Origin of the sequence: Virgibacillus sp. NKC19-16 (genome assembly GCF_021560035.1) — a bacterium.
In the GTDB taxonomy this organism is placed as follows: domain Bacteria; phylum Bacillota; class Bacilli; order Bacillales; family Amphibacillaceae; genus Virgibacillus_L; species Virgibacillus_L salidurans.
This window is the reverse complement of record NZ_CP074373.1, coordinates 460627-575969: the sequence shown is the minus strand read 5'-3', so window position 1 is coordinate 575969 and position 115343 is coordinate 460627. Positions and strand designations below refer to the sequence as shown.

The 115343-nt window shown below is 39.5% G+C and carries 118 protein-coding genes, 3 pseudogenes, 1 riboswitch and 2 other annotated features (2 of these 124 only partly in view); of the genes and pseudogenes, 56 read left to right on the top strand and 65 right to left on the bottom strand.

Annotation, left to right across the window (positions count from 1 at the left end; translation table 11 throughout):
* Positions 1-231 carry the 5' portion of a zinc-binding alcohol dehydrogenase family protein gene (locus KFZ58_RS03130; RefSeq protein ID WP_235793406.1) on the bottom strand. The gene continues 789 nt to the left of window position 1, outside the view, so only the first 231 of its 1020 coding nucleotides appear in the window; it begins with the start codon at positions 229-231; the stop codon falls past the left edge of the window.
* Positions 232-604: 373 nt separating this feature from the next.
* On the opposite strand from KFZ58_RS03130, the gene KFZ58_RS03125 reads away from it, so the two are divergent.
* Positions 605-1270, top strand: coding sequence for a GntR family transcriptional regulator (locus KFZ58_RS03125; RefSeq protein ID WP_235793405.1), 666 nt, complete (start codon positions 605-607; stop codon positions 1268-1270).
* 191 nt (positions 1271-1461) lie between these two features.
* Here KFZ58_RS03125 and KFZ58_RS03120 read toward each other — a convergent pair whose 3' ends face one another.
* The 6 genes from KFZ58_RS03120 to larC form a co-directional block, all read right to left on the bottom strand.
* Complete coding sequence (locus tag KFZ58_RS03120; RefSeq protein WP_235793404.1) at positions 1462-2532, bottom strand: Gfo/Idh/MocA family protein; 1071 nt, start codon at positions 2530-2532, stop codon at positions 1462-1464.
* Positions 2533-2553: 21 nt separating this feature from the next.
* Positions 2554-3414, bottom strand: a complete 861-nt coding sequence (locus tag KFZ58_RS03115) for a sugar phosphate isomerase/epimerase family protein (protein WP_235793403.1) — start codon at positions 3412-3414, stop codon at positions 2554-2556.
* Complete coding sequence (locus tag KFZ58_RS03110; RefSeq protein ID WP_235793402.1) at positions 3411-4421, bottom strand: Gfo/Idh/MocA family protein; 1011 nt, start codon at positions 4419-4421, stop codon at positions 3411-3413. The genes KFZ58_RS03115 and KFZ58_RS03110 overlap by 4 nt, the downstream gene beginning before the upstream one ends.
* A gap of 89 nt (positions 4422-4510) precedes the next feature.
* Positions 4511-5656 carry a Gfo/Idh/MocA family protein gene (locus KFZ58_RS03105; RefSeq protein ID WP_235793401.1) on the bottom strand — a complete coding sequence of 382 codons (1146 nt, stop codon included), beginning with the start codon at positions 5654-5656 and terminating at the stop codon, positions 4511-4513.
* A 191-nt stretch (positions 5657-5847) separates the two neighbouring features.
* Positions 5848-6258, bottom strand: a complete 411-nt coding sequence (gene mgsA / locus KFZ58_RS03100) for a methylglyoxal synthase (protein ID WP_235793400.1) — start codon at positions 6256-6258, stop codon at positions 5848-5850.
* A gap of 25 nt (positions 6259-6283) precedes the next feature.
* Positions 6284-7129 (bottom strand): nickel pincer cofactor biosynthesis protein LarC, encoded by an 846-nt coding sequence (gene larC / locus KFZ58_RS03095; protein ID WP_235793399.1) that lies wholly within the window; start codon positions 7127-7129, stop codon positions 6284-6286.
* A 286-nt stretch (positions 7130-7415) separates the two neighbouring features.
* On the opposite strand from larC, the gene KFZ58_RS03090 reads away from it, so the two are divergent.
* Positions 7416-8621 carry an ROK family transcriptional regulator gene (locus KFZ58_RS03090; protein WP_235793398.1) on the top strand — a complete coding sequence of 402 codons (1206 nt, stop codon included), beginning with the start codon at positions 7416-7418 and terminating at the stop codon, positions 8619-8621.
* Positions 8622-8999: 378 nt separating this feature from the next.
* On the opposite strand, the gene gnd is transcribed toward KFZ58_RS03090, so the two are convergent.
* Both gnd and uxaC read right to left on the bottom strand, forming a co-directional pair.
* The gene (gene gnd, locus KFZ58_RS03085; RefSeq protein WP_235793397.1) at positions 9000-10406 is read right to left on the bottom strand and encodes an NADP-dependent phosphogluconate dehydrogenase; all 1407 of its coding nucleotides are present in this window, start codon (positions 10404-10406) and stop codon (positions 9000-9002) included.
* Between the two features lie 33 nt (positions 10407-10439).
* Positions 10440-11837, bottom strand: a complete 1398-nt coding sequence (uxaC, locus tag KFZ58_RS03080) for a glucuronate isomerase (RefSeq protein WP_235794645.1) — start codon at positions 11835-11837, stop codon at positions 10440-10442.
* 366 nt (positions 11838-12203) lie between these two features.
* Between uxaC and KFZ58_RS03075 the strand changes: the two genes are divergently transcribed.
* Together KFZ58_RS03075 and KFZ58_RS03070 are read left to right on the top strand one after the other, a co-directional pair.
* The gene (locus KFZ58_RS03075; protein WP_235793396.1) at positions 12204-12782 is read left to right on the top strand and encodes a M15 family metallopeptidase; all 579 of its coding nucleotides are present in this window, start codon (positions 12204-12206) and stop codon (positions 12780-12782) included.
* Positions 12783-12864: 82 nt separating this feature from the next.
* A complete protein-coding gene (locus tag KFZ58_RS03070; protein WP_235793395.1) occupies positions 12865-13842 on the top strand; it encodes a ring-cleaving dioxygenase in 978 nt (325 codons plus the stop codon).
* A gap of 95 nt (positions 13843-13937) precedes the next feature.
* Here KFZ58_RS03070 and KFZ58_RS03065 read toward each other — a convergent pair whose 3' ends face one another.
* From KFZ58_RS03065 to ytzI, 6 genes are all read right to left on the bottom strand, one after another.
* Positions 13938-14108, bottom strand: a complete 171-nt coding sequence (locus KFZ58_RS03065; RefSeq protein ID WP_235793394.1) for a hypothetical protein — start codon at positions 14106-14108, stop codon at positions 13938-13940.
* A gap of 615 nt (positions 14109-14723) precedes the next feature.
* Positions 14724-17309, bottom strand: coding sequence for a YfhO family protein (locus tag KFZ58_RS03060; protein ID WP_235793393.1), 2586 nt, complete (start codon positions 17307-17309; stop codon positions 14724-14726).
* A 13-nt stretch (positions 17310-17322) separates the two neighbouring features.
* Complete coding sequence (locus KFZ58_RS03055; RefSeq protein ID WP_235793392.1) at positions 17323-17697, bottom strand: GtrA family protein; 375 nt, start codon at positions 17695-17697, stop codon at positions 17323-17325.
* Positions 17694-18635 carry a glycosyltransferase family 2 protein gene (locus tag KFZ58_RS03050; protein ID WP_235793391.1) on the bottom strand — a complete coding sequence of 314 codons (942 nt, stop codon included), beginning with the start codon at positions 18633-18635 and terminating at the stop codon, positions 17694-17696. The genes KFZ58_RS03055 and KFZ58_RS03050 overlap by 4 nt, the downstream gene beginning before the upstream one ends.
* A gap of 353 nt (positions 18636-18988) precedes the next feature.
* Positions 18989-19972, bottom strand: a complete 984-nt coding sequence (locus KFZ58_RS03045) for a Gfo/Idh/MocA family protein (protein WP_235793390.1) — start codon at positions 19970-19972, stop codon at positions 18989-18991.
* Between the two features lie 6 nt (positions 19973-19978).
* Positions 19979-20137 (bottom strand): YtzI protein, encoded by a 159-nt coding sequence (gene ytzI, locus KFZ58_RS03040; RefSeq protein ID WP_235793389.1) that lies wholly within the window; start codon positions 20135-20137, stop codon positions 19979-19981.
* Positions 20138-20713: 576 nt separating this feature from the next.
* Between ytzI and ehuB the strand changes: the two genes are divergently transcribed.
* The 4 genes from ehuB to ehuA all read left to right on the top strand — a co-directional run bounded on the left by ehuB (position 20714) and on the right by ehuA (position 23928).
* On the top strand, positions 20714-21640 hold the full coding sequence (ehuB, locus tag KFZ58_RS03035; RefSeq protein ID WP_235793388.1) for an ectoine/hydroxyectoine ABC transporter substrate-binding protein EhuB: 927 nt from the start codon (positions 20714-20716) through the stop codon (positions 21638-21640).
* 133 nt (positions 21641-21773) lie between these two features.
* A complete protein-coding gene (gene ehuC, locus KFZ58_RS03030; protein ID WP_235794644.1) occupies positions 21774-22439 on the top strand; it encodes an ectoine/hydroxyectoine ABC transporter permease subunit EhuC in 666 nt (221 codons plus the stop codon).
* Positions 22439-23158 carry an ectoine/hydroxyectoine ABC transporter permease subunit EhuD gene (gene ehuD / locus KFZ58_RS03025; protein WP_235793387.1) on the top strand — a complete coding sequence of 240 codons (720 nt, stop codon included), beginning with the start codon at positions 22439-22441 and terminating at the stop codon, positions 23156-23158. Before ehuC ends, ehuD begins: the two co-directional genes overlap by 1 nt.
* Positions 23158-23928: an ectoine/hydroxyectoine ABC transporter ATP-binding protein EhuA gene (gene ehuA, locus KFZ58_RS03020; protein WP_235793386.1), complete on the top strand. Its 771-nt coding sequence runs from the start codon at positions 23158-23160 to the stop codon at positions 23926-23928. The genes ehuD and ehuA overlap by 1 nt, the downstream gene beginning before the upstream one ends.
* 303 nt (positions 23929-24231) lie before the next feature.
* Here the strand turns inward: ehuA and murB are convergent, their stop codons facing one another.
* From murB to KFZ58_RS03005, 3 genes are all read right to left on the bottom strand, one after another.
* Positions 24232-25128, bottom strand: a complete 897-nt coding sequence (murB, locus tag KFZ58_RS03015) for a UDP-N-acetylmuramate dehydrogenase (protein ID WP_370642412.1) — start codon at positions 25126-25128, stop codon at positions 24232-24234.
* A gap of 89 nt (positions 25129-25217) precedes the next feature.
* Positions 25218-26027 (bottom strand): alpha/beta fold hydrolase, encoded by an 810-nt coding sequence (locus tag KFZ58_RS03010; RefSeq protein ID WP_235793384.1) that lies wholly within the window; start codon positions 26025-26027, stop codon positions 25218-25220.
* Between the two features lie 99 nt (positions 26028-26126).
* On the bottom strand, positions 26127-26924 hold the full coding sequence (locus KFZ58_RS03005) for a histidinol-phosphatase HisJ family protein (RefSeq protein ID WP_235793383.1): 798 nt from the start codon (positions 26922-26924) through the stop codon (positions 26127-26129).
* 295 nt (positions 26925-27219) lie between these two features.
* Here KFZ58_RS03005 and hisZ point away from each other — a divergent pair, with 295 nt between their 5' ends.
* The 9 genes from hisZ (at position 27220) to hisC (ending at position 34801) form a co-directional block, all read left to right on the top strand.
* Positions 27220-28455, top strand: coding sequence for an ATP phosphoribosyltransferase regulatory subunit (gene hisZ / locus KFZ58_RS03000; protein ID WP_235793382.1), 1236 nt, complete (start codon positions 27220-27222; stop codon positions 28453-28455).
* A complete protein-coding gene (gene hisG, locus KFZ58_RS02995; RefSeq protein WP_235793381.1) occupies positions 28456-29076 on the top strand; it encodes an ATP phosphoribosyltransferase in 621 nt (206 codons plus the stop codon).
* 5 nt (positions 29077-29081) lie between these two features.
* Positions 29082-30365: a histidinol dehydrogenase gene (gene hisD / locus KFZ58_RS02990; protein ID WP_235793380.1), complete on the top strand. Its 1284-nt coding sequence runs from the start codon at positions 29082-29084 to the stop codon at positions 30363-30365.
* Complete coding sequence (gene hisB, locus KFZ58_RS02985; RefSeq protein WP_235793379.1) at positions 30358-30942, top strand: imidazoleglycerol-phosphate dehydratase HisB; 585 nt, start codon at positions 30358-30360, stop codon at positions 30940-30942. The genes hisD and hisB overlap by 8 nt, the downstream gene beginning before the upstream one ends.
* Positions 30943-31009: 67 nt before the next feature.
* Positions 31010-31615 (top strand): imidazole glycerol phosphate synthase subunit HisH, encoded by a 606-nt coding sequence (gene hisH / locus KFZ58_RS02980; protein ID WP_235793378.1) that lies wholly within the window; start codon positions 31010-31012, stop codon positions 31613-31615.
* On the top strand, positions 31612-32334 hold the full coding sequence (hisA, locus tag KFZ58_RS02975) for a 1-(5-phosphoribosyl)-5-[(5-phosphoribosylamino)methylideneamino]imidazole-4-carboxamide isomerase (protein WP_235793377.1): 723 nt from the start codon (positions 31612-31614) through the stop codon (positions 32332-32334). Before hisH ends, hisA begins: the two co-directional genes overlap by 4 nt.
* Positions 32324-33091 carry an imidazole glycerol phosphate synthase subunit HisF gene (gene hisF / locus KFZ58_RS02970; RefSeq protein WP_235793376.1) on the top strand — a complete coding sequence of 256 codons (768 nt, stop codon included), beginning with the start codon at positions 32324-32326 and terminating at the stop codon, positions 33089-33091. The genes hisA and hisF overlap by 11 nt, the downstream gene beginning before the upstream one ends.
* The gene (gene hisIE / locus KFZ58_RS02965) at positions 33091-33732 is read left to right on the top strand and encodes a bifunctional phosphoribosyl-AMP cyclohydrolase/phosphoribosyl-ATP diphosphatase HisIE (RefSeq protein ID WP_235793375.1); all 642 of its coding nucleotides are present in this window, start codon (positions 33091-33093) and stop codon (positions 33730-33732) included. The genes hisF and hisIE overlap by 1 nt, the downstream gene beginning before the upstream one ends.
* A complete protein-coding gene (gene hisC, locus KFZ58_RS02960) occupies positions 33725-34801 on the top strand; it encodes a histidinol-phosphate transaminase (RefSeq protein WP_235793374.1) in 1077 nt (358 codons plus the stop codon). Before hisIE ends, hisC begins: the two co-directional genes overlap by 8 nt.
* A gap of 18 nt (positions 34802-34819) precedes the next feature.
* On the opposite strand, the gene KFZ58_RS02955 is transcribed toward hisC, so the two are convergent.
* Together KFZ58_RS02955 and gltB are read right to left on the bottom strand one after the other, a co-directional pair.
* Positions 34820-36316: a glutamate synthase subunit beta gene (locus KFZ58_RS02955; protein WP_235793373.1), complete on the bottom strand. Its 1497-nt coding sequence runs from the start codon at positions 36314-36316 to the stop codon at positions 34820-34822.
* A 17-nt stretch (positions 36317-36333) separates the two neighbouring features.
* Positions 36334-40893: a glutamate synthase large subunit gene (gltB, locus tag KFZ58_RS02950; protein ID WP_235793372.1), complete on the bottom strand. Its 4560-nt coding sequence runs from the start codon at positions 40891-40893 to the stop codon at positions 36334-36336.
* 174 nt (positions 40894-41067) lie between these two features.
* Here gltB and gltC point away from each other — a divergent pair, with 174 nt between their 5' ends.
* The gene (gene gltC / locus KFZ58_RS02945; RefSeq protein WP_235793371.1) at positions 41068-41970 is read left to right on the top strand and encodes a glutamate biosynthesis transcriptional regulator GltC; all 903 of its coding nucleotides are present in this window, start codon (positions 41068-41070) and stop codon (positions 41968-41970) included.
* Positions 41971-42262: 292 nt separating this feature from the next.
* On the opposite strand, the gene KFZ58_RS02940 is transcribed toward gltC, so the two are convergent.
* The 9 genes from KFZ58_RS02940 to fni all read right to left on the bottom strand — a co-directional run bounded on the left by KFZ58_RS02940 (position 42263) and on the right by fni (position 51400).
* Positions 42263-42976, bottom strand: a complete 714-nt coding sequence (locus tag KFZ58_RS02940; RefSeq protein ID WP_235793370.1) for a SurA N-terminal domain-containing protein — start codon at positions 42974-42976, stop codon at positions 42263-42265.
* 348 nt (positions 42977-43324) lie between these two features.
* The gene (locus KFZ58_RS02935; RefSeq protein WP_235793369.1) at positions 43325-44407 is read right to left on the bottom strand and encodes a siderophore ABC transporter substrate-binding protein; all 1083 of its coding nucleotides are present in this window, start codon (positions 44405-44407) and stop codon (positions 43325-43327) included.
* A 312-nt stretch (positions 44408-44719) separates the two neighbouring features.
* Positions 44720-45490 (bottom strand): iron ABC transporter ATP-binding protein, encoded by a 771-nt coding sequence (locus KFZ58_RS02930; RefSeq protein ID WP_235793368.1) that lies wholly within the window; start codon positions 45488-45490, stop codon positions 44720-44722.
* Positions 45487-46443: an iron chelate uptake ABC transporter family permease subunit gene (locus tag KFZ58_RS02925; RefSeq protein WP_235793367.1), complete on the bottom strand. Its 957-nt coding sequence runs from the start codon at positions 46441-46443 to the stop codon at positions 45487-45489. Before KFZ58_RS02925 ends, KFZ58_RS02930 begins: the two co-directional genes overlap by 4 nt.
* On the bottom strand, positions 46430-47386 hold the full coding sequence (locus tag KFZ58_RS02920) for an ABC transporter permease (protein WP_235793366.1): 957 nt from the start codon (positions 47384-47386) through the stop codon (positions 46430-46432). Before KFZ58_RS02920 ends, KFZ58_RS02925 begins: the two co-directional genes overlap by 14 nt.
* A gap of 495 nt (positions 47387-47881) precedes the next feature.
* On the bottom strand, positions 47882-48604 hold the full coding sequence (locus tag KFZ58_RS02915; protein WP_235793365.1) for a DsbA family oxidoreductase: 723 nt from the start codon (positions 48602-48604) through the stop codon (positions 47882-47884).
* 140 nt (positions 48605-48744) lie between these two features.
* Positions 48745-49611, bottom strand: a complete 867-nt coding sequence (locus tag KFZ58_RS02910; RefSeq protein WP_235793364.1) for an MBL fold metallo-hydrolase — start codon at positions 49609-49611, stop codon at positions 48745-48747.
* Positions 49612-49712: 101 nt separating this feature from the next.
* Positions 49713-50171: a DUF2188 domain-containing protein gene (locus KFZ58_RS02905; RefSeq protein ID WP_235793363.1), complete on the bottom strand. Its 459-nt coding sequence runs from the start codon at positions 50169-50171 to the stop codon at positions 49713-49715.
* 173 nt (positions 50172-50344) lie between these two features.
* A complete protein-coding gene (gene fni, locus KFZ58_RS02900) occupies positions 50345-51400 on the bottom strand; it encodes a type 2 isopentenyl-diphosphate Delta-isomerase (protein ID WP_235793362.1) in 1056 nt (351 codons plus the stop codon).
* 165 nt (positions 51401-51565) lie between these two features.
* Between fni and KFZ58_RS02895 the strand changes: the two genes are divergently transcribed.
* From KFZ58_RS02895 to KFZ58_RS02870, 6 genes are all read left to right on the top strand, one after another.
* Positions 51566-52111, top strand: coding sequence for an HD domain-containing protein (locus KFZ58_RS02895; RefSeq protein ID WP_235793361.1), 546 nt, complete (start codon positions 51566-51568; stop codon positions 52109-52111).
* Positions 52112-52211: 100 nt separating this feature from the next.
* Positions 52212-52892 carry a hypothetical protein gene (locus KFZ58_RS02890; RefSeq protein WP_235793360.1) on the top strand — a complete coding sequence of 227 codons (681 nt, stop codon included), beginning with the start codon at positions 52212-52214 and terminating at the stop codon, positions 52890-52892.
* Positions 52893-53088: 196 nt separating this feature from the next.
* The gene (locus KFZ58_RS02885) at positions 53089-54600 is read left to right on the top strand and encodes a spore germination protein (protein ID WP_235793359.1); all 1512 of its coding nucleotides are present in this window, start codon (positions 53089-53091) and stop codon (positions 54598-54600) included.
* A complete protein-coding gene (locus KFZ58_RS02880; protein ID WP_235793358.1) occupies positions 54578-55684 on the top strand; it encodes a GerAB/ArcD/ProY family transporter in 1107 nt (368 codons plus the stop codon). The genes KFZ58_RS02885 and KFZ58_RS02880 overlap by 23 nt, the downstream gene beginning before the upstream one ends.
* Positions 55671-56783, top strand: coding sequence for a Ger(x)C family spore germination protein (locus tag KFZ58_RS02875; RefSeq protein ID WP_235793357.1), 1113 nt, complete (start codon positions 55671-55673; stop codon positions 56781-56783). Before KFZ58_RS02880 ends, KFZ58_RS02875 begins: the two co-directional genes overlap by 14 nt.
* Positions 56784-56945: 162 nt before the next feature.
* Positions 56946-57932: a diaminopimelate dehydrogenase gene (locus KFZ58_RS02870; RefSeq protein WP_235793356.1), complete on the top strand. Its 987-nt coding sequence runs from the start codon at positions 56946-56948 to the stop codon at positions 57930-57932.
* 135 nt (positions 57933-58067) lie between these two features.
* Here KFZ58_RS02870 and KFZ58_RS02865 read toward each other — a convergent pair whose 3' ends face one another.
* The 5 genes from KFZ58_RS02865 to KFZ58_RS02845 all read right to left on the bottom strand — a co-directional run bounded on the left by KFZ58_RS02865 (position 58068) and on the right by KFZ58_RS02845 (position 61238).
* Positions 58068-58343, bottom strand: coding sequence for a hypothetical protein (locus KFZ58_RS02865; protein WP_235793355.1), 276 nt, complete (start codon positions 58341-58343; stop codon positions 58068-58070).
* Between the two features lie 656 nt (positions 58344-58999).
* Positions 59000-59473 (bottom strand): hypothetical protein, encoded by a 474-nt coding sequence (locus tag KFZ58_RS02860; RefSeq protein WP_235793354.1) that lies wholly within the window; start codon positions 59471-59473, stop codon positions 59000-59002.
* A gap of 239 nt (positions 59474-59712) precedes the next feature.
* Entirely contained in the window at positions 59713-60048 is a 336-nt protein-coding gene (locus tag KFZ58_RS02855) for a hypothetical protein (protein ID WP_235793353.1), read from the bottom strand.
* A gap of 2 nt (positions 60049-60050) precedes the next feature.
* Positions 60051-60311 (bottom strand): hypothetical protein, encoded by a 261-nt coding sequence (locus KFZ58_RS02850; protein ID WP_235793352.1) that lies wholly within the window; start codon positions 60309-60311, stop codon positions 60051-60053.
* 435 nt (positions 60312-60746) lie between these two features.
* Positions 60747-61238, bottom strand: a complete 492-nt coding sequence (locus tag KFZ58_RS02845; protein WP_235793351.1) for a hypothetical protein — start codon at positions 61236-61238, stop codon at positions 60747-60749.
* A gap of 150 nt (positions 61239-61388) precedes the next feature.
* Between KFZ58_RS02845 and KFZ58_RS02840 the strand changes: the two genes are divergently transcribed.
* Positions 61389-62033 (top strand): CHASE3 domain-containing protein, encoded by a 645-nt coding sequence (locus KFZ58_RS02840; RefSeq protein WP_235793350.1) that lies wholly within the window; start codon positions 61389-61391, stop codon positions 62031-62033.
* On the opposite strand, the gene KFZ58_RS19305 is transcribed toward KFZ58_RS02840, so the two are convergent.
* Entirely contained in the window at positions 61962-62123 is a 162-nt protein-coding gene (locus KFZ58_RS19305; RefSeq protein WP_370642410.1) for a HAMP domain-containing protein, read from the bottom strand. The genes KFZ58_RS02840 and KFZ58_RS19305 overlap by 72 nt on opposite strands.
* Positions 62124-62308: 185 nt before the next feature.
* Between KFZ58_RS19305 and KFZ58_RS02835 the strand changes: the two genes are divergently transcribed.
* Positions 62309-62554, top strand: a complete 246-nt coding sequence (locus tag KFZ58_RS02835) for a hypothetical protein (RefSeq protein ID WP_235793349.1) — start codon at positions 62309-62311, stop codon at positions 62552-62554.
* 79 nt (positions 62555-62633) lie between these two features.
* Here the strand turns inward: KFZ58_RS02835 and KFZ58_RS02830 are convergent, their stop codons facing one another.
* Together KFZ58_RS02830 and KFZ58_RS02825 are read right to left on the bottom strand one after the other, a co-directional pair.
* Positions 62634-63197 carry a DNA-3-methyladenine glycosylase I gene (locus tag KFZ58_RS02830; protein ID WP_235793348.1) on the bottom strand — a complete coding sequence of 188 codons (564 nt, stop codon included), beginning with the start codon at positions 63195-63197 and terminating at the stop codon, positions 62634-62636.
* Between the two features lie 3 nt (positions 63198-63200).
* Complete coding sequence (locus KFZ58_RS02825) at positions 63201-64127, bottom strand: sulfurtransferase (protein ID WP_370642409.1); 927 nt, start codon at positions 64125-64127, stop codon at positions 63201-63203.
* A gap of 145 nt (positions 64128-64272) precedes the next feature.
* Between KFZ58_RS02825 and pepT the strand changes: the two genes are divergently transcribed.
* A complete protein-coding gene (gene pepT / locus KFZ58_RS02820; protein WP_235793347.1) occupies positions 64273-65502 on the top strand; it encodes a peptidase T in 1230 nt (409 codons plus the stop codon).
* Positions 65503-65629: 127 nt separating this feature from the next.
* Positions 65630-66652, top strand: coding sequence for a D-alanyl-D-alanine carboxypeptidase family protein (locus KFZ58_RS02815; protein ID WP_235793346.1), 1023 nt, complete (start codon positions 65630-65632; stop codon positions 66650-66652).
* Positions 66653-67245: 593 nt separating this feature from the next.
* Here KFZ58_RS02815 and KFZ58_RS02810 read toward each other — a convergent pair.
* The 5 genes from KFZ58_RS02810 to KFZ58_RS02790 form a co-directional block, all read right to left on the bottom strand.
* Positions 67246-67695, bottom strand: a complete 450-nt coding sequence (locus KFZ58_RS02810) for an SRPBCC family protein (RefSeq protein ID WP_235793345.1) — start codon at positions 67693-67695, stop codon at positions 67246-67248.
* A 97-nt stretch (positions 67696-67792) separates the two neighbouring features.
* Complete coding sequence (locus tag KFZ58_RS02805; protein WP_235793344.1) at positions 67793-68329, bottom strand: HD domain-containing protein; 537 nt, start codon at positions 68327-68329, stop codon at positions 67793-67795.
* A 223-nt stretch (positions 68330-68552) separates the two neighbouring features.
* On the bottom strand, positions 68553-69005 hold the full coding sequence (locus KFZ58_RS02800) for a DUF2269 family protein (RefSeq protein WP_235793343.1): 453 nt from the start codon (positions 69003-69005) through the stop codon (positions 68553-68555).
* 112 nt (positions 69006-69117) lie between these two features.
* Positions 69118-69822, bottom strand: a complete 705-nt coding sequence (locus tag KFZ58_RS02795) for a metallophosphoesterase (RefSeq protein ID WP_235793342.1) — start codon at positions 69820-69822, stop codon at positions 69118-69120.
* Between the two features lie 127 nt (positions 69823-69949).
* Complete coding sequence (locus KFZ58_RS02790; protein WP_235793341.1) at positions 69950-70969, bottom strand: PTS sugar transporter subunit IIC; 1020 nt, start codon at positions 70967-70969, stop codon at positions 69950-69952.
* Positions 70970-71537: 568 nt separating this feature from the next.
* Here KFZ58_RS02790 and KFZ58_RS02785 point away from each other — a divergent pair.
* Positions 71538-72098 (top strand): nitroreductase family protein, encoded by a 561-nt coding sequence (locus tag KFZ58_RS02785; protein WP_235793340.1) that lies wholly within the window; start codon positions 71538-71540, stop codon positions 72096-72098.
* A gap of 45 nt (positions 72099-72143) precedes the next feature.
* On the opposite strand, the gene ddlA is transcribed toward KFZ58_RS02785, so the two are convergent.
* Entirely contained in the window at positions 72144-73247 is a 1104-nt protein-coding gene (gene ddlA / locus KFZ58_RS02780) for a D-alanine--D-alanine ligase (RefSeq protein ID WP_235793339.1), read from the bottom strand.
* A gap of 157 nt (positions 73248-73404) precedes the next feature.
* Positions 73405-73650: a binding site (T-box leader), on the top strand.
* 42 nt (positions 73651-73692) lie between these two features.
* Positions 73693-73962 (top strand) — a binding site (T-box leader).
* A gap of 64 nt (positions 73963-74026) precedes the next feature.
* Between ddlA and trpE the strand changes: the two genes are divergently transcribed.
* The 7 genes from trpE to trpA all read left to right on the top strand — a co-directional run bounded on the left by trpE (position 74027) and on the right by trpA (position 80407).
* Complete coding sequence (gene trpE / locus KFZ58_RS02775) at positions 74027-75439, top strand: anthranilate synthase component I (RefSeq protein WP_235793338.1); 1413 nt, start codon at positions 74027-74029, stop codon at positions 75437-75439.
* The gene (locus KFZ58_RS02770) at positions 75420-76010 is read left to right on the top strand and encodes an anthranilate synthase component II (protein WP_235793337.1); all 591 of its coding nucleotides are present in this window, start codon (positions 75420-75422) and stop codon (positions 76008-76010) included. The genes trpE and KFZ58_RS02770 overlap by 20 nt, the downstream gene beginning before the upstream one ends.
* Positions 76007-77032, top strand: coding sequence for an anthranilate phosphoribosyltransferase (gene trpD / locus KFZ58_RS02765; protein WP_235793336.1), 1026 nt, complete (start codon positions 76007-76009; stop codon positions 77030-77032). The genes KFZ58_RS02770 and trpD overlap by 4 nt, the downstream gene beginning before the upstream one ends.
* Complete coding sequence (gene trpC, locus KFZ58_RS02760) at positions 77033-77818, top strand: indole-3-glycerol phosphate synthase TrpC (protein ID WP_235793335.1); 786 nt, start codon at positions 77033-77035, stop codon at positions 77816-77818.
* 196 nt (positions 77819-78014) lie between these two features.
* Positions 78015-78458: a phosphoribosylanthranilate isomerase gene (locus KFZ58_RS02755; protein WP_370642407.1), complete on the top strand. Its 444-nt coding sequence runs from the start codon at positions 78015-78017 to the stop codon at positions 78456-78458.
* Positions 78436-79632 carry a tryptophan synthase subunit beta gene (trpB, locus tag KFZ58_RS02750; RefSeq protein WP_235793334.1) on the top strand — a complete coding sequence of 399 codons (1197 nt, stop codon included), beginning with the start codon at positions 78436-78438 and terminating at the stop codon, positions 79630-79632. Before KFZ58_RS02755 ends, trpB begins: the two co-directional genes overlap by 23 nt.
* 1 nt (position 79633) lies before the next feature.
* Positions 79634-80407 carry a tryptophan synthase subunit alpha gene (trpA, locus tag KFZ58_RS02745; protein WP_235793333.1) on the top strand — a complete coding sequence of 258 codons (774 nt, stop codon included), beginning with the start codon at positions 79634-79636 and terminating at the stop codon, positions 80405-80407.
* A gap of 168 nt (positions 80408-80575) precedes the next feature.
* Here the strand turns inward: trpA and KFZ58_RS02740 are convergent, their stop codons facing one another.
* Positions 80576-80773: an SHOCT domain-containing protein gene (locus KFZ58_RS02740; protein ID WP_235793332.1), complete on the bottom strand. Its 198-nt coding sequence runs from the start codon at positions 80771-80773 to the stop codon at positions 80576-80578.
* A gap of 263 nt (positions 80774-81036) precedes the next feature.
* On the opposite strand from KFZ58_RS02740, the gene KFZ58_RS02735 reads away from it, so the two are divergent.
* The gene (locus KFZ58_RS02735) at positions 81037-81336 is read left to right on the top strand and encodes a cupredoxin domain-containing protein (RefSeq protein ID WP_235793331.1); all 300 of its coding nucleotides are present in this window, start codon (positions 81037-81039) and stop codon (positions 81334-81336) included.
* Positions 81337-81416: 80 nt separating this feature from the next.
* On the opposite strand, the gene KFZ58_RS02730 is transcribed toward KFZ58_RS02735, so the two are convergent.
* A complete protein-coding gene (locus KFZ58_RS02730; protein ID WP_235793330.1) occupies positions 81417-81605 on the bottom strand; it encodes a hypothetical protein in 189 nt (62 codons plus the stop codon).
* A 158-nt stretch (positions 81606-81763) separates the two neighbouring features.
* Positions 81764-81868, top strand: a riboswitch (TPP riboswitch).
* A 107-nt stretch (positions 81869-81975) separates the two neighbouring features.
* Between KFZ58_RS02730 and KFZ58_RS02725 the strand changes: the two genes are divergently transcribed.
* Complete coding sequence (locus KFZ58_RS02725; RefSeq protein ID WP_235793329.1) at positions 81976-82566, top strand: YkoF family thiamine/hydroxymethylpyrimidine-binding protein; 591 nt, start codon at positions 81976-81978, stop codon at positions 82564-82566.
* Positions 82567-82611: 45 nt separating this feature from the next.
* On the opposite strand, the gene KFZ58_RS02720 is transcribed toward KFZ58_RS02725, so the two are convergent.
* Both KFZ58_RS02720 and KFZ58_RS02715 read right to left on the bottom strand, forming a co-directional pair.
* On the bottom strand, positions 82612-83775 hold the full coding sequence (locus KFZ58_RS02720) for a M20 metallopeptidase family protein (RefSeq protein WP_235793328.1): 1164 nt from the start codon (positions 83773-83775) through the stop codon (positions 82612-82614).
* A 12-nt stretch (positions 83776-83787) separates the two neighbouring features.
* Positions 83788-85188: a YfcC family protein gene (locus KFZ58_RS02715; protein ID WP_235793327.1), complete on the bottom strand. Its 1401-nt coding sequence runs from the start codon at positions 85186-85188 to the stop codon at positions 83788-83790.
* Between the two features lie 339 nt (positions 85189-85527).
* Between KFZ58_RS02715 and KFZ58_RS02710 the strand changes: the two genes are divergently transcribed.
* The 5 genes from KFZ58_RS02710 to KFZ58_RS02690 all read left to right on the top strand — a co-directional run bounded on the left by KFZ58_RS02710 (position 85528) and on the right by KFZ58_RS02690 (position 87713).
* Positions 85528-85752, top strand: coding sequence for a spore coat protein (locus tag KFZ58_RS02710; protein WP_235793326.1), 225 nt, complete (start codon positions 85528-85530; stop codon positions 85750-85752).
* Positions 85753-86158: 406 nt separating this feature from the next.
* Positions 86159-86551 carry a spore coat protein gene (locus tag KFZ58_RS02705; RefSeq protein WP_235793325.1) on the top strand — a complete coding sequence of 131 codons (393 nt, stop codon included), beginning with the start codon at positions 86159-86161 and terminating at the stop codon, positions 86549-86551.
* A 24-nt stretch (positions 86552-86575) separates the two neighbouring features.
* Positions 86576-87007 carry a spore coat protein gene (locus tag KFZ58_RS02700; RefSeq protein ID WP_235793324.1) on the top strand — a complete coding sequence of 144 codons (432 nt, stop codon included), beginning with the start codon at positions 86576-86578 and terminating at the stop codon, positions 87005-87007.
* 84 nt (positions 87008-87091) lie between these two features.
* Positions 87092-87487, top strand: a complete 396-nt coding sequence (locus KFZ58_RS02695; protein WP_235793323.1) for a DUF2642 domain-containing protein — start codon at positions 87092-87094, stop codon at positions 87485-87487.
* Positions 87488-87500: 13 nt separating this feature from the next.
* The gene (locus KFZ58_RS02690; protein WP_235793322.1) at positions 87501-87713 is read left to right on the top strand and encodes a hypothetical protein; all 213 of its coding nucleotides are present in this window, start codon (positions 87501-87503) and stop codon (positions 87711-87713) included.
* A 124-nt stretch (positions 87714-87837) separates the two neighbouring features.
* Here KFZ58_RS02690 and KFZ58_RS02685 read toward each other — a convergent pair whose 3' ends face one another.
* On the bottom strand, positions 87838-88779 hold the full coding sequence (locus tag KFZ58_RS02685; protein ID WP_235793321.1) for a Gfo/Idh/MocA family protein: 942 nt from the start codon (positions 88777-88779) through the stop codon (positions 87838-87840).
* A gap of 135 nt (positions 88780-88914) precedes the next feature.
* Between KFZ58_RS02685 and KFZ58_RS02680 the strand changes: the two genes are divergently transcribed.
* The 4 genes from KFZ58_RS02680 (at position 88915) to KFZ58_RS02665 (ending at position 93035) form a co-directional block, all read left to right on the top strand.
* A complete protein-coding gene (locus tag KFZ58_RS02680; protein ID WP_235793320.1) occupies positions 88915-89835 on the top strand; it encodes a glycosyltransferase in 921 nt (306 codons plus the stop codon).
* A gap of 16 nt (positions 89836-89851) precedes the next feature.
* A complete protein-coding gene (locus KFZ58_RS02675) occupies positions 89852-90532 on the top strand; it encodes an acyltransferase (protein ID WP_235793319.1) in 681 nt (226 codons plus the stop codon).
* A 132-nt stretch (positions 90533-90664) separates the two neighbouring features.
* Complete coding sequence (locus KFZ58_RS02670; protein ID WP_235793318.1) at positions 90665-91894, top strand: glycosyltransferase; 1230 nt, start codon at positions 90665-90667, stop codon at positions 91892-91894.
* A gap of 118 nt (positions 91895-92012) precedes the next feature.
* Positions 92013-93035, top strand: a complete 1023-nt coding sequence (locus KFZ58_RS02665; RefSeq protein WP_235793317.1) for a D-glucuronyl C5-epimerase family protein — start codon at positions 92013-92015, stop codon at positions 93033-93035.
* 36 nt (positions 93036-93071) lie between these two features.
* Here KFZ58_RS02665 and KFZ58_RS19440 read toward each other — a convergent pair whose 3' ends face one another.
* From KFZ58_RS19440 to KFZ58_RS02645, 5 genes and pseudogenes are all read right to left on the bottom strand, one after another.
* Positions 93072-93407 carry a transposase gene (locus KFZ58_RS19440; protein ID WP_502654443.1) on the bottom strand — a complete coding sequence of 112 codons (336 nt, stop codon included), beginning with the start codon at positions 93405-93407 and terminating at the stop codon, positions 93072-93074.
* Positions 93364-93801 (bottom strand): annotated as a pseudogene (locus KFZ58_RS19290) (transposase); the annotation flags it as partial. The pseudogene KFZ58_RS19290 and the gene KFZ58_RS19440, both read right to left, overlap by 44 nt.
* A 75-nt stretch (positions 93802-93876) precedes the next feature.
* Entirely contained in the window at positions 93877-94962 is a 1086-nt protein-coding gene (gene wecB / locus KFZ58_RS02655) for a non-hydrolyzing UDP-N-acetylglucosamine 2-epimerase (RefSeq protein ID WP_235793316.1), read from the bottom strand.
* A 56-nt stretch (positions 94963-95018) separates the two neighbouring features.
* Positions 95019-95981: a dTDP-glucose 4,6-dehydratase gene (locus KFZ58_RS02650; RefSeq protein ID WP_235793315.1), complete on the bottom strand. Its 963-nt coding sequence runs from the start codon at positions 95979-95981 to the stop codon at positions 95019-95021.
* Between the two features lie 27 nt (positions 95982-96008).
* A complete protein-coding gene (locus KFZ58_RS02645; protein ID WP_235793314.1) occupies positions 96009-96767 on the bottom strand; it encodes an SDR family NAD(P)-dependent oxidoreductase in 759 nt (252 codons plus the stop codon).
* 256 nt (positions 96768-97023) lie between these two features.
* Between KFZ58_RS02645 and KFZ58_RS02640 the strand changes: the two genes are divergently transcribed.
* The 4 genes from KFZ58_RS02640 (at position 97024) to KFZ58_RS02625 (ending at position 101759) form a co-directional block, all read left to right on the top strand.
* Positions 97024-98145: a glycosyltransferase gene (locus KFZ58_RS02640; protein WP_235793313.1), complete on the top strand. Its 1122-nt coding sequence runs from the start codon at positions 97024-97026 to the stop codon at positions 98143-98145.
* A gap of 81 nt (positions 98146-98226) precedes the next feature.
* Positions 98227-99198 carry a glycosyltransferase family 4 protein gene (locus KFZ58_RS02635; protein WP_235793312.1) on the top strand — a complete coding sequence of 324 codons (972 nt, stop codon included), beginning with the start codon at positions 98227-98229 and terminating at the stop codon, positions 99196-99198.
* Positions 99161-100639, top strand: a complete 1479-nt coding sequence (locus KFZ58_RS02630) for a nucleotide sugar dehydrogenase (RefSeq protein WP_235793311.1) — start codon at positions 99161-99163, stop codon at positions 100637-100639. The genes KFZ58_RS02635 and KFZ58_RS02630 overlap by 38 nt, the downstream gene beginning before the upstream one ends.
* A gap of 1 nt (position 100640) precedes the next feature.
* Complete coding sequence (locus KFZ58_RS02625; RefSeq protein ID WP_235793310.1) at positions 100641-101759, top strand: DegT/DnrJ/EryC1/StrS family aminotransferase; 1119 nt, start codon at positions 100641-100643, stop codon at positions 101757-101759.
* Positions 101760-101774: 15 nt separating this feature from the next.
* On the opposite strand, the gene KFZ58_RS02620 is transcribed toward KFZ58_RS02625, so the two are convergent.
* The 6 genes from KFZ58_RS02620 to KFZ58_RS02595 all read right to left on the bottom strand — a co-directional run bounded on the left by KFZ58_RS02620 (position 101775) and on the right by KFZ58_RS02595 (position 106768).
* Positions 101775-103049 (bottom strand): glycosyltransferase family 2 protein, encoded by a 1275-nt coding sequence (locus KFZ58_RS02620; RefSeq protein ID WP_235793309.1) that lies wholly within the window; start codon positions 103047-103049, stop codon positions 101775-101777.
* 218 nt (positions 103050-103267) lie between these two features.
* Positions 103268-103495 (bottom strand): YczO family protein, encoded by a 228-nt coding sequence (locus KFZ58_RS02615; protein ID WP_235793308.1) that lies wholly within the window; start codon positions 103493-103495, stop codon positions 103268-103270.
* A gap of 122 nt (positions 103496-103617) precedes the next feature.
* Positions 103618-104844, bottom strand: coding sequence for a hypothetical protein (locus KFZ58_RS02610; protein ID WP_235793307.1), 1227 nt, complete (start codon positions 104842-104844; stop codon positions 103618-103620).
* A 10-nt stretch (positions 104845-104854) separates the two neighbouring features.
* Positions 104855-105694 (bottom strand): hypothetical protein, encoded by an 840-nt coding sequence (locus KFZ58_RS02605; RefSeq protein WP_235793306.1) that lies wholly within the window; start codon positions 105692-105694, stop codon positions 104855-104857.
* A complete protein-coding gene (locus tag KFZ58_RS02600; protein WP_235793305.1) occupies positions 105691-106380 on the bottom strand; it encodes an ATP-binding cassette domain-containing protein in 690 nt (229 codons plus the stop codon). The genes KFZ58_RS02605 and KFZ58_RS02600 overlap by 4 nt, the downstream gene beginning before the upstream one ends.
* Positions 106373-106768, bottom strand: a complete 396-nt coding sequence (locus tag KFZ58_RS02595; RefSeq protein WP_235793304.1) for a GntR family transcriptional regulator — start codon at positions 106766-106768, stop codon at positions 106373-106375. The genes KFZ58_RS02600 and KFZ58_RS02595 overlap by 8 nt, the downstream gene beginning before the upstream one ends.
* Positions 106769-107030: 262 nt before the next feature.
* On the opposite strand from KFZ58_RS02595, the gene KFZ58_RS02590 reads away from it, so the two are divergent.
* Positions 107031-107792 carry an exodeoxyribonuclease III gene (locus tag KFZ58_RS02590; protein ID WP_235793303.1) on the top strand — a complete coding sequence of 254 codons (762 nt, stop codon included), beginning with the start codon at positions 107031-107033 and terminating at the stop codon, positions 107790-107792.
* 79 nt (positions 107793-107871) lie between these two features.
* Complete coding sequence (locus tag KFZ58_RS02585; RefSeq protein ID WP_235793302.1) at positions 107872-108264, top strand: hypothetical protein; 393 nt, start codon at positions 107872-107874, stop codon at positions 108262-108264.
* A gap of 116 nt (positions 108265-108380) precedes the next feature.
* On the opposite strand, the gene KFZ58_RS02580 is transcribed toward KFZ58_RS02585, so the two are convergent.
* The 4 genes and pseudogenes from KFZ58_RS02580 to KFZ58_RS02565 form a co-directional block, all read right to left on the bottom strand.
* Positions 108381-109058, bottom strand: coding sequence for a DUF4956 domain-containing protein (locus KFZ58_RS02580; RefSeq protein ID WP_235793301.1), 678 nt, complete (start codon positions 109056-109058; stop codon positions 108381-108383).
* Position 109059: 1 nt separating this feature from the next.
* Positions 109060-109818 (bottom strand): polyphosphate polymerase domain-containing protein, encoded by a 759-nt coding sequence (locus tag KFZ58_RS02575; RefSeq protein ID WP_235793300.1) that lies wholly within the window; start codon positions 109816-109818, stop codon positions 109060-109062.
* Between the two features lie 362 nt (positions 109819-110180).
* Positions 110181-110452 (bottom strand): annotated as a pseudogene (locus KFZ58_RS02570) (VOC family protein); the annotation flags it as partial.
* 87 nt (positions 110453-110539) lie between these two features.
* Positions 110540-112012 (bottom strand): spore germination protein, encoded by a 1473-nt coding sequence (locus KFZ58_RS02565; protein ID WP_235793298.1) that lies wholly within the window; start codon positions 112010-112012, stop codon positions 110540-110542.
* 100 nt (positions 112013-112112) lie between these two features.
* Here KFZ58_RS02565 and KFZ58_RS02560 point away from each other — a divergent pair.
* From KFZ58_RS02560 to KFZ58_RS02550, 3 genes and pseudogenes are all read left to right on the top strand, one after another.
* A pseudogene (locus KFZ58_RS02560) lies at positions 112113-112412 on the top strand (OsmC family protein); the annotation flags it as partial.
* Positions 112413-112748: 336 nt separating this feature from the next.
* Positions 112749-112931, top strand: a complete 183-nt coding sequence (locus KFZ58_RS02555) for a hypothetical protein (RefSeq protein ID WP_235793297.1) — start codon at positions 112749-112751, stop codon at positions 112929-112931.
* A gap of 352 nt (positions 112932-113283) precedes the next feature.
* The gene (locus KFZ58_RS02550) at positions 113284-113496 is read left to right on the top strand and encodes a hypothetical protein (protein ID WP_235793296.1); all 213 of its coding nucleotides are present in this window, start codon (positions 113284-113286) and stop codon (positions 113494-113496) included.
* A gap of 48 nt (positions 113497-113544) precedes the next feature.
* Here KFZ58_RS02550 and KFZ58_RS02545 read toward each other — a convergent pair whose 3' ends face one another.
* Positions 113545-114492, bottom strand: coding sequence for an MBL fold metallo-hydrolase (locus KFZ58_RS02545; RefSeq protein ID WP_235793295.1), 948 nt, complete (start codon positions 114490-114492; stop codon positions 113545-113547).
* A gap of 227 nt (positions 114493-114719) precedes the next feature.
* Positions 114720-115343, bottom strand: the final stretch of a protein-coding gene (locus KFZ58_RS02540) for an alpha/beta hydrolase family protein (protein ID WP_235793294.1). Its footprint extends 672 nt past the window's final position; only the last 624 of its 1296 coding nucleotides appear in the window; its start codon lies off the right edge, out of view; its stop codon occupies positions 114720-114722.

The window sequence follows — 115343 nt, the reverse complement described above, 5'->3', positions numbered from 1 at the left end:
TGTCACACCAGTTACATCCTTACCTGTTTCCACTATCTCTCCTGTTACTTCATGTCCAACGATTCTAGGATAGGTTGCAAGCGGATTGGTGCCATGATAAATATGCATATCTGACCCACAGATACCAACCCTTTTGATTTTTACTTTTACCTCGTTTTCCTGATTTATAGTTGGTTCTTGGACATCTAATAATTCAATCGTATTTGCTTTTGGAATACAAGCTGCTTTCATCTTATTTATACCCCCTACGTTTTAATAGAATCTGTAATCCCTTTCATTCATAACAAAGAAATTATTCGTAAAAAAAATTATTGGCTCTCATTCCTTGTCTTGTATTATTAAGACTTCTATCGTTGGTACTCCCTGTCCAAAGCGACATTTAATAAACGGATAATATTATCGAAATCGCTTTCTTTAAATGTGAAATGTAACATGTGACATTTCACATATCACACTAAATAGAGTACAATATTTATTAATAGGATGTCAACAGCTTTAAGTAAGATGCATTTTCTTTTTTTATAAAACAATATATAATAATTGGTATTGATAGAGTTATCTGAGCGGGAACAACGTATTAAAATTGATGAAGGGGGATAAAATCATGACGAAAATCGAAACTTCTCTTTTGACTAGTCAGGTATACGATGTACTACGTAGTAAAATAATTGCTGGAGAGCATAGACCTGGTGATAAGTTAGATATTCATAAGTTAGCAGATGGATTTGGTGTAAGCCGCTCTCCTGTAAAAGATGCAATCAATCAACTTGTCTATGATGGATTACTAGAGATCATCCCTCGTAAAGGTACTTACGTAACAGAACTAAATTTTACTGAATTTATTGAGGTGCTTGATGCTCGATTAATGATTGAATTATGGGCTGCCAAGCAAGTGATTCAAACTATTCCAGCAAATAAAGTGGAAAATTGGGGACAAATCATCCAGGAGATGGATTCACTCCTCGAAGCTACTCCCTTTCCTTTTGAGACCTATAATAAGATAGATCGGCAATTTCACATGACTTTAATAGAATGGACAGGAAATAATAAAATAAAAGAACTATTTTCCTCGTTAAACACCCATGTGTCCTTGTCCCGTATCGTCCACTCTACCTCGCTTGAAAGCACAACGAAAAGACATACAGACCACTGGCGTTTATACGAAGCAATGAGGGAACGTGATTTTTCTGCTTTTTCAAATGTAATAACAGAACATATTAACAGCCTAAAGGAAGAAGCTAAATTACGATGGAGTGAACTGTATTTATAGTTTAGGATATAAGCAAAACCGGGCACACCCCGCCCGGTCCTTTTTTCAATGATTAGTTTCGAAGCATGGTACATGGAATAACATCACTAGCTTTTTAAAAAAGAAGAGCATCAAATTGCTTTGCAATTCAATGCTCAACCACATTACAAATTTAAATATCTGTAAGTAATCTAAACCTTATTGTTACAACCTTAAGTCACAACAACAGCTTGCTCCTGCGCCTCCAAGCACAATTCCGCAGCTTTAAAGGCATGCTCCTGCGTCATTGCATTTTCGGTACGATTCATACAATCTTTGATAAATGCTCCGAAGAATGGAAAGCCTACCTCACCTGATAGTGCGTAATGCCTTTCCCCGTCCTTGTTCACTAGATAAAGATGGTCGCCTGATTCCTCGCGCGCCACGTCCACGTATTTACGAATTTCAATCGTTCCTTCTGTTCCAGTAATAAAGGTACGTCCATCACCCCATGTGCTCAATCCATCCGGTGTGAACCAATCTACTTTGAAAATTTGTGTTGCCCCATTATCACCAACTAATGTCGCATCACCATAATCCTCCAGTTCCGGGTGATCGGGATTATTATAATTACCTACTTTACTATGCAGAATTTCCGCATCCTCACAGCCTGCATAATAGAGGAACTGCTCAATTTGATGACTCCCGATATCACATAGAATACCACCATATTGTTCTTTATTAAAGAACCAATCCGGACGACTTGGCGCATTCAGACGATGCGGCCCAAAGCCAGTCACCTGAATAACTTTTCCAATTGCTCCATCTTTGATTAAGTCACCTGCGAATACAGCACCCTCGACATGGAGGCGCTCACTGAAATACACCATATATTTTTGGCCGGTTCGCTCCACGACACGTTTCGTTTCTTCCAGTTGTGCTTTGGTTGTAAAAGGAGTTTTATCCGTGAAATAATCTTTTCCCGCTTCCATCACCTTATTGCCAAGCGCACTTCTTTCTGATGGAATAGCTGCCGCTGCTACTAGCTTGATAGATTCATCATTTAAAATTTGCTCGAGGGAGTCTGCCACTTCAACTCCAGGAAATTGTTCAACAAAATCATTCACCTTTTCCTGGTCCGGATCATATACCCATTTTAATGTGGCACCTGCTTCTACTAATCCATTACACATGCCGTTTATATGGCCATGATCAAGTGCAGCTGCTGCAACCTGAAATTCTCCTTCTTTAACAACCGGATTGGGCTTGCCTTTTGGCGCATAATTCATGCCGTCTTTACTCATATCATCACTCCTTGTAACATTCTAGAACCAGTCCGCATATCCGAGTTTTCTCAAGTTCTCCGCAGATATTTTCAGAGAGTCAAACGGATCCCGTCCGTACGTATCATCCTGCTCGATTAAGAAATACTGAGCGCCGCTTTCAAGGCCAGCGTCAATTACCGCATTCATATCAATATTTCCTTCGCCTATTTCCGCAAATTCAATCAGATCGGTAAATTTACCGAAAAATTTGCCCATATCTTGAAGATCTTCCTCTTGAATATCCAATTCACCAATACGATAATCTTTCAAATGTAATAGGGAGACTCTGTCTTTATAGTTTTTAATAATTTGTACAGGTTCTTCGCCAGCCCTTTGAATCCAATGGACATCTAATTCAAAGCCAAGCTTGGACGTATTATTTTTCATCAGGTCAAGTAAATATTCGCCGTCGTATTTTTGGAATTCGATATGGTGTGTATGGTAATACAATTCGATTCCATGCTCTGCTAAGCGCGCTGCCATTGCTTCCGCTCGCTTGATAAATTCCATTATCTGATCCTTGTTGCCCATAATGTTTAATGGAAGCATCCCAATACGAAGGAAATTGCAATCTAGTGTTTTACAATCATTAACAATCTTATCAAAATCGTCTGTTAGTGTTTCTCCGGGAGCACCAGGTAACATTGGCTCTAAAGGGGAAGACATTGCTGCGATCTTAATATTAAAATCTTCACTCGCCCGTTTTAATTCTGCTACATTGTCTTCTGTCATTGGAATTTGCGAAACTTCCACAGCACCAAAGCCAAGCTTGTTCAATTGTTTCATTGTTTCATAGGCGCCGAGCTCTTCCACTTTCCCTTTCAACATCATCATCTGTACGCCGATTTTGCCTTGTCTCATTGGTATACCTCCATCTTTATTTCTTTTTTAATTTCAGATGACCTACGAATTGCGCTAATCATTTCCATCGATATTTGTGCGTCTTTCGCATGGATATAATCCCGGGTGTCATTTTCGATACAATCATAAAATTGATTAATTAATTTCGAATGGCTTGCCCCATAATAAAATTTCGCGCCAGGCAACTTCGCATCTTCAATAACCTTTTCCTTCTTACCCTCTTCATTCTTCTTCGTTAAGATACTATCTTTAATCGTTAATTTCCCTTTTTCCAAAAGAACCTGAAACTCCACGCTGGAATTTGCCGCATTTGTATTTGTGGCAAAAAATAAACCTGTAGCACCACTTTTGAATTGAATATTGGCCACAGCCGTATCTTCTACTTCATACCCATAATCAAATAAATTATCAACGGTTCCTCTTATCGTTTCAATTTCCCCGCCGACAAGCTGCATTAAATCCAAGGTATGAATGGCCTGATTAATCATGACGCCACCGCCGGAACACCTCATTTGCCCCCGCCATGGTTTCACATCATAATAAGCTTTCGGTCTAAACCAGGTTACCAGGCCTTTCAAGCCAGTAACCTTCCCATACTCTCCGCTTTCAAGTATTTCCATCAGTTTTTCGAAGGTCTCATTGAGGCGGTTTTGAAAAGCAACACCTATTTTCACGTCCGGGTATTTTTCTTCCAATTCTACTAAAGCCATGCCCTCTTCTGCGTTCCTCGCCAATGGCTTTTCCTGAAGGACATGTACACCCTTTTCAACACAAGCTTTTGTCACAGGATAATGTAGGTGATGTGGCAAACAAACATGGACACAATCCAATGCTTCATTCTCCAGCATGTCCTGATAATCGGTGTAAAAAGTTGCTTCAGGTGCAGTGTTTTTTAATGATTCATCACTATCACATACCGCCACTAATCGGGCATCCGGATTATTCTCAATAACAGGAAGATGAATTTTAGATATATCTCCAAGACCTATAACAGCTACGTTCAGCATTAACTCGCCCCCTTTTTCTCGGGTTGATTCTTATTGCTCTCCGGTTAATTCTCCCCCAACCGATCGATTCTATCGCTCTCCACGACGTATTATTTTTTCTCTTCTGCAATCTTCTTATTCAATTCCTCTAAATATAAATCCTCATCTACTGGGAGATCGACTTCTTTGCCTAACCAGCTTGATAGATGAATAGCGTTCGCCAATGCAACACCATTAATACCATCACTACCAGGAGCAAGTAGTGGCGTTCCATCTAAAACATTTGCTGCGAAGTTTTCCATAACAGCTGTGTGCTGTGCGCCCCATACACTTTCAAACTCCAGTACTTCTTCCTCATAAATATCGCCTGTGTCACCACCCATGAAAATGCTCGCTACATCCTGCATACTCATCGTTGCACTCATTTCGGATTCCGGTGTTTTAAGCCGTTTAATAGTTACAGTCTTACTATCATCAACAACAATTTTCCCTTTATCTCCATGGATTTCGAATCGGTCTGTACCCATCACATCGTGTGTGGCGGTAATAAATACGCCTGTTGCGCCATTGCCATAATCAAGCATTGCGGTTACTTCATCTTCTACAGCAATATCTCTTTGATAACCATATTTCACATTGGAATATACTTTCTTCGGCATGCCGGCAATCCATTGAAGCAGGTCAAGCTGATGTGGCGCCTGATTCACAAGTACACCGCCGCCTTCACCTTCCCATGTTGCTCTCCATGCGCTTTGATCATAATAGCCTTGTGGTCTCCACCACGAGGTAATAATCCAGTTTGTCCGGCGGATAGCCCCAATTTCCCCATTATCAATAACTTCTTTCACTTTTTGATAGAGTTCATTTGTTCGTTGGTTGAACATAATGCCGAACGTTACTTCCGGCTTTGTTACCGCAAATTCATTTAATTCTTTGACCTGTTTTGTATAAACACCAGCTGGCTTTTCAACTAACGCATGGATATCTCTCTTTAATGATTCAATACCCATTTCCGGATGCAGATAGTGCGGTACACAAGTAACCACTGCATCTATGTTGCCACTTTCCAGCATATCGATATAGTTATCGTAAAATGGAACATCCGGATACTTTTCTTCGGCTGCTGCTTTTTTCTCTGGATCAATGTCGCAAATAGCAGCGACCTCCATGTTTGGTACTCTTCCTTCCATGATAAACCCTGCGTATGCGCCACCTTGTGCACCAAAACCTATAATACCTAATCGTACTTTTTGCATATTCAACTCTCCCTTGTATATTTTTTGACGATTTCGAATCCGTTTTCATTTGTTTATGAATTAATTTGCGATGTAAGTGTTTGCATTTCTATTATAAGAAAATAACCTGTTATAAAATAGGATTTTAATTGCAAAAATAGGACTAATAATGCAAGGTCTGCCCTCGCTTTATTAATCCCATTTCTACAAATCTATGTATCTTTCTTTTCATGAATAATTTCTCTCCACTTCAAATCTCCGCGCTCCAATGCATGAATTAAAACCTCCGCAGACCCCATATTCGTTGCCAAAGGTATGTTATACACATCACAAAGCCGCATTAACGCAGAAATATCCGGTTCATGCGGTTGTGCAGTCAACGGATCACGAAAGAAGATAATCATGTCCATTTGATTCTCCGCTACCATGGAACCGATTTGCTGGTCCCCGCCGAGCGGCCCTGATTGAAACCGATGAAGTGATAATCCTGTATTTTCTGCAATTCTCAGTCCAGTTGTACCTGTCGCATAGAGTTCATGTTTTTTCAGGCTGTATTTATAGGCCCCGGCAAACTGAACAATGTCATCTTTCTTTTTATCATGCGCGATCAAAGCAATTTTCACTTTTTTCTCCCTCTTTTCGTAAAAATTATTCACCTATCATAACGCGAAGCACATTTGGATGATCTTTAAATGTCTTTGTCCCGGCCCCATAGCCTATTCGATTTACTTTCATGGATGGCGTATTGGAAAATTCCTCTGCAAGAACTGCTATAATAGCCGCTCCTGTTGGTGTCGTCAGCTCGGCTTTCAAATCACTGTGCGCTAATGGTACACCTTGTAAAATTTCGAGCGTCGCTGGTGCGGGAACTGGATAAACACCATGGTCAATATGAATTTTCCCGGAGCCTACTGGAATTGGGGACGCCTTGAATGTTTCTATTTCGAGATCGTGAATTAATATTGCCGCTCCAACGATATCAATAATGGAGTCAACTGCTCCAACCTCATGAAAATGGACATCCTCAAGCGGCATCCCATGAATTTTTCCTTCCGCTTCTCCTATCTTCTTGAAAATTTTCAATGCTGTATCCTTTACCCGCTCCGGGAAATCTGCTGCTTCAATGAGCTGTACGATGTCGCGGTAGGAACGATGATCATGGTGATGATGATCATGCGAATGGTTATGCTCATGACTGTGGTCATGATGGTGTTCGTGGTTGTGCTTATGACCGTGATCATGATGATGCTCATGACTATGCTCGTGCCCGTAGTCATGATGAGAAGGCTCCTCATTCAACAATACCACATCAAATTTCGTGCTGGTGATGCCGTTTTTCACAACTATTTTCTGTTTCAGTTCATACTCGTCATCTATTTGAAGCTTCTTTAATTCACTCTCCAATACAGTCATATCTGCTCCTGCATCAATCAGAGAACCAATGACCATATCGCCGCTGATCCCAGAAAAGCAATCAAAATAAAGAATTTTCATTTCAAAATCCCCTTTTTCTGTTATAATGTATATACCAATAAAATATTGCATTTATTTTATACCTATGTTATTTTGCAAACCCTTTCACTACATGTTATACACAAGGTTACGTAGGCTATTTCTTAACTTAATTTATTTAATTTGTCCACCAAACAAATTAAGGTTATAATTAATGTAAGAATATCACTGTTGTACATTAGCGTCAATAAATCTACTGCGTACGCAAACGAAATGACAACGGTTACCTAAAGTCACAAATGCACGATGGAAATTAAGGGGGATACAAATGGTTACAGGCGATGGGGCTTATATAAAAAAAATCAACAGAAGTGTTATTTTACAACGGATTATTGAACATGGGATGATTTCACGGGCAGATTTATCTAAGCTAACCGGCTTAAATAAGGCAACAATCTCTGTTCAGGTTGCTAATTTATTAGAAGAAGAATTAATTTATGAAACACAGCAGGAGCATAATGCGATCGGCAGAAGACCAATTATGCTATCCATTAATCGAAAAGCTGGATATGTGCTTGGCATCGATCTTGATTATACAAAAATACAATATACGGTATCCGATTTACTAGGCTATCCTGTCCACAGTGAAATAGCTATCCCGAAGACGGAAGACTATCACCAAATTGTTCAAACCCTGGCCAAGCAAATCAACATATATAACAAGAAATGTACCGACAGCCGCTATGGATTGGTTGGTGTCATGATCGGGATTCATGGAACAGTGAATATTGATGAGCATATTAATTTTGTCCCGAAATTTCAATGGCATAATAAAAACATCAAAGCCGATCTGGAAAAGGAAGTAAATATAAACATTTCAATTGAAAACAGTGCTAACCTATCAGCATATGCGGAGAGAGTATATAAACATCATCAAAGCGATAATTTGCTTGCGATCAATTTATCCTCAGGTATTGGTGCCGGGATGATGCTAGATGGCGTGCTTCACAAGGGTTACCATGGGTATGCGGGTGAAATGGGACATATGATTATTTCACCAGGTGGCAAGGCTTGTAGATGCGGCAATCACGGTTGTTGGGAAATGTATAATTCAGAGCCCAGTCTATTTGCGCAATTAGCTGAAAGACTTAATAGGCCGACAATCACACATAAAGATATGAAAAAATTAATCGCAAATCAGGATCCAGCCACCTTTGAACAGATGGATGATTATATCGCCTATCTCTCCATCGGGCTGAATAATACGATCAATTTGTACAATCCGGAAACAATTGTCCTGAATTGTGAAGTCCTGCAAATATTTCCAAATGTCATAAATGAAATTAAAAACAATCTTACCTCAAACATGAGTCAGTACCGTGAAATCACGCTATCTGAGCTTGGAAGTAAAGCATGTGTAATGGGAGCAAGTGCATTAGCGATTCAGCGATTCCTGGAAGTTCCCGAGCTATTTTTAAATATAGCAGAAAATCATATCCCGTCAGATAGGAAGATGGGGCAATCAGTGCAATAGGTTTTAGCCTGTAGAAGGACAGGAGTTCTACTATTCGAGCGGGGGACGGGCTGTCGCTCGAGTTCATCAACTTGGTGCTCGACCGGGAAAAGTTCGCGATCACTCGAGCGAGAAGAGGGCTCACTCGTGCAACAGATACTCCTACTCGAGCGGGGACTGGGTTCATTCGAGCGACAACTACTCCTGCCCGAGCGAGGACTGCGCTCTCGCTTGAGTTGATACTCTTCTCGCTCGAGTTGAGCTACCTCTCGCTCGACCTGAGACACTCCCCGCTCGAGCTCGGCCCCGCTTGTCTTTACGTATTCGGATAGCAGTATGGCCCCATCCGAATCATAAAAGAACTCCCCAATCAATGTAGATTGGGGAGTTCTTTTATCCTTAAACCCAGTTTGTATGAAAGACGCCTTCTTTATCCTTACGCTGATACGTATGTGCACCAAAGTAATCGCGCTGTGCCTGCAATAGATTAGCTGGCAAATCTTCCGAGCGATAGCTGTCATAATATGCGATTGCACTAGAGAATGATGGTACAGCAATCCCATGTTTCACCGCTACGGAAACAACTTCACGCAATGCAGACTGATAACCTTCCACAATTTCCTTGAAATAAGGATCCAGCAATAGGTTCGTTAAGCTTGGTTCACGGTCATATGCTTCTTTGATTTTTTGCAGGAAGTTGGCACGAATAATGCAGCCTCCACGCCAAATCATTGCAATATCCCCATAACGCAGATTCCAGTCATTCTCTTCCGATTGTGCACGCATTTGAGCAAATCCTTGCGCATAAGACACAATTTTACTCATGTACAGTGCTTTCCGTACCGCTTCAATTAATTCATTTTTATTACCTTCAAATGTTGAAACTACCGGGCCGCTTAATACCTTGCTTGCTTTTACACGCTCTTCTTTCATCGCAGAAATAAAACGGGCAAATACAGATTCTGTAATCAAAGGAAGTGGTACGCCTAAATCCAAGGCATTCTTGCTCGTCCATTTTCCGGTGCCCTTTTGACCTGCTGTATCTAAAATCACATCAACAAGCGGCTTGCCTGTTTCGTCATCTGTTTTTGTAAAGATGTCTGCCGTGATTTCAATCAGGTAGCTATCCAATTCACCTTTATTCCACTCGGAAAATACCTCGTGAAGTTCTTGTGTATCAAGGCCAAGCACATGTTTTAGAATGTAATACGCTTCAGAGATTAATTGCATATCGCCATATTCAATTCCATTATGAACCATTTTCACGAAATGGCCGGCACCATCAGGACCGATGTAAGTTGTACAAGGATCGCCATCCACTTTTGCTGAAATAGCTTCGAAAATAGGTGCTACAAGATCATAAGCTTGCTTTTGACCACCAGGCATAATCGAGGGACCATTCAGAGCGCCCTCTTCCCCACCGGACACCCCGGTTCCAATGAAATGGATGCCTGTTTTTTCAAGTTCTTTATTACGGCGAATGGTGTCCTCAAATAATGTGTTTCCACCATCAATCAGAACATCACCTTTTGCCAAGTATGGTTGCAGTGACTCGATGGTTGCATCTGTTGCAGGACCTGCTTTAACCATTAATAAAATTTTGCGTGGCTTTTCCAATGAATTAACGAATTCTTCAATACTGGTAGCTCCTACAAAATTTTTACCTTTTGCCTCGCCCTCCAAAAAAGCTTCTGTTTTTTCGGGAGAACGATTAAATACAGAAACGGAATAGCCTCTACTCTCAATATTGAGAGCCAGATTTTTTCCCATAACCGCTAAACCAATAACGCCAATTTGTTGTGCCATATTCATTACCTTCCTTACCTATAGTTTCAGTTCTTAGATGGAAAAATACCGCTTCGCATTTTCGTAGCAAATTCCGCGAACGTATTTCTCAAGTAGTGCCATATCTTTTGGTACTTTCCCTTCTTCTACCCAGGACCCCAGCAAATTACACAGGATTCTTCTAAAGTATTCATGACGGGAGAATGACAGGAAACTTCTCGAATCAGTAAGCATTCCAATGAAATTACTGATTAGTCCGATGTTTGCCAATGTCTTCATTTGGTTCTCCATGCCATCAATTGTATCATTAAACCACCATGCAGTTCCAAACTGAACCTTTCCAGGGATTTCAGCGTTCTGATAATTACCTGCCATTGCCCCGAGCACATCATAATGATTCGCATTTAAGCTATACAAAATTGTTTTTGGTAGTTTATCTCTTTCTTCTAGTGCATCCAGTAACGCTGCCAGCTTTTCAGCAATTTGCGGATCGTTAATGGAGTCAAAACCACTGTCAGGTCCAAGTTTTTTAAACATTTTCGTATTATTATTTCTGAGTGGGCTGATGTGAAGTTGCATAGCCCAGCCTTTATCTGCGTATAATTCTCCGAGCGAGAGCAATGTATATGTTTTAAATTGATCCACTTCTTTTGCAGAAAGCTCTTCCCCTTTTAAGCGTTTTGCAAAAACAGAGGCAACTTCATCTTTTGATGCTTTTTCATAATATAACACATTGATCCCGTGATCCGAGCTTCTGCAGCCATGCTCATCAAAATAATCTACGCGTTTGGCTAATGCATCAAGGAAAGCATCATAGGTTTCAATCGTAGCGCTCGTGACCTGACCTAACTTTTCCACCCATGGCAGGAAGTCATCTTTTTCAATGCCCAATCCCTTATCCGGACGGAAAGATGGTGACACTTTAGGAGAAAAGCCTTCCTTCGCTAATTGAATATGGTTTGCGAGGTCATCTGTTGGATCATCTGTTGTTCCGACAAATTCCACATTGTCTTTTTTAAGCATAGACCTTACTGACAGCTCCGGTGCACGAAGCTTTCGATTTGCTTCCTCCCAAATGGCCGGTGCTGATTCTTCATTGAGCACTTCATCTATATCAAAATAACGTAATAATTCCAGATGCGTCCAGTGGTACAACGGATTACCGAATGTATTTGGCACTGTTTTAGCCCATGCTAGAAATTTCTCGTAATCACTCTTGTCTCCGGTAACATAAGCTTCATCCGCACCATTCGCCCGCATCGCTCTCCATTTATAATGATCACCGGCAAGCCAAATTTCAGACAAGTTATTGTAATTTTTATCCTGCAGAATTTCATCATGGTTCAGGTGATTATGGTAATCTATGATCGGTAAATGTTTTGCTGTATTATGATAGAGGTCTTTTGCTGTTTCATTATATAATAGGAAATCATCGGTAATAAATGTTTTCAATTTCATCAACCTTTCTTCATTTTTGTGTGTAGTAGTCTTTGATTTTCCGGTTAAAACTATTTCATTTATGTCTCCTCCTCTTATGTTTTAATTTGTTTACTAAACAAACTATCGATCTCATATACTATTATCATATATGTAAACGTTTTATTTTTCAAGTGGAAAAGTTCATTTTTTAGGAAAACCGTTATCTCAAGGTGGCTTGACCTTATTATAACGCAAAATTTTCTGGAATTCCATGCCCCTTTTTACGATTTCATTTCGATAGTAATTATGAGAAGCTCTCAGGATAAAAAGCTCGAAGTCACCCGCAATGAAGTGATAAAATAGATATCAGTAATGTTCTAGAAGAGAGGATCTAACAACATGAAAGGCATTAAAAAAATACTCTTTCCATGGATGATTATTATTTTATTTTTAATCATTATATTCGTTTTCTATAATCGCATGGAAGATAACTATATAGATATGGGTGAAGATGCAGACCTTCCAACTGAACTGCATCCAATTGTTGAGGAAAAGAAAAATGAGCTGCTGGATCAAGCAGCAGCTATAGATATTGATGTTGTTATTACGGATGAAACGCGTTCTATTGAAAGACAAAATGAATTATATGAGCAAGGAAGATCGACAAGTGGAAACATTGTTACAAATGCAAGAGGTGGCGAATCGTATCATAATTATGGACTGGCCATAGATTATGCACTTGTTGATGATAATGGTGATATTATTTGGGATATTCATTATGACGGAAATGATAACGGGGATGCAGACTGGTTTGAAGTCGCTGGTCTTGCTAAGGAATTAGGATTTGAATGGGGCGGCGACTGGGAGAATTTCAGAGATTACCCACACCTGCAAATGGATTTCGGATTAAGCATTAACCAACTCCAAAGAGGCATGCGGCCAACTCCTGATGGGACTCGAGATGAAGCAGACAAGTAGACGAATTACTACAATTGGTTTATACTAATTTTATATTGAATTCAGGATAATCTTATAGTTACCTGCTAAGGAGGAGTTTTCTATGGAGCTAAAAGGGATTCACCATGTATCGGCTCTTACGGCAAATGCAAAAAATAATTATCACTTTTATACAGAACTATTAGGAATGCGTCTCGTCAAGAAAACAGTTAATCAGGATGACACATCTGTTTATCACCTGTTTTACGCAGACGAAGTTGGAAATCCCGGGACTGACTTAACTTTTTTCGAAATTCCGCATGCAGGAACAACCTATCAAGGAATTAGCAGTATTTCCGGTACTTCCTTACGTGTACCAAATGATGCTGCATTAGACTACTTTGAAAATCATTTCAATGAATATGACATTGATCATGACGGGATCTCAAATCAAGGCGAGAGAAAAGTCATTCATTTCCGTGACCCTGAACGACAGCGTTTAACTTTGATTTCTGATGAAACAAACGCAGGCGTAGCAGGTGGGAAGGTCTGGGAGCATAGCAGCGTTCCAGTGGAAAAAGGAATTATTGGACTCGGACCGAGTAAATTAACCGTACAAGATCCTGGACCAACGATCAACGTGTTGACAGAACTTCTTACATTTAAACAAGTTGGCAGCTACCCATCTCAAATTGGCGGCCAAGAAGATATTCTCGTTTTTTCTACCGGTGAAGGTGGTACTGGTGCAGAGATCCATCTTGAGGTGCGTAATGATTTGCCGCGTGAAAGACCTGGGCGTGGAAGTGTTCACCATGTTGCATTTCGTGTAGCTAATGAAGAAGAATTGACTCTTTGGAGGGACCGTCTGCAGGAATTCAGGCTACCTAATTCCGGCTTAGTGGAGCGGTTTTATTTCAAATCTCTTTATTTCCGTGAGCCTAATGGAATTCTATTTGAATTAGCAACAGATGGCCCAGGTTTTGCTACAGATGAGGATGTTGAATACCTTGGAGAATCACTGGCCTTACCGCCTTATTTTGAGGATCAGCGCGAGGAAATCGAGGGTAAGTTAAAACCTTTGGAAACGGAGAGAGAGCATTAGGGCTGCTAACGGAATATCTAAAAGTGTGGTGCCTTTGCTAGCAAAAAGGAAAATAGCCTAGGAGATTGAACTAGGCTATTTTATATTCTCCCGCTTCATATCATTTCTCGCATTTCATCCGAAGTAAAGTAATTCTCTTCTATATCTTTTTTAGCCTGTAACAAACTTTCTTTTAACGCTGTGTCATCTTCAACATCTTCCTCTACCTTTGTTTCAATTTCGTTTTCATCTAAAAACGTTGCACCTTGAACATCAACTTTTTTCATACGAATCGCCTCCTCCTTTATTTTAGACTGTTTTCTAAAAGATTATTGCTTTGGACACATAAGATATAGAATGCGAAACAGTGACAATTCTTTTGCAAACACAGGCTAATTCTTGACCTACTATGAACCATTCCTTTGAGGCACAGCCTTACACCCACCGTGTATTGACGGGCATAATCTTTTACGCCATGCATCACGCTTATTATTCGGCACCGTGAATCCATAAATTCGCTAAGGACAGCATCGGTGCAAAGTGGATATTATCCTGCATGATCATGCCGAGTTACAAGACCGTCGGGCGAACGATTGATGTCCTTTGTATGAAGTGGATCGTCTTTTCATCCAGATTATTGGAATGGTTCTACGTGCCCGCTTAGACAGTATTATCCGAATACCGGTAACCTAGAGGCGTTCTAATTGCCGCGAAAAGCGACTGCCCGGAACGATCCTGGACGGCGGCAAATATTGCACATTACGTCGCAGTTTATATCAACTCCGAAGAACAATGCTTACGAAAAGAGCCTTATTTTAACACTCTGTAATTCCGAACACACCAACAACAGCCCCCCAAGGGTCCACCGAGCAAAGGGTCTTTCATACTTTCTATACTTTCCTTCAAGCCCTCCGCACCCAAATCACACCCACAAGCAGTGAAATTGCCATTACTACTAAGGTCGTCTTGAAATAGGGCGGCATATAGGTAAATTCCACCGTATGATCCCCAGGCTGGATGGAGGTGCCGAGGAAGGCATAATTCACCTGTTCGATATCCCGCTTCTCACCGTTCACCTCGACCTGCCAGCCTTTTTCATAAGGAACCGGAATGGCCATATAGCCATGGGAATCCGATTGCAGGTTTTCGATGGTTATGTTGTTTCCATCCATGGTTATTTCAGGCTTCTGCTCGTCTTCTGATTCTTCGTGTACTTGTTCTAATGTCTCATAATCTTCCGCATAAAGCTCAAGATCCGTGAGGGTGTAATCCCCCTTTGGCAACCGTATGGAAATGGTCTCATCCTTTGGAATGCGGATGGTGATATCATTTACATTTGTCTTGTAGATGGATGTCCGCGATTTCCGGCTCGTCTGGAATTCGTTGACATGCAGCCCGAAGCCTGGCGCGTCTTCAACATTATTTAGCAGATGAAAGGATACATAATAATCCTCGGTATCTGTGTCCTGTGCATCTTCTGGGATCGTAATGTCCAGGCCGCCTTCTTTTTCCGTAATCAGCAGGCGACCATCAGTATAGGTCCCACCGACAGATTCTACAGTAGCCTGATCGATCAGGTTGCCATTTTGTGGAACATCCTCCGCCGCACTGGTACTGCCTTTGACCACAAGCCCCTGCAACATTGCCTGCTCCCGGTCAAGGACGTGACTATTTTCGAGCGCCGCCTCACTGTAGATCTGATCAGAAGTCCGAACAAATGGCAGGACATTGGTATTCTCATAGACGATATAATTTTCGCTATCCATATAGGGTTCAAAACCGTACGGGATATTTACTTCCTCCCCTTTTTCAAACATGGCATACTTCCCACGCCACATGCTGTGAAGATTTGCTCGGTCCCCGAATCCGGAATAACGGCTGACACTCTCCCGCTTCATATCAATTTCGAGATCGTAATAATAAAAGTTAAGAAGATGCTGGTTGAGAATGCTTGAATACACACTTGTACCAGGAAACTCCTGGATGATCGGCGTGTTATTCCTGGAGTCCGTCACCCAGCTCACCCTAGACAGGGCGGATGGATCCGATTCAAGTACTCTATCCATCAATTCCTGCTGCTCCTTTGAATCATACTGGTCGCTTACAATGTAGTCCTTGGTGGTAGTATGAACCCCACCGTCTACGTACAGTTTGTGGAACTGGTATTGGTTCATGATAATCAGCTGTGACAGGACAATGACTGTAAGCAGGCCATACCACGCCAGCTTTCCAAATTTCGTTTGCAGATATACCAACAGCAGAACCAGAGCTGCTAATATCGGAAAGGAAGCTGATGCCAGACTGGTGATTTCATACGTAGGATCTGCAAAATAAAATAACGCATAAACGGCTGCCAACCATATTCCCAATTGAATCACCTGTTTGGGCTTCAATTTCTGTAAGTATGGTAGACCGGCAGCGACTGCACCGCCCATCGTAAAGGTGGCTAGGTATTCAAACCGTTGCTGTGGGGCGGAAAGGCCGTTAAAGAAGCTTGCCGCCCACGGAATAAAATGGAGAATAAGCATAAACAGGCTTAATACCACAAACAGCCGGAACTGCGGTTTTTTGTACAGGAAAAAGAGCCCGAGCATCAACACGAAGATTGCTGGAACAATCACATACGCACTGTCATACAGAATGTTGCTCGTTGACGACAATATCGGGATCTCGGCATCATATGGTGGCCGAACGTTCTGCAGGAACCCCCATACGGCAGGGATAAATCCGACCGAGCCAATACCGAACCCAAGGAGTACAGATATGCTAAAGTATTTTATCTGTATGCGTTTTGCGATCTCTTTTGCATTCAGAGGGAATAGCCACCTGGCGATGATATACAACCCTGTAAAAAAACCATTGATATAGGCAAAGTAGAAATTGTCAAAAAAGGAAATAGCAGTCGCGGCAATGAGCCAGCCTGGTTTTTTCTCCCGGATGATCTTTTCCACCCCGAAAATCAGTAGTGGTAGCCACAGGAAAGCATCTCCGAAAAATTCCCAGAACGTCACATGCCGGAAATACATGGCGGACACTCCATACATAATCGCACCGATGAACGAAGGAATCAATCGCATGTTCATATAGCGAAAGACATATGTAGTGATCATTAGTATCAGGGTGAGACGAATGATGCTGATGAACACGGTCGCTTGGGCCCAGAACAGCACATCCGGTGCGTGGATGGCCGACAGGGATTCCAGAGCGAAGACCACCGCTGTAATCAAAAAGAAAAAGATATTGATTCCATAATAATAGGCAAGCTGTGTGTAAGTGCCACCTCCCAGACCGAATTCAAAGGAATAGAAGAAGTTTCCGCTGGTGAACTGTTCATAAAGCATCGCGCGAAGAGGAACCATCTGGGACAAGCCGTCATTCGGCCCTGCCATATAGACGCCCTGTGTCCACTGATAGAGGAAAAAGGCATGCGCCAAGATCGCGATGAATAGGCTGGCACCCACCAGCAGGATCCATTGTTTGTTCGTCATGATTGTTCACGCCCTACCTCTTCAAAATTTTACTGGTAATGAAAAATGTGATCGGCACGGTGAATATTACTGCAGCAAGCGGCGCAATATTCCCATTCCAATTTAGCAGATCGACAAAGATGTAGATCAACAGGGAAGAAACCGAGATATTGACCACCTGTGTGAAAGGGAACAGAAGGAATTTGGACAACGTGGGCTTCACCTTATAGGTAAAATACACGTTCAGGAAAAATGATATGAGCATGCTGATAAGAAAGCCAAGGAGGTGGGAAGGGAGATAATGCCAATCCAGCAGATTATAAAAAGTAACATAGAAAATATAGTAATTCGCGGTATTCAATCCGCCTACAATCACAAACCTAAAAAATTCGTTGTTCAGTCGTTTCATTTTTCTTCCCTTTCCGTATTACTTTCCTTTACCAGATAATGGGGCCTGTTTTTGGTTTCAGAATAAATTCTTCCCACATATTCCCCGATCACACCAAGGCTCACGAGCTGCACCCCGCCAAGGAATAGAATAGAAGAAATAACCGTGAAATAACCTGGTTCATCCACGCCTTGTAAAATGATCATCAAAAACATGGAGAAAATATAGATCAACCCAAGAAGAAGACTAATCAAACCGCAATAAAGCACAACACGAAGCGGCCGCTGATTAAAGGAAAGAATCCCTTCTACCCCGTAATTAAGCAGCTGCTTAAAAGACCAGTGGGATACCCCGTTCTGCCGCTCGACGTTCTCGAAATACACCGTCTTTTTCTCAAAACCAATCCAGGAAAACAGCCCTTTTGAAAAACGGTTTCCCTCACTTAGTTCCAATATTGCTTCTATTGCCTGCCTTCCCAGTAACCGAAAATCTCCTTCCCCGTCTTTCAACTCCACCTGCACGACCTTATTGATCACCTTATAATAGAGGGAAGAAAGGAAGGAACGTGATTTGGCCTCACCATTCCGATCCCTTCTTGCGACCACCTGTTGATACCCTTCTTGGTATCCTTCCAGAAGCTTGGGAATCAGCGAGGGGGGATGCTGCATATCCGCATCCATAATAATAACCGCTTCCCCCTTTGCATGCTGAAGCCCCGCAAGCAGAGCGGATTCCTTGCCAAAATTACGCGTAAAAGAAACATATTTCACGTTTGGATATGTATTTGCAAGCGTACGGATTGTCTGCAGCGTATCATCCTGGCTGCAGTCGTCCACAAAAATAACCTCATAGGAATAAGAAAGACCAGCAAACTCTTCCTCCAACGCTTCATTTACTGGATAGATATTCTCCTCTTCGTTGTATGCTGGGATAATGATGGAAACTTTGGAATTGCTCATGCTGTACCTCCGACCGACTATTACAATGAAATTTTTATTATGGTATTAGATTACCCTGCTTTTGAAAGATCCAAACTTGCTGGATGTGGAGTATTGCAATACGAGGTGTTGTTTCTTTCGGTTTGGTGTTGTGCTCTCCCGAATTGGTGTCGCGCTCTCCCGGTTTCCAGGAGTTCTCTCCCGATTTAGTGTCGCGCTCTCCCGATTTGACGCTCGGATCTCCCGGTTTTGCACGTTGTGCTCTCACTATATGGTTGATCCTATCGCTGTGTGGTTTATATCCCCATTTATACAACAAAAAAGACTACAAACTAGTAGCCCTTTTCATACTTTATTGTTTACACGTCACCAGGCTAGACCGAATCTCCAGGAAATAAAATCCTCTGCTCCTTCCTGGCTTTCTCCAATCCATCTACAACTTGCCTGCTTCTTTCCAATAACCAATCATGGTACGAGCTATCATTCGCTTCAATCATTTTCACAAAGGCTTCAACTTCATATACCATGTCTAAATCATGTTGCGTCTGTCCTAGCTCTTGCGTTTCTTTCGATGTTAGATCATACAATTGCAATGATTGAATTGGGGCAAGATGATCCATGGTTAATGTCCCATTCTCTCCATGAATTTCAGAAGGAATGGTTCCCTGAGCGATTTTCGAACACATAATGGTTACATGAAAACCATCATACGTGACAATTAACGTCCCGCTTCCGTCAATCCCGTTTGATAATAACACAGGAAAATAGGCAACATCCTTGGGCTCACCAAATAAATCGATTGCCATACTTAACGGATAGACGCCCAAATCCATTAATGCCCCGCCCGCAAATTCCTTGGAAAATACGTTTGGAACACTTCCGCCTTTATAAGCATCATAGCGGGAAGAATATTGTATAAACTGCAACAACACACTGCGAACCTGTCCCACTTTTGGTAATGTACTTTTTAACATTTTATAATTAGGAGAAAATAAATGCCTATATCCCTCAAAAATAAACACACTATGCTTCTTTGCTTGCGTTTTAATTTCATCTAATTGCTGACGCGTATACACCATCGGTTTCTCACAAAAAATATGCTTTTTATATTCCATACACTTTACTATATGTTCAAAATGCATGCTATTTGGTGAAGCAATATAAACGAAATCTGTGTCTTCTTCCAGCATTGCATCAAGATTCGTGTACCACTTTTGTGCTGCATTTTTCGCTGCAAATTTCTTCGCTGTTTCTTCTGAGCGTGAGTATACAGATGTAAGGTTTGCTTTTCCTGACTGATTAGCAGCTGCGATGAAGCTTTTAGTTATCCAGCTTGTTCCAATTGTAGAAAACTTCATCCTAAATCACTCCTTCTCCTGTGATTCGTTTGATTTATCATCATCCGGAAGCGGATCGACCGAATGCTTGTATGCATATCCCTTGGACAGCGTCAACAGTGACAACAACAAAACTCCTATCACAACTATAATGGAAACAATTACCACAATAATATAATCTCCCATTTTCAAGCCCTCACTTTACGCAATATCACTGCAATAATATCTTGTTTGCTACCATTCTGTCTATCTATGAATTAATATTTTAAAATTCTAAAAAATACAATGTACTTATGCATATTTTGCGTATCTAAAAGGAAATTGCAATAAAACGCAGTATTTTTCGGTATACGTATTTATAACTCATTTAATAAAAGAATTTGCAGTTATTTTACAAATAATCTAAAAATACTGGGTTTGTATGAATTATAATTTACCTATAACATTATATTATGATTGCTCGTTAGAATCTTGGCATTCACTAAAGGGGTTTTTTGCAATTTTATACTTTGGAATGCAAGCCATTTTAGAATGCCCCATTTGCCAAGATAATCCCCTTCTATCCTGCAGTTTTTTTTTCGAGTTTCATAGGTGATTTATACCTAGTATAAAAGTCATTTTTCATTAAAAACTTGGCTTTTTCTAAGCTTTTATGGCAAAAGGCTTAGTTGCACTTATGCATTAAAGAAAGTTTTATACTTTCTTTAATGCCAAGAGAAAGGTTTTACATTTTTTCAAATTATAAAGGGAGGTCATTTAGAAATGAAAAAATTATTACTTAGTTTCGTGTTTTTGCTAGCCGTTGTTGTACTAGCAGCTTGTGGGGGATCTGATGAAGAGGCAGGCGGCGAAAGTGGAGATAATGGAGACGGGGAAAGTAGCTCTGATTCAGGTAGTAAACTAGAAGAATTACAGGAATCCGGTACGGTAACAGTTGGTTTTGCGAATGAAGAACCATACGGATATCAAGGAGACGACGGAGAACTAAAAGGGGCAGCGGTTGATATAGCGAAAGCCGTTTTTGCTGAGCTTGGGGTTGATGAAATGGATGCCCAACTACAGGATTTCGGCCAATTAATTCCTGGACTAAACGCAGGACAATATGATCTTGTTACGGCAGGGATGGCAATCACACCTGATCGTTGTGAAAATGCAATATTTGCTGAACCGGAAATGGTATATGGGGAAGGGCTTGTTGTTCAGGCAGGAAACCCATTAGGTATAGAGAGCTATGAAGACATTGCTAATAACCCTGATATTAGGGTCTCGGTAATGTCTGGAGCGACAGAAGTTGGTTATTTAGAAGAAATGGGTGTAAGCGACGGCCAAGTAACAACTGCTCCGGATATTCCAGCAACATTCTCTGCTGTTCAAGCAGATAGAGCCGACGTTACAACAGCAACAGAAATGACGCTTAGACTAGCAATGGAAACTTCTGATGAATCACAGATTGAATTCGTAGAGAACTTTGAACAACCGGATATTGAGGGCGTGCCAAGCTATGGTGCACCAGCGTTTCATCCAGATAACACCGAACTTCGTGATGCCTACAACGAAGCACTTCAAGGATTAAAAGAAGATGGTACAGTAGCTGAACTCCTAGAGGCAAATGGATTTGATCCAGAGAGTAATTTCGTAGCTGCAGGAGAAGTTACAGCAGAATCAGTATGTAGCGGAGAAAATTATTAATTCACATTAGAAGTACTAAAATAGTTACTCCATAGGGTCTAGCTCCTCGCCCAAGGGGAGCTGACCCTATATTTTTTACAACTTGACTTCGGAGTGTTGTTAACGTTAAGTGAATCAATAATACAAAGGAGTGATGACAATTAATGCGATGATGGAGATATTCCCAGTATTAATGCAAGGGATTACGATTACAATTACTGTCCTTCTTGCTGCGGCCTTTTTTGGATATTTAATGGCATTTGTTGCCGGATTATGCCGCCTTTCAAATAATATAGTACTACGAAAATTCACCGGTTTTTATGTGGAAGTATTTCGCGGTACTTCGCTAATCGTTCAATTATTCTGGTTATATTACGCAATCCCGATACTTTTTGGAATTGAACTTGGCAGTAATTGGTGGGCAGGTGTCATTGCCATTGCCTTAAACTATGGAGCATATATGTCTGAAGTTGTACGCGGGTCGATTCTTTCCGTAGCTAAAGGGCAAACGGAAGCTGCCACAGCACTTAATATGTCACGTTTTCAACGGATGCGCCTTGTTATTTTCCCGCAAGCTGTACGTATGATGTTACCGGAATTTGGTAACTACCTTATTCAAATGTTAAAAGCTACATCACTCGTATCGCTAATTGGGATGACAGATATATTATATTATGGAGATATTTTAAGAAGCAACGATTTGTCACAGGCACCAGTTGTGTACCTGTTAGTGCTCGTATTCTACTTTATTATGGCACTTCCTTTAATATGGCTGACCCGTAAAATGGAGCAAATTTCCAAGAAAGGGGTGGCTAGTTAATGAATAACAATAGCTGGAGCTGGGAGACATTCTTTGACGCCTTCCCTATCGTTATCCAAGGTATTGGAATAACGTTGGGCTTAACCATTACGTGTTACTTATTTGCATTAGTATTTGGTTTAGTTTGGACATTTCTAAGAAGAATACCAAATAAACCCTTTCACTGGGTTGTTACATGGGTAATGGAATTTATTCGTTCCACTCCACCACTTGTTCAATTATTCTTTATTTATTATGCATGGCCAATGATCCCTGTTGTCGGGGTAACCTTAAGTCCATTTACAAGTGCGGTACTCGGCCTTGGTATACATTTTAGTACGTATATTGGAGAGGTTTACCGTTCAGGTATTGATAATGTCGATAAAGGGCAATGGGAAGCTTCCCGTGCATTAAATTTTTCAACCAGACAAAAATGGACTAAAATTGTATTACCACAAGCGATACCTCCTACTGTACCAATGCTTGGGAATTACCTGATTATTATGTTTAAGGAAGTTCCACTGGCATCGACAATAGGTGTTGTTGGTATTTTGCAAATGGCTAACAATTACGGGGCACAACATTGGACTTATATTGAACCATTAACGATTGTGGCAATTCTATTCCTGGTAATGAGTTATCCATCTGCCATTTTAATTAAAAAATTAGAGAACAGAGTAAATGGAAACTTTAACAAAAAGTCAGCATTGAGTACCATTGAAAAAGGGGGAGCGGCCTAATGTTAGAACCTATTGTACAATTTAAGGATATTCACAAATCATTTGGCGACGTTAAAGTCTTAACAGGAATTGACCTGGATATTAAACCAGCTGAAAAAGTTGCTATTATCGGACCAAGTGGTTCTGGTAAAACAACGATTATTCGTATGTTAATGACATTGGAAACACCTACATCAGGTGACATCATCGTCGATGGCGTAAATCTTTGGAAAATGGAAAAGAACGGTAAAACTTCTCAAGCGAATGAAAAACATCTTAGAGAAGTGCGTGACGAGATAGGGATGGTATTCCAGCACTTTAACCTATTCCCACATATGACCATTTTAAAAAACTGTATGTCAGCACTCATCCATGTTCGAAAAGTGGATAAAGAAGAAGCACGGAAGCGATCCACCGAAATGCTGGAAAAGGTGGGACTTGGTGATAAACTGGAAATGTACCCAAGTCAGCTCTCCGGTGGCCAGAAGCAGCGTGTAGCAATGGCACGAGCCCTGGTTATGCGTCCAAAAGTGATGTTATTTGATGAGGTAACGTCAGCACTTGACCCTGAGCTTGTTGGAGAAGTGCTTGAAGTCATTCGGGATCTGGCTAAAGAAGGCGAAATGGCAATGATACTCGTTACACACGAAATGGAATTTGCACTTGATATTGCCGATAAAGTCTTATTCCTGGATGATGGTGTCATTGCTGAACAAGGACCTCCAAGCCAAGTGCTTGAACATTCAACAAATGAGCGCCTGCAAAGCTTTCTGCATCGTTTCAGAAGATAGATATAGCGCCTCTGCCTGTGTGGCAGGGGCGCTTTTTTTATTTGAGCAGACGATTTTGTTTGTTCGGCGTTTAGTGCTGTTTGTCCCGCGCTCAAAGTAGTTGATCCAGCGGTCAGACTGGTTTGTTCCGCTATCAGCGCTATTTGTCCAGCGGGCACTCTCTTTTGTCCCGCGATCATCACTATTTGTCCAGCGATCATCACTATTTGTCCAGCGTATAGCACTCTTCGGCCCACGCTCGCTCACCCCACCCCCACAAAAAAACTGCAGACACCCTCAATCAGGATACCTGCAGCTTGTATACTAGTCTTCCCCAATAATCTTCACTTCACGCTCAAGGTTAACGCCGAATTTCCCTTTGACCGTGTCTTGCACATGATGAATTAAAGCGATATATTCTTTTGCCGTTGCGCCGTTTTTGTTTACAATGAAGCCGGCGTGTTTCAGTGACACCTGAGCCCCTCCAATTTCCTGGCCTTGAAGCGCGCTGTCCTGAATCAACTTCCCTGCAAAATATCCTGGCGGCCGTTTAAATACGCTACCACAAGACGGATACTCGAGTGGTTGCTTCGATTCACGCTTATAGGTAAGGTCATCCATGATTGCTTTTATCGCCCCGTATTCACTTGCTTTTAATGAAAACGTAGCTTCTAAAACAATATATCCTTTTTCAGGAATGTTACTGGTGCGATATGACAAATCCAGTTGATCAGCATTTAGATCCAAGAGGTCCCCTTCCAGATCAACTACCTTGGTACTTACAAGAACATCCTTAATTTCACCACCATATGCCCCTGCATTCATGAACAGTGCTCCACCTACAGAGCCCGGAATACCACAAGCAAATTCCAGACCGGCGAGTTGCTCGCTTAAAGCTGCTCTTGAAACATCGATAATCCTTGCTCCGCTTTGTGCGACAATGATATTCTCATCTGTTTTAATGGAAGTCAGCTTTTGCAGGTTCATAACAATCCCGCGAATACCACCATCTTTAACAATCAAATTAGACCCGTTTCCAAGTAAGGTAAATGCAATTGCTTCCTTGTTTGCAAGCTTTACAATTTCTTGCACCTGTTCATACGTTTCCGGTGTTACTAAAAAATCAGCCTCTCCGCCAAGATGGGTGTACGTATGATTTTTTAAGGGTTCATTCACCATCACATTTTTCTCTGGTGTTAGCTTTATTAGTTTTTCGTACATATGATGATAATTTACCACCTATATCATTCCTTTAGAAAGTTTTTCCGTTCCATTTATATAATTATATTCATCTGTACTATTGTAAGTTATTACGGACCATCTTGCCACAGAAAAGAATGAATTATTTTATCAACCTGCTTGCTTTCGTGCAGGGCACTATGTCCTAGCCTCTCGTTTTCAATCATAATCTCATCCAATTGATCGCTCGGTACGATGTTTCGTATTGCCTGTACACTCTCCGGCACAGCTACTGTATCACCTGTACTGCCAATACTAAGCACATCCGTATTTTCCGGAATCGTTTTATCATGCAGCAACTGAAGTGCAAGTGAACCCGGTTTTAAATCGATTGCGCCCGCATCACGATGAATTTGAAAATATTCATGACTGTAAATCCCATTAAAAGGGCTACCGATCGTGATAAGTTTATTTACATCCGGATATGCTTCTCCCTCATAATCCTGCAAATACTTAAGTGAGACAATTCCGCCCATCGAGTGGCCGACAAGGTTAATAGAATCAATCGAATAGGCTTCTTTCATGTGATTCAAAGCGGAGGATAGCCAATATGTTGTATCATCAAAGCTGGCTCGGTTGTTTTCAAAGATAACTTGTACCAAGGTTGGTTCACGTTTCCCTTTGCTCAGATTATATTCCCGTACGTTGCCCCGGTCGGAAACATAATATACTAACGCTTTATTTGCCCATTGATAGGAGTTTTCAAACCGATCCAGCATGAACCCGAATGAATTGGTTGTTCCTTTATAACCATGAACAAAGACCGTTGGATCACCATTATAATGTTCAGATTTAGCTTTATTTGGCATATATAAAATAGCGGCGACACCAACTATCATAATTAATGATGATGTTAAACTTATAATGAGCTTCTTCTTCAAGCATTTTCCCTCACTTACTTAAACCGTGTTTAGACAATAATTCTCTTCTTATTATTATAGCATTTATGGAACATTTTATCGAAGACAATTATATGAAGTTTACGTTAACTTCTCAATCTTATGAAACACCGGCTTACGATCTGCAAATGTAGCCACATACCTGAATCCAATGGCTTGAAGCATTTTCAGGGATTCCTTAAATTGATAGGCTAGGGTTGTTTCCACATGGGAATCGGAACCTATGCTTAAAATTTCACCACCACATTCTTTGTATAAGTTTAAAATATCCGCACTTGGCATGCCGCTTTCTAGACCATATCGCACGCCCGATGTATTTAATTCAATCCCCTTCCCTTTTGAAATAATTTCGTTGAAAATTTGGGTGAGGATATCATGAAAATCGTTGTTGCTTTTTTCCTGGCTGTAACGTTTAATCAAATCCACATGTCCTAATACATCAAAGTTTTTATAGTTTTTTACGCAAAACAGCAGCTCCTCGTAGTATGCTTGATGAGCCTCATCGACCGTACGATTTTTAAAAAAGTCTCCTGAATGTAAGTCCTTTTTTTCAGTTGTATGCATGGAACAAATGACAAAATCAAATGACTCATTTTGCATAAGTGTTTCATATCTAGTTAATAAATGTGGCTGCACGCCAATTTCTATTCCCTTTTTTATCTGTATTTTTTCTGCATAGGCAGCTCGCATTTCTTTTAATTTCCTATCATACTGATCCAAATCAAATTCGAATTGGATGGATGTATCCGGATAATCATAATCAATATGCTCGGTAAAACAAATTTCCTCCAAACCTAGTTTTATCGCTTGTTCAATTGTGTTTTCCATTGGTGTCTTGCAATCTGCTGAAAAATTACTATGGATATGGTAATCAAACATGAAAAATTCTCCTTACTTTTTGGAATTTGTAGTGACCGCTGCGGAAAAACACTACGCTTTCCGTGGGCGGCTGGTGAGCCTCCTTGTGCTACGCACTGCGGGGTCTTACCTATGCCTTTCCTTCCACAGGAGTCTCCGCGTTTTTCCTCCGCTATTATTCACTGATATCAACCATTGATTTTGATGTTGACCTTATTTTTTTGTTGACTTTTTTCTTTATACTTATTAGAATACTATATAACTTTACTTAAATAAAGCGATAAAGTAATAAAGCGAAAGTGAAAGGAGATTTACGATGCAGCAATACATGATTGATAACAGTCAGAATACGGGTGTTGAAGATTTTCAAATGAGAGATAGTCTTATAGAAACACTTAAGTGTCGCTTTACTACTTACGGCTATAAACAAATACGGACATCTACATTTGAATCGTATGATTTATATGCCGGGCTTACTGGAACGGTCAATAAAGATGAAATGATAAAAGTTGTCGATGCTTCCGGAAAAGTTATGGTACTAAGGCCTGATGTAACCATTCCGATAAGCCGAATGACAGCATTGAACAACACCAATTATCCGCGCGTTTTCTATGTATTGGATGTCTTTCGCCAAACACCAGCCGGAGATGAACAAAAAGAAAGAACACAGGCCGGGATTGAGTATTTTGGTGAAAATACAGCTCAAAGTAATGCTGAAGTACTGATGTTAGCGATTCACACATTGAAAGATCTAGGCTTTTCCAATTTTAAAATAGAAATCGGTCATGCAGGCTTTTTTAAAGAACTTGTGGAAAAAGCAGCTATAAAACCGGATGATTTAGAGGTTCTGCTGGCACTTATTCAATCAAAAAACATCGTAGAAATAAAGCCTTTTCTTGAAAATTTGGCTATCGATACGGATTTACGAACAGCTATACAAGCAATACCGCTATTATACGGTGATCCCTTAAACGTGATAGAGCGGGCAAAAGAAATTATTCAAAATGAGAACATGCAAGCAATCCTGCAAAGCCTGAGTGATGTATTTAATGTGCTGAAGGATTATCAAGCAGAAGATTATGTGGTGTTCAACCTTGGCTTAATTAATAATATGAATTATTATTCCGGGATTATTTTTCAGGGATTTGTAAATAACGTTGGCAAGCCTGTGTTGATGGGTGGAAGATATGACAATTTAGGTGTGCAGGAAAACAAGCAGATGCCGGCAATTGGATTTGCTTTTGAAATTGATTATCTGTTAGATGCACTGCGTCAGCAAAATTTAGCCACAGGTCATTCCGCTCCTCCAGATATGGTGATTTATTATGTAAAGGATAAGCAAAAGGTTGCTTTAGCCGCGGCTTATCAACTGCGGGAAGAAGGCTATCAGGTTTTAACATTTCCAAATGATACGAACGGGGAAGTTAACGCTCTGTATACAGTGCGTTACGAAAAAAATAAGCAGCTGCTTCGCGGAAACAACGAAACGAAAGATTTCACTGGTACGGAGGAGCTCGTTGCACGGCTTCAAGCGAAAAGGGAGGATTTGTAATTGGAACCTATAACACTAGCCATGGCAAAAGGACGGACAACGGAAGACACGATGGCTCTTTTAGAAACTGCAGGTATATATTTTACGGATCTCCACGAGAAAAGTAGAAAACTAGTCTTTTATAGTGCTGATAAAAGTATTAAATTAATTTTTGTTAAAGCTGTCGATGTCCCCACATATGTGGAAAAAGGCGCAGCGGATATTGGAATCGTGGGAAAAGACAATATTCTCGAAGCACAAGCGGATGTATATGAAATGCTTGATCTAAGGCTTGGAAGATGTAAATTTGTTGTTGCTGGAAAACCCGATCAGTATCCGGAAAAAAACCTTACTATCGCATCAAAATACCCGGCAGTTGCAAAAAAGCATTTTCAGAAAAAGGGTACATCGATTGAAACTGTAAAATTAAATGGATCGGTTGAACTGGCCCCACTTATCGGGCTGGCTGACATAATTGTCGATATTGTGGAAACAGGCAACACCATAAATGAAAATGGATTAACCATTTTTGAAGAATTAGAGGATATTAGTACAAGATTAATTGTGAATAAAGCCAGTTTTGCTACGAAATCTGCCTCTATCGATCTTTTTATAACCAATTTAAAATCTTCCTTGGAGTGATTTGAATGAAAATAATAACAGCAGAAAAGTTCATGGCTTCCGATGAGCGTTCTTCCATACAAACAGAGGACGGGAAACTGGATCAAACCGTATTGGAGATACTAAAAGAAGTTAGGAAAAATGGCGATAACGTCCTATCCTACTATACCGAAAAATTTGATGGCGTTAAATTAGACGATTTTATCGTATCTGAGCAGGAATTTATCGAAGCAAGACAGTTGGTTAATACTGAATTTATAACTTCTATCAAGCAGGCAAAAGAAAATATTACCACGTTCCATCAGGCTCAAACCGAACAATCCTGGTTTATGAATCAAAGGCCAGGGATTGTGCTGGGACAAAAGGTTACGCCCCTCGAAAACGTCGGTGTCTATATTCCGGGGGGGAAAGCCGCTTATCCATCGTCGGTTTTAATGAATGTAATACCAGCAAAATTAGCCGGTGTGGAAAACATTCAGATCGTTACCCCACCACTTGAGGACGGTAAAATAAATCCACACGTACTTGTAGCCGCGGAAGAAGCCGGTGTAGACAAGATCTATAAAATCGGCGGCGCGCAGGCAATTGCTGCACTTGCTTATGGCACGGAAACGGTTGGAAAAGTGGCGAAGATTGTTGGCCCTGGGAATGCTTATGTTGCTAGAGCCAAAAAGTGGGTATTCGGGGATGTAGCGATTGATATGATTGCCGGACCCAGCGAAATTTGTGTAGTAGCAGATGAAACCGCTACGCCCAAATTTGTCGCTGCAGACCTACTATCCCAGGCAGAGCATGATGAATCGGCAAGTGCGATATGTGTAACAACAAGTGCTGATCTAGCAGATAAGATAACCGCAGAAATAGAAAGACAAACCGCCATACTTGAACGAAAAGAGATCATTCAGCAATCATTGGATCAGAATGGAAAAATTATTATTGCAGATGATGTGATGAATGCAATTGAGGTGGTTAATGAAATTGCGCCTGAGCATCTGGAGCTAATGATTGAAAACCCAACCGAAAAGCTGCCGTACATTAAAAATGCCGGCGCAATTTTTATAGGAAACTATTCACCCGAGCCTTTAGGTGATTACTTTGCAGGGCCGAATCATACATTACCGACAAGTGGTACGGCTCGTTTCGCATCCCCGCTCGGTGTTTATGATTTCGTGAAAAAATCGAGTATTATTAGCTATTCACAAAAGGCGTTGCTCGAAAGTGCGGAGCAAATTAAAACCTTAGCTAATACAGAAGGACTAACAGCACATGCAAATGCCATTGAGATTAGAAAGGATGATCCGGATGCGTAATTACAAGTTAAATAGAATAACAAGTGAGACAGCAATCGATTTGGACTTTACGATTGATGGTTCGGGGGCTTCTCAGGTCGATACGGGGGTTGGCTTTTTCGACCATATGCTGACACTGATGACCAAGCATGGTTTATTTGATCTACAAGTGACTTGCGCCGGTGATTTGGAAGTAGATCAGCACCATTCCGTAGAAGATATCGGAATTGTAATGGGGCAAGCCTTTCATCAAGCGCTGGCAGGTAAAGAAGGCATCACGCGTTATGCATCCGTCACTTCGCCAATGGATGAGGCCTTAGCTACGATTTCCCTGGATATTAGCGGGCGTTCTTATCTTGTTTATAATGTCGAGGGGCTGAAGGATAAGGTTGGGGCGTTTGACACCGAGTTAGTAGAAGAGTTTTTCTTGAGCTTTGTGCGCCATGCCGGCGTAACCCTTCATATTAATCTCGCATATGGGAAAAACACACACCATATCATAGAATCTATTTTCAAAGGATTCGGCCGAGCACTAGATCAGGCCAGTCAGAAAAATGAGCGAATTAAAGGTGTACCCTCTACGAAAGGCGCACTATAGGGGGTCTGTCCCCCACCGCTTTATCACATTAGCGTAGCGGGGTCAGACCCCAAAAAGGAGATAAAATATGATCGCAATAATAGACTATGGCGCTGGGAATATTAAGAGCCTGCAGTTCGCTTTAACGAAGCAAAATATGGATTCTGAGTTAACCACGGATCCTAAAGTTATCAAAAACAGCAAAGCCATCATACTTCCTGGGGTCGGGGCATTTAACGATGCCATGGAGGCACTGAACAAGTTAGGATTAATAGAAGTACTAAAACATGAAGCTGCTGCTGGCAAGCCGATGCTAGGAATCTGTTTAGGTATGCAGTTATTTTACGAGACCAGCTATGAAGATGGCATGTGGAATGGGCTTGGCTTACTCCGCGGTGAAGTTAGCCGTATCAGCAACTCCGTCAAGGTTCCACATATGGGATGGAACACGTTAACACAGGAAAAGGAGAGCCCCTGGTTTACTAAAATCACAGACAGTGCATATGTGTATTTCGTTCACTCCTATGCCGTCTCAAGCTTTCAGGAAGAAACACTACTAGGCAGCACCGATTACGGCGGAAAAATTCCAGCCATCGTACAAAAAGGCAATATTACCGGCATACAATTCCATCCGGAAAAAAGTGGTGCAACAGGCTTGCAGCTCTTACAAAATTTTGGGGAGATGATTTCATGATTCTTTTTCCAGCAATTGATATTAAAGACGGGAAATGTGTCCGCCTTATTCAGGGTGATTACAGTAAAGAAAAAATCTATAGTGAAGATCCTGTAGAAATTGCAGCGAGCTGGGAAGAACACCTTGCCAAGTATTTGCATATCGTTGACCTTGATGCTGCAAAAACAGGAGAAACCAGTAATAAAGCCTTAATCAAATCTATCACAGAACAAACTACCATTCCTGTCCAATTAGGGGGCGGCATTCGTTCACTACAAATCATAGAAGAATATATTGCTGCTGGAGTTGATCGCGTCATCATTGGAACAGCAGCCATTAATGATAAACATTTTCTAAAAAAAGCTATTCAAACATATGGGGATAAAATAGCCGTATCGATTGATGCACGTAATGGCTATGTCGCAACAGATGGCTGGACGAAGACAAGCACCATAAAAGCCGTTGACCTCGTTAAAGAGCTGGAAACAACCGGCGTCCAAACGATTATTTATACCGATATCGCAAAAGACGGGATGTTGCAGGGGCCAAATTTCAGCGAATTGCAGGCAATCAATGAGGCTACTTCCATGAACGTCATTGCCTCAGGCGGCGTTACTTCCAAGAGCGATGTCAAACGATTAGAAAACTTACATTTATATGGCGTCATTATAGGCAAAGCTTTATATGACGGGAGATTAGATTTTGAAACAGTCATGGAGGGTGATCCACATGCTCGCTAAACGAATTATCCCCTGCCTGGACGTTGACAACGGCAGGGTTGTCAAAGGGAAAAAATTTCAAAACATCCAGGATGTAGCGGATCCGGTGGAATTAGCTAAACGATACAACGAGGCTGGTGCCGACGAGCTGGTTTTCTATGACATCACGGCATCCAATGAGGACAGAGATATTTTCCTGGATGTTGTGGAAAAAGTTGCAGCAGAAATTGCGATCCCTTTTACGGTTGGTGGCGGAATTCGTTCATTGGAAGATATTCATAGAGTCCTGCGTGCTGGGGCAGATAAAGTCTCCATTAATAGTGCTGCTGTTAACAATCCTGAGCTTATCCGGGAAGCAGCTTTAAAATTCGGCACACAATGCATCGTTCTATCCATTGACGCAAAGGAGTCCTCTGCGTGTTCGTGGCAGGTGTACACAAAAGGTGGCCGAAATAATACTTCTATGGACGCCATCGAATGGGCAAAACATGGTGAGCAACTTGGTGCTGGTGAAATTGTTGTAAATGCCATTGATGTGGATGGTGAAAAGAACGGGTATAATCTGGCTTTAACGAAAAGAATTTCCGAATCGGTTAATATTCCAATTGTTGCCAGCGGCGGCGCAGGAACAAAAGCGCATTTCTCTACTGTATTAAAGGAAGGCGGTGCAGACGCGGCATTGGCAGCATCTGTTTTTCACTATAGCGAAATTCAATTACCAGCGTTAAAAAATTACTTGGAAGCAAAAGAAATTATCGTAAGGAGGGAGCCCTCATAATGGAAGTAGATATAAAGCAACTAACCTTTGATGAAAATGGGCTTATACCAGCAATCGTACAAGACGCTGAAACCGGAAATGTATTAACCCTAGCCTATATGAATGAAGCATCGATCTTGAAAACCATCCAAACGAATGAAACATGGTTTTTCAGCAGAACACGCCAGAAACTTTGGAATAAAGGAGAAATCTCCGGAAACAAACAACAAGTGAAAAAAATAACATTTGATTGTGATGCCGACGCGCTACTCGTTCAAGTAAAACCGTTAGGACCTGCATGTCATACCGGAGAGAATACTTGCTTTCATCAGGTTCTGCATGAGCAAGAAGCAGTCACAACCGACGTAATTTATACCATCGCCCACAAAATACGTGAGCGTCGCATGCAGCCTGCTGAAGGTTCTTATACCACCTATCTTTTCAATGAAGGAATCGATAAGGTTCTAAAAAAAGTTGGCGAAGAGGCAAGCGAAGTTATCATCGGTGCAAAAAACACAGACAAACAAGAAGTTACATGGGAGATTTCGGATCTGATTTACCACACACTTGTTTTAATGGAAATAGTTGATGTTAGCATAGACGATCTCAAAAAAGAACTCCACGGCCGGCATGTTCAAAAAGAGGGTAATGCCAGTGAGTAACTTTTGGAGCACGGTTGCTAGTCGGACCGAACCATATGTACCTGGTGAACAGATTGATCAGGAAGACATCATTAAGCTGAATACAAACGAAAACCCATATCCACCATCACCAAAAGTGATTGATGCGATAAGTAAGGAACTTGACCGAAAATTAAATCTCTACCCGTCACCAACCGCCGATCAGCTAAAAGCTGAAATTGCGGCATATCATAACCTATCACAGGATAATATTTTTGTTGGAAACGGCTCTGATGAGGTATTGGCATTTTCCTTTATGGCTTTTTTTGAACCTGGTAAAGCCATTCGCTTCCCAGCCATTTCGTACAGCTTTTATCCAGTTTATGCCAAACTGTTCAATATTTCCTATGAGGAAGTCCCCTTAAACAGGGACTTCACAATACCTGTGGAGGCCTTTTTCCAATCAGAAGGCGGAGTCATTTTTCCAAATCCGAATGCGCCCACAAGTATCTATATGGATTTGGATGGTGTCACTGAGATTTTAGAAAATAATCCGGATCAAGTCGTGATTATAGATGAGGCCTATATTGACTTTGCATCAGAATCTGCAACGTCGCTGATTCATAAATACGATAATTTACTCATCGTACAGACCTTGTCAAAGTCACGATCACTCGCCGGATTACGAGTAGGGTTTGCGATGGGAAATTCGGATCTTATTGAGGCATTAACCCGTATAAAAGACTCGTTCAATTCCTATACACTTGACCGACTGGCTATTGCCGGTGCCGAAGCTGCTGTAAAAGACACCGAATACTTTACAGCCACCATTGAAAAAGTTATCCATACGAGGGAATGGGTTATAGCAGAAATGAAAAAACGCGGATTCCATGTGCTACCATCACAAACTAATTTCGTTTTTGCATGTCATTATAATAAAACAGCCGAGGAACTCTATACGAAGCTTAAACAGGATAGTGTGCTCGTACGTCATTTTAAAAAACCAGCTATCGATAACTATCTTCGGATTACCATTGGAACAGATGAGAATATGGAAATTTTCTTTGAAAAATTGGATAGGATAATGAACGCAGAGAAGTCCCGGAGTTAATTCCGGGACTTTTTCTTATTATACCTCCAGATAAGACGGCAGTACCGTACTTCCCATTAAATAATCATCCACTTTCCGAGCTACTTCACGACCCTCATTAATCGCCCATACGATCAGGCTCTGCCCTCTTCTGGCATCCCCTGCCGCAAAGACATTTTCCGCATTTGTCGTAAAGTCTCCATATTTGGCTTCTATTTTGTTTCTGCTTGTATTTACGCCAAATTGATTCAATACTTCAGGTTCAGGTCCTTCAAACCCAATTGCGATGAGCACAAGCTGCGCTGGCCAAACCTTTTCAGTACCAGGAATCTCCTGAAGCACAAGATTTCCGTCTCCGTCTCTGACTTTTTCCATTTCAATGGTATGAAGTTCTTTTAATTTCCCGTTTTCATCCGAGACAAAGCGTTTTGTCTGGATGGAATAGTGACGAGGGTCCTCCTCGAATTTGGCTGTTGCTTCCTTAAGCGCATATTCCATCGTAAATACATGCGGATACTCAGGCCAAGCATTACGTTCAGTCCTTGCGAGCGGGAGCTTCGGATGTTTGCCAAATTGCGTTACACTGTTGCAGCCTTGACGAAGTGCTGTTGCGATACAATCAGCACCTGTATCTCCCCCGCCAATAACGATAACATTCTTTCCTTCTGCATCAATAAATTCACCCTCTTCTAACTTGGAATTCAGCAGGCTCTTGGTGGACGTTGTCAGGTAATCCATCGCAAAGTGGATCCCATTTGCATTTCTACCTTCCATATTTAAATCACGTTGCTTCTGGGCACCTGTACAGAGAATTACGGAATCATGCTGACCCTTTAACTCTTCTGCTGAAATATCTCTTCCAACTTCGGTATTTGTAACAAAATCAATCCCTTCCTGCTCCAGTAACCTGATTCTTCGTTCCACAACTTCCTTCTCAAGCTTCATATTAGGAATACCATATGTCAGCAATCCACCAGCATGTTCCCCGCGTTCATAAACTGCCACCGTATGTCCCGCCTGATTCAGCTGATCTGCACTGGCTAATCCGGCTGGACCGGAACCTACGATTGCGACCGATTTCCCGGTACGTTTTTTCGGAATCCTTGCTGTGATCCAGCCATTTTCAAAACCTTTATCAATAATCGTACGCTCAATACTTTTAATGTTTACCGCCGGGTCAGAAATAGCAACAGTACATGAACCTTCACATGGGGCAGGACAAACTCTGCCTGTAAATTCCGGGAAATTATTTGTCTTTAATAATCGCTCCAATGCCTCTTTCCATCTCCCGCGATATACCAAATCATTCCATTCCGGTATTAAATTATAGATCGGACATCCTGTTGTCGCCCCGTTAATCTCTTCACCCATTTGGCAAAAGGGAGTCCCGCAGTCCATACACCGCGCCCCCTGTGTTTGCAATACCTCATCTGAAAAAGGAGCATCATATTCTTTCCAGTCGCCAATTCGCCTGAGCGGATTGCGCTCTTTGGCCTCTTCACGTTGATAATCCATGAATCCGGTTATTTTCCCCATCTACATGCTCTCCTTTCTCACGTCACCAATACTTTTTGTTTATTGGTCTGCGCGTCAATTGGTTTATCGTTCTTTGTTTGAAATGCTTTCATTGCAGCTTCTTCATCTGTTAAACCAGCATTCTTCTGATCTTCAATTCTATCAAGCATTAACTTATAATCTTTTGGAATAACCTTCACGAATTTAGGGAGACTGTCTTCCCAATTATCAAGTACATAGCCGCCTTTTTGACTTCCTGTGTAATAATAATGATGTTGAACCATTGATTTGATTTTCTCCATCTCCTGATTGTCTGCCAGCGTTTCAAATTCAATCATTTCCTGATTACACATATGCTTGAACTTTTCCACATCTTCAGAAAGTACATAGGCGGTTCCACCTGACATCCCTGCAGCAAAGTTTTTACCTACATCTCCTAATATGACGACGTCACCACCGGTCATGTACTCACATCCATGATCACCGATTCCCTCTACAACAGCACTTGCTCCACTATTTCTAACTGCGAACCGCTCGCCTGCAATACCGTTAATATATACCTCTCCACTTGTGGCGCCATAAAGCGCAACGTTGCCGGCAATAACATTATCAGGTTCGCTTGGCTTAGCCTCTTCCGGCGAAGATACAATAATCTTGCCACCCGATAGACCTTTTCCAACATAGTCATTGGCGTCACCGGTCAATAATAAGGACATGCCATTTGGTATATAGGCACCTAAGCTTTGCCCGGCAGAGCCTGTGAACCTCAGCGTAATGGTGTCTTCCGCAAGTCCTGATTCACCGTAACGCATCACTATTTCACTGCCGACAATCGTCCCCACCACTCGGTTAATATTTTTGATGGGATACGACAGGTCAACGCTAGTTCCGTGTTCGATAGCAGGTTTTACTGCAGGCAAAATTTCACTTATATCAAGAGATCCATCAAGGTGATGATTTTGGCTAATTTGATGGGTTCTTGGGCCGTCTGCTTGGAAAAGCAATGTGGATAAATCCAACTGTTTTGCCTTCCAATGCGTTTTAGCCCGTTCACTTACCGTTAAAACGTCTGTACGCCCGATCATTTCTTCCATTGTCTTAAAGCCTAATTCTGCCATAATTTCTCTGACTTCCTCTGCAATAAAGTGCATGAAGTTAACCACATGCTCCGGATCGCCCATGAATTTTTTCCTGAGTTCCGGATTTTGGGTCGCAATTCCGACAGGGCATGTATCCAAATGACAGGCCCTCATCATAACGCAACCAAGCACAACGAGTGGTGCTGTAGCAAATCCGTACTCTTCCGCCCCGAGTAATGCAGCCATAACAACATCTTTCCCTGTCATGAGCTTTCCGTCTGTTTCGAGTACAACCCGTTTCCGCAAATCATTTAACATAAGAGTCTGATGCGTCTCAGCTAAGCCAAGTTCCCATGGCAAGCCTGTGTGTTTAATACTTGTTTTCGGTGAAGCTCCTGTTCCACCATCATAGCCACTAATGGAAATCACATCTGCGGATCCTTTTGCCACACCTGCAGCGATTGTCCCAATCCCAGCCTTTGCTACAAGCTTTACACTGACACGCGCATGCCGATTAGCATTTTTTAGATCATGAATGAGCTGGGACAGATCCTCAATCGAATAAATATCATGATGCGGCGGCGGGGAAATAAGTCCGACACCGGGAGTTGAACCGCGTACACCAGCCACCCAAGGATAAACCTTATTTCCAGGAAGCTGTCCTCCCTCACCCGGTTTTGCTCCTTGCGCCATTTTTATCTGAAGTTCATCAGCATTTACAAGGTAGTGGCTTTTAACCCCAAATCGTCCTGAAGCAATTTGCTTAATCGCACTTCGCTTCGTATCACCATTTTCATCCAGCCTATATCGGTTCGGATCTTCTCCACCCTCACCACTATTACTTTTGCCACCAATGCGATTCATTGCAATAGCAAGTGATTCGTGCGCTTCCTGACTCAATGAACCGAACGACATAGCACCCGTTTTAAATCGTTTAACAATCGATTGGGCGGACTCTACCTTCTCCATTGGTACAGGGGTTGCTGCTTTTTTGAATTCAAACAAGTTCCGCAGAAAATTTAGCCTTTCTTCATTTGCAGCTTTTGAATAGGTTTTAAATAAATCATAATCCCCTCTCCGGCTCGCCCATTGCAGCGTATGGATCGTTTTCGGATTAAACGCATGATGTTCTCCTGATTTTCTCCACTGAAAATCACTTCCCGAATCCAATGTCTCGTCAAAATCATTTTCATACGCAGCTTTATGACGTTTCATCGCTTCTCTCGCAATCGTCTCGATCCCTATTCCGCCAAGTTGAGAAGCAGTACCAGTAAAATAGCGGTCGATAACCTTATTACTTATTCCAATTGCCTCAAATATTTGTGCACCACGATAGCTTTGAATAGTGGAAATACCCATTTTGGACATGACTTTTACGATACCTTCTGTTATACCGTCGATATATTTACTTACAGCCTCCCCGTAGCTTTGAGATATATGCTCTTCGTCAATAACCTCGGCGAGTGTCGCATACGCAAGATAAGGATTTATAGCGTTGGCTCCGTATCCAATTAATGCTGCAAAATGATGTACCTCTCTCGCCTCTCCTGTTTCTGCGATAATGCTTACCTGTGTACGGTTACCGCTGCGAATCAAATGCTGATGCAAGGCACTTACAGCAAGAAGTGACGGAATAGCAGCTGCATTTTCATCCATATTACGATCTGATAACACAAGAATACTGATCCCCTCTGCAATCGCCTTTTCCGCTTTTGTAAAAATGAGTCCCAATGCCTTTTCAAGGTCATCCGAAAACAATGTATCTATTGTTCTACTTGTAAAACCTTCATACCTATTCTCCTTCAATAATCGGAGCTGGTTATTTGATAAAACGGGTGTATCGATTTGAAGACGACGTACGTTCTCCCCAGTTGGATGCAGCATATCACCTTCAGGCCCCAGCAAACTCATAGTTGATGTAACGAGCTGTTCACGATACGCATCGATTGGAGGATTTGTCACTTGTGCGAATAGTTGCTTGAAGTACGAAAACAAGGATTGAGGTTTTTCAGATAATACTGCTAAAGGCACGTCATTTCCCATCGAACCAATGGGATCTTTTTCTTCTGTTACTACAGGAATAACATATTTATGAACATCTTCATACGTATAACCAAATGCTTTCTGTCTTGTCGTTAAATCTTTAAACGGCCTATCCGCTTCTGCATTCACCTTATTTTTGATTTTTACGAGATTCTCATCCAGCCATTGTCGGTAAGGATAAGCCTCACTCATTTCTGCCTTAATTTCGTCATCTGAAATAATCCGTCCTTCTTCTAGATCAAGCAAAAGCATTTTACCCGGACTCAGGCGGTCTTTATATAACACATTACTTTCATCAACATCGATTACACCAACTTCTGATGAAAAAATAAGGTAATCATCTTTTGTCACATAATATCTAGCTGGACGCAATCCATTTCTGTCTAAAATAGCACCGATCTGTTTGCCATCTGTAAAGGAAATCGTCGTAGGACCATCCCATGGTTCCATTAACGCACTGTGATACTCATAAAAAGCCCGTTTTTCCTTTGATATATGCGGGTTATTCGCCCAAGGCTCAGGAATCAGCATCATAGCCGCATGAGCAGGTTTCCTTCCTGCTAAAATAAAGAATTCGAGTGCATTATCCAATGTGGCTGAATCACTGCCATCTGAATCCAAAATCGGTAATACCTTCTTTAAGTCCTCACCGAATGCATCGGATACAAACTGCCTTTCACGTGCACGCATCCAGTTTATATTCCCTCTTAATGTATTGATTTCCCCGTTATGCATTAAATAACGATTCGGATGCGCTCTTTCCCAGCTTGGGAACGTATTTGTACTGAAACGGGAATGAACAAAGGAAAAAGCCGATACAAAGTCCTCATCCTGCAAGTCAATGTAAAATGTGTCCAGTTGCTCCGGTGTCATTAACCCTTTATAGACAATCGTCCGACTAGAGAGACTGGTGAAATAAAAACGCTCTTCACGTTCAGCAGCGACTCTTTCCACCTGTCTGCGAATGACGTATAACTTGCGTTCAAATTCAAAGTCTTCGTTGATAGAGGTATCTGCACCAATAAATACCTGCCGTATAATAGGACAGCTTTCTATAGCTTTCTGTCCGATGTTTTCTTGTTCAACTGGTACCGTTCTCCAGCCAAGCACTGTCTGCCCTTCTTTCATAATCAATTTATTTATCCGGGACTCCATCGTTTCCCGGTTTTGATCATCATTGGAGAAGAAAATCATCCCGACACCATAGTGCCCTTTTTCAGGTAAGTTCATATTTGCACAAACTTTCCTGAAAAATTCATCCGGGATTTGAACCATTAATCCTGCACCATCGCCTGTAGACGCATCACTTCCCTGTCCGCCGCGATGATCCAGTTGCCGAAGCATATGCAGTCCTTGCCTCACGATATCATGAGTTGGAATTCCATTTATATGCGCATATAAGCCGATCCCACATGCATCATGTTCAAATTCGGGGCGATAAAGGCCTTGTGCTTTTGGTATTTGATTATAACCCATCGATAATTCCTCCTCATTATAGTTTTGATCGAATAACTTAATCACGGTAATTTCAATATTTGCGTAAGTAGGAAAAGTGTCTGATTATTATTATAGGTTTTCAAATCAATCGAAACAATATATAATTAAGATCAAATCAATCTGTATTCCAGATAGATGGGTGGAGGAATGGAGATGGAACTTCGTCAATTACATTATTTTATGGAAGTTGCTGAGCGCGAACACGTATCTGAAGCAGCTGTACACCTGCATGTTGCGCAATCAGCGATAAGTACGCAGATTGCCAATTTAGAAGCCGAACTTGGAGTTGCTTTATTTGATCGGGAAGGCAGGAATATTAAATTAACGAACATTGGAAGGATATTTTTATCACATGCCGAAATGGTAGTGAAGGCCGCTGATAATGCTAAAAAACAAATAGATGAATACTTGGATCCGGAGCGTGGAACCATTAAAATCGGTTTTCCAACAAGTTTATCCAATCATCTGCTGCCAAATGTCATTTCAGCATTTAAGGGGCAATATCCCAATATTTCCTTTCAATTGCGTCAAGGATCTTATAAATTTTTGATCGATTCCGTTAAAAAAAGCGATATCGACGTTGCTTTTCTCGGCCCTGTCCCCAAGAATGAACCTGATATCGAAAGCAGTATCTTATTCGCCGAAAGCATTTCAGCACTAATCCCCTTATCACATCCATTAGCAAAAAGCGAAAAACTGCATCTTAGCGAATTGAAGGAAGATGATTTTGTCAGTTTTCCACATGGATTTATTTTAGAGAAAATCCTTGTAGACGCATGCAGGCAAGCAGGGTTTGCTCCCAAAATCTCATCAGAAGGAGAAGACCTGGACGCGATCAAAGGACTAGTAGCCGCCAGTATTGGTGTAACACTACTGCCTGAGAGCACATTTCAGGAGTCAACACCACGGATGACAGTAAAGATTCCGATTAATAGCCCCCAAATCAGAAGGACCGTTGGGGTTATTAAGAAGAAAAATAAAGAACTCGCACCTTCTGAAAAGGTCTTTTATGATTTTGTTAAGGAATTTTTCTCTAGGCTGAATCAATTTCAGTAAGAAGTTGAGTCATATGTAGTTTTATAGAGTATAAGCTTCCTACAATTAAATGAGGATATAAAGAAGGTGATCGACATCGATATAATTATCTATTTACTGCTCGTATTCGCGGGAAGTGCCATTCCTCTTTCGGGATGGACGCTTTTTTTCGATGAAATGTAGAAGCATACGAAGAGTTGAGAGTTCAGCTCTTCTTTGGGAGATAAGAACGTTTAAAACTTCGCTATCTAAAAAACGCTCAGATTACATCTAAGCGTTTTTGACTATTTGTATTGTCATTTCTCATGGAATGTTAAATCAACATTTCTACTTCTGCTTGTTCTCTTAATTCTTCTAATTCCGTTTGCAGCTGTTCCTGTGTTTTAGTCAAATTGAGTTGTTCTCTAATCTGATCTTCCACTTCTTCTAATTCTCCGACTTCATCACTTTGCTCTGTTAACTGATTATAGTACTCTTCTACTTCTTCATCCGTTACTTCAATATCAAATTCTGATTCCATATATTTGGTTGTAAGTAAGTTATCATTTAATTGGTTTTTAAACGCTTCTTCTGTCAAATGGAATTGGTCTAAGACAGATGCCAATTGATCACCAGCCTGTTCTTCCATCATGTCATATTCAGACTGAACTTCTTCATCGGTGACCTCTACACCTTGTTCTTCTGCAGCTTGATTTATCAATTCTTGCTCTACAAGCATATTAACCGTCAGTTCCTTTACCTGGTCTTGATCATCAGAAGCTTGTCCACCTTGCTGAAGAGACATTTTGACCTGTGGGTATAAGGCATTATATTCATTGCCTTTTATTTCTGTACCATTTACATCTGCTACAGATTCATCTTCGGCAACCTTTTCTTCATCCGTAAACTCTATCGGCTCTTGTGCTGATGGCTGAGCCTCTGTGTTTTCACTGCCTGATCCTTCACTTTCCCCGGAATCATCTCCTCCACAGGCAGCCAATAGTATCATTAAACTTAGCGCTAACGCTAATATAATAAGTTTTTTCATTCATTAATTCCCTCATTTCAAATCGTTCTCTCTTTATTCAACCACAAAACTCCTGCCTATTTCAAGCAGCGTACTTAGAAAAGAACCTTCGCAATGTCCATGGGAAAAGGGCTTCAGACTGCTTTTTTACATTTGAATAACACATTTTTTATAATGCCTTATTTCTGCCACAATCGATAGAAAACAGCCTTAGAAAAAGACAACCCACAAATATGGATTGCCTTTGCTATACACGCTTATTCCAAACTAGCGTCAATTTCATTAATCATTTCAGATACGGAAACTAGTCCGCCACCGGATAAGTACCAGTAATCCAATTATAGGGATTATACTTCAATCGGATTTAACCTATTCCAATTCAGATAATATTTCTTCAACTTTAGCAAGCTCAGACTGTAAACCGCCGCCACCTAAATACCATAATGGACCATTTAAGTATACAATACGATCGTTTTGGTAAGCAGTAGTTTGTTGAATAATTTCATTTTCCATATCAGATTCAATATTTGAATCATCGCCAATAGCTGCAGTACGGTCGATTACAAATAATACTTCTGGATCGAATTCTAAAATTGCTTCATATCCAAAGTTAGAGCCATGGCTTGAAGATTCGATATCTTCTGTCACTGGCTGGAATCCGTATACATCATAAACGTAACCAAAACGGGATGGGGTTGAATAACCAGATAATTGACCTTCATTGTACATTGTTACTAAGCTTGATTCAAAATTTGAAGCATGGTTATTAATTTCTTCTACTTTAGAATTTAAATCAGCCATATATTCTTCAGCTTCCTCTTGTTTACCGAACATTTCCGCTGCTATATCTACAGAATCCGTAAATGTTTCCCAATATTGTTCTTGATCAGTACCCACGAATACTACATTAGGCGTGATTTCTTTCAATTGATCATAAAATGCAGCTTGACGACCAGAGATAAAGATTACATCTGGCTCTAATGCTGCAATATCTTCAAGTAGCGGTTCTTTTAATGTACCGATATTTGTATACTCCTCTGAATTATAATCTTCAACGTGAGTTGGTAAGCTAGATCCCTGAGGAACCCCAACAATCCCTTCAACTCCAAGTGCATCCAGTGTATCTAAGAAACCATAATCAAATACAACAATATTTTCAGGCTGGGACTCAAAATCTACATCTTCAAAATTATTTTGAGTTCCATCTCTGCTTTCAGTTGAAGAAAGAGTTGGAGAAACTGTCATTGGATATGTAGAACCAGCTTCTTCGGCATTTTCTTCTGTGTTCTCTCCTGCATTCTCTTCATTATTCTCTTCTGTAGCCTCTTCCGTTGTTCCTTCCTCATCAGAATCTGTATTCCCTTCTTCACCAGCGGATCCATTGGAACCACAAGCTACAAGAAAGAGCACTAGCATTGCAATAATAATGCCAAGTAATTTCCTATTGTTCATAATATTTATTCCTCCTCATATTTACTTTTAATGCTCAATTGATAATGATTATCATTATCAATTGAGACTATAATCATTATAGAATTATTAATTTTTTTAGTCAATACCTTATACAAATATTTTTCAAAAAATTTAAATGAATTTTTTGAAACTATTTTATAATGTTGTATAACAACTTTAATAAAGGGAGTTCTGTAATCTTTGTTGTTATTCACAAAACCGCCCGTACCTAACGATGGGGTATACGTTTATACGGGCTGATAGGATGAAAATATGTTTATTACTTATCTATTAAAATGTGCAAATTCTCGACTAATTTGCATGGGCATTAAAATATACACAAATACGACAACCGTCCTGTTCCTGAACTGGTATATCCATTTCATAAATTTCACGAAGGGTTTGGGGGTTAATGATTTCATTAGTCGGGCCGTTTTTCACTAATTTTCCGTCCTTTAACGCGACAATACGATCTGAATAGACAGATGCAAAATTAATATCATGTAAAACAATAACAACCGTTTTACCAAGCTCGTTCACAAGCCTACTTAGTGTTTTCATAATTTGCACAGAATGCTTCATGTCCAAGTTGTTTAAAGGCTCATCAAGTAATATATATTCTGTATCCTGAGCAATTACCATCGCGATAAATGCGCGCTGTTTTTGTCCACCAGACAACTCATCAATCAACTGATTCTCCATATCATGTAAGTTCATATAATCAATAGCCTGATCTATAAACTTTTCGTCTTCTGCTGTCAAGCGGCCTTTAGAATACGGATAACGGCCAAATGAAATTAATTCACGTACAGTTAAACGTACATTTAAAAAGTTGGACTGTTTTAAAATTGAAACACGTCTTGCAAACTCATTCGACTTCCACTTTCTCACGTTATTTTGGTCAAGTAATACTTCACCGGTATCAGAATCCAATAACCGACTCACCATTGACAATAATGTAGATTTTCCCGCACCATTCGGACCAATAAACGACGTTATCGTCCCGGGCTTAATGTTTATGGAAACGTTGTCCACAACATTCTTTTTACCAAATTGCTTTGTCAACTCTTTGATTTTAATCATTTTATCGCCCTGCTTTCCTTTAATAATAAGTAAATGAAGTAAATACCACCAATGAAATTAATAATAACACTCAATGTTGTACGCAATTCAAATATATGTTCAACAATAAATTGGCCCCCTACTAACGCAATAATACTTATAAGACTTGCACCTAAAATTAGGATTGAGTGCTTATATGTAACCAAATATTGATAAGATAAGTTTGCTACCAATAAACCTAAGAACGTAATCGGACCAACTAAGGCTGTTGACGTAGCAATCAACACCGAAGCTAAAATTAAAATATTCATTAACATACGGTCGTAATTAATACCAAGATTGATAGCATTTTCACGACCAAGCGACATAACATTTAGCTGATCCATAATACGATGGCCGTAAATAAATGCAGCGAATAATATGGCAATCGCAATAAACAAAACTTCTGCTTTAACATCCATGAAACTTGCAAACAAGAATGTTTGTAAGCTCATATACTCTACAGGATCAATTAAAACCTGGAGAAAAGTTACCAAACTCCCGAGAAGAGTTCCTAAAATTATACCAACTAACAGCAATAAATAGATTGGATATTTATTTGTTCTGAATAGAAACCGATATAAAATAAGCGCAAATAGAACCATTGCAATAAGTGCTGCACCAAAATTTAAATAATTATTTACTACCCAAATCGACGTAGAGCCTGCAAGGAAGAAAATTAGTGTCTGCACTACTTCATACATGGAGTCAACCCCCATAATAGAAGGGGTTAATATACGATTTTGTGTAATGGTCTGGAAGGCAACTGTTGCATAAGAAATAGCTACCCCTGTAACCATCATTGCCGCTATACGAATAACACGTCTGGGAAAGGCGTAATCAAAACCACCTTTTATATCATAAAATGCATATAATAGAACACTAATAATTGCCAGTACTGCTAAAAGAATCAACCTCTTACTATTTCTTTGCATATGCTCTCCCCCTAAATAACAAAATTAAGAAGATTGCACTGCCAATTACTGCCACTGTAACGTTTACTGGTATCTCATACGGATGTACAATGATACGACCGATTATGTCGCAAATTAATAAAAATGCAACCCCAACTACCATTGTAAGAGGTATTGTTTTACGAATATTATCTCCCATGAAAATAGATACGATGTTAGGCACAATAAGACCTAAAAACGGAATAACACCGACAGTTAACACGACAGATGTAGAAATAACTGCGACAAGAATAAGACCTAAATTAAGGACTAACTTATAACTCATCCCTAAGTTCTTCGCAAGATCCTCTCCCATACCAGCAATGGTGAACTTATTTGCATAAATATAAGCGAGTAATATAGCTGGAATACTTATATATAATAATTCATAACGACCAGCAGTAATTGTTGTGAAGCTGCCCATAAACCAGGATTCAAGATTTTGGAGAATATCAGCTTCATAACCGAAAAATACAGTAATAGAGCCTAGAATATTTCCATACATAAGCCCAATTAATGGAACAAATATAACATCTTTAAATTTAATGCGGTCCAGAATTTGCATGAAAAGGAATGTACCTGCTAAAGAGAACGCGAAGCTGAAGATAACTTGCTGTGTGTACGTGACATTTGTAATAAACAACATAGATATCATAATCCCCAGCTTAGCGGCATCCAATGTTCCAGCTGTTGTTGGAGATACAAATTTATTTCGACTCAAACTCTGCATAATTAGACCAGCTATACTCATTCCTGCGCCTGCCATTATAATTGCCAATAACCGGGGCACTCTGCTTATTAAAAAGACTTGTAGCTCATCCGAATCTAAATCCAGCAAGTCACTTAAGCTAATGTCTATCGCACCTAAAAATAGCGATATCACTGACAGAATCATAGTTACAATTATTAATATCCATAGTTTCATACTTAAACCTCATAACTTGTTTGTTCCTAGTTCGTAACTTTCTTTCTCCTCAGCAGCAAATAAATGGATATACCGCTTCCGATGATACCGACTGCGATAAATAAGTATCTTAGTTTCATAGATCGATCTTCTCTAGATAAACTTCCCCTTAACCACGTCTGCAAAAGGCCTTAAGCTATTGTTTTTCTATTACTCCTCATTTGGTTTTCACTATATATAACGTGGTTATTTATAATAATTATTACCTTTTAATGAATCTAATTAAGAATGATATTCATTATCAATTAGATGTTATGTATAATTATACCACATTAAAATCCTCCGTCAACGAGAACCAAGCTATTTTTGCTTAGAAAACTTGGTTGTCATCAAGATCTTCGGTGACAGCCAAAGCCTGCACTTATGCAGTGAGAAAATATATTATATTTTCTTACTGCCAAAAAAATCACGTAGTAAGAGGCGGGTCCTCTTACTACGTGATTCTAAGCAGTCGATTTAATTTTCGCTTACTTCACAGCCTTCATCCGTACAATACGTTGTTTTGGATTTTTTAGGGTTTAGTGATTGTAGAACCGGTTTCTCATTCTCCTCTTCCCAAACCTGTTCAAGAACTTCTGTAAAAACTTCTGTAGGTTGGGCTCCAGATACGGCGTATTTTTCATTAAATACAAAGAATGGAACGCCCTGCACACCAATTTGACGGGCCTGTTCCTCATCTCCTCGGACATGGTTTGCATAATTATCTACTTTAAGTAATGCTGTTACCTCATCTGCATTTAAGCCTACTTCTTCCGCAAGCGTGATTAGGGTCTCATGATCACTAATCAATTTTGATTCTGTGAAATAGGCATGTAGAAGACGTTCAGTCAATTCTTTGCCTTTATCTTGTTTGGTTGCGTATTGTGCTACACGATGTGCATCAAATGTATTCGTATGTTGCATCGTATCAAAGTTATATGTCAATCCAACCTCCGCTGCTTGCTCGCCGAGACTTTCATTCATGCTTTTCGCCTGTTCTATAGACATTCCTTTGTTAGCAGCAAGGTATTCATGCATATTCTGTCCGGGACCCTCTTCAGCGTTGGGGTCCAGTTCATAGCTTTTATATTCTACAGTTACATTATCTTTTTCCTGGAAATTTTCTAAGGCCATTTCTAATCTTCGCTTGCCGATATAACAGAACGGGCATACGAAATCTGACCATACTTCAATTTTCATATCATCCACCTCATTTCTTGAGGATATTGTAGCATAGCTTCGAAAATTGATTAAATAATTTGCCTGAAAATGGAGGTCAGACGCCGTAGATCGGAAGTCGGATTTGGCGGAAGTCGGCTAGGGCCCCACCGATTTCGTTTTTATTGTGTCATATTGTCGCCATCATCAACATACTTGCCATAGTCCGGGATAGCAAGCCGGTCAAATTCTGCGACAAGCTTGTTTAATCCGTCTGTTAGGTCTTTGCCTTCCATGAATCTTCCATGACCGGGAATGACTATATTTGGTTTCAAATCCGCTAATTTTTTCACTGAGTCCCAGGCAGTCTGCCAGTCGGTGGTTAAATATCTTGGTGGCCCATTCACTTCCTCATTTTGCATTAATACATTGTAAAAGGAATCCTGCCTCACCGTAATAAAAGCATCCCCTGATAATAGCAGTGCATCTTCTTCCCGGAAAAATGACACATGTCCTGGGGAATGACCTGGCGTATGCACCCATTTCCAATCAGGCATTTCAGGCACACTGTTATCTGCTGGTAATGGCTTAACAGCATCTCCTAAATTAATCGGTTCGTTCGGATACATTGGCGAAATTTTAGCTAATAGTCCACCTTCAACAGTCGAATCCGGTTCAGGGTAACTCTTCTCCCCGGTTAGGAATGGCAACTCAAGCTCATGTGCATAAACGGGAACATCCCATTCTCTCACTAAATCAATTAATCCGCCTACATGATCAAAATGCCCATGAGTCAAGATAATTGCTGCTGGTTTGCTATGCTCCCCGTATCGCTCTTCGACTACGGCCTTTATTTCAGGAGCTGCAGTCGGCATACCTGCATCAATTAAAACCCACTTCTCATCCATCAGGTTGCCTATCAAGCAAATATTTGCGATCTGATCCGTGTAATAATAAGCATCTTTTCTTACCTCTTGTCCTGTCCCGCTTTCTGTAGATGTCATTGGTATAAATTTATTATCATGACTTTCATGCATTTCCCTATCCATGAAATCAATCCTCCTTTACTCTTAGGATTTGAAAAGAAGTAGAATATATACGGAGTTATTTGCTTGAAAACGGCTACCATTATGAGTAGCCGTCTCACAGATTAATTATCTTCATAGGAATAAGTTTCCTGTATCGAACCGTCCTGTTTATAAATGGTTAAGGAAGTTCCTTTATTCTTAGCGATTTCCCTAGCGCGCTTTATTGCATCATCTTTGTTTTCAAAAACATCACTCGCTCGGTCCGCATTGCTCGATTGTACGGCCCAACCGTCTTCATGTGCTACAACTTCTTCGGCTTCTTCTAAACGTTCCGGATTGTTTTCATATTTCTTCCCTTCCTCAGAACGTTGTGTTGGCCTACCACGCTTTTTATATTCTTCAATCTCGTCCTGACTTGCATTTTGATGCCATTCCTTTGCTTGCTCAGTGGCAATTGGGATGGCCCTTCCTTCCTCATAACCTTCATCAATCATCGAATTCGCAATATCAATTGCTTTCTTTTTTGTCGCTTCATCTAAATTTTTCATGGATGATGGATAATCATTTAATGTCCAAGGCATCGTAAGTCCTCCTCAAATGCTTTGTTTATATGTATAATTCCCATTTACTTTTTGGGCAAACATTTGCGAATTATTTTCTATCTTTTGTGAACATAACACGGGATTTTCACTATATTAATGCAAGAAAGTCCCCTTATCTGTCCAGAAAAATTATAGCTAAGGCCACTTCCACCTTAGCTATTTTCATCCAATAAAGATCTTCCCATAATATCTATGCGTTTCGTGTTTTTTAGTTCATCCAGTGTCCTTGCCCCGATTCCGAACATTGTCATCTTCAATTCAAGTTCGATTTGATCCATGGTTCGGGCAACTGTTTCTGCTGATTCAGTTGCAGCTTGTAGCAACTGACGAGCAAAACCGATGACGTCCGCCCCAATAGTTATGGCTTTTGCCGCATCAACCCCCGATTTCATTCCTCCACTCGCCACAAGCGGCACATCAGGTAATTCGCTTCGAACGGAGACAATACAATCTTTCGTTGGAATGCCCCAATTATTAAAAGCTTCGGCGGCAGCCCTTTTCAATGGATCTTCTGAACGGAGTTTTTCCACCTGGCTCCAGGACGTCCCACCAGCCCCAGCAACATCAATATAAGATACCCCGGCATCATATAGCTTTTTCGCCACTGTTCCATCAATCCCGAATCCGACCTCTTTTGCTGCAACAGGAACATTCACTGAGCTGGTGATTTTCTCTATTTTTGGCAGCAGATTTTCAAAATTTAAGTCTCCTCCATCCTGTACCGCTTCCTGCAGGGGGTTGAAGTGGAGCACAATAGAATCTGCCCCCGTCATGTCCACAATACGCTGCGCTTCCTCAGCACCATAACCATAGTTCAATTGCACCGCTCCTAAATTTGCGATTAAAGGAACAGTTGGTGCCTGTTTGCGGATCAAGAAAGATTCTTTATGTGCGTCACTTTCAAGCAAAGCTCTTGTCGAACCTAGCGCAACCGCCCACCCTTTTTCCTGGGCAGCCGTTGCCAGATTTTGATTAATTTTAGCTGCAAGCTCTGATCCACCAGTCATTGAGCTAACAAGAAACGGTGCATTTATTTTCTTATTTAAAAAATTGGTGTCTAATTGAATATCCTCAAAGTTAATCTCCGGCAGAGCATTATGTATAAAGTTAATACCCTCCAGCCCTGTCGATTTGTTTACACCTTCTACATTTTCCGTTAAACAAAGCCTGATATGCTCTGTCTTTCGTTGATTTATACCCTCTTCCATTGTAAAGTGACCCCCCGTTTTTATTTAGTCGTATACCTATTATCATACCAATATTTCTTCCAAATGTAATGGAAGAACCACGATCTAATTTATAAAGTACTTGTTTGTTTTTCAGAAAAATGATATAGGTGGAATTAACTACTCTAATATAGGGAGATGAAGAACTTGAAACAACGCGCTAAAGCTTTTGCAAAAAAAGCCCACGTCGGCCAACAACGGAAAAATTCAAATGCTCCTTACATCACCCATCCCATTCGAGTTGCAGATAGGCTTGAAGAAAATGGATTTTCAACTGAACTCGTTTGCGCCGGGTATTTACATGATGTAGTTGAAGATACGCTCTATGAAATAGAAGATATTGAACGCGAATTCGACGGGTGGGTTGCAGAGCTTGTCGCAGCCCATACGGAGGACAAATCCAAATCATGGCAAGAGCGCAAACAACATACTATTAACACAATTAAATATGCCGAAAAAGAAATTAAATATCTAATCGTCGCTGACAAACTGGATAACCTGCTTGGCGTGGAAGTAGACTTAAAACAGCAAGGTGACGTGGTATGGAACAAATTTAATGCTGGGTTCGAAAAACAGAAATGGTATAACCAATTGATTGCTGCGAATATGTATGTTGGATTGGACGCTGATGATGTGCCGGGTTATTTTGGGGAATTTGAAGATGCCGTGGAGCGGGTTTTTGGATCTGGTTGATTATTCGGCTATTACAATCATTGGCAAATTATCTAATGTTTAATTTCCGAGTTTATCCTAATAATAAGTTAACCCAAAACAATAAAAAGGATGAATTATTATGGAACAGGAAGAAAAATTAAAAACAGCAGCAACTTCCATGGCGAGCGATTTAAAAGTACAGACCGTTGGTGGGGCTGAGAAAACGACAGAAAGTGTCGTGGGATCGGAAGCTGTAGAAGCAATTATTAATGATTGGAATGCGATGTCCAAAAAGGCCGCCAATTTAACCATGGAACAATACGGCCCTCCCAATGAAGCAATTTCCAGCAGACTAATCTGGTATAACAATGGGACATGGAAACGGACAATTGTCTACCAAGACGAAATACCACATGACTTCCCAGAACCTCACACAGACGTTATCGAAAATTTTATAAATTATTCCGTTCCACCAGAAATGTTTAGTGAACTTGCTAAATTTGATGGTAGTGTCATTGTCGAACGAACAAGAGGTGAAGTGTCTTCCCGTTGTGATATGGAAGCCGCCAATTTCCTTGCACTTAACTTAATGAACGATATTGTCACAGGTAACTCAAATGCCGAAGAAGCTCGCGATACCTTAAGTGAAGTTATGTCAGCCTATATGATGAATAGGCCAGCGCCATATGCCGAACAGCTTCAATTTGATGTCCCAACAGAAAGCACATTTGATACGGACAATGTAACGATAGGGGAGAAAATTGTTGAACAAGGCGTAGAAAAAATTAAAGATGGACTTGATTCGGACGATAGACAATAACATAGCGAAGTACAGAAAATCTAGAAGCAATAAAAAGCTAAAACGTAAGGAGGTTAACAGGAAATCTCATGCGTTTTTAGTTTTTCAGTTTGAAAGATGTCCATTTTTATCTTTTACTGCGACACTTATTCTTAGCGTATGAATATTAGCGATAACCACATACTAAAAAAATACCGTTTTATAGAGGTGCAGGGAGATGCGACGAAGAAGAGAATCAAAGAAGAAACAAGTAAACTCGCCAAAAACAAATTTTAAAAATCAGAGAGCCCTTTCTATAGAGAACATAAAAGTCCAATTGAATCATACCGATGATTTAAAAGATCGTGAAATACATATCAACCACCAAATCTATATCATCTTGTACATCGCTCCTATAGTAGATCAAGAAAAGCTTGAAACAAAAGTTATTGAGCCCCTTACAAAAACAGAGAATAACGACATTTCCAATGTGCTATACAACCAGGAAATAAATCGTATCCGAGGCAATGAGAAAGCAATAAATGGATTATTAGATGGTAATTGCTTGCTTATGAAAAAAGATGGCCATGAAGAGGGACTCTTGCTGAATGTGAATGCATCACATGGTAGGGATGTTTCTCAACTTGAAACAGAGAAAACGATACTTGGGCCACATGAAGGTTTTGTTGAAGATTTAGATAAAAATATTTCTTTACTACGTAAGCGTACCGAAAATCCTCGTTTTACAGTTAAAAAATATCCCTTGGGAGCTGAAACCAATACAGATGTGGCTTTAATCTACCTGAATAATTTAGTAAATCCGGAAATATTAAAGAAGGTGGACCAACGATTAAAAAGTATTAACCTTGATTCCATTCGATCTTCCGGCAATATTCAGGATTGCATTGAAGATGATGCGTTTTCACCGTTCCCTCAACTTTTAGTGACGGAAAGGCCAGATCGGACTGCAGCGAATTTGATGGATGGAAGAGCGGTTTTACTCATAGATGGCGATCCTACCGTATTTGTTTTACCAGCAACATTTATGATGTTTTTCCAATCACCGGATGACTATGTTAATCGGTGGGGATTGGGATCATTTTTCAGGATTCTTCGTTTATTAAGCTATGTGAATGCTTTACTTTTTCCGGCTTTTTATGTTGCACTCGTTTCATTCCATTACGAAATTTTTCCGACGGAGCTTGTTTATTCCTTTCAGTCTTCATTAAGCTATGTACCATTTCGTCCAATTATTGAGTTAATGATCATGCAGTTCTCGCTTGAATTACTCAGAGAGGCATCGATTCGATTGCCAAACTCCATCGCCCAAACATTTGGGATTGTCGGTGGTTTAGTCGTGGGAACAGCAATGGTGGAAGCAGGATTGGTGTCATATGGCGGGCTTATTGTTGTTGCAATAACTGCCGTCTCTTCTTTTGCTCAGCCAAATATAGAAATGAGCAGTACAATTCGTGTTCTGGGATTTCCATTAATGATTATGGCAGCAACGTTCGGTTTACTCGGAATTATGTTAGGATCGTTATTCATCTTCATCCACTTGTCACGCATTACTTCTTTTGGGGTTCCATATTTTGCTCCTTTTGCTCCTTTAAACATTCATGAATTTAAAGATACCATTATCCGATTACCTGTATGGATGCAGGATAAACGCCCGAAAACCTCTTCTCGATATCAAAAGGGAAAAACGTCAAGGGAGTGGAAATCGCATGAGAGTGAAGAGCCGTATTAGTCCGGCCGAGCTATTTTTTGTACTAGTACAAACCATGGTCGGGGTTGGTATATTGTCATTACCTTTCCAAACATATAAAGCCGCTGGTCATGATGGGTGGATTTCCATTTTAATTTCCGGGTTTCTCATTCAATTCATTGTATTGCTTATATGGTTGCTATGTAAAAGGTTTCCAAATCTTACCTTGTTTGATTTCTCGACATTAATAGTAGGAAAAACGTTGGGAAATGTCATTAATTTTTTATATATTGTTTATCTGCTTATGATCGTTGGTTATGTCTTTATTGTAATTAATGATATTTTCATTCGGTGGATTTTCCCTGAAACCCCGGAGTGGATGTTCCTTATAATAGGAATTGCTCTTCTCGTTTATGGATGTATGGGAACGATAAGAAATATGGTGTCTTTATTTTCCTTCCTGTTCCTATTCATTCTGTTTTTATTTTTTATTACACTTCTTACTTTTCGGGATCCGGTAATTGATGTTCGCCACCTTTTCCCAATTGGATCCACTGGGGGATGGACTATTCTTAAGAGCACGATAGAGATTCTTCCATCCTTTATCGGTTTTGAAACATTGTTAATTTATTTCGCCTTTATGAAACAGCCCAAAAGCTTCTCAGCAGTGAAAGGGGCATTTTCAGCTGTGTTTTTTGTAACGTTGTTTTATACTTATATCGTTATCATAAGCACAATAATGTTTAGCCCGGGTGAAATAAACGTCGTTCCAGAACCTGTTCTTTATATGTTAAGCGCGATTGATATACACATCTTACAGCGATTAGATTTAATATTTCTTTCTATATGGGGTATCGTGGTTGCTACTACTATTATTAGCTATGCCTTTTTGGGAAGTATGGGAATCAGTAAGTTGCTACACGTAAAACATAAAACAGCTGTCTTCCTTTCCGGTGTATTTGTCCTTTTCATAACTATTGCCTCTAATTATAATGTAGAAATAATCGCATATGAGGAATGGGTTGAAATATTAAATTTGACTTTTGGGATCATTATTCCTGCAATACTTCTTTTCATAGCGATTATCTTTAAAAGAGAGGCGGCTTCCTGCGATGAGGAAAAATAAAATTATTCTGCTCTTGCTAATTATCCCGTTATTAACAGGTTGCTGGGATGAAAGATTACTGAAAAACTCCCGAACAGTGTATTTATCAGGTTTTGATTTGGATGAGGAAAAAAACTACAGGACAACAGCGGTTATCAGAAATTTAAATATAAGTGATTCAAGTAGGGGGGAAAGGTCTGTATCTAATGAGTTGGTAACCGGTAAAGGAGAAAGTATTAGAGAGTCGAGTCTAAGTATCGACCGAGGCGTAGCTGGTAAATTTGATCCCGCAAAAGGGAGAATATTAATTTTAGGTAATGAAGTCGCAAAAAGAAATATATACAACGTGTTAGATTCCATTTATCGAGATCCAAGAGTAAATTTGAATTCTAAAGTTGCTGTTACGGACGGCAATGCAAATGAATTAATTCAGCATTTAATTGAAGAGGAACCTGAAAAAGGAGAATACTTATATGAAATGATTAGAAGCAGTGAAGACCATACACAGTCCCCGTCCATCACACTTCGTACGGTTCGCAACTATTTGTTTGATGAAGGAAAGGATTTTTTTATCCCTTACTTGGGTATTGATAAGAATAAAAATAAAGTGGAATTGAAAGGAACTGCTCTTTTTAAAGATCGCAGCTTTACTGGACAATTTCTGTCATCTGATCAAAGTACTCTGTTATTACTTTTCATGGAAAAACAATCTAAAAAGGCAATTTTAACAGATCAGATTGATCAAACACGCGACGTATCCGTAAGTTATAATGTAAAAAATGTCTCAAGAGAGCTAAGTGTTGAGAAAAAAGATAAGATCCATATTGATGTTTCTCTTCAACTGGATGTGGATGTCGTTGATTTTCCACCAGACAATTTAGATGAGCAAGAGATGATAAGTTATTTAAATAAACAATTATCCAATCATCTCACTAAAAAAGCGGATATTCTATTCAAAAAACTAGCAGACAACCAAAGTGATGTACTTGGATTAGGCAGAGAATTAATTGCCTTTCATCCATCTATTTGGGAAGAAATAAAAGGAGAAAATTATTATGAGCATATAGTTGTTAATCCGGAGGTAAAAGTTAACGTTACTAGTAGCGGAATTACTTTATAATTTTTCATAAATAATAACTCTCTCGTAGTTGATAAAGTTCAATCTGAGACATACCCTGATTTTCTCAAATACTAAAACCTTAGATATTGCACATAAAAATAAAAAACGATAGTATAAAGAGAAAAGTGAGCTAAATAAACGCGAACTAATGGAGGGGAATATATGGAAAATAAAATTAGAGTAGGAATCGTGGGATACGGTAATCTAGGAAAAGGGACAGAGGCTTCTATCGCGCAACAACCAGACATGGAGCTTGTTGCTGTTTTTACAAGAAGAAATCCGGACAGTGTGAACATTCTTAATTCGGATGTAAATGTGTTACATATCGATGAGGCAAAAAACTACACCGACAAAATCGATGTGATGCTCCTATGCGGCGGTTCCGCAACAGACCTGCCTGAACAGGTACCCGCCTTTGCAGAAATGTTTAATACAGTAGATAGTTATGATACACACGCGAAAATTCCTGAGTTCTTTGCATCTGTTGACAAAGTAGCACAGGCTAGCGGGAAAACAAGCATTATCTCCGTTGGTTGGGACCCAGGTATGTTCTCCATTAACCGCGTCATGTCAGAAGCACTTCTTCCTGAAGGAGAGACCTATACATTTTGGGGCAAAGGCCTGAGCCAAGGGCACTCTGACGCTGTTCGCAGAGTAGAAGGTGTTAAAAAGGGCGTTCAGTATACAATCCCATCTGATAAAGTGATCGAACAAGTTAGAAATGGGGAAAATCCAGCTGTGTCCAAGGTGGATCGCCATGTGCGCACATGCTATATTGTACCCGAAGAGGATGCAGATACAGCGCAAATCGAACAGGAAATTAAAACAATGCCTAATTATTTTGCTGATTATGAAACGACAGTTCACTTTATTACAGAAGAGGAACTAGCGCGTAATCACTCTTCCATGCCACATGGAGGATTTGTCATTCGCAGTGGTAAAACCGGTGAAGGAAGTAATCAAATCGCCGAATATAATTTAAAATTAGACAGCAACCCTGAATTCACCGCAAGTGTTCTCACCGCCTATGCACGTGCAGCATACCGGTTAAATAAAGAAGGTCAAAAAGGTGCGAAAACAGTTTATGATGTAGCACCTGGATACATCTCTCCAAAATCAGCGGAAGAATTGCGCAGAGATTATTTATAAGCATAAAGAAAATCCCTCATACGATGTGTGAGGGGTTTTTTTATTGACGATATAATAGGTTTAGCTTGTAACACTATCTCAGTTCCCCCAGACCAACCAAAGAGCATGCCCACGTGTCTTGTGACCTATATAGCATTAGCTTCCCCCAATTCTTTCTTTGAGTCGCTCAATTTTCGCTTCGTTTTCCAAAGTGTTGTACGAGATCCTACTTGTGACGTTTATGAGTGAATCTATCTTGTCCCCCAGCCGCTTGAAGTGGCTCCGATTTTCGGTAGTGAAATTGTTAAGATCATTATCTATTTTATCCAGTCGTTCATCTATATCATCAAAGCGTTTTTCCACGGAATCGAAACGTTCATCTATCTTCTTGTGTGATTGGCTAAACATTTCCTTTAGTTCACTATTTTCCATATTAATCCTCTCCCTCCTTTCCTTGCTCTCTAAAAATATAATGTTTTTTCAATTACTACTTCTTGCCTTCACAACAAGCGATCACAACTTTATCACTAACTAAATTCAAATTGATCTAAAACTATATCAAAATTTATTGATCTCTGTAAAAATACGTTTATTCCTTATCAAATTTTAATCCTTGCAAATGGTTTGGCAACTAAAGAAGACTCATTCGTATTAACCAACACAAATACTGACAGTCCTTAATTCATTCATTATATCATATGAGTGAACATAATACTTTTTCTACTTTCTTCTTACTAGTTTACTTAAAAGCTACAACTCCACAACAATTAGAGAAGATATTAGACACTTAAACAGAAAGAGAGACACCACCTGTGATACCTCCCTCTCCTTTAAGGAGTCTGAAAGAAATTTCACTAGGTTATTGAGCCTAAAAGTTCGTCCGTCAACCGTCATAACGTTAATTGTTGACTCGTGATTCGTTTATTCGTGTCGCTTCGACATACGCTTACCATTACATTGTAATATTAAATTCTTTTGTTTTGCACAAAACGTTTAAAAGCATATTTTCTTGTTCTCCTTATAGCCGGGTTATACCCAGCTTCGAACAAAAGATATTCCTTTGCTCGAAGCAAGGTATAACTCCCTTGCTATAAATATTGTTCAGCTTCGGCGAACTCCACTTCTACTTGATGATTCTGTTTTTCTATTGCCATCGACAGCCGGTTTGCTTTCTTTTCCAGTTTCATAGCACGCTCTTTTAACTTGCTGGGATCAAACAACGCTTTCCGATAGATTGTCTCTTGCATATGATAGTTTCCTAACCTATCTATCGGCTTGTTCATCCCAAATCGTTTTAATAAATTTACCTCACCACGCAATTGTTTTGCTAATTCAATGGCTTCAGCAATAGATAAATCTCCATCCTCCCACTTGATTATGTGATCGATATTTGCTTTAGCAATGAGATAATCAATTTTCCGATAATCTTTCCGTACCAGTTTCAACTCCTCCGTCAACTGATCAAATGATTTATCAGGCAAAACCTCATCATCGCCCTTGGCAAATTCCACATACGCTGCGTTTTCTCTCTCATTAATTTTTTCCTGGATCAGTCTCGACATGGTCTCTGTACAACAACGGCATGATTTGTTCCTATAACGTTATTTTATTTAAAAATAAATGGTGTTTCATAATGATATCAAGATGATAAGTCTTTGACGGGGAGTCGCTAAGGTTTTTCTTCGGTCGGGGCGGCTTGTAGATTAAGATTGGAGAATTAATTCAATATTGTGTGTAACCACTATTTACATATCATTATACAGGAATACACGTTCCTTTCAACAATAAAATTCGACATTTTTTAAAATTTAATGATCTCTTTTGGGTTTGATATTAAGCGGTTATGAATGAGCCAAAGTCTTATTACTTTTTCGCCAGGAAATTTTATCCCAATAATAATTATCTTACTTACAGTTTGTTTATAATAAATTTTAAATTTATCGATAACAATTCTGGAAATACCTTTAAATTTACCTATCTCTTCTTTGTATCTTAGACTCACCACATCACTTAAAAGAGTCTCTTCTATCTTCATAATCAGCGCCTCTAAATAACTGCGTGTTTCTGCAGAAGTAAAATGGGCTGACTTAAAAGAAAATAATTTAATTTTTATAGGTTTCGGCCAAATTATATCCATAATCAAAATTCTTTCTTTGATAAGGATTTTAATAACCCTGAAGTCGTCTGATAATCACCTCGCTCATATGCAGCAAGACTCTCGTGAACCATTTTTTTCAGTTCTTCGTCTGATTCAATTTCTTCCTCTACTGTTGTGTCTTTACCTTGATAAACTAAAGTGAAATTCCCTTTACCTTGGACAGAAAACTGAGTAACGGAATCCCTTTTATCCAATTTATCCATTTCTTCATATAACTCTTCTGGTGAATTAATATTTTTCATTTTTAGTAACTCCTCCCTCGCATAACTTATTTATTATAGTATACTGCTATGATACCGTGCTTGCAATTTCAATGTCACTCTGAAAAGTGCCCTTTTCAATGCATTTAACAGGGGTAAAATTCAATTATGTGAGCAGAAAAACTACATATTATTATTTTCCAAACGAAGACACCATCAGATATTGAAAATTAGGTTAATTTAAAATTAAATAATAGTGCTCCTCTAATGAGAAGTGACTCTAATTATTATCTTTTTGTAAATTCATCATGGTCATTTGCGCGAGGGGATTCTTCCATCCAACCTCTTGTCCGTAAAACGGATTTCTAATTTTTGATCTTGATATCATTGGATAAAAGCCTCAACCTCTCCATAAAATAAGCTGCTACGAAATTCCACAAAAAAAGGCTATCCCCCCATAATAAAGAAATAGCCCTTTCACCAAACAATCTCGCCATACTGCTCGTCATAATCAATTTTCACATCAAAATCATGCTTACGGTAAAAATGCTTCAGTCGTTCCACATGATCAAAATCTCGCTTTGCAATATCACCGGTTATTGATTGCATATTTTCTTCATCAACGATTTCTTTAATATATTTCATTAAAACGGATCCATAACCTTTATTCTCTTCACCTTTTATATCAGCAATGTGGAGCGTATGCTGATCCTTGTACGTCGTTTCAATCGCTGCGTCCCATTTTCCTCGGTAGGGTTTGGTGCAGTCATGAAGCATAATCTGATATTTATTGCTCGCTTTATTTGCATAAATGACCACCCATCCGCCATGTTTCGTTTGGTCAATACTAATTATTTCGTTCTTCTTTGCTATTTTCCTCATATTTTCCTGCATACGGAAAAGTTGAATTTCCAGAGAATCCAATTCCTGTTTTAATTCATCTCTTTCCAAGACATCTGTTTGATTCATCATAACCCCTCCTTATAAACACACAATTTGGCATTATAAAGGATACACCAGGGTGATTTCAAGCGTTATAAATTTCCATTTAAAAAATAGTACTAAATACTTAGATACTTTATGCCGATATAAAATGAAAACGTACCTATGGGGGATCCTATGAAGAATAAGATAAATGTAAAAACAAGATGGAATAATATCAGAATAGGTAATAAATATTTAACCGTATTTTTTCTAACCGCAATTCTATTTACTGTCGCAAGCATCATTGTTTTCCTTCAATTAAATGCAGGGCAGCAGGATGTTAAGGCGATTAATGATCATAGCGCGCGGGTAAATAATATGGCGCAGATGGCTACGATCATTCAAGCAAAAGATGTGCAGAGTGCTGATTATCTAATTACGGGAAACGATGACTATATTGATTCGTTTGCGGCATATCAGGAGAATTTCTCCGAGTTGGCAGAAGCGCTTGCTCCTACCATGAATACTACAGAACAAATAGAAATGTTTGAGCAGATTCAATCAAATGATGAAATTATTAATGACGCATTTTTAACTAGAATGGTAGACGCTGTAAATAGCGGGGACGATTCTACTGCCATTTCCTTACGTGATTACTCTTCCAGGCTTAGAGGTGAAACAATCGATTTGGTAAATGGCTTAATTGAAAATGTGCAATCTGAACAAGAAGATTCAGTTCAGGCAGCGACACAATCAATGAATTCCAGCTTAATTACCTTTCATTTGGTTAACAGCCGCAGCCAATTGCCCAATTTCATATTTTTCATAATATTCCATTGATTTAACTTTTAGATTTCCATCAGCGATTTCTGAGGTTATGTTAACCACCGTTTTCAAATTCGAAGTTATTCGTCGGCTAAGTAAAATCATTAATAAAATGCCTGCTACAATAGCGGTGAGATTAGTAATGGCTAGCCATCGTAAAGAATATCCAAACCGAAACTGGCTCTGTTGTTGATTTATTAAATACAGGCTATAACGAGGTAAAAGAAGGAACGAATCAAATTGAGGCTACCGGACGAAGCTTTGAAGCGATTCATCATTCGGTGACGGATATGGTTTATAAAATAAATGGCATATCGACAAATCTGAAGGATATCGTAGGAAACAGTGTGGATATGAATAATCTTATTGAAGAAATTTCTTCTGTTTCAGAAGAATCAGCAGCCGGCGTTGAACAGACAGCCGCTTCCACGCAACAGACATCCAGCTCAATGGAGGAAGTTTCCCACAGTGCAGATGAACTGGCCCAGCTTGCTGAGCAATTGCATGAAGAGCTTAGAGCATTTAGATTTGTTTAGAAATTTGATATGGAAATAACTACCTTGAAGGGGTAGCTATTTCTCGTGTTTCTTTTGTTATAAAGCCTCAGGTAGCACACTATTTACTAGCATACAGAAAACACCCCTTCGTATGATCATTCACCATACCGGTTGCTTGCATAAATGCATAGCAAATCGTAGGTCCTACAAATTTAAAGCCGCGATTCTTCAGATCCTTGCTCATTTGCTCTGATTCTTTGGTCGTTGCTGGAACTTGTGCATCTGATTGAAAGTCATTGATAATCGGCTCCCCCTCCACAAATTGCCAAATATACGCTTCAAAACTTCCAAATTCCTCTTGTACCTTTAAAAAGGCTTGAGCATTTGTAACAACCGAGCGAACTTTGAGCTTATTCCTTATAATACCTTCATCCTGCAGAAGCTCCGCAATTTTATCCTCCCCGTATTCACTGACAACTTTAGGGTCAAACCCATCAAATGCTTTGCGATAATTTCCCCGGCGTTTCAAAATGGTAATCCAACTCAAACCAGCTTGAGCACCTTCCAATGACAACATTTCAAACAATTTTTGATCATCATGGGTTGGCCTCCCCCACTCATAATCATGATAATCAATATAAACCTGGTCAGCTGTAACCCACGCACAACGTTGCTTATCCATTCTTTACTCTTCCCCCGTCGCTATTTCATTATCTTCATAGGAAATCCAATCACTGAAACTGCCAGGATAAAGTTTAACATTAGTATATCCTGCTGCTTTTAATGCAAGTACATTGGGACATGCCGAGATACCTGACCCACAGGAAACAATGATCTCTTCATCTTTAGATAGGGACGCGAAATGATCTCTAAGTTCCTCCTTCTTTTTCCAAAAACCTTTTCCTGTTAAAACGTCCTTCCAGAAGAAGTTTTTTGCTCCTGGAATGTGCCCTGCTTTTACATATAATGGCTCCGTTTCACCTAAGTATCTATCCTTCGCGCGTGAATCGATTAAAACAGCTGAGCGATCTTCCAGTTTTTCTTTTACTTCCTCTATATCAGCAACTTGATTTTCTCTTGCTACTGGCTGAAAACCTTTTTCCTCCAGTGTTGGAATGTCATCCGTAACCGTATTACCTTCCGCTACCCAGCGCGCGTAACCACCATCTAACACATACACTTTTTCATGCCCCAAATAGTTAAGCAGCCACCACAATCTCGCGGCAAACATATCGTTTTCTTGATCATAAATAACAACAGACGTTTGATGGTCAATACCGATTTTTCCTATTTTGGCTGCAAACATATCCATGTCAGGTAATGGATGCTTTCCTCCGTGCTTTTCAGCTCTCCCGGCTAAATCCTTGTTCAAATCCATATAAACCGCGCCTGGAAGATGACTTTCCAAATACATTTTCCGCCCGGCATCCGGATCATTCAGCTGAAAACGTACATCCACAATCACTGTATTGTCTTGATTATTTTCCAGTCGGTTCTTCAGGCGATTTACGCTAATTAAATAAGTCAATGTTACCCCTCCATCATATTTATTTAGAAAATTCCCATCATCTTGATCCTTATATTTCAAAACCGTCTTTTTGTATAATTTCATACCTGCTATCTTTTCTGTAATTACTGTTAATTTTAACCGATGATCGCCATTAGTGAAAGACTAATCTTCCAATTCTTCAAACAATTTTAATTCAGTATATATAATATGATACCATATAGTAAATTAACTTAGGGAGATGAACATAATGAAAGAAGACATAATCAAGCGATTTACTACGTATGTAAAAATAGACACCCAATCAAATGAAGCGAGTCCAGATACCCCTTCTACCACAGGGCAGTTTGACCTGGCAAATAAATTAGTCGATGAATTAAAGGAAATCGGCATGGAGGAAGTAGCCATTGATGCGCATGGTTACGTTATGGCAACACTTCCTTCCAATACGGAAAAAGAAGTACCAACCATTGGCTTTATGGCACATATTGACACGTCTTCAGACTTCACCGGTACAAATGTGAATCCGCAAATCGTTGAAAATTTTGATGGAAATGACCTTACACTTAATGAGGATTTAGGAGTTGTTTTGTCAACAGCAGAATTCCCGGAGCTCCCCAGCTATAAGGGGCATACGCTGATCACGACAGACGGCACAACACTTCTTGGGGCAGATAACAAAGCGGGTATTGCTGAAATTATGACAGCTATGGATTATCTCATAAAACATCCGGAAATCAAGCATGGCAGTGTCCGTGTAGCTTTTACCCCAGACGAAGAAATCGGACGCGGACCGCATAAATTTGATGTAGATCGATTTGATGCTACATATGCATATACCGTTGACGGTGGGCCACTAGGCGAATTGCAATATGAAAGTTTTAATGCAGCAGCAGCTAAGGTAACGTTCAAAGGAAACAGTGTCCATCCAGGTACAGCTAAGGATAAAATGGTCAATGCCGGGAAAATGGCCGCTGAATTCATCGGGAAATTCCCCTCGAAGGAAGCACCGGAACATACGGAGAAATACGAAGGGTTTTACCATCTGATCTCCGTAAATGGGGATGTGGAAAATACACAAGCTACATATATTATCCGTGATTTTGAAAAAGAAAATTTTGCAGTACGAAAGGCTACAGTTGAACAATTCGTCAGTGAAATGAAAGATAAGTACGGCCAAGCAAGTGTCGAATTAGAAATGAAAGATCAGTATTACAATATGCGTGAGAAAATCGAACCTGTCAAAGAAATCGTCGACATTGCCTACAAAGCGATGGAAAACTTGGATATCCAACCACTGGTAAAACCTGTCCGCGGTGGAACAGACGGTTCACAGCTTTCCTATAAAGGATTACCGACACCAAATATCTTTACAGGTGGGGAAAACTTCCACGGCAAATATGAATATATTTCTATTGATAATATGAAAAAAGCGACAAATGTGATTGTGGAGATTTGTAAGCTATTTGAATCTAAGTAAACAAGTAAAGCCGAATTCATATTCTTGAACCTAGCTTTATCTATTGCAAAAAATTCATATTGCTCATTATCCTGTCCTATGAGAAAATTAAAGCTGATTTGTTAGAAACGCACAGGGAGAGAAGCATATGTTTAAGAAAGGCATAACCCTTACCATAATCATGCTAAGCCTATTATTTTTCATTACAGCTTGTAATACCGAAAACACAGGTAATAGCGACTCTGATAATGAAGCAGCGGAAGAGACGTCTGGCTCAGAAACCGAAGAAGAGTCAAACGAACTACCGAAAGCCGAGCTAAGCAAAATGGATCAAGGAGAAGCGGTTCAAACATTACAGGAATTTTTAAATGAGATTGGCTATTCCTTAACAACGGACGGTAAATTTGATGACGCTACAACTTGGGCAGTGACCGATTTCCAATTACAGCAGGAAAATTTACAGGTCATTGGTGTGTATAATGAAGAGACGAAAGAGGCCATAAAAAAAGTACTTTCAGCTGGCGATGAAGTAGAAGTAGGTGCAGGTCTCACGCAGGAAGTTGAAGCTAGCACATCCGATGAAGAGACAAACGTACTCGCCAATCCGTATGATCAATTGGCATTAGTCAACAAGCAGAACGCCCTACCATCGGATTATGACCCTGATGACCTGGTAGTTCCGGACGTCCGTTTCCCATTTACGGAGGATTTACCAAAAAAACAAATGCGTAAAGTAGCCGCTGACGCTTTGGAAGAGTTATTCCAAGCTGCGGATGAAGCAGGACTTGATTTAGTTGCACAATCCGGTTACCGTTCTTACGGGCGGCAGGATGCCATTTTCGCATCGAATGCAAGTCAGCATGGTGAAGAAGCTGCGAATCAATTCAGTGCTCAACCCGGGGAAAGTGAGCATCAGACAGGTTTAACCATGGATGTTACGACACCTAGTATAAACAATGAGCTAACCACCGAATTTGGTGACACCGATGAAGGGAAATGGATCGAGGAACATGCAGCTAACTATGGATTTATCATCCGATATCCTGAAGGAAAAGAAGAAATTACCGAGTACCAGTACGAACCATGGCACCTGAGATATGTTGGGGAAAAGTCAGCTCAGGAAATCATGTCTGAAGAAATCACATTAGAAGAGTACTTGGGCGCAGAATAATAAAAAGCCTGCTCATTAGGAGGAGGCTTTTTTAATGCTTAAGCAATGCTCTTTTCGTAAGTATTGTTGATTTTAAATCTGAGCAGTTGATATAAAATGCGACGTAATTACTGTTTGCTATAAGTATTTGCTATAATCGTCGTTCGGGATCGCTCCGGACCGTTGCGGACCTTAGGGCACGGCTTCAGCCTCCTTGCCCCGGCAAGGGGTATGCCGACGTAGTCCGCAAAGGACGGTTTTAGTCGGCCTTCCTTAATAGTTCTGCGGGGTCTTCAGACACGTGCTATTCTGAGCAGGAGTCAACGGTCCTCCGCTCACACGAACTGATGAGGTGGTTCAATGTTTTGGATACTGACTACTAATGCAATTTAGCGGAGGAAATACATGGAGACTCCTGCGGGAGCTAAAGGCTACGGTGAGACTCCGCAGTGCGCCAGCACAAGGAGGCTCATCAGCCGCCCTAAGGTGCGCGGAATGTATTTCCGGAGCGAATCCCTGCTCTCAACCAGCAAAGAATTATCACTGTGTCGTCTTTTATATCTTTTGTACCAAAAGCAACAATCTTTTAGAAACAACCATTACCAATGTAAAATTCACTCCTGCGATTCTGCAACACGTTTTACACGATCCACAAATCGAACGACTACTTTATTGCTTATAAATTTCATCAACAGTTTCAACATCCATTTTAGTGGCTTATTGGTTGATGTATAGCGAAAATAGGTTTTATTTTCATCGATTTTCTTTAGCTCATATTCTGTTGTGATTTCAAATGTATTCGGTTCGGAAAATGTTTCTTTTAGCTGTTTATGTTCAGGGTTGTCCACATATTGCAGGGTTTCTACCTCATACTCCTGTACATTTTTGTCCCCTTGGTATTTTTGCCTATGAACACTGCCTACCCCCTTTTTTGTTTCGGTGATTGGCTTGTTTTCTATTAAACCAGGCATAATCTTTTTCATATCTTCTACCGATCCGGTAAATAATTTCCAAATTTGTTCTATAGGAGCATTTATTTCTGTGTCATGGGACCATGTTTTCATCCGTATATCCCCCTTACATGTTTCTTTTTAGTTTACCATATTTAAGGGATTAGGTATGAGGAAAAATGAAACGAAGGTTAAGAAAGAAGGAAATGGCTTATACAATTTTTGTGCCATTTGAGGAGTTTTCTTCCTGTTCAATTAGTGTATCCAGCGTACGAATGCGTTCTAAAGCCACGTGATCATCGATTACTTTGTAATGATGATTCCCACCATTTTCTTCATCCGCTTCATCAGCAAGTGCGACAATTTGTTGCAATGGCTTTAATTTCAACTCGCCTTCCGGTAAATACGAATCGGTATGCAGTAAAATCGCAACCGCAATTTCCTTTGCCTTCTGGCGGTCTTCCCCAATTCGAATCAAGAGCTTATGAGCACGACTTGCACCCTTGATCGCATGAATATCATTTTCCTTATACAGATCATAATCCCACTGTCCATCACGATACCACGTGTAATGGCCAACATCATGTAATAGGGCAGCTTTTACCGCATCATCAGTGTTTACATCAAATCGTTTAGCAAATATATACGCATATTCAGCCACTGCAATAGCATGTGCCACACCAGACCGCTTTAGGTGTTTCTGCGTAATCGGATGTGTAAAAACTTGTTCCAGTGTTACATTTCTCATACATATCATCTCCTTTCTAAAATTAATTTAAATGACTATACCATTTTCTATATCCCTTTGCAAGGTCTTTTCCTTTTTCGCCATATTTTAAAACATACCAATAAGCACATCCGCTCCATGCAGATGTGCTGTTTCTTAGAAAACTTGGTTGTCACCAAGCCTTTCGGTGACAGCCCTAGTTGCACTTATGCAGTAAGGAAATATTTTATACTTTCTTAACTGCCTAAAAAGGCTTCAATATCATCAAAACAATTATAATTAAAAAAAGGCCATTCTCAATCCGTTCATAAAAGAATAATTTCTTTGATAACGTGTAATATTCTGCTGGAATCTCTTCCCCTTTATGCTCTTTCAACAATGCCTTAATTGGTTTGGACCTGGGAGATAAAACCAGTGGTCCGAATCCTAATGCGATCAAATACAGTGTCAGGCTTATCACATACCATCCTGTTGTAAATAGATATGTATTTATAAAACCCATCCATAAACCAGTGATAAGCAACAGTGTACCGCCAACCATTGTAAAAATATGCAATCGATTTCGAATGTTGTAGGCATGTTTTAATTCGGTCATGTTTGTCGCCCTTGTTACGACATAAATCATAACAAATCCAGGACCCATACCTAAAATTGCTGAAAAAATATGAACAAATAAAAGGACTTCATAAAATGCCATGGTTTCAATCCTCCTAAAATCTTTCCTATATTAATCATACGACCTATGTATATTGGAGGATGTGATATACCACACATTTCCTAGGTTAATTCTAACAGATTAGTGACACGCATCAGGTTCCTTCAATTTCATGCACGGAAACTTCCCCCTCCATCGTACAGCGAAAATAGCGATTCTGGTTTACTTCCACCAATGCCAGTGCAGCGCGATCTTCATCAAAAATTCCACTTCCCAAATCACAATGTACAAATTGCCCATCCATATGAACCGCGGAATAAGGATTATGGCCACGATAAATACGTTTCCCATTACTCCATGACGTCAACACTTGTTGATTGATCTCTTTCAGGTCTTTTTTATTAATCCATAAAATGTCACGTGGCTGATTCTCTTTTTCAGCAGAGATATCAATACCTGCATGTGTGTAGATAGCATGCTCATCTTCAAACGTGAGTGGCAATGTTTCTACCCAAGATGCATACTGCTCAGCTACATCCCAGCCATTCTCATCGCCATAGGCCTTTTTAAAACTTCGAATCGTATCATCTCCACCAAACTCCATCCAAATTGGAGATAACTCGTGCATAAACCAAATCATCATTTCCTCATGATTTCCTGCAAGAATATGTATGGTTTCAGGATATTTCGTAGTATGTTCCTTCGCCCACTGCAATACATGCGCGCTTCTTGGCCCTCTATTAATCATGTCTCCTCCAATTACAAGATGATCTTTTGATGGATCAAATTTTACATAATCAATTAATTTCTTGAAAACACAGAAATTGCCATGAATATCACTTATAAAAAAAGTCCGCATTCTGTCAACCCCCATTATTAAAATAGTCCCTTTTCACAAAATTGTACTATTATTTTGCGAAACAGTAAATATACTATTTCATTATATGCTAGTTTACTCTATGCAATTGTGACCCTTATCACAGTGCTTATTCATACTTTATCTTCATGTCTCCTTCCTTGATCCAACCTTTCTTCCTAAACCATTCGGAAATTGCCAAGCTGATAATGGCCGGAGCAATAACATGTAAAATAAGAACACTCCAGAATATGTTCATCGAAAAGCCCATGGATTCAAATGTCATAATCTGTCCTACTAAACCACTCGTCCCCATACCTGCACCTGATGCGTTATTTGTTAACCCTAACCAGACCGTAGCAAATGGTGCCAAAACAGCCCCAGCAATAGTTGGTGGAAGTATGATGATAGGTTTTTTTAGGATATTTGCGACCTGCAGCATCGATGTTCCTATTCCTTGTGCTAAAAATCCTCCAAATCTGTTATCCCGGTAACTCGATACAGCAAATCCCATCATTTGGGCAGCGCATCCAATAGTCGCTGCACCGGCTGCAAGTCCGTCTAGTGATAACATCATAGAAATAGCCAACGCGGATATCGGTGCTGTTAATGCCAGGCCCATAAGCACGGCTACTAAAATGCCCATGATGAATGGTTGTTGTGCTGTTGACCAGTTAATCACCTCACCAAAGCCGACCATAAATGAGTTAATCGGCGGTCCAATAAACTTCCCTACTGCAAAACCTACGAATATCGTCACAAATGGGGTAACGATAATGTCTACACGTGTTTCCTTATACACTAATTTTCCAATTTCCGTCGCAAATAATGCGGTGACATAACTCCCAGCAGGCCCACCTAATTCAGCCCCAAATGCCCCTGCAAATAACGCCGAAAATAATACCAAGGGTGGCGCTTTTAACCCATAAGCTATTGCTACCCCAATAGCACCCCCCATAACAGTTGTATCCATAGCAAACTCGCCCATTTCAACAAAAAACGCTAAAAACGCCACCTGCTCCCCGATCGTTTTAATAATAAGTCCAATGATTAGAGATGAAAATAGCCCCAATGCCATATAGCTTAAAGCTGTGATCAGATACTCTCTGATCGAAAGTGTTACACCTTTTCTTTGTAAAACGTTTCTCATGACTCTCTCTCCTATTTTGTGAATATATTCACATGTTTCGTATTATCTGTGCTGAGTTACTGTTTATTATTACGTTAATTTCTTCACATTTCAAGGATTTTGTGAAATCTTCTTTATTTTATTTCAGGGACAGGTTTTGGGAGGGGTTTGTTAGGGTTCGGGGCTCACGCTGCCGGGGGCGGGTTCGCATGGCAGATTTCAGGACTCGTGTCGCCGTGCTTACTTCCGGGTGATGTTTCCGGACATTCGGGCGATGTTCAACCTCATGGGCCTCCGGTATCATTCGAGCGGATGTTTCGAGTTCGGGATTCGTTGCTCTCTCCCGATTTGGATGTGCTGTCTCCCGTTTTGGACGCCTGCTCTCCCGGTTCGAACGTGCTCTCTCCCGAATTAAATGTATCTCTCCCGTTTTCGAGTCAATCCCTCCCGATTTGAAGATTCTTTTCGTTCCAGCCCTCTTAACCGGTATCAATTTGCATTTCCATGCCCCATCAGCTACAATTCAATTAACTGATAATAATTATCAATTATGTGGATATAGATCATTTTTCAGGAGGGGGCTAAGCAGATGAATCAAACAAAACAGCGATCGGAGTTAGCTCAAATTATCCGCGAACGACGTGCGGTGAAAAAGAATTATAATGATAAAGAAGTTACCGAAGAGGCAGTTCGGGAGCTATTGGATGATGCAATTTGGGCGCCAACACATGGAATGCGCCAACCCTGGCGATTTATTTTTGTCGGACCGGGTCAATCCGCAAACTTTGCGAAAAAAGTTGCTGCAACATACCCTGAAGAAAGACAGCAAGACCGTGAAGACTACCTGAATGAACCAAATGCCATTCTAGTGGTCGTCATGGAAGAGCCTGAAAAACAAAAAACATGGGATGAAAACTTTGGAGCAACGGCGGCCATGATCCAGAACTTTTGGCTGCTAGCATGGGAAAAACAGCTCGGAGTCGTTTGGAAAACAAACCCGCATATTTATGATCCAAATGTAAAGGAAATATTAAACGTCGCTCATAACGAAAAAATCGTTGGTTTCGTCCATCTCGGCTATTTTGACAAAAAGCCATTAAAAAAATCCAGAGCAGAAGTTGCAGATAAATTTACCCGTTATGAAGGGTAAAAAAAGAACACCGAATGTGACCTATTCTCACATTCGGTGTTCTTTTTAATCAGCCCAGACCGTGCTCTTTAGCTTACTGTCATTTTGCTGACGTTCAATTGCCAGCTCGATTAATTCACTAATTAATTCCGAGTATGGAATACCGCTTATTTCCCATAATTTTGGATACATGCTGATTTTCGTGAATCCTGGGAGTGTGTTTACTTCATTCACGTAGATCTCTCTATCATCTGTCAAGAAAAAGTCGACCCGGGCCAAGCCCTCACATTGGAGGGTTTCGAATGCACGAACGGCAACTTCTTGCATCCGCTTCGTTACTTCGTTTGATACATCTGCCGGGATCGCTAGGTCAGCACCCTTTTCATCAATATATTTAGACTCATATGAGTAGAATTCAGTTTGTGGAAGTATTTCTCCTAGACTCGATGCCTTTGGATCAGTATTTCCTAATACGGAGCATTCAATTTCACGGCCCACAAGACTCTCCTCAACTATAACTTTATGGTCATAATGAAAAGCGGACGCGATACCTTCCTCAAATTCTTCTTTTGTAAATACCTTGCTTACTCCGACTGATGAGCCTTGATTTGCAGGTTTAATAAACATCGGTGTACCTAAGTAAGCTGCTGCTTCCTCATAGTTTATAAGATTCCTTTTTGCCCTTGTATACGCAAACCCTTTTGCTACATTTATGCCGGCTTCTTTTAACAGCCGTTTTGCAATATCTTTATCCATGCTGATGGATGAACCTAGAACACTCGCGCCTACAAAGGGAATATTCGCTATGCGGAGCATTCCCTGCAAACTTCCGTCTTCTCCCAATGTTCCATGGACAATCGGAAATACGACGTCCAGTTGATCCAGCCTCAGCGCCTCGGCGGCATGAATTAATTGATTAGCAGATTCCCCAGGGACGAGCGCGATCGTATCATTCGATTTATTTAACTGAATAAGCTTCGGGTCTTCAGCATTTAGTAAATAGGAAGATTGGTCATTCAAATGCCATTTTCCTTCTTTATCAATTCCAATTAATACAATTTCATATTTATCCTTATCAATTGCTTCCACAATATTTTTAGCAGACTGCAGCGAAACTTCATGCTCAGCTGACTTTCCACCGAATATAATCCCAACTTTTGTCTTACCCATACCACAGACATCCTTCCTAAAAAAGCTATATACTTAAAATAGCATAAATCAGCTTGTATGTAGAAATGAAATCCAAAAAATAACCACAATTTTTTTCGAAAAAGCACTTGACTTTTCATCCAATCTCCCCTATCATTATTTTTAATAACTTAAACGAACGACAGCGTTGAAGAAGATAGTAATCTATGTGAACACATTAGAGAGCTGGTGGTTGGTGTGAACCAGTGTGATTTGGGTAGATGAATGGGCTTCTGAGCTTCCAAACCGAACCGTAATTGCAGTAGGCTTTGGCGATCAAGTCTCATCGTTATAAGAGACGAATATGAAGCAAATTTGCTTGATATTGCTAAAGTGAGCTGTTTTTCAGCTAATAAAGGTGGTACCACGGTCCCCCGTCCTTTTTTGGATGAGGGGCCTTTTTGTATTCATGGAAAAATTTTATACAAATAAATCGTTGAATAAGAGTAGTAAGCATACATTTACGTGTTACAGAGAGCTGGTGCAGGTGGGATTCCAGTACGCGAATGATGCTGAATGGACTTATGAGAGATTTCCTGAACCGTTTACGTAGGGAAACACGGAGCTCCGCCGTTATACGGATAGGGTATCGGACTTTAGAAAAATACTACCAGCGTTTGAATCGTCCCGTATCCGAACAAGATGAAAAGCATTTCTTTTCAACAGAGGTGGCACCGCGGTCACAATCGTCCTCTATAAACACATGACGTCATGTGTTTATAGAGGACTTTTTTATTCCACGAAAGAAAGGGATGGAATTGATGAAAGCTACTAATCCAAAGACAGTTCCCTATAAGTTTATTAAACAAAATGCTGACACGTTAACACCGATAGGGATTTTCAAAAAGTTATCCGGAGAGAAGAAGTTTCTATTAGAAAGCTCCTTCCAACATGAGAAAAAAGGCAAGTATTCCTTTATAGGGTCAGACCCTTACCAGGAAATCATCGGTCTAGGAGACATGACAACAGATATCAAACATGAAAAAGGCACAACTGAAACCATGAATCAAAATGCTTTATTGTATATCCAAGAACAACTACCCAAAATCGACATAGACCTCCCCCTCCCTTTTTATGGTGGAGCTATCGGATATATCGGTTATGACGCGATCAGGCAATTTGAAAATATCGGTGAGGACTTACCAGATGAACTAAATATGCCTGACATTCATTTGATGGTTTATAAAAATGTCATTGTGTTTGATCACACGAAGGAAATCGTTTATTTAATTGCCATGAATCCCGACCACAGGCCAGAAGCTGAACTTGATAATCGGCTGCAAGATCTGCAACATACGCTCACCGCATATGCAGATACAATAGAAGATGAAATCAGCAATGTACAGTTTCAGCCCGAAATAACGGAAAAACAATTTAAGGAAAAAGTAGAAATTGCTAAAAAGCATATTCATGAAGGTGATATTTTTCAAGTCGTTTTATCACAGCGGATGAAGGCAGCTATTGACGGAGATCCCTTTTCTTTTTACCGGAAGCTTAGAAAAGCTAATCCTTCTCCTTATATGTTTTACATCGATTTTGAGGATTATCTCGTATTGGGAGCCTCGCCGGAGAGTCTCATTCAAACAACAGGGAATGAAGTGGTGACAAATCCAATTGCCGGGACCAGACCTCGCGGGAAAACAGCTGCTGAAGACGAGGCACTGATGGAGGCCCTCCTCTCAGATGAAAAAGAAATAGCGGAGCACCGAATGTTGGTAGACTTAAGCAGAAATGATCTGGGGCGGGTTTGTGAAATTGGCAGCATCGAGCTTCCAACTTATATGAAAATAGAAAAATATCAACATGTTATGCACATTGTTTCAGAAGTACACGGAAAATTAAAGAACGATTTCACAGGTGTAAATGCCCTGATTGCCTGCTTGCCGGCAGGAACTGTCTCAGGCGCACCGAAAATACGGGCGATGCAGATTATTAATGAACTGGAGGAAAAGAAACGCGGTGCTTACGCTGGCGGAATTGGTTATATCAACTTTAATCAGGATGTCAATATAGCCCTGGCGATCCGCTCACTTGTTATTAAAGACACCCGAGCATATTTACAAACTGGTGCCGGCGTCGTTTATGACTCGGTACCTGAGAAGGAATTTGCAGAGACATTACAGAAAGCAAAATCGCTTATGGAGGTGAACCATATTGATCTTGTTAATGGATAATTACGACTCGTTCACTTATAACATTTACCAGTATTTTTCAGAGGAAAGTAAAGAAGTCAGTGTTATCCGAAACGATCAAATAACGTTAACAGAAATTGAGGAGCTTGATCCAGAAGCGATTGTCATTTCCCCTGGACCAGGGTTACCTGATCAGACAGGAATTTGCGTAGATATGGTCAAAGCCTTTTACAAAAAAATCCCAATCCTCGGAATATGTTTAGGACAGCAGATTATTGCTCAATCCTTAGGCGGGAGATTATCGAAAGCGAAACAAATCAAACATGGGAAAACATCGTTGATTACACATGAGGATTCCGGACTATTTCAAAACCTGCCGCATCCACTGGAGGTCATGCGTTACCATTCCTTTGTTGTTGATCGGGGGACCCTCCCCTCCCGTTTGGAGGTTACTGCCACATCACTTGAAGATAATGAAATTATGGCGTTGCAGCATCACGATTACCCTGTATACGGTGTGCAGTTTCATCCAGAATCCATTGGCACGGGTACAGGAAAGCATATGATTCGAAATTTCTTACATGAAATCAGAAAGGAGATCGAAATAAAATGAAACATTATCTTGAAAAACTGATCAATCAGGAAAATCTAACGATAGAGGAAATGAAGGATGCAACCAATTATTGTTTCACAGATACAGTCACCGATTCTGAAATTGCTTCCTTTTTAACTGCCTTACAAATAAAAGGAGAAACGGCGGATGAAGTTGCTGGAATTGTGGATGTTATTCGTTCCAATTCTTCTTTTAACGCGACGCATATACCAAACGCGATGGATAACTGTGGCACTGGCGGCGATAAGTCCTACAGTTTCAATATCAGTACAACATCCGCATTTGTCATAGCCGGTGCTGGTATACCAGTAGCAAAACACGGCAATCGCAGTATCTCCAGTAAAACCGGAAGTGCAGATGTGCTGGAACATTTGGGTGTTTCCTTGTCCTTTGCAAATGATCATGTGGAAGAAATGCTGCATGAAAATAAGATAGCATTTTTATTTGCTCCACATGTTCATGAGGCACTGAAGCCTTTTTCAAAGGTTCGCAGGGATCTTGGTCTTCCAACTATTTTTAATGCAATCGGCCCCCTAACGAATCCGGTGTTTTTGGATTCCCAGTTACTAGGTGTTTATCACCCGGATATGGTACAGATGCTGGCCAAAAGCTTGCATAAATTAGGCAGACGCCGGGCTGTTGTTGTTAATGGTGCAGGATCGATGGATGAGGCATCACTTGCAGGCGAAAATAAACTTGCACTTCTTGATCAGGGAGAAATAACAACCTTCACACTAAGCCCGGAAGAAGTTGATTTGCCAACATATCCAAATGATCAAATCCGTGGTGGGGATGCGAAAGATAATGCAACCATTTTACGAAACGTATTAAACGGTGAAAAAGGGGCTTATTATGATACGGTTCTTTTAAATGCAGGTTTGGGACTATATGCCAATGGAGGCGCAGAAACGATTAAAGCAGGAATAGACCGGGCAAAAGAAAGTGTTGATTCAGGAGCTGCCATGGAAAGGCTCCAACATCTAATCGAATATAGTAGAAAAATTCCAAGCGAGGTGTTATAAGTGACTATTTTAGATAAAATTTTAACAGAAAAGAAAAAAGAAGTCTCCATGCTTGTTGATCAAACGTTTGATCAATTTCAAAAACAAGAGATAATAACATTCAAAGAAAAAGTAGCCGCATCAGACACGATGAACGTGATCTCAGAAATAAAACGTTCCTCCCCTTCTAAAGGAGAGATTGATATGGCTGTCAACCCAGTAGGGCAAGCAAAAAAATACGAAGCATCAGGTGCAGCAGCTATTTCTATATTGACGGATAAAACCTTTTTCAATGGTTCAATGGAAGACTTACGCGCGATTCGGGAAGCAGTAGATTTACCGATATTATGTAAGGATTTCATGATTGACCCGGTCCAAATTGATCAAGCCAAAGCTGCTGGTGCAAATATTATTTTATTAATTGTTGCAGCTTTGGCTGACGAGGATTTTAAAAAGCTTTACCATTATGCACGGGAATTGGATTTAGAGGTGCTTTGTGAAGTGCATAATGAAGAAGAAATGGAACGGGCACTTGAGCTGGATCCGGAGATTATCGGAATAAATAATCGTGATTTAAAAACATTTGATGTTGATCTAATGACAACTAATAATTTAGCATCCATGGTGACAAATCCGAATACAATCCTTGTCAGTGAAAGTGGTATTAAAACACAACAAGACGTGATACGCGTCAAAGAAGCTGGTGCTGAGGCTATTTTGGTTGGTGAGACATTAATGCGCTCGGGTAATTTATTAGAAACTTTTCAGGAGCTGCAGATACCAATCCAAGAAGAAAGGGCGAGATAACAATGCTGGTTAAAATTTGCGGGATTAAAACTAGTGATGCAGCCCACGCCGCAGCAGATGCCGGCGCTGATTTGATAGGATTTGTTTTTGCTCCAAGCAAACGACAAATTACACCGGAGGATGCTGCTGCAATCGCTGATACGCTCCCCCTTCAATTCAGAAGGTCGGCGTCTTTGTCAATGAAACGGTAGATAACATGGCGAAAATTGCAGCACTTGTTGGGTTAGATTTCATTCAGCTTCACGGAGATGAGCCATCTACGGCTGCTGAGCAACTTCCATGTAAAATAATTAAAGCATTTCCAGCAGAACCTGATAACTTTTCCCAATTCGTCACGTTTCCTTGTGACTATTATCTAATCGATAGTCCTTTCGGGAAAAACCGCGGTGGGAACGGTACTGCTTTTGATTGGAATATAATGCACAATCTACCCGTAGATCGGAAAAAAGTTATTTTAGCCGGCGGACTCACACCGGACAATATTCAAGAAGCAATCCAGTTCGTTAATCCGACTGGTGTTGATGTTTCTAGCGGTGTTGAAAGGAATGGCGAAAAGGACACAGAGAAAATCAAGCAATTTATTGAATATGCAAAAGACGCGCGAAAGGATGAGACAATTGACAACATACACAATGCCTAATGGACATGGGAAATATGGTGATTTTGGCGGACGATTTGTTCCGGAACTCTTAATGCCAGCAGTAATCGAGTTGGAAAAAGCATATAAAGAAGCAATGAATGATCCTGATTTCATAAATGAACTCAACTACTACTTAAAACAATATGTAGGCAGAGAAACTCCACTTTACTACGCGGAAAAACTATCAAAAAAACTGGGTGGGCCTGAAATTTATTTAAAACGTGAGGACCTGAACCATACAGGAGCACATAAAATTAATAACACAATCGGCCAAGCCCTTTTAACCAAGCGAATGGGTAAGAGAAAAGTGGTCGCTGAAACAGGCGCAGGTCAGCACGGGGTAGCAACCGCAACCGTATGCGCCCTCCTAGATCTCGAATGTGTTGTATTTATGGGTGAAGAAGATATTCACCGCCAGAAACTGAATGTTTTTCGAATGGAATTATTAGGTGCAGAGGTTAAAAGCGTCTCTCACGGAAGTGGAACGTTAAAAGATGCAGTCAACGAAGCCCTGCGCTATTGGGTCAGTAATGTGAATGACACCCACTATATTATTGGTTCCGTTGTCGGGCCACATCCTTTTCCAAAAATCGTTCGTGACTTTCAATCTGTGATCGGTGAGGAAACGAGAAAGCAAGCACTTGAGGCTACAGAAAACTCACCTGATGCGGTTGTTGCTTGTGTTGGCGGCGGCAGTAATGCAATAGGGATGTTTTATCCATTTATCGAGGATCAGAATGTAAAATTATTTGGCGTGGAAGCTGGAGGTGCCGGTCTGGAAACTGGTAATCATGCCGCTACATTATCAAATGGAAATACAGGCATCTTGCATGGCACATTGAGTCATTTACTACAGGATAGCGACGGGCAAATCAAAGAGGCTTTCTCCATCTCCGCTGGCCTGGATTACCCGGGGGTTGGCCCTGAACATAGCCATTTGCATAAAACAGAGCGTGTTCAATACGTATCCATTACAGATGAAGAAGCGCTTGATGCTTTTCAGTATTTATCGAAAACAGAAGGCATTATCCCTGCACTGGAAAGCGCGCATGCTGTGTCTTATGCCATGAAGCTCGCTAAAGAAATGGATAAAGATCAAACACTGGTCATTTGTCTATCCGGTCGCGGTGATAAGGATGTTGAACAGGTAAAAGACAGATTGGAGGAAAAGTAAGATGGGGAAATCGAAAATAGATCAGGCCTTACAAGAAAAACAAGCTGCTAATGAAAATATATTTGTCCCTTACATTATGGCTGGTGACGGTGGACTGGATATTTTAGAAGAACGGATTACATTTTTACAGGAATGCGGTGCGGCAGCCATTGAACTCGGCATCCCATTTTCTGATCCGGTTGCAGACGGGCCGACCATTCAGGATGCAGGTATTCGTGCATTGGACAACGGCACAACACTCACTTCCATACTGAAGAAATTACAAGATTTTAAGGAAAAACGTTCGGTTCCAATTATTTTAATGACATATGTGAATCCGATATTTACGTATGGCCGGGAAAAATTTGCTGCTGACTGTATGGATTCCGGCGTTGACGGTGTTATCATCCCAGACTTACCGATGGAAGAGGAAGCGATTTTAACGGAAGTCTTACAGGAAAACGCGATTGCTTTTATCCGGCTTGCAGCGATGACAAGTCCGAAAGAGCGTTTAGTCGAACTGGCAAAACGGTCTGAAGGGTTTTTATACGCTGTTTCTGTCACAGGGACTACCGGGGCACGCACAGAACATGACGCTGAGGTCAAAGACTACTTGCAGATGCTTAAAGGGAATAGCTCTGTACCAGTACTGGCAGGGTTCGGCGTTTCCAACACAGAACAAGCACAGAACCTGAGCTCCTATTGTGATGGCGTGATTGTGGGGAGCAGGATTGTTAGCTTGTTGCATGACGGGGAAGCGGATGAAGTTAAAAAGTTGATTCATGGTAGTTTGTAAAACAAGAAGTTACAAAAGTTGATTTGAAACAAATAAAATGCGCCAATCACTTATTGGTTTATGATATGTGATTGGCGCATTTTATGAATGACCCTACGTGAAAATAATTGTAGAATTCTCACGTTATTTCCCGGGAAATGACGAATAATAATTCTGCTTTCATATTGATTATTTCCCACGCCTTCTTTTCGCTTCATCATATTCCTCTTGCGTTATTTCACCGTTTTCCAACCGTTTCTCCATCACTTCAAGTGAATCATCTGGAGGTGTTTTGCCTTTATTCACCCTGAAACGACTAAGGATAACGATAATAACGATTAAAACGATAATCGACAAAATGATACGTATAATAGATTCTGTTGCCATTTTTATCACCTCTATATAATACAATTACCATTTCAACGCATTTTTAAGCATATTTCCATTTTTCAATGAAAAATCCCCTTCAAAATGAATGTTCATACATTTGTCTTAACTTCTCCACAGAAAATGCATATTTATTATCTATAATCAATATTGTAAATGTATTTAAATTCTATATTTTGGGGGTATGTTTATGAAAAAATTACTTACAACATTATTTTTAGTTCTAATTCTCGTACTTGCGGCATGCGGTGGGGATGGCAGCAGTGAGCCTGCCAACGGTGACAGGATCATCAGGTGAATCAGCTGCCAATGAAGTAAACATTACTGCAACGAACTTTGACCTGGGCGAAGGATACACAGTACCAGCTGGTGCAGAAGTTACATTGACACTCACCAATGAAGAAGGAATGCACGGAATTTCCATTGATGAATTCGATATGCATCTTGAGGGTGAAGGTGAAACAACATTCATACCCGAAGAACCCGGAGAATACACAATCTATTGTAACATCCCATGTGGCGAAGGCCATGATGACATGACAACGACCCTAGTCGTAGAATAATAGCATAGTTAAAAGAGCTGTTCATAGGGAATAGCTCTTTTTTGTTTGTGGAGAAAAGTTCTACACGTTTAACGGCTTCTTCATAGAATTAAGGATTTTTTAATCCATTTATACCCGACGCCCCAAACTGTTTTTAGATGTTGGTCAATTGGAAAGCCGGTATTCCTTCCTCCTAGAGCTTGTTTGTATGTATAATCATAAAGCTTTAAATACAACGCTAGTAAATCCAGCATCCGCTGTTCATCATCTGCTAAAAGGACTTTATTCAATAGGCCCACCTCTTACTAACTTCATACTTGCACTACCTACTATCATTATAGCCCAGAAAATTGGCAAATTTGAGCAACAACATCCCATTCGACAAATTCCGGGGCGTGACAGGCACCAGCACTGTATGTTAAAATAAACACAGAAAATTTCATAATAACATGGGCACTAGGGGAGCTAAACATGGCTGAGAAGAACTGTATGGTTCTGACCCTTTATACTCGAACTGGGTAATACCAGCGTGGGGAAGTGCAGTCGACGTGAGTATTTCATTTTTTAATAATAAATCATTCAAGCAGACTGCATTCCCCTCAGGGGATGCAGTCTTTTTTTCTAGTTCCTCTTTGCCAATAAAAGAAGGAGGAGTTTCATATGACAGATCAATATTGTGACGATAGTAACATTGCTGGAGTTAGCTTTTCGATCCATCCGATGAGTGATAATTTTATTAATATTATCACAGAGGCATTAAATGAAGTGGATACCTCAAAGGTTTGGATGAAGACAGATGACGTGACAACCACAGTTCGTGGAAAACTTCCCCACGTATTTGATGTGACAAAAGCGATCTTCATACATGCTGCAAAAACCGGGGAGCATGTTGCATTCCAAGCTACCTATTCACTGGGATGTCCAGGGGATTCTTCAGGCAATGCTTATATGGCAGAAGACAAGGAACCTCTCAACAGCGCTCAGATAAAAGATATTAAACAGCCCGTGGCAGCAAAATTTTCACTTTATCCATTAGGTGGTGGAAATTATATGGACACGATTTATGAACAGATTGAGGCAATGAAGAAGCATGTTACTGTTTCACCAGCCCATTATTCGACTCGCCTGGACGGGGAATCCGTTGCAATATTTAATGGTTTGGAACACGTTTTTCAAGCAACTGTTAATGCTAGTTCGAGCCACACTGTTATGACCGTTTCCATCTCAGCCAATAGCCCATCCCAGAAATAAAAATACCAGCCACTTACTGAACTCATTTCAATAAGTGGCTGACTATTAGTCCAACACAATACTTAGGAACATTTTTCCGATATTTAGCATGGCACGCTCATCTACATTAAATCTTGGATGATGATGCGGGAATGTCGCGTTCAGTTCGGGATTTCCACCGCCTACCGTAAAATACACACCCGGTATTTCTTTTTGGTAGAATGAGAAGTCCTCACTCCCAGTCATCGGATCCAATCGATTCAGATTCTCCTCACCAAAGAGGGCCGCGGCTTTATCCTGCACATGCTTCGCCTCGAGAGGATCATTCCAAATCGATGGACAATCTTTCACATAATCATATTCCACTTCTGCTCCAGCTGCTTCACATGTAGATTTTACAATTCGCTCCATTGACTCCTCAATTATAGTCCGTGCTCCTTCATCAAAGGTGCGAACTGTTCCTTTAATCGAAGAATAATCGGGAATCACATTTGTCGCGTCCCCACTGACAAACGAGCCAACTGTTACTGCTGCAGCACTTTGTGGGCTCACTCTCCGGCTGATAATTTGTTGTAAGTTTACAACCAGCTGGCTTCCTGTTACTAACGGGTCTATCGTATCACTTGGTTCAGAACCATGTCCGCCCTTACCATGAATTTTTATAAAAAAGTCATCTTGCGCGGAGGAATTATACCCCTCTTTCACCTTAACTGTGCCAAATTCTTCTGTTGCCATAACATGCGCACCATAAATAACATCAACATCATCCAGACAGCCGTCCTCGATCATTAGCTTAGCTCCACCAGGGGTCGCCTCCTCGCCAAATTGATGAACAAATACGACTGTTCCCGGGATTTCATCTTTTATTTCACTTAAGACTTTCGCAACACCAAGCAACGTTGCGGTATGCACATCATGTCCACATGCATGCATGACTCCAGGGACACGCGACTTGTAATCCACCACATTTTCTTCTTGAATCGGCAATGCATCAAAGTCTGCACGTAAGGCAATCGTTCTTCCGGGTTTCCCACCTTTAAGTGTGCCAACTACACCTCTTCCACCTACTCCTGTAAGCACTTCTATTCCTAAATCCGTTAAATAGGAAGCAATTTTCTCAGGCGTTTTTACTTCTTGATGAGAGAGCTCCGGATACATGTGAAGTTCTCTGCGGAACTCCACTAATTCCGGATAGATATCTTGCAGTCTAGCAAAAACATTTTCCAACATACACCGTACCTCCTACCAAATAAACATATGAGCAATTGTTACAAATATTGCTCCCAGCACGTACCAAATTAGTATTAAAGGCCAAACCCATTTGACCCATTTAAGCCAAGAAATTTTGGCAAGGGCTAAAGCTGCCATCAGCACACCTGCCGTTGGTGTTAAGATATTTGAAATACCATCACCAAATTGGAAGGCTAATACAGCGGTTTGTCTGTCAACACCTACTAAATCTCCGAGTGGAGCCATTATTGGCATACTTAGCGCGGCCTGTCCACTTCCAGATGGCACAATAAAGTTCAATATACTTTGTGTCGCGAACATACCCATTGCTGTTAATCCTGCCGGCAATCCGGCAACCAATGAAGATATTGCGTATAAAATCGTATCGATTGTATTTGTTTCCTGCATGACGAATAATATCCCGTATGCAAATCCAACAACAAGCGCCCCTAAGACAAGTTCTTCGCAGCCTTTCAAGAATGATGTAGCTATTTCATTGACTCTCATTTTAGCAATAAGACCGATGACAATACCCATTAGAAAGAATAACCCGGCAATTTCTCTCATGTACCAGCCTTCTAACGTAACCCCTAAAGCAAGAGCAATAACCGTCAAAATTAGAACACCGACAATCATTCCATGCCTCTTTGTCATCGCAGGCTGATCAGATAGGTTAAGCTGAACGTCTCTTTTTTGATCCTCTTCATAGACGATACTTTTTAAAGGGTCCTTTTTTACTTTCCTAGCATAAAGCATGACATACAAAATACTTACAGCTAGAAAAATAACGAAAAATACAGCTCTGACTCCCATTCCTGAAAATGTAGGAAGCCCTGCGATCCCTTGGGCCACACCTACCGTAAATGGATTCATAAAGGCCGCAGTAAAACCTGCATATACACCAACAAGCACCATTGCCGTTCCGACCATAGAATCAAAACCAACCATCATTGCAATAGGTACTAATATTAATATAAATGGAATGGTCTCTTCAGCCATACCGAAAGTCGCTCCACCTATTGCAAAAGCGGTCATTGTTATCGGGATTAAAAGCAATTCCTTTCCCGACAACATTCTGGATAAAGATCCAAACGCACCCTGCAAGGCATTTGTTGCATTCAAAATCCCAAACGCACCACCGACAATAAAGATGAAGAAAATAATTTCTGATCCTTCGACCATTCCGGCATGAATCGATTGAAATATATCAAAAAAGCCAAGCGGACTGGATTCAACTTCGCTATACGTTCCATCAACTACAGTCTCCGTACCTGCTTCATTTACTTCCCTATCGTACTCGCCCGCCGGAATGAAGTAAGTGGAAATGGCCATGAATATAATAATACCAAATAAAATAACAAATACATGGGGGAACTCGAATTTCTTCCTAGACGTCGAGTTTTTCGAACTCATAATGGTATTTCGTCCTCCTACTGTTCGAATGACCATTCTTTATGCTCATTCTGAAACTTTTTCACATGGAAATATTATAGCTGAACAAAAGGAAGAACGCAATCACCTATTCCCATACAGTTTTTCTATTTACTCGAATAAAAGTCGAGAAAGTCAATGAAAAACTCAAAACATGAACAAGACATTTTTGTAACAGTCGGAATGACACCCTTTCAGAAGAAATTTCCATGTGTGTGCTAGAAAGAGGAATACTAAGGTCGGGCAAAGGTAGACAGCAACACAGGCAAATTGAGCTTGTGCACCATAGAATAAAATATATATTAAAGTGAGGAAGGTGAAATGAATATGGCAGACGATTCATCAAAACAGCAGGCAGTCCCTGATCAGGTAATTCAACTAATGATTCAAGATATATTAAGAAAGAATAATGTTAAACCTGAGGAAGTTAAAAAAAATATATCGGATGAACAAAAACAAGCGCTAAGGACGATGGTTGAGGATTTGAAAAAACAGGTTGATCAATTCAATAACGGGGAGAAAAATACGAACAAATCAAGTGAATAAACTCTATTAAGGAAAACACCTATTAATAGGTGTTTTCTTTATTTTTATAAAAAGGCGAGATTCTAGTGAATGTGTACAATCTGACTAATAAGAAAATCCATAGATTATTCTATAACTATAAGAAAGGAGTGTTAATATGACGTCAGATAAACAAGAGAATACCGCCTACCTCTACGGTAAGAAAAATAAATTCTATTACTATCGAGACATGTATCAAAAAGATCAACATCAGTGCAAGGGAAATTGCAGTACAGGATGTCGTAAATGCAATACAGGTTGTGATAAATGCAGTACGGGGTGTGACAAATGCACTTCCGGTTGTGATAAATGTAGTAAGGGATGCGACAAATGCAATAAAAAAACGTATAAAAAAGATTACAAAGACGATCACACTGATAAATTTGAAATGAATACAGGTAGTTCCGATGCCACCGTTTCACAAGAAGGAAATCAATACGATTTCATGGAACAAGAATCAGCTGAGCTAATTTGGGTGAAAGAATCGTGTAATATCAGGGTTAACTCGACCGACACACAAGCTGGAATTTCACTTCAAGCAGGCCTGCAATTGGCGCTTACGTTGGTTCTTAGTATAACTATTGGAGATAGTAATCGAGGCGAAGCTGTGAGTCAAGAACTCATGCAGAATTTTAACGCTGAACAAGTAAATAAACAAAAGGTTTTCATCTGTAATTCCAAAGACGTAAATGTAACCACTACAGACACAGACTTGGTAATCAATATTCAAGTTTTACTGCAATTACTACTGGCACTAGTAGTAATGGTTGATATTTTATAGATTAGGAGAAGAGGTGAATCATGTATGACGAAACTTAAGGAATGGCGCGCGCTAGACCACTGTGATGATGATAATGACGATAATGCGACTGTAAACCAGGAAGCGCAACAATCTGTATCTAGTCAACAAGTATCTGATGAATGGATTATAATCAAGGATTCAGAGGATGTCGATGTTGTAACCACCGATACGCAAGCTGCAGTATCCTTACAACTTGGGATTCAAGCAGCAATCGCAGCTGTGATCAGCATCACTATTGCGGATACGGACCAGGCGAACAAGGTCACTCAAGATTTTAATCAAATTGCCAAAACAAGGCAGAGCAATCGCCAAAAAACAATTGTTGAAAAATCGAAAAACGTAGAAATTACCACAACAGATACGGATATAGCAGTTAATATCCAGTTGTTAATCCAAGTACTTCTCGCTATCGTTGTTAGCCTAGACATTCTTTAATCAAGGGATGAAGGAATACTGGGGAATGCGGGTCTGACCTCCCATTCCCCACTTAAATAAATAGTATGAAAGGAATGAATAAAATTGGCAAATCTAACAAATGGCCAAAGAAGTAATGTATTGAGATTAATAAATCAACTATCTCAAAATATAAATACGAATAATAGTAGTGGTCTAAGTGAGAATCTCTCCATTAATTTACCAGGCTTTAATGTAGATGCGGGGTTAAATTTAGGTTTTGGCTCAGGCGATGATGGAACTGTGACACCACCACCTAACACATTACCACCAACCACTCCTACCACTATTAGAGAAGTATTACTAAATTTAGTAAACGAACAAGTAGAGGTTTCTGTCCCTTTTGGTACAGTAACGGGCACCTTGCTCTTAGTAAGAGACGATTATGTTGTTATTGTTGAAGCATCTGGAGCACAGGTACTAGTTCGTATTGAAAATATTGAAACAGTCAGTGAATTGTAAAGGAGGAATTTAAATGTTTGAAGAAACTTTTGCAGCCGAATTAGCCACGCGTATCGGCTCAACCGTTGAGATAGCTACCGACAGTAATTTAATAGAGGGGCTTCTTTCAACGGTTACCCCAGAACTGGTTTTAGTTATCGAGGTTAATAGTGGCTATGGGGATAATGTAAAAATATATATAGCAATAAGTGCTATTAACTTCATCCGCTTCCCTCAAGCAGCATAGTATTAACCTTCTATGGGACGAACACCCTGGTTCATTAGCCAGGGTGTTTTATATTTACCAAAACGAATCCCCACCTAACATCTAGGTGGGGGAGCCACTGTTGCCTTTTTTATATTGAATAAAGCTAATCTTTGTGATCGATAATGGACTGACTTATTTTATTACTAATCATAAGCACCTTTAATCCGTCTTCGGCTGAAACGGAAGGCTCTTTGTCGAACCTAATACAATTGATAAAGTCCAATAACTGAACGTTTAATGGTTGCAGTGAATCGTCGATTTGAATCGTTTGCCATGCAGGTACGGTGATGTCAGAAGTATTCTCTGCATAAGCATGTGTTATTTTGATTTCCCTATTTAAAATATCAGCTGCAATAAAAGCGTCCTCTGTGAGGATTTGAATGTTCCTAACCTTCTTTTTTGATTTGAAACTTGCCGTAAATTGCGCTGTAACTCCTTCTGAAGATCGAGTAATAGCAACCGCATGTTTAGGTATATTGTCAATAACTTTTCCGAGTGCATAATATGCAACTACGCTATCCTTAACGAGTTCATTTAAAATATAAAGGTCATGAATCATTAAATCCTTCACAACATCAACATGTTTAATCCTTTCATCAACTGAGCTCATTCTGTGAAAAATAAGTCCAACAATCGTTTCATGTTTTAACATTTTTGTAAGAACTTGAATTAATGGATTAAAAAGCTCAATATGTCCCACCTGCAGTTTCACGCCTTTTTTACGGGCCTTATAAAGCAAATCTTCAGCCTGAGCAACTGTACTAGTAACAGGTTTCTCCATCAACATGTGGACATTCTGTTGTATACATGCTAACCCGATATCATAATGAAACTCCGTTGGGACAGCAATGCTGACAGCATCAACGGATTGAAGAAGGTCATCGATCGATTGAAACTGTTTTACGTTGTACTTCTGGGCAATCTGCTGACTTTTGTTTTCATCATTATCGTATATACCTACAAGCTGGCAATGATCATGCATCGACAAATACGTACGCACATGATTCTCTCCCATATTTCCTGTTCCAATCACACCAACTTTCATAAAAAATCTCCTCACTCTTTATAAAATACTAATGTATTCTATGCGCCAACAATGAAACAAGGTAGACTATCATAACGAAAAAACAAATTTGGCTTTTGTCCTACTAGATTCTTTTAGAAAGGAGGTGAAAGCTTAATGCATGTATTATTTATTGCAGAAGATACATCAAGACAGCTGAATAAAAACTTTCATTATTTAGAACAGGAACTTACAAATAGGATGAATGTAACCTTTTGGAGAAAATCCGGTCATATTAGCCATATCTTAAAACAAATTCCTACTCGACCAGATTTTATATTGGTATTAAATGATATAGATCAACAAATGTTCCCCATGATCAAAGGACTCGCCCATATTGATATTCCTACAGGTATATTCGTCAATGACGTTCATCGATTTACAGAGCTCAGAAGAAATTATATATACAAAAATAAAATTTCTTACGTGTTCCCTGTTGTACGGGACACATTTATAAAAACGTATCCGGAATTTAAACGTAAAATGGAATGGCTGCCACACTTTGTTAACATAGCATCATATAAGGATTTCGGATTAGAAAAGAAAATCAATTTATTAATGATGGGAGCAGTTAATGACTATTATCCATTGAGGCAAAAGATTTTGAAGTTCTATACAGGTAATTCAAATTTTACCTATCACAATCATCCAGGTTACCGGGAATTCAGTGAAAAAGAAGAAAGCATCAATCTTATTGGGCACACATACGCAAAGGAAATCAACCAGGCCAAAATTTTCTTTACCTGCCCTTCCGTTCTAAACTACCCTGTCATAAAATATTTTGAAGCACTCGCTTGCAAGACACTTCTACTAGCCCCAACGTTTAAAGAGTTGGAGGATCTTGGCTTTATACCAGGGGTTCATTTTATCCCGATAGATGAAACTAATTTTAAAGAAAAGGCTGCATATTATTTAACGCATGATACAGAACGGCAAAAAATTGCTGAACAGGGGTACCACTTTGTTCGTCAGAGACATTCAGTTAAGCAACGAACAAAGCAGCTGGTTAAAATAATTGAACGTATACTTCATACGTAAGGAGGAGTTTTTTCATATGTCTACCATCCCAGAAAACACACAGATTGGTAATCATGTTGTTATTGAAGAAAATGTGCAGATTGGTGAAAATGTTGTAATCGGGCATCATACCGTCATTTTACAAGGCACTCAAATTGGGGATGATGTCACCATTGGTAATAGTTGTGTCTTAGGAATCCAACCAGCTGCCAATCAACGAATGCGTAAGAGTTCGAAAAGCAATGCTCGGCTGATGATCCAGTCCGGCACCACCGTTGGACATTTAACTTCCATCTATTCAGGCACCACTATCGGAAGAAACGTTTTTATTGGGGATCACGCAAGTATCAGAGAGAACGTTGCCATTGGAGATGAATCGGTTGTTGGAAGGGCTGCTATTGTTGAACTGAACACAACTATAGGTAAAAACTGCACGATTCAAACACTTGCATATGTAACTGGAGATACAACATTAGAGGATCATGTTTTTATTGGACCATGTGTGTCCATGTCGAATGATAAATATATGGGGGCTCAAAACTTTTCCTTAAAAGGGCCATATATTAAAAAGGGAGCTAAGATTGGAAATAATGCCTCCCTACTGCCAGATATCACCGTTGGAAATAACACAATTGTAGGGGCAGGGGCAGTTGTTACAAAGGATTTGGATGATCATATAACTGCCGCAGGGGTTCCCGCAAAGAAAATTAATTTCTGACATGCACAGCTAATTTTTATAACTAAATGCAGGTTAAATCATTATTCGGATGCGAGAGATAGCCACGGGATAGTGTAAAGGCCTTCCATGGTTTCCATAGCATATTTACATGTTCAAGAAAGGATGAATTATATGGCAAAAAAGGTTTGCATGGTTGTTGCTTATCATCCATTTATGGATGCAAGAATTTTCAAAAAGGAAGCAATGAGCTTACAAAAAAAGGGCTACAATGTCACGATGGTCGTTCCTAGGATCAATGGACGATTGTTCGACATTGACGGAACCCCTTTTAAGAATCAATTTAGGAATAAAGTTTTTACCCATGAAGGAATTAAAATTGTCACATACGAGTCAGAGAATAGCAGGAAGCCATTGAGCAAAGTCTTAAGTAACGAAACAGCTTGGGAAAGTCAGGGATTTAATAATCCTTTAACACAACTTGCCATCGAGGAAAATGCAGATATATATCATACACATGAGTATCTCTCTCTTTTTGCTGGAGTTGGTATAAAACGATTGATGAAGAAAAGAAAAGGGAAAGATGTAAAATTAATTTACGATAGCCACGAATTGACACCAGATCCATTAGATCCCAGATATCCAGAGGAGACCAGGAATATTTTAAAACTAAAACTTCTTACAATGCTTGAAGAAGTCGATTATGTCATTACTGTTTCAAATTCAATTAAATCATGGTATTTATCACAAATACCAAAATTACCTGTGGAAGTGATCTATAACTCCCCTCCACTGGCCAAAAACTATGTACCTAAAACATATGATGCGAATGGGTTAATAATGGGATTTGAAGGAAACATCGATAATAAAAAAGAGGGTAAAGAAATGATTTTTGGCATATCTGAAATATGTTCAAAAAAAATAGATTTTAAATTTAAAATTATTGGAGGAAATCGATATGGGGATTCTATCATCGTACCGGATCATCTTAAAAGAAATATACAGTTAACTAAATGGGTAGATTATCATTCGATTCCAAACCATATGAAAGATATTGACCTTGGCTGGATTAACCTAGACGATGTAGAAAACTCCCTTAATCACACTTATTCATTGCCGAATAAATTTTTTAGTTACCTTAATAATGGTATACCGGTCGTAGTGAATAAATGTCATGAAATGGAGGATTTTATACGTACACATCAATGTGGGTATGTCATTGAAAAAAAGAAGGCAACATCTCAAGATTTTGCAGATGCTATCCTTTTTCTTCATGATAATAAAAGTAAATTAAAACAAATGAGTAGTAATGGTCGTAAGGTAATGGAAAATATATATTCATGGGAAAATATGGAGGAGCAATTGTTTACTATTTATCAATCACTCTTTTCAAGTGAAAGTTAGAGTGAATTACTTCCTTAATAGAATGAAATGAACGCGCACATCTCATTTTTGAGAAAGTGTTACCCATGTGTACGATATTTATTTAGGATTTTTACAATATAAGAAGAGGTGAAAACTTATGGAATCTGGATCAATTGATAATATTAAAGTGATCCTACATGATACGTTTGAAGATATAGGGAAAAAGATAGGGAATGATTTATTTGTACCTATTTCTTTAATAGAAAAGGGATACAATATCGAAAAAGAATGGAAAGAAAAAGAGAAAACGTTAAAAATGAACGTGACCAACGCGATGACATCCGATATTAAACACTATGATTATAAAGGTAATTATTTACATTATGATAAAAACAAGGTTGAAAACTGGAATGTTACATTCACGAATGAAGGAATTCCAAAAACAATTTATGCTCATGGCGAATATTTTAATCCATCTACTATTGCTCAGTACGGCTTGCAACATTTTAGCCTTTATTTGAAAAACAACGATGGAGCAAGTAAAAGTAAATTCTTAAAAGTGGCTAATTGGTTTGTAAATCATCAAGATTCCCGAGGTGGCTGGGCATATATATTTGATCATGATTTTTATCCGAGTAGACTGAATAAATTAAAAGCCCCGTGGTATTCAGCTATCGGTTTAGGAATGGGGATGTCGGTGTTATCTCGGGCATTTTTCCTGACGAAAAATAATAAATATAGTATATGTGCATTAAAAGCCAAGCCACTTTTTAAAACCTCGTCCACGAACAATGGTGTGCTGGCTAAATTTGAAAACAAATTTCTATTCTATGAAGAATGCCCAACAGATCCCCCTAGTTATATTTTAAACGGATTCATGTTTTCTTTAATCGGATTATATGATTTATATAATATAACAGGCGATAAAGATACAAAATGGTTATATGATGAGGGGATCATTACTTTAAAAAGAATGCTTCCACTATACGATTTAGGAAATCGTACAGCATACGACCTGACTCATTATACAACAGATGGAGGATATCCAAATGTAGCAAACTGGAAGTACCATATTGGCCACATTCATTTACTAGATGCACTGAGTTCAATAGAGAAAGACCCGAAAATGAAGGAGAGTTTACTAAGATGGCAAGGGTATTTAAAAGGAAAAGTAAAATGAAGCATAGCGCTTCCCTGTGATTTCATCCTAATCGGTTCAGGTAAATGGGGCTGGGACATAACTAGCCAAAAATAATTTAAAAAAGGTTCCGATCATCGGTTCTTGATGAACGGAACCTTTATGATTTGGTTTATTTTCATTATCTGATGTTTGATCGGTGTTCATGGTGGTGTACTTCCTCAAGTTTACCGCCATGAATGCGAATCCTAGTTCATTTTCTACTTTCTCTTTGCCCCTCACGGACAAAGGGGAGAAATGCAAATTAGCCTTCAGAAGTCGGAAAACTGGCTCCACATCAATTTTACGTCGCCCGTAAATTTTGCCCGTTTTTTCTTTCAAAAGTTGCTGTCTTATGTAATGCTGGCTTGTCATAGGCCTGAACCTTCTCATCCAGCTTTTCGACAACATTTGTGAGTTCTTCTGTTGATAGTTCATCCATACTTTCCCTTTCAATTTCTGGAATGATTTCCTTTTCCAATAATTCATCCTACATTTGGTTGGACTTCTCTGCTAGGTTGGCACTGTGTTTTTCAACTGCTTTACGCCAAACAAAGGTAAACTTATTGGCATTCGCTTCGATCTTCGTTCCATCGATAAAAATCGCTTCTTCATGAATCTGTTCTTCCTGGACCAGCTAACAGCGAAATTGCACAAAGCACTGGCTCAGTATTTCTTTGACTTCTGGATGCACGCGGAAACGATTGATAGTGCGGTAACTTGGTTCATACCCCTGAGCCAGCCACATCATACGTACACTATCTTGGACCTATAAAAAAGCGTGGTACATCACCTAATTGGTGAGTGCCACGCTTTTTTCAATTTACTGGGTTTTGTCCCAGCCTCATTCTAGATCACATTTTTTGTTTACTAAAGTATTGACAATTTTTTGGGCGGTATCACCATTCCCGAATATGGAGGGGGACTTCTTGGGAATTTGGCTTTTCATTACACTATCCACTATTTCCTGCGTATTTGTACCTGCTAAGTGATTCCAGCCTGTTTCTACAGTTTCTATCCACTCCGTTTCATCCCTAAGGGTAATGCAAGGGACACCCAGCATATAAGCTTCTTTTTGTAATCCACCGGAATCAGTTACTATCCTTTCAGCCTGAGAAGCAATCGTTAACATATCAAAGTAATTTAAGGGTTCTACTATTTTAATATGAGGAGAAGTAATTGAATCAGTTAAATTAAAATGATTTATTCTACTTTTAGTCCTAGGATGTAATGGAAGGACCACATCTATTTTTAATTGTTGAAGCGCTTCAAGAATAGACTTTAACCGTTTAGGGTCATCCGTATTTTCTGCTCGGTGAATGGTTACGAGGTAATAATTACGCTTCGATAGCGATAAATCTTGCAGGATGGTAGATTTCTCTAAAGCAATAGATGAAAAGTAACGAACAGCATCATGCATTATATCTCCTGTTAGATATACATTTTTAACGATTCCTTCCCTTCTTAAGTTTTCAATCGCAGCCTGAGAAGGGGCAAACAAACAATAAGAGAGATGGTCTGTGATTAAACGATTAATTTCCTCAGGCATTTTCTTATTAAAACTACGCAACCCGGATTCTACATGGGCTACTGGTATATGAAGCTTTGCTGCTGCTAGACCTCCAGCTAGTGTAGAATTTGTATCTCCATATACTAATACAATATCCGGATTGACTGAAGTCATAATCTTTTCTAACGCTGATAACATTTTCCCAGTTTGTTGACCGTGAGTTCCAGATCCAATCCCAAGAAAATAATCTGGTTTTGGAAGCTCCAACTGTTTAAAAAAAACGTTAGACAAATTATCATCATAATGTTGTCCCGTGTGTACGATAATTTCATTTATTTCTGTATTTAATTTCAGCGCTTTTGACAACATACATGACTTTATAAATTGAGGCCTAGCTCCTAAAACTGTTAATACTTTCATTTCCTTTTCATTCCCTTTCCAAAAAGAGCTTCATCCACCTTATTCATCATTCGTTATTAGCTCATATCTTTAATCCAATTAACAGTTTCGGTTATCCCGTCTTTAAAAGGTTTTTTATCATATTGGCCAATCATGTTTTGTAATTTTTTTACTGATCCTCTATGACTAAGAACATCTGCTTTTCGGTAAGGCATTTTGAGAACCTCCCCTTTATAATTCATCACGTTGACTATAGTTTTAACAACATTTTCAATCGATAATTGTTGGTCTGTAGTAATGTTTACACATTCACCAGGAGAAATGATAGGGAAAATTTTTAATGCGATATCAACCGTATCTTCCACATAAATAAAATCTCTTGTTTGCTTGCCGGCTCCATGAATTTCTGGAGCCTGCTTTTCTAGAATTTTTTTAATCGTAAGCGGGATAACGCCGGCTAGAGATCCTTCAAAGTTTTGCCTTGGTCCATAATTATTAAAAGGCCGAATAAGAAAAGCATCCAATTCAAACATGCTAACATATGATTGTAACAATAAGTCAGCCGAAGCTTTTCCGGCAGCATAAGGGGTATGCGGGACAAGAGGATGCTCCTCGTCCATAGGCTGGTATTGAGCTGAACCATATGCTTCTGAAGAGGAAAAATGGCATAATGTGTCAAATACCTTTTTCCGTTGAAGTTCCAATAGATTTTTTAATACCAGAACATTTGTCATATAAGTGTTGGAAGGATTGATAAAAGAATAATTTAATGGTTTGGTTGCACAATTAAAAACAATGTCAATATCGTATTTTTCCAATATATAGCCAAGTGCTTCTTGATTTTCAGCATCGTCTACATAAAGGATTGCTCCTTTTTTTAATGCTTGGTTTAAATTTTCCCTTTTTCCAATAAATAGATTATCAATAATTAAAACTTGGTTTGCACCTTCTGCTATTAGTTTATCTACCAAATGACTTCCGATAAAGCCGGCCCCGCCAACAACTAGAACCTTGCTATTTACAATTGACTGTCGTTTCAATTTCTATCATTCCTTTCAATTAAAAAGCTAAAAATTTAATCTGGATTGTCCACCATCTACAGTAATTGTGGATCCTACAATCCATGAGGCTTTATCAGATGCTAAAAAAGCAGCTACATTTCCAATCTCTTCTGTTTTTCCAAGCCTCCCCGCAGGAATCTTATCTTGAGCATAATTTTTCAAGTAATTGGGATCCATTTCCAACCTGCGTTGCCATTCTTTGTTTGGATGATAAATTGCTCCTGGAGCAATTCCAACTACACGAACATTATCTTTAATCACCTCAGAACTGAAAGCTTTTGTAAAACTTATTAGTGCAGCCTTCGAAGCATTATAAGAAGGAGCACCACCAGCTTCTTTTCCGTATATGGATGAAATGTTTAAAATGACTCCTGTTCCATTGTTTATCATGTATTTACTCGATAATTGATTTAAATGAACAGCAGCTAAGAAATTCAACTCTATTGCTTCTTCAAATATGCTTGGTGGAGTGTTTAAAACTTTTCCCCCGTGGCTTGCTCCCACACTATTAACAAGGACATCAATGGTCGAAAAATCATTAACAAATGCATTCACTAACTGTTCTCTATCTTCCTGTTTTGAAAGATCCTTCCGGTAGACTTGGTGTATTCCTAATTCTTCCTTTGTTTGTAAAAGTTCCGCATTATTTCTAGCTACAACCCCAACTTGAGCTCCTTCAGCTAGAAAGGCTTTAGCGATTGCCTTCCCAATTCCCCTTGTCCCCCCAGTCACTAACACCTTTTTCTCTTTAAGATTTAAATCCACTTTTGTCTCCTCCCAACATACCGTTGCTATTTACTTAAGCAGAAAGGCATTTTCATTTATTGTATGAATAATACCGGAATGTTGTTAATACATTATTATTAGGTATCCTAACCAATACCTTTTGCAATACTTTCTTACTGGGAGGATGATGATGGACCGAGACGTTTGCTTTTTAGTATCTGAACATCCATTTTTAGATGCCAGAATCTTTAAAAAAGAGGCCAAAAGCTTGATGAAACAAGGGTATAAGGTAACGATGATTGTTCCTAGAAAAGATGGTTATCTGTTTGATACGGATGGGAGTGTTTTTAGGGAAAAGTTCCTATCGCAGACATTTATTTATGAAGGAATAAAAGTAATTACATATGAACATATATATCCAGAAAAAAATATCAAAAATCTTTATTATAATCTTCGTTCTGGAGATTATTCTCGCTTTAGTGATCCATTAACACAGATAGGTATTAAACAGAAGGCTGATTTTTACCATGCACATGAGTTTTTTTCGTTATATTCAGGTATTGGAATCAAACGGGCTTTAACGGCAAGTGGGAAACACAGCAAATTAATCTATGATAGCCATGAATTAGAACCTGACCCATTAATAGATCAACCCATAAAAACACAAAGAATTAAAACACAAATGCTTGAACTTATGTTAATAGAATTAGACTATGTCATAACCGTATCAAATTCAATAAAATCATGGTATCTCTCGCTAGATCCACATCTCCCTGTAGAAGTGATTTATAATTCTCCTCCACTAGCAACCGAATTCACTCCCAAAAAGGGGAGTAATTCTGACATCCTCCTAGCATATGAAGGTGTGTTAAACCAAAAAAGGGGTAATTTTCGGAAATTAATGAGCGTGTTGGATATGTGCAATAAAAAATTTAATCTAAAGGTCAAAATTATCGGAGGAGCGAAGGACACCGAAAAAGATTTTAACCAAAAAGTTCCCTCTCACTTAAAAGATAAAGTCCATTATACTGGCTGGGTAAGCTATGAATCTATTCCTGAAGCTATGAAAGATGTTGATATAGGGTGGATAGATTTAGATGCTGCTAATTCCCTGAATAATCGTTTTGCTATGCCTAATAAGTTCTTCAGTTATTTGAATAATGGCGTCCCTGTTATAGTAAATAAATGCGAGGATATGGAGACATTTATTCAAACGTATTATTGTGGATATATTGTTAAAAAATTACAAGCGACCGCTCAGGATTACTTTCAAGTTCTCGTTCATATTCAATCTGATAGAAACAAAATCCAAGAGATGAGTCTGAATGCACGAAGTATAATAGAAACCAAGTATAGCTGGGAACATATGGAAAAACGCCTATTTGCCGTTTATAATCAACTCGCTAAAGACATGTGAAATTACTTCTATAGTTTAGAACAAATATATACGAAAGGATAGATATCTTTGAGAGTATTGCATATACCTTATGGTTCTCCAATGATTGAATTGTCTAAGGAATTGCGAATAAAAGGCGTACAATCTACATCTTGCCACTTTGATGAACATCCTTTTAAATTTAAACCTGATATTTGTTTAAAGCTTAATTCCTTGTCAGGTCAGGAAAGAGCGAACAAAATAAAACATTTCTTAATCGAATCTATGGAAAAGTATGACATCTTTCATTTTCATTTTGGTGAAACATTTTTCTCTGACAAAAGCGACTTGGAAATGTTGAAACGTGCTGGAAAGAAGATGGTTGTTCATCATCACGGTTCAGACATTCGACTTCTTTCGGTTGCTAAAAGAAATAATCCTTATGTTAGGGTAAAACCCGAATGGACAGAAGATAAAATATATAAAAATGTATCCCTCTTATCAAAATATATCGATCATGCGATTGTCCAAGATTATGAATTAGAACCCTATATTAAAAATTCCTATAAACATGTTCACGTTATCCCACACACCATTGACGTCAATAAGTATATACCACATTATCCAGTTATAAAAAAAACACCCCCTCTCATTGTACACGCCCCCACTTCACGTAATATCAAAGGAACCGAATTTATATTAAATGCTATAAACGAATTGAAACGTTCAGGGTTATCGTTTCAATTTAGGTTAATCGAAGGAGTCTCCAATGATGAAGCCAAAAATCTTCTTTCCAAATCAGATATCGTTATAGATCAGTTAAGAATTGGTGCCAGCGGTTATATCAGCTCAGAAGCTATGTCTTTTGGAAAACCCGTCATTTGCTATATACGCGAGGACTTGGTATCAAAATACCCTGCAGAATTACCTATCGTAAATGCAAATCCTGATACCATAACAACCGTATTAAAAAATCTTTTAAAAAATCCGCAAACATGGAATGAGCTTGGTATAAAAGGCAGAAAGTACATCGAAACATACCATCACGCTCCGATTGTTGCAGATCAATATATTGATATTTATAAGAATTTATAACTTTGATTTAATCCTAAACAACAATTTCCGAAAAGAAAGCAACCTAGTGAAAAGTCCAATCATTTTAATTTATTTTCCCATAAACTATAAAATAATCTTCTTAATAACCACAGAAATGAGGGCTGAAAGAATAATGATAAATCATAGTACATCATTATCGAATATAGCTGTTGTTGGCCTCGGGAAAATAGGACTTACTTTAGCTGCAGTTTTTGCCAACAAGGCGTACAACGTTGTCGGAGCAGACATAAATAAAGATGTCGTTTCGTCCGTAAATCAAGGTATATCTCATATTAACAATGAGCCAGGTTTGGATCAGTTGGTCTTAGATGCGCACAAAAATAAGACATTATCAGCCACTACAGTAACATCTGAGGCTGTTGCCAAATCCGGTATAATCGTTGTTATTGTTCCCGTATTAATTGACGAAAAAAACAATACAGACTACAAATTGATTGATCTAGCCGTTGAAGAAATAGGCAAAGGATTAAATAGAGGATCTTTGGTAGTTTTCGAGACAACACTTCCTCCAGGTGACACCAAAAATAGGTTCGGGAAGAAAATAGAAGAAGTTTCAGGGTTGCGTATAGGAAGGGATTTCCACCTAGCTTACAGTCCCGAAAGAGTTTACTCGAATCGAATTATTCAGGATTTGCAAAGCTATCCGAAAGTGGTTGGTGGAATAAATAAGAAAAGCCTTGAGCTTGCGGCAAACTTTTATAAAAATGCTCTTGGTTGTGAGCTTATAGAGGTAAGTTCTTTAGAAACAGCCGAATTTTCAAAGGTTGCCGAATGCGTATACCGTGATGTAAATATTGCACTGGCTAATGAACTTGCTACGTTTGGAGAAGAAAAAGGCATCGATATGGCAGAAGTAATAAGGGCAAGTAATAGTCAACCCTACTCCAATTTACATTCTCCCGGAATTGGTGTTGGGGGCCATTGCATTCCAATATATCCTTACTTTTTCATCAATAAAGGGATGGATCAGGGACTCACCTCTTTATCCAGGCAAATTAATGACAGTATGGCAAATCACGCCATTTCAAAAATGGAAATAGGGATAGAGCCCTCCTCCTTAGAGAATAAAAATATCCTTATTTTAGGATTATCCTATAGAGAAAATGTCAAAGAAACCACAAAATCAACAACTTTACTGCTCATTGAGCAACTTAAATCTAAAAAAGCAAACGTGTTTGTCAACGATCCATTATATACAAATGATGAGATCAAAGCGTTTGGTGTTAACCCATTATCGTTAGATGATCCATTTGTTTCCGAAATAGAAGGAATTATCCTTCAAGCTTTTCATCAGGAATACAGCAGGATAGACTTCAGTCGCTTTATTAAATGCGAACTCGTTTTAGATGGCAGGAATAAATTAAATAAAAATGAAATATCGAAGCTGGGTATGAAGTATGAAGGAATAGGGAGAAATTAACATGACAAATTTTAAAGCGATTCCGATGGTTGATTTAAAAGAAGAATTAAAATTAATAAGATCCCCCATATTAGAAACGATAACCGAAGTCCTGGATAGTGGAGATTATATATTGGGGGAAAAAGGAGAAAGACTGGAAAAGGCTGTGGCTGAATATGTTGACGCTTCTTATGGGCTCGGGGTAGCAAACGGTACAGATGCCCTGCAATTATCTCTAAAGGCGTTAGACATTGGCCCCGGCGATGAAGTAATCACTACCCCATTTACCTTCTTTGCAACAGGAGAGGCAATTGCAGAAACAAGAGCTCGGCCAGTATTCGTTGATATTGAAGAAGAAACGTATGCGATTGATCCTTCGAAAATAGAAGAGGCGATAACCCCAAACACAAAAGCTATCATTGTCGTACATCTATATGGCAAGGCCGCTAATATGAAGGAAATAATGGCGATCGCAAAAAATTATAATTTGAGGGTTATAGAAGATGCCTGCCAAGCTATTGGCACAGAATATGATGGAAAGCGAGTGGGATCAATCGGTGATATTGGCTGCTTCTCCTTCTTTCCGTCGAAAAACCTTGGAGCATTTGGGGATGCCGGTTTAGTGACAACCAATAATCCAGAACTTTATGAAAGAATATCAAAACTTCGAAATCATGGAAGTGAAAATAAATACCAGCATTCATCAATTGGGATGAATAGCAGGCTGGATGAATTTCAGGCAGCTATTTTGCTAGTTAAATTATATTATTTAGACATTTTCCTGCATAAACGAAAAGAGATTGCCAGAAGGTATACGGAAAACTTAAAGTCACTCTTAACTACAGTGCCAATTTCAAAAAACCGAGAACATACCTTCCATCAATACTGTATTGAATTAGATAAAAGAGATGAATTAGCTTTAGAATTAAAAAATAACGGCATCGCCTCGGCTATTTATTATCCCATTCCCCTGCATTTGCAGCAGGCTTTCCATTATCTTGATTATAAAAAAGGCGATTTTCCAATTGCAGAGAAAACAGCCGAAAAGATATTGGCACTTCCTATTTTCCCTATGTTATCTTTTCAACAACAAAATTATATCATTTCAACAATAAAACATTTTTTAGAGAGCAATGAATAGCATTGCTCTCTTCCATTATTTTAGCGTTTTTATAAAATCATTCCAGTTGGAAAGGTTACTTTTTGTGATGCTTTCCTTATGCTCTCTTACATTATATACAGAAAAATCATGGTACTGAAACCGGAAGTTCTTTATTAATCGGTTTAACACACTTACGTCTTCGTACATCCTTCCATTTTCAAACGGAATCACCGGAAATCCGCCTTCACTTTTCAATGAAGAAGTTCGATATATTCTTGGTCCTAGAGGAAAACGATAAGACAGCAGATCATCTTTTCCCCTGACATGCGTCCCCTTCGCTACCCTTTTAAAGAGGACATCCTCTGTTAATTGCTTCCATTTTCTAAGATTGCCATATAACACCGAAACGTCCTCAGGAAGTTGTGATAGCTGTTTTTTAATCACCGATACAGCATCAGAATCGAGCCAATCATCCGCATCCAGTTCCAAGACAAATTCAGACGTAACGTGAGGCAATAACGCATTTAACGCTCTTGCCTTGCCACCATTATGTTTGGTGAATGCCATCACATGCTTCCCGTCATCCCAGCATTTAAGTCGTCTGTAGGAGTTATCTGTTGATCCATCATCCATGATTAATATCTGGTCCAATTGTTCATTTTGCAGGAAGCAGGAAACAACTGCAGTTTCCACATACTTTTCCATATTATACGTTGAAATGACAACGGAAAGGCTTGGATGGTTCGTATTAGTTTTTTCGAATTGATATTTCTGCAAAACTTTTTGTTTTTCTAGGGTAGTAGTAGAAGTATTTTTCCTTGTTCGCCTCACAAGATCCTCTTTAAAGCTTATGATAGAATTTTCTACATCTGAAAGCCAGGCAGGAAAAAGTGCTTCATTGAATGGTAACTGGCGGTTTGACAAAAAGGGCTGCTTTTTAAGAAATGAAGTTCGAACGAGCAACGGATGATGGATAACAATGTTCTGATTATGATATGAGGTTCCTAAAACTGCTGTTGGCTCGGAAAGCTGAAGCGAATCGACATGTATCGTAGGAGAAAGGTAGTCTGTTTCCTGGAGAAATAATACATAGGAACTGTTAATTCTATCAATAGTATGATTCATTGTTTCACCCACATCATTACCTTCGATCGGAATATACTGAATCGGGGCAGACCAATTATATTCATGACGTAAAGGATTTTCTCGCTCTTGCAAAACGATAATAGATTTTAATCTGGAAGTGATTTTTTCTAAAGAAGTTAAAGCCTTATTCAATACTGCCTGATCTTTATAATGAATCAAAATAGCGGTTATATCTTTCAACATGTGGGGCCCCCGTTTCTTCAATGGTAAAAAAATAGAAAGCCAGTGATCAACTAGCTTCCTATAAGAGTAAATTCATGGGTTAAATCTTCAACAAGACTTGTATCGATTTATATTAATTTATGTTACATGACAATAAAGTGACTCGGCTTATCTACTAAGACAACTACACATTTCCTATCACGCAGTGCAATTGCTCAAGTGCGGTCGCGGGCCCCCTCCTATTCGTCATCCAGCTTACTCTTAATCTTCCTTTCACTTTGTGAAGCGTCCTTTGATTTAAACTTTTTCTTTTCATCTTTTTGTTCTATTTTCAGATCCTCAAGTGGAACGTCATCTGCATGAATTTGTTCTTCAAACTCGTCTAAAGAAGTTCTTTCTTCTATTTCATTTTTTGCCTTATTATGTTTTTGATCTTTATTTGGCGATTTTTCATCATGATTCCTCATCTATATCACCTCAATTTCCCGTTTTAAAATCTATAACCTTTTTACGGTTTGTATAAACATCGATCTATTATAAAAGTGAAAAAACAAGAGCCTATGAAAACAGACCCTTGTTCATGTGAAATTCATTGTTTAATAATCTCAAAAATATTCAATTCATAATCCACTTGTATCTCGCCTTGATTTTCAATTGTTCCTTCATATAAAATATTACCAGAATTTAAATCAACTACCAGAATCGTTGCCTGCATGTCATTAGTTTTATAGGAACTTGCTAGATACATTTTGTCATCCTTTATTTTCGTGTTTAAACCACCCGTGTTCTCTTCAGCCATTTCAGGCACATCCACCATGATCCTATTTTCTACGTCATTACTTTCTATATCAATGGCAACTATCTCAACACCATTCTCCGTCACCGTACTAAAGTAAATTTCTGAATCATGCAATACGGCTGTGTGGGCCAAATTCTGTAACTCATCTGGTAAATCGAGTTGCTCCTGTTCATTGGTTTCAAGATTAAAAGCAATTACTTCGCTCCCCGCTTGTTCTGAGTAAGAAATTCCATCTCCATGTCCCACATTTTTCATATAATCAAAGTTAATAAGCATAAATTCAGTTGAATCCGCATCTGCTGCATTATTGATTATATTACTCTGAGCACCGTCTGCATTGTTTTGCTCAGGCTTGGCTAAGATGGCCTCGTCATTCGTTATCTCCTGATTAGCGACATCCACATCGTATACATGCACTTCCTCTAGGGTATTAAAACCAGTTGGATCCATTCCGGAAAAGTTACCCGTAATAATTTTCATTTCTCCATTAACAACCTGAATATCATTAACATGCATCGATTGGATGTTTTCTGACGCTGGAACTCCTAGTTTAAAAGCCGTCGTCTCATTGGAATCCTTCTTTAACATCTCAATATCAAATGCGAAGTCACCATTCTTGGAACTAGTGGAATCTGAACTTACAGTTGCATAAATCAACATAGATTCATTCTCATAAAACTGTGAGGGCCTTGCTTCTTTGCCACGCATAAAACCTCGATTTTCTTTTTGAAGTTTTTCTATCTGAGAAGGGTAAAAACCATTTAAACGATCAAAATAAGACTGTTCGTCATCATATACCGTTTCCTCTGCTGTTATTTTCAAGGGTTTACCGCCTGGTGTTCCTTCTCTATAATTTGCATCTAAGATAAGGTCATTTACTTCCTCCTTATCGCCACTCTTATGTTCAAACCCAAATTCAGGATATTCATTACCTGCTACAGCCGATTGAACATAATACGTCCCGATTGTAAGCATAACAACGACTGCAATGCCGATTAATTTCCAATAACGTTTCATTCTCATCCCCCTACACAGTTACTTTCTTATTTAATAGGTAATTGCTCATCCAAATCGTCACGCCGATGACAAAGATTCCTAATATCGTTTCCACCACCAACAATTCGACAGGATAAAGATAATTAATCTGGAAAAACAGCTCCAATATGATAGGTAACAGGAAAACAGTAAATGCTAAAACACCATATATGACTCCTAACAGAATTCCCTTCCAACGAAAGCTTCTTTCAAACAAAATAGCTGTAAATAGGACAAATACGGCCATAAAGCCAATTCCGTAATTGATAACAAACTGGATAAAGCTTTGAGGGATCAATAATTGCAACACACCATTTACGGAGGTGTTAATAATTTCTCCGATTGCCATATCCATCCGAAAATCCACTGGCACGATCCATTTAAGAATTGTACTCTCAATCGGCAATAAGATAAGTTGTAGTGATACCAAGCCTAAGACCATTAAAAATATTGCAGTAGCTTTTGCCAGGAAAACATTGAGACGAGCAGTTGGCAACATTAACAAGCGATAAATAAATGTGTTTTTCCCCAACCAATCACGATACCAAATGAAAAAACAATAGAAGAGTAACGCTACAATACATAATGCAATCGGGCCCATGAACCATATACTTTGGTTTATCTGTATCATACTCATTGGTCCCGTTTGCTCCAAAAATTGCTCCATTGGTATTAGATCTTCATAGATTGCCTTATTTGCATCACTTAAGTAACTTCTTGACTTTACAATCACACCGGCAATTTGCGAAACGATTGTGATCGCAATAAGTACAAGATAAATTTTCATAAAACGACCTAATTCAAAATGAACTAACTTTAAATACCGATTCATGTCTGATACACCTCTCTCATCACATCAACGACGGATTTCCCCTCAGTTTCCCGGACTTCCTCACTGTTGAAGTCTTTTAAAACAGACCCGTTATCAAGCAACACCACTTTATCTATTAAATGCTCGATATCATTAATTTCATGGGTGGTAATAATCACACCGCGATCTTCCACTAAGTGGCTTGCGAACACCTCAGCAATTTGTTCCCTGCTGAAAATATCTATCCCGGAAAACGGTTCGTCCATTAATAAGAAATCAACATCCAGCGCCAGCCCAAGCAGCAGATTTACTTTAGCTGTATTCCCTTTAGATAAATCCGAGATCCGCTCACTTTCCTTTAGTCTAAAAAATCTAAGCAGTTCTGTTGCGCGTTCCTGATTCCAATTCTGATAAAAATCCTGCATAAATTGTATCGCATCCGAGATCCGCATCTGCGGCAGCATTGTTATGGCATCAGGAATGAAAGTGATTTTTTCGTAGCTGTCTTTATTGATTTTTTCTTCATTCATGAGAATCTGACCACTGTTAATTGGAGTTAGCGCCATAATCGCATTCAAAATCGTTGTTTTGCCCACACCATTTATACCGATTAAACATGTGATCTCACCTTTATTTGCTGTGAATGAAACACCATTCAATACGTTTTTTCGGCCAAACTTTTTCGTGATTTCTTTAACCTCAATCATGCTTATCCCCCCTATTCGTTGTTTCAGCTGCTGTGTATTTTTCTTGGATTAATCCCACTATCTCATCAAGCGGAACATTTATCGTACGGATGGATGACACGAAAAAATCCACCGCTTCTATGATGAGTTCTTCTCGTACAGATCCAAGGATTTTTTCGTCCTTTGTGATTTTACTAGGGTTATTCCGCTCAGTATGAATCAATCCCAGTTCCTCCATTTCTTTATATGCTCGCTGTGCGGTATTTGGATTAATCTTCAGCCTATTTGCCAGCTCTCTCCGTGACGGAATTTCCTCGCCAGGCTCTAAGCTACCCGTAGCAATCTGTTCTTTAAAATGACGGACAACCTGTACATACACAGGATCCCGATTATTAAAATTCATAGTCATAGCCCCGTCTCCTATATATTTTCTTAGATGTGATTGATCTTTTTATGTATGAAGCGCTTAATACACCATCAGCAAAAAAATTCATGTATTAATCTGTTAATACAACCTTATGCTGTATTATATGATTAATACACTGAGATGTCAATACACCAAAATAAATATTTTCAATAAAAACAATTCGACAAAATTCGGGTGGTGCCTGTCACCAAGTATGTTAAAATGGATGAACAAACATTTAAGCAAAGGGAGAAACAATACAACTATGAAACTGGTATCTTGGAATGTAAACGGCATTCGCGCTTGTGTGCGGAAGGGATTTTTGGATTATTTTCATGAAGTTGATGCAGATATCTTTTGTCTTCAGGAAACGAAATTACAGGAAGGACAGATTAATCTGGATTTGAAAGGATATTATCAGTATTGGAATTATGCTGTGCGCAAAGGATATTCCGGTACAGCTGTTTTCACAAAGAAAAAGCCGCTATCTGTAAAATACGGATTGGGCGATGAGGATGAGCAGGAAGAAGGAAGGATTATCACACTCGAGTTTGAGGGATTTTATTTAGTTAATGTCTACACTCCGAATTCTAAAAGGGATCTAACACGGCTGAATTATCGGTTAGAGTGGGAGGATGAACTCTATAATTATTTGAAAAAATTGGACGGAGAAAAACCGATTATCTACTGTGGCGACTTAAACGTTGCACACAATGAAATTGATCTAAAGAATGATAAAACAAATCATGGCAATTCAGGGTTCACGAAAGAAGAACGCGGCAAAATGACCCGTCTCCTAGACTCTGGATTTATCGATAGTCTAAGGTGTTTCCATCCCGACACAGAGGGACTTTACTCATGGTGGTCGTATATGAAAACAATCCGCGAAAGGAATGTTGGTTGGAGAATTGATTATCTGATTGTATCCGAAAGATTGAAAAAAGCACTTATAGATTCCCAGGTTCATCAGCACGTGATGGGAAGCGATCATTGTCCGGTAATGCTGGAAATGAATGCACCGGATTAGTATTTTGTAATCAATTATTCATATTCCATTCACATGAATAATGTAAGCTTATTTTACTAAACAAAAGGAGTGACAATTCATGAACACGTACAGCAAAACATTACTTCGGTTTTCTGCCATTTTTGCATTACTTGGAGCTGTCTTAGGCTCCCATATGGCTGGCGCAGGTGGGCCTGAATTTAAAACAGTACATGCCCATATCCTGGTTGTCGGCTGGCTATCCCTATTTGCCTTTGCGGTTTACTATAAAGTCTTCACCCCAGCAAATAGAACGCTGGCAGCATTACATGTATGGTCAGCTATCATCGGCACAATTGGGTTAACGAGCGGCATGTGGCTATACTATGTTCGCCCATTTAATTTCGGTGATGCATTTACAACTGTGTTCTTTATTGTTGGTGGTACTATTTTACTGTTAAGCTTCGCATTCTTTCTGATTTTAACGTTTATGAAGACGGAGGAAGAGAAATAAGCCGGCCTTTTTAAGTTATAGAGTGGTTAATTTTAACGAAATACTGAATAATGTCTCAAATAACCACTCACCATACAGGTACCATTGTAGCAAGAATAAGAACCCTTTATTGAGGATTATTCCTGATTTTCCATATATGTTAAAGAAACTTTTAAATTGGCATTTCTCTCCCGGATCCGATCAAGCAATTCCTTATCCCTTGTTACATTTTTGCTTCTAATAGCATACGTATAGAGGATCATGGTTCCAAGATTTGTTGTTTCCACCTGCCGTAGTGAGTTGCTGATGGTAAATTCCTGAAAAACATCATCAAGCAAACTTTCATGATTTAAATTCTCAGGAACGGTTACTTTTAGAATTTGTGTATCTTTTCCTTTTCCGTATTGAAATTTATAAAGCAAGTAAAATAGAACACTCGCAAATATAGTGAGAACGATCGCCAAGTCAAATTGATAGAGCCCACCGGTCATCCCGACAGACAGACCAAAAAATATATAGGCAATATCTTTCGCATCGGTCACAGCACTTCGGAAACGGATCAATGAAAATACGGCAAACAATCCAAAGGCCACCCCGGCATTTCCACTGACAACATTCATCACCACCGAAACGACAACACTCATGATGATAATTGTATGAACAAAGTTTTGGGAATATCTTTCCCCCGTAAACGTAATTTGATAGATTTTAGTGATGACTATGCTGAGTACGGTTGTTATAGCCATTGCAAGTACACTCATAAAAATGCTTGATTCATTTCCGTTAATGTTAAATAATTGATCGATCATATCCATTTTACACCCCTCCAATTTCTACTACTTCTTTAACAGTTCCGATTGGCAGTGCTTCATGTTTTAATAACTCCAAACTTGTGCAAAACTTTGAGGCACTTCTCTGTTTACAGTCCAGGTTTTGTAAAATACGTGTAAGCCAAATAGGAACGCTATCATTTACTTTCACTTCCAAAACGATTAGATTAGGATCAATAAAATTCTCTCCATAGGGGCCATTTTCAAGCAATAGATCATCCTTCCTGCACCTTAAATTTAGATCAAATGTAATCCTCAAAGAAGGATCATCGAGACAGTGAAGAGCATGCCGATCGTAGCTTACCACCATTTCCGGCTCTAAATTATATAACTCTTTGAAATAATTAATTTCTCGAAGAACCTGTGAATTAGAAGTTTCATAGTGATCAAGCGAGTATTTTTCTGATTTCAAATAGCGGTAGGCTTCTGATAGTTGGAGCAACACTCTTCTCTTATTTACAACTTTTTTATGCTTTTGTTTCACCTCAAAAAACGCCGTGCCATTAAGATCAGTGTCATCATACACTCTCAGTCTTAGCTTTTGCCGGTACCTCAATTTGTTTTTCGTTTCAAAATAGATTTTGTTATCATCACTTTCAAAGTATAAACTGGTAACCGTATATTTTCCGTCCTTTCCAAATTTATCGGGACGCATGTATGGTGAGATTTGGTTAACCAGTTCCTGGTACTGCTGTGTTGTAATAAGATACTTTTGTTCTTTTCTTTTAAAAATTTCAATCGCCATGTTTTTCATCCTCCTTGAAGACCATTATATGTATCAAGAATAAATTTCCAATGTGGAACAGATTAGAATATACTGAGAAATTGCTGTGATTTAATTAATCTAATGTAAAAAGCGTGTGTATTCTTTTCATTTCTTAAAACATGGACTAATGTAGCTTTGAAATAAAGTTGGTTCAGAAATATCAGTCGAACCCGTATTTTAATGGAAAATAAAAAATCCATTTTGAAAAAAGGATTGATCAAAATGGATTCCTATTCAGTATATTTAAATCTGGTTTTTATAAGTTTGATCGATTTCTGCTCGGGTTATTCCGTTACACCCATTTACAGAACTATTATAATTTATTTCAATCAACCAATTGGATGATTCAGCTCCTCTTCCGAATCACACGTAAGATAGATTGAGAGGGAAGGCGTAAAAGTGAAATTATGAATCGATACACTGTCCATGCACATGAATTCTTGTCCTTTTAAAGAAAAGGACGCATGCATTACAGTCCCCTCTTCCCCACCCTCATCCGCTCCATAACGGACAATACTCGTTATGGCTGAATCCTCGATAAGTGACGTGTAATAATTCATGGCTTCTTCAGCCCTTCCGTCCTGAAACATTAAAATGGTTTAACCTTTTCCATTATAACCCGTAAGATAAATATTAAAAACCCTCTGGACATCTATCCAAAGGGTTACACGGAGAACTTGATTATTTCACACCAGCCGGACTAACGGTCTGGATCTTGCGGATGTAGCGCAGTTGGACGTCGATTTTTCAAAGGTAGTGGAGCTCTTACAAGTATTCCCCGCATAGAGCGGTAAGAAAATGGGATAAGCGGCCACAAGTACGGAACGTTGAATGACTTTAAGCGTGCAAGGGCCAAAATCCACAAAGTAATTCCAGCAACAAAACCAATCAAACCAAAAGCGGCAGTTGCTAGCAACAGTACAAGCCGGTACAGGCGGTTTGCCAGAGCGAATTCATACGAAGGAGTTGCATATGTACCAATAGCTACAATAGCAACGTATATGATAACCTCTCTCGTGAAAAATCCAACCTGTACCGCCATCTCACCGATAATAATTGCTGATACAAGTCCAAGTGCTGTTCCCATCGAGGTCGGTGTATGAATAGTAGCCATTCTTAACATATCCATTCCCAGTTCGGCGATAAGCAGCTGGACAAGTAATGGAATCACAATCGACTCTTTTGGCCCAAGAAAAGAAAGCCATGCAGGCAATAAATGCTGATTCTCAACAAACAATAACCAAAGCGGTGTTAAAAAGATTGACATAAATATGGCGAAAAATCTAACCATCCGGAAGTAAGCACCTGTTACCGGGCGCTGCCGGTACTCCTCAGCATGCTCCACATGATGCCAAAATGTCGCTGGTGTAATCATTACACTGGGAGAGCCATCCACTATCACAAGCACGTGCCCCTCGTATAAATGAATGGCTGCCGTGTCTGGACGCTCTGTATAGCGCACAGTCGGATACGGGTTCCAGCTCCTTCCACAAAGAAATTCCTCTAATGTCTTTTCCCCCATGGGGAGGCCATCTGTATCAATGTTTTTAAGGGAGCTCTTAATTTGTTTGACAGTGCTAGGGTCAGCAATATCTTTTATATATGACACAACAATATCTGTTTGCGATCGTCTCCCGATGGACATGTATTCCATCCTAAGAGAAGGATCACGGACACGTCTTCTCGTCAGTGCAGTATTAAATACACTTGTCTCGACAAAACCGTCACGGGCGCCCCGGCTGACGCGCTCTAAATCGGGCTCGGACGGGCTTCTTGCAGGGTACGTTCTGGCATCTATAATAATGATTTTGTCAATTCCGTCCACCACGAGTGCCGAACCACCGCTCAATACCCAAAAGACAGATTTATTCAAATCATCCTCCGTATTCACTTCCATGTAGGGGAGATAGGTTCTCACAAGATTCATTAGCGGTTCGGTTCCAAGCTGCTCTGGTTCAAGGTCTGCCAGCAGCTTCATTAAGTAATGTATAATATCGTCCTTGGCAAAGCCATCAATTAAAAACATCCCCATGTCTCTTCCTGCATAGTGCAGGTCCAAATGAATGGAATCAAAGCTTTCGCCCACTCCGAGCTGCTTTTTAAAATATTCAATGTTATCATCAAAATTATCAAATATCGGTTGTTTAGACCGTCTATAACCTTCATAACCCATTAGTTTCCCTCCTCAACCCATTTCTATCCAAATAATATGAATGGCATACCTCTAAAAACCAATATTGATATTTTATTTTGATACCATTGAGTGGGCGAGGCTGGGTGCATGCCAGTCTATCGTTGCAAAAACGTATGCTGAAAAATTTGAGGTTGATCTTCAAAACTTTTGGGTGGAATTAGAAGGTGATATTGATATGGATGGATTCCTTGGTAAATCGGATGTACGACCAGGTTTTTCCTATATCCGTTATACGTTTCATATTGAAACAGATGCTCCTGAAGAGAATATACAGGCATATAAGGAATTTATTGAGGCTCACTGCCCTGTTGGAGACACAATTGCTAATCAGGTTAACCTAGCCTCTTCAAAAGTAGTAATAGAAAATCCGATTAAATAGGATGAAGAAGTGGGGGCTGTCCCCCTTCCCGGTTATTACTTCGACGCCATGCACAAAAAGGCTTCCAAATAAAGATATTCCTTAGCGAAATCATTTATTGTACAAATTCAATAGTTTTAACCGTTCTATCAGAAGTAGGGTTCCCCATAATTTACTCTACAAGATAAAGTGCCATGTTAATTCCTGAAGATACTCCGCCAGAAGAAATGAGGTTACTATCATGTACTACTTTGCTATCTGATACTACTCGAATATCAGGGTATTTTTCTTGTAATATTCAATGCTAAATGATGGGTCGTTGCCTTCTTTCCATCTAACAAACACAGACGCCAAAAAGTGAATAGCCAAATACGATCCGAACAACAAGATAATCCACGCGTCAAAAGAAGCAGAAGACGGTCAATGGATGAGCGAATTGCACTAACAGAAATTACCAGAGCTAGCGTAGAACGAGCAAAACGCGAAGGCAAAATGAAAATGATCGGAAAGCGAAGGATGTATTATGATCCGGCTGAATGAGCTAAAAAAGGAACTTGCAGTACTTGAAAACTTACCAAAACACGAAAAAATGATAGAGATATGCGCACTATTAACGTAATATTTTAAAAAATATAATATAAAGCCGTAATTGTCGGTGGTTTATCAGTAGAAATATACACACGAAATAACTATTCCACTTACGATATAGAACTGATTACTGATGGAAGAGATAAATTTGACACACTATTAACAAATGAACTTGGATTTTTAAAGGAGGGTCGTTGTTGGTATCATGAGGAACTGGAGGTTGCCATTGAAATTCCGAATAACTTTCTGAAAGGAAATAAGGAAAAAGTTATCCATATGGAATTAGAAAATGCGCAGTATTTTCGTGATAGGAATAGAAGATATCATCATACATCGTTTAGAGTCTGCCATCGTTTCACATCCTAATAATCCGGATTGGACGGATGATTATGAATGGGCGAAAAGAATGTTCCATATCCACAAAGCGGATTCTGCGATCATGGATGTGGAGTATTTGATGGATGCATCCAGTGAAGTAGGCGTAGATCACATTATCCGGAAATGGATGACGAAATAATAACCCCTGTTACAAGCACCCACACGCATCAAACGTATGGGTGCGAATTCATTGCTTCAGCTTCTTAAAATAATCAATCATTCCAAGCGCACTAACTTGCATATCTAAATTAATCACAATATATGCTTCGTGATCATCAGGGATATCAAATTCCCGAAGATGCTGTCTTACTCTTCCTAATAACGCTTTAGCAAGATCATCATACCCTTTACCTTCTGCCACAATTTGCTCTCCTACTTCCAAGAATACATCTAGCCAATCTGACACTTGTCTTAGCGCTTGATCCGTTTTTTCCGTCATACCAAAATGGCCGTAATAAATGCGCTCGAGATTCATTTCCATCATCCGGTCAATCACCGCTTGCATCGCATTTGGGTCAAACTGATTTGGCGAAGTCGAAGGAAGAAATAGGTCCACGCCCTCGTGGCTTAATTGTTCGTAACGAATACCAACTGTATCGCCTGTAAACATGCCTCTACTCACCGGATCGAAAATGCTGAAATGATGCTTAGCATGACCTGGTGTATCTAGAAACTCAAGTGTACATTCAGGCCCAATTTGAAGCGTATTCCCTTCTCCCTTCACAAGTAATCGTTCTTCAGCTACAGGAATAATCGGATCAAATAATTCTGAAAAACTTTCCCCATATACAGCTCTCGCTCCTGCTGCCAACTTTTTAGGGTTTATGAGATGCCTTTCACCTCGTGGATGGACAACAACTGTAGCATTCGGGCATTCCTCTACTAATAATCCTGCTCCTCCAGCATGATCAAGGTGAATATGGGTAACAATGATATACTTGACCTGCTGTAGGGAAAATCCCAGTGTTTTCAAACCTTCTTTCACATGCTTTATGGATGGGCTTGGACCTGTTTCCACAATTGTTAAATCTTCATCGTTAATAATATATGATCCTGTTCGTTCCGATACGCCTAAATCAAATCCATCAATTAAATGGATACGATCATCCAATTGAATTGGTTCCTTCTCCTTCATCATTTACCCTCCAAACCTCTTTCAGATAACTCTATTATACGCATAATTAAATAAATTTTCATTCTTTTACGTTATGAGCTATCAACACTTCGTTTTTTCAAGATGCTAAAATCATACTGTCGTATGCCTTTATGGCGAATGGGTAAAATTTAATTATAACTGTAGTACAGGGCTCTATAATCGAAATTTCCCCTGGGAAAATTCAAATTTACATAACCTGTTTCCATCTAAAATTGAAATTTAGCATTTTCTTGTAAAAATCCAACAATCCCATCCATCAGCCCATCTGCCAATGGAAGATCCGGATTCACATATGTGCTCATATTACCCGCCCGATCTTCCGGTGCTTCTTTCAGGACATGATTCATTTTTTCAATAACGATTAATTCCGAATCATCTTTTGCCGCGTGTAGTGTTTCTGCTTCGCTGACCGGAACTTGTATGTCACGCTCTCCGTTCAGAAGCAATGTTGGAATATCCAGCTTATCAATCTCTGTTGCTGGGTCATAGTACATCCAAGACGTCAGAAAAGGTTGAACTGATGGTCGAAATATACTTTGTAATTCCTGGCTGATATCTTCAACTTGATAACCTTCTTTTACCTGTTGTAAAATTTCTTCGCTTTCATTTAGCAAATTTTCCGGGAGTTGGTCACGTAGTTGATCATATATGACTTCATCAATCGAACGTCCTGCTCCTGCAATTGAAACAAAAGCATCGACATTGCTCTCCTGTGCAGCCAGCATACCAACTAACGAGCCTTGACTATGTCCAATGATGCCAACCTCTGTATAATTTTCATCCGCATGAAGCAATTCCACCCAAAGTTTAGCATCTTCAACAAATTGATC

Coding starts and splice junctions, on each gene's coding strand:
- KFZ58_RS03125 (WP_235793405.1), top strand. CDS start 605: ATGACGAAAATCGAAACTTCTCTTTTGACTAGTCAGGTATACGATGTA.
- KFZ58_RS03120 (WP_235793404.1), bottom strand. CDS start 2,532: ATGAGTAAAGACGGCATGAATTATGCGCCAAAAGGCAAGCCCAATCCG.
- KFZ58_RS03115 (WP_235793403.1), bottom strand. CDS start 3,414: ATGAGACAAGGCAAAATCGGCGTACAGATGATGATGTTGAAAGGGAAA.
- KFZ58_RS03110 (WP_235793402.1), bottom strand. CDS start 4,421: ATGCTGAACGTAGCTGTTATAGGTCTTGGAGATATATCTAAAATTCAT.
- KFZ58_RS03105 (WP_235793401.1), bottom strand. CDS start 5,656: ATGCAAAAAGTACGATTAGGTATTATAGGTTTTGGTGCACAAGGTGGC.
- larC (WP_235793399.1), bottom strand. CDS start 7,129: ATGAAAATTCTTTATTTTGATTGCTTTTCTGGGATCAGCGGCGATATG.
- KFZ58_RS03090 (WP_235793398.1), top strand. CDS start 7,416: ATGGTTACAGGCGATGGGGCTTATATAAAAAAAATCAACAGAAGTGTT.
- gnd (WP_235793397.1), bottom strand. CDS start 10,406: ATGGCACAACAAATTGGCGTTATTGGTTTAGCGGTTATGGGAAAAAAT.
- KFZ58_RS03075 (WP_235793396.1), top strand. CDS start 12,204: ATGAAAGGCATTAAAAAAATACTCTTTCCATGGATGATTATTATTTTA.
- KFZ58_RS03070 (WP_235793395.1), top strand. CDS start 12,865: ATGGAGCTAAAAGGGATTCACCATGTATCGGCTCTTACGGCAAATGCA.
- KFZ58_RS03065 (WP_235793394.1), bottom strand. CDS start 14,108: ATGAAAAAAGTTGATGTTCAAGGTGCAACGTTTTTAGATGAAAACGAA.
- KFZ58_RS03060 (WP_235793393.1), bottom strand. CDS start 17,309: ATGACGAACAAACAATGGATCCTGCTGGTGGGTGCCAGCCTATTCATC.
- KFZ58_RS03055 (WP_235793392.1), bottom strand. CDS start 17,697: ATGAAACGACTGAACAACGAATTTTTTAGGTTTGTGATTGTAGGCGGA.
- KFZ58_RS03050 (WP_235793391.1), bottom strand. CDS start 18,635: ATGAGCAATTCCAAAGTTTCCATCATTATCCCAGCATACAACGAAGAG.
- KFZ58_RS03045 (WP_235793390.1), bottom strand. CDS start 19,972: ATGAAGTTTTCTACAATTGGAACAAGCTGGATAACTAAAAGCTTCATC.
- ytzI (WP_235793389.1), bottom strand. CDS start 20,137: ATGGGAGATTATATTATTGTGGTAATTGTTTCCATTATAGTTGTGATA.
- ehuB (WP_235793388.1), top strand. CDS start 20,714: ATGAAAAAATTATTACTTAGTTTCGTGTTTTTGCTAGCCGTTGTTGTA.
- ehuC (WP_235794644.1), top strand. CDS start 21,774: ATGACAATTAATGCGATGATGGAGATATTCCCAGTATTAATGCAAGGG.
- ehuD (WP_235793387.1), top strand. CDS start 22,439: ATGAATAACAATAGCTGGAGCTGGGAGACATTCTTTGACGCCTTCCCT.
- ehuA (WP_235793386.1), top strand. CDS start 23,158: ATGTTAGAACCTATTGTACAATTTAAGGATATTCACAAATCATTTGGC.
- murB (WP_370642412.1), bottom strand. CDS start 25,128: ATGTACGAAAAACTAATAAAGCTAACACCAGAGAAAAATGTGATGGTG.
- KFZ58_RS03005 (WP_235793383.1), bottom strand. CDS start 26,924: ATGTTTGATTACCATATCCATAGTAATTTTTCAGCAGATTGCAAGACA.
- hisZ (WP_235793382.1), top strand. CDS start 27,220: ATGCAGCAATACATGATTGATAACAGTCAGAATACGGGTGTTGAAGAT.
- hisD (WP_235793380.1), top strand. CDS start 29,082: ATGAAAATAATAACAGCAGAAAAGTTCATGGCTTCCGATGAGCGTTCT.
- hisB (WP_235793379.1), top strand. CDS start 30,358: ATGCGTAATTACAAGTTAAATAGAATAACAAGTGAGACAGCAATCGAT.
- hisH (WP_235793378.1), top strand. CDS start 31,010: ATGATCGCAATAATAGACTATGGCGCTGGGAATATTAAGAGCCTGCAG.
- hisA (WP_235793377.1), top strand. CDS start 31,612: ATGATTCTTTTTCCAGCAATTGATATTAAAGACGGGAAATGTGTCCGC.
- hisF (WP_235793376.1), top strand. CDS start 32,324: ATGCTCGCTAAACGAATTATCCCCTGCCTGGACGTTGACAACGGCAGG.
- hisIE (WP_235793375.1), top strand. CDS start 33,091: ATGGAAGTAGATATAAAGCAACTAACCTTTGATGAAAATGGGCTTATA.
- KFZ58_RS02955 (WP_235793373.1), bottom strand. CDS start 36,316: ATGGGGAAAATAACCGGATTCATGGATTATCAACGTGAAGAGGCCAAA.
- gltB (WP_235793372.1), bottom strand. CDS start 40,893: ATGGGTTATAATCAAATACCAAAAGCACAAGGCCTTTATCGCCCCGAA.
- gltC (WP_235793371.1), top strand. CDS start 41,068: ATGGAACTTCGTCAATTACATTATTTTATGGAAGTTGCTGAGCGCGAA.
- KFZ58_RS02940 (WP_235793370.1), bottom strand. CDS start 42,976: ATGAAAAAACTTATTATATTAGCGTTAGCGCTAAGTTTAATGATACTA.
- KFZ58_RS02935 (WP_235793369.1), bottom strand. CDS start 44,407: ATGAACAATAGGAAATTACTTGGCATTATTATTGCAATGCTAGTGCTC.
- KFZ58_RS02930 (WP_235793368.1), bottom strand. CDS start 45,490: ATGATTAAAATCAAAGAGTTGACAAAGCAATTTGGTAAAAAGAATGTT.
- KFZ58_RS02925 (WP_235793367.1), bottom strand. CDS start 46,443: ATGCAAAGAAATAGTAAGAGGTTGATTCTTTTAGCAGTACTGGCAATT.
- KFZ58_RS02920 (WP_235793366.1), bottom strand. CDS start 47,386: ATGAAACTATGGATATTAATAATTGTAACTATGATTCTGTCAGTGATA.
- KFZ58_RS02915 (WP_235793365.1), bottom strand. CDS start 48,604: ATGAAAATTGAAGTATGGTCAGATTTCGTATGCCCGTTCTGTTATATC.
- KFZ58_RS02910 (WP_235793364.1), bottom strand. CDS start 49,611: ATGGATAGGGAAATGCATGAAAGTCATGATAATAAATTTATACCAATG.
- KFZ58_RS02905 (WP_235793363.1), bottom strand. CDS start 50,171: ATGCCTTGGACATTAAATGATTATCCATCATCCATGAAAAATTTAGAT.
- fni (WP_235793362.1), bottom strand. CDS start 51,400: ATGGAAGAGGGTATAAATCAACGAAAGACAGAGCATATCAGGCTTTGT.
- KFZ58_RS02890 (WP_235793360.1), top strand. CDS start 52,212: ATGGAACAGGAAGAAAAATTAAAAACAGCAGCAACTTCCATGGCGAGC.
- KFZ58_RS02885 (WP_235793359.1), top strand. CDS start 53,089: ATGCGACGAAGAAGAGAATCAAAGAAGAAACAAGTAAACTCGCCAAAA.
- KFZ58_RS02880 (WP_235793358.1), top strand. CDS start 54,578: ATGAGAGTGAAGAGCCGTATTAGTCCGGCCGAGCTATTTTTTGTACTA.
- KFZ58_RS02875 (WP_235793357.1), top strand. CDS start 55,671: ATGAGGAAAAATAAAATTATTCTGCTCTTGCTAATTATCCCGTTATTA.
- KFZ58_RS02870 (WP_235793356.1), top strand. CDS start 56,946: ATGGAAAATAAAATTAGAGTAGGAATCGTGGGATACGGTAATCTAGGA.
- KFZ58_RS02865 (WP_235793355.1), bottom strand. CDS start 58,343: ATGGAAAATAGTGAACTAAAGGAAATGTTTAGCCAATCACACAAGAAG.
- KFZ58_RS02860 (WP_235793354.1), bottom strand. CDS start 59,473: ATGTCGAGACTGATCCAGGAAAAAATTAATGAGAGAGAAAACGCAGCG.
- KFZ58_RS02855 (WP_235793353.1), bottom strand. CDS start 60,048: ATGGATATAATTTGGCCGAAACCTATAAAAATTAAATTATTTTCTTTT.
- KFZ58_RS02850 (WP_235793352.1), bottom strand. CDS start 60,311: ATGAAAAATATTAATTCACCAGAAGAGTTATATGAAGAAATGGATAAA.
- KFZ58_RS02845 (WP_235793351.1), bottom strand. CDS start 61,238: ATGAATCAAACAGATGTCTTGGAAAGAGATGAATTAAAACAGGAATTG.
- KFZ58_RS02840 (WP_235793350.1), top strand. CDS start 61,389: ATGAAGAATAAGATAAATGTAAAAACAAGATGGAATAATATCAGAATA.
- KFZ58_RS19305 (WP_370642410.1), bottom strand. CDS start 62,123: ATGATTTTACTTAGCCGACGAATAACTTCGAATTTGAAAACGGTGGTT.
- KFZ58_RS02835 (WP_235793349.1), top strand. CDS start 62,309: ATGGTTTATAAAATAAATGGCATATCGACAAATCTGAAGGATATCGTA.
- KFZ58_RS02830 (WP_235793348.1), bottom strand. CDS start 63,197: ATGGATAAGCAACGTTGTGCGTGGGTTACAGCTGACCAGGTTTATATT.
- KFZ58_RS02825 (WP_370642409.1), bottom strand. CDS start 64,127: ATGAAATTATACAAAAAGACGGTTTTGAAATATAAGGATCAAGATGAT.
- pepT (WP_235793347.1), top strand. CDS start 64,273: ATGAAAGAAGACATAATCAAGCGATTTACTACGTATGTAAAAATAGAC.
- KFZ58_RS02815 (WP_235793346.1), top strand. CDS start 65,630: ATGTTTAAGAAAGGCATAACCCTTACCATAATCATGCTAAGCCTATTA.
- KFZ58_RS02810 (WP_235793345.1), bottom strand. CDS start 67,695: ATGAAAACATGGTCCCATGACACAGAAATAAATGCTCCTATAGAACAA.
- KFZ58_RS02805 (WP_235793344.1), bottom strand. CDS start 68,329: ATGAGAAATGTAACACTGGAACAAGTTTTTACACATCCGATTACGCAG.
- KFZ58_RS02800 (WP_235793343.1), bottom strand. CDS start 69,005: ATGGCATTTTATGAAGTCCTTTTATTTGTTCATATTTTTTCAGCAATT.
- KFZ58_RS02795 (WP_235793342.1), bottom strand. CDS start 69,822: ATGCGGACTTTTTTTATAAGTGATATTCATGGCAATTTCTGTGTTTTC.
- KFZ58_RS02790 (WP_235793341.1), bottom strand. CDS start 70,969: ATGAGAAACGTTTTACAAAGAAAAGGTGTAACACTTTCGATCAGAGAG.
- KFZ58_RS02785 (WP_235793340.1), top strand. CDS start 71,538: ATGAATCAAACAAAACAGCGATCGGAGTTAGCTCAAATTATCCGCGAA.
- ddlA (WP_235793339.1), bottom strand. CDS start 73,247: ATGGGTAAGACAAAAGTTGGGATTATATTCGGTGGAAAGTCAGCTGAG.
- trpE (WP_235793338.1), top strand. CDS start 74,027: ATGAAAGCTACTAATCCAAAGACAGTTCCCTATAAGTTTATTAAACAA.
- trpD (WP_235793336.1), top strand. CDS start 76,007: ATGAAACATTATCTTGAAAAACTGATCAATCAGGAAAATCTAACGATA.
- KFZ58_RS02755 (WP_370642407.1), top strand. CDS start 78,015: ATGGCGAAAATTGCAGCACTTGTTGGGTTAGATTTCATTCAGCTTCAC.
- trpA (WP_235793333.1), top strand. CDS start 79,634: ATGGGGAAATCGAAAATAGATCAGGCCTTACAAGAAAAACAAGCTGCT.
- KFZ58_RS02740 (WP_235793332.1), bottom strand. CDS start 80,773: ATGGCAACAGAATCTATTATACGTATCATTTTGTCGATTATCGTTTTA.
- KFZ58_RS02725 (WP_235793329.1), top strand. CDS start 81,976: ATGACAGATCAATATTGTGACGATAGTAACATTGCTGGAGTTAGCTTT.
- KFZ58_RS02720 (WP_235793328.1), bottom strand. CDS start 83,775: ATGTTGGAAAATGTTTTTGCTAGACTGCAAGATATCTATCCGGAATTA.
- KFZ58_RS02715 (WP_235793327.1), bottom strand. CDS start 85,188: ATGAGTTCGAAAAACTCGACGTCTAGGAAGAAATTCGAGTTCCCCCAT.
- KFZ58_RS02710 (WP_235793326.1), top strand. CDS start 85,528: ATGAATATGGCAGACGATTCATCAAAACAGCAGGCAGTCCCTGATCAG.
- KFZ58_RS02705 (WP_235793325.1), top strand. CDS start 86,159: ATGAATACAGGTAGTTCCGATGCCACCGTTTCACAAGAAGGAAATCAA.
- KFZ58_RS02700 (WP_235793324.1), top strand. CDS start 86,576: ATGACGAAACTTAAGGAATGGCGCGCGCTAGACCACTGTGATGATGAT.
- KFZ58_RS02690 (WP_235793322.1), top strand. CDS start 87,501: ATGTTTGAAGAAACTTTTGCAGCCGAATTAGCCACGCGTATCGGCTCA.
- KFZ58_RS02685 (WP_235793321.1), bottom strand. CDS start 88,779: ATGAAAGTTGGTGTGATTGGAACAGGAAATATGGGAGAGAATCATGTG.
- KFZ58_RS02680 (WP_235793320.1), top strand. CDS start 88,915: ATGCATGTATTATTTATTGCAGAAGATACATCAAGACAGCTGAATAAA.
- KFZ58_RS02675 (WP_235793319.1), top strand. CDS start 89,852: ATGTCTACCATCCCAGAAAACACACAGATTGGTAATCATGTTGTTATT.
- KFZ58_RS02670 (WP_235793318.1), top strand. CDS start 90,665: ATGGCAAAAAAGGTTTGCATGGTTGTTGCTTATCATCCATTTATGGAT.
- KFZ58_RS02665 (WP_235793317.1), top strand. CDS start 92,013: ATGGAATCTGGATCAATTGATAATATTAAAGTGATCCTACATGATACG.
- KFZ58_RS19440 (WP_502654443.1), bottom strand. CDS start 93,407: ATGACAAGCCAGCATTACATAAGACAGCAACTTTTGAAAGAAAAAACG.
- wecB (WP_235793316.1), bottom strand. CDS start 94,962: ATGAAAGTATTAACAGTTTTAGGAGCTAGGCCTCAATTTATAAAGTCA.
- KFZ58_RS02640 (WP_235793313.1), top strand. CDS start 97,024: ATGATTGTTCCTAGAAAAGATGGTTATCTGTTTGATACGGATGGGAGT.
- KFZ58_RS02635 (WP_235793312.1), top strand. CDS start 98,227: ATGATTGAATTGTCTAAGGAATTGCGAATAAAAGGCGTACAATCTACA.
- KFZ58_RS02625 (WP_235793310.1), top strand. CDS start 100,641: ATGACAAATTTTAAAGCGATTCCGATGGTTGATTTAAAAGAAGAATTA.
- KFZ58_RS02620 (WP_235793309.1), bottom strand. CDS start 103,049: ATGTTGAAAGATATAACCGCTATTTTGATTCATTATAAAGATCAGGCA.
- KFZ58_RS02615 (WP_235793308.1), bottom strand. CDS start 103,495: ATGAGGAATCATGATGAAAAATCGCCAAATAAAGATCAAAAACATAAT.
- KFZ58_RS02610 (WP_235793307.1), bottom strand. CDS start 104,844: ATGAAACGTTATTGGAAATTAATCGGCATTGCAGTCGTTGTTATGCTT.
- KFZ58_RS02605 (WP_235793306.1), bottom strand. CDS start 105,694: ATGAATCGGTATTTAAAGTTAGTTCATTTTGAATTAGGTCGTTTTATG.
- KFZ58_RS02600 (WP_235793305.1), bottom strand. CDS start 106,380: ATGATTGAGGTTAAAGAAATCACGAAAAAGTTTGGCCGAAAAAACGTA.
- KFZ58_RS02595 (WP_235793304.1), bottom strand. CDS start 106,768: ATGACTATGAATTTTAATAATCGGGATCCTGTGTATGTACAGGTTGTC.
- KFZ58_RS02590 (WP_235793303.1), top strand. CDS start 107,031: ATGAAACTGGTATCTTGGAATGTAAACGGCATTCGCGCTTGTGTGCGG.
- KFZ58_RS02585 (WP_235793302.1), top strand. CDS start 107,872: ATGAACACGTACAGCAAAACATTACTTCGGTTTTCTGCCATTTTTGCA.
- KFZ58_RS02580 (WP_235793301.1), bottom strand. CDS start 109,058: ATGGATATGATCGATCAATTATTTAACATTAACGGAAATGAATCAAGC.
- KFZ58_RS02575 (WP_235793300.1), bottom strand. CDS start 109,818: ATGGCGATTGAAATTTTTAAAAGAAAAGAACAAAAGTATCTTATTACA.
- KFZ58_RS02565 (WP_235793298.1), bottom strand. CDS start 112,012: ATGGGTTATGAAGGTTATAGACGGTCTAAACAACCGATATTTGATAAT.
- KFZ58_RS02545 (WP_235793295.1), bottom strand. CDS start 114,492: ATGAAGGAGAAGGAACCAATTCAATTGGATGATCGTATCCATTTAATT.